Source organism: Cryobacterium psychrophilum (genome assembly GCF_004365915.1).
Taxonomy (GTDB): Bacteria; Actinomycetota; Actinomycetes; order Actinomycetales; family Microbacteriaceae; genus Cryobacterium; species Cryobacterium psychrophilum.
Map to the genome: position 1 here is coordinate 3,143,390 of NZ_SODI01000001.1, position 113,954 is coordinate 3,257,343.

The following is a 113,954-nucleotide window of genomic DNA, read 5'->3' on the forward strand; positions in this document are numbered from 1 at the left end:
AAGGCCTACGCCTATGGTGCCGTCGCGGCTCGCGGCTGGGGAGAAGACCAGTACAACTGCCTTGTCTCCCTGTGGCAGAAGGAATCCGGCTGGCGAGTGAACGCCACCAACAGCTCGAGTGGCGCCTACGGTATCCCGCAGTCGCTCCCCGGCTCCAAGATGGGTTCTGCCGGAGCTGATTGGGAGACGAATCCCGGAACGCAGATCGAATGGGGTCTGGGCTACATCGTCGACCGTTACGGCAGCCCGTGTGGCGCCTGGTCGAAGTCACAGGCCTCCGGCTGGTACTGAGTCTGGACTGGCGGCGGAATATTCACCCGCCGCAATAGACTGAAGTCATGGCACGCAGTAACCGCCCGCGCGGTCGAAAACCAGTCGTACCCGATGAGGACGACAACGGATTTGGCCAACTGCTTGAGGGATGGCGCCGCAGCGAGTCCCGCAGGGACGGCCTCTGGCATGTCCAGCCCATACCGGCCAAGCAAGCGCTCAAAGCGTATGTCTGTCCGGGCTGTTCCCTCACCGTGGAACCGGGCGTCGCTCACATCGTGGCGTGGCGCGCAGACGGGGTGCTCGGCGACGCCGCGGACATGGCCAATCGACGTCACTGGCACTCGCGCTGCTGGAAGATCAAATAGTCCATCATCGGCACAGGAGACACCCGTATGAATGATTCCCCCGCCGTACGCCCCTCAGACGGGCGCGGCCCCATCGAAGTGCGCGGCGCCGTTGAACTCCCGGCGTTGCGCGAACATATTGAGCTCACGACGAGCGACGGCCTGACCCTCGTCGGAGAACTGGCAGTACCGGCAGACCGGGCGCCGGTCGCGACGCTCGTCACACTGCATCCGCTGCCCACCGCCGGCGGTTTCATGGACTCGCACATCCTGCGCAAGGCGGCGGGTCGGCTGCCGGCCCTGGCCGACCTTGCCGTTGTGCGTTTCAACACGCGAGGGACAACGTCGCCGCGCGGTACGAGCGAGGGGACCTTTGAGGGGGGAGTCGGCGAGCGGGCAGACGTGGCCGCGGCCATGGCCTTTGTGGCCGAGCGTGGCCTGCCGAACCCCTGGCTGGTTGGCTGGTCGTTCGGCACGGAGCTGGCCCTGAAATACGGCCTGGAGCATCCGATCAAGGGTGCCATTCTGCTGTCGCCGCCCCTGCACCGGGCAACGGATGCCGAACTGGGCGCCTGGGCAGACCAGGATCGCGTTCTCGTGGCCATCATTCCCGAGCATGATGATTACCTTCAGCCGGAGGAGGCTCGCGCACGTTTCGCCGCCGTGCCTGCGACACGCTTCGTCGCCGTGGACGGTGGCAAACACCTCTGGGTGGGCGAGAGCATGACGCGTCGTGTGCTGGACGAAATCGTGGCTGTCGTCAACCCCGCAGCCCTGCCCCTCCCCACGGAGTGGGACGAGCAGGGCGACGCGTGACCTGGAGCTACAGCTCGTTCTGACGGGGAATGACGACCTGTTTGACGATGAGGATCGCCGACGCAGCCACGGGGATAGCGATCAGGGCGCCGAGGATGCCGAGCAGGTTACCGCCCGCCAGAGCGGCAATCACAACGACCGCGCCCGGAATCGACACGGCACGCTTCATGATGTTCGGACTCAGAGCGTACGCCTCGATCTGCATGTAGATGAGGTAGTAGATGGCCGCCACGAAAGCGGTGAGCGGTGAGCTGCCGATGCCGGGGATCAGGCACGTGGCGACAATGATGATGGATCCGGTGATCGTGCCCACGAGCGGAACCAGCGAGAACAGAAATGCGATGAAGGCGAGCAGGGCGGGGAAGGGTGCCCCGATAATCGACAGGAAGATGAAGCTCAGCACCCCGTTGAACGCGGCCAGACTTGCCTGACCCACCACATACTTACCCACCGAGCCCGAGATCTGCTCGCTCAGGTCGGTGAAGCGTTCGCGCTTGGAGGCGGGGACGAGCTGATACATTGCCCGTTTCATGCTCCCCAGTGAGGCCGTGAAGTACAGCGTGAGAATCAGTATGATCAGGCCACCGAACAGGCCTGCGACGAGAGCCAGCCCGGATTGCACGATCGTGTTCGTGATCTCCTTCAGGTTGCTCCCGAGGAAGTCTGTGATCGATTTCACGATGACCGGCACGTCGAGCGTCGGGTATTTGGCCTGCACGTCTTCGATGAAGGATGACGTGTTCACCGCGGTGACGAGATCGGGGATGATTTTGGACAGCTTGGCGACCTGGTCGACGATGATCGGCGCGATGGCGAAGATGACGCCGGTGATGACCCCGACGACGGCAGAGAGCACGCTGACGATTGCCGCCCAGCGAGGGAACCTCTTCTTCTCCAGCCAGGACACCGCAGGATCGAGACCGAGCGCGAGGAAGAGAGCCGCCCCGATATACGTGATGATCGTCTGCAGGGTGATCACCGACGTGATGATCAGCAGGCCAAGGCCCACTCCCAACGTTCCGACGAGGCCAAAGCGAAACGCATTCTGAATCTTCACGCTGGGGCTCCCGCACAGTCTCTGATCGTTGCGACCTAGTTGTCGTCGTTGCTCACACGCTCGGCCTCCGTGAGTACACCGCGCAGACTCTCAAAGTATCCTGCAACGGAGTCACGCTCAATTCTGATCTGGGCGAGTCGGTCTTCTGCATCCGACAGAAGTCGCTTCGCTCGCGCGTCTGCCTCTGCGACAACGGTGACGGCCTTCTCCTTCGCCGTTTGAAGGACGAGCGCTGCCGTGTCCTCCGACTCGGTCTGCAGCGTCCTGGCCGTCGCGCGGGCGCCGGTGTCAAGCTCGTCGTTCAGTGCGCGCAGCTCGGCCACCCGCGCCTGGGTCTCGGCCAGTTGGGTTTCCGCGGCCGCTTGGAACGCGTCAGCCTGGGCGACGGCGGTCTGGTGAGCGGAGAGCAGCTCCTGCTCGGCCTCATCGCGCTCATGTGTCAGCTCGACCTGAAGATCCGCGCGGGCCTGGGCGATTTCTCGAGCGAGCGTGGCCGATTCGGCCGACGCGGTCTGCCGGGTCAGAGCGACCTCGCTCTCAAGGCGCCCTCGTGCCTCGGTCATCTCGGCCTCAAGCACCGCACGATCCTGAGCCTCCTGACGGGTGAAATCCGCCCGCAACTGGTCGATTTCGCCATTGATCGCCGTCCTGGCCTGATCGCTTTCCTGGGCCAGGGCGATGCGGGCGCGTTCCGTTTCGTCGGCGAGGTCGATGCGGGCCTCTTCGGTCTCTCGTGCCACGGCAGCGCGTTGCTCGGCGATCTCAAGCGCCACCGCAGAGCGGGCCGCCTCGCTTTCGGCCATGAGTCCGGCCGCGATCTCCTGGGCCTGCGTGGTCTCGCGTTGGGCCAGCACGCGCAGGTCGGCCGCCTCACGCTCGGCTGCGGCGCGGATGGCTGCGACTTCACGCTTGAGTGTGGACCGGGCCTCTGCGCCCTCGGTGGCAGCGTCGCCGCGCAGGAGCGCGGCCTGGCTCTTCGCCTCTTCGGTCAACTGGGCATATTCGTCCTGGGCCCTGGCGACGATGTCGTCGGCCTGAACCCGCACGTCGTCGAGGACGCGGCGCGCCCTCACCTCGGCATCCGAGAGGGTACGGCCGACCTCCTCGGCGGCTTCACGGCGCAGGGTATCGATCTCGATGGATGTCGTCGTGCGCAGGCGGGCAGCGTCATTATCCGCCTGGGCGATGACCCGGGTTGATTGTTCCTCCGCCACGCGGAGAGTGTTCTCGAGTTTTGCGCCCAGCCCGGAGAAAGTTGGGCTGCCCACCTCTTCGATCACGGCGTTGAGCTCGTCGATCTGAGACGATAGGCGGCGCACCTCTTTGCTCGATTCGACGCTGTGGGTATTGGCTTTGATCAGGTCGCGGCGAAGCCCCTGAATGGCCTTGGCGACCTCGTCCTTGTCGTAGCCACGGAAGACCTGGGTGAAGTCAGATTCGTCGTTGGGCACGGTTCTCCTCAAAAATTGGGCTTCAACGTGACTCAAGTCGGGCGCGACGGGAGTCCACGAAACCGATGCAATTTTAGTCTGCCTCCATCGGCCCCCGGCTGCACAATCACAGGCAATCCATCAAAGTCGCTATTAGGCTCCTTTCAGGAGAACCCAGTATCGTTGAAATCCGTGTCTGTTGCCGTCGGACTCGAAATTGGTGCGGGCGAGCCCGGCACCGACCGATGGCAGCACAGAAGGGTGATACGTGCGTTTTGTTCTTGCCATCGTGGCCTTCGTTCTCGCGGCCGTAATGATTGTTTTCGGTATCGCGCAGCGAACAGTTTTTCTCGAGCCATCGACGAGCTCGCTGAGTGCGAGCACCTCCGGCAGCTCCGCGTACACCGTCATTGATTCCTCCGCCCTGTCGGCGTCCCCCGGCAACCAGACCATTCGCGTCAGTGGTTCCGAAAGCACCTTCCTGGCCTACGGTCGCACCGCCGATGTCACCGCCTGGATCGGTGGCGACGCGCATGCTGTCGTGAGTCTCGACGACAAGACGCAGAAACTCGTCGTCACTGAGGTCGAGGCCGACGTCGTCGCGCCGGAGAACAGCTCCCCGGCCGAGGGCGCCGCGCTCCCCGAAGTGAACCCGGTCACGAACCCGGCCGGATCGGACCTGTGGCTTCAGGAGTTCGAGGGTGCATCCTCCCTGACCAAGAACCTCAACCTGCCCGAGGGCATCTCGATCATTGTTGCTTCTGACGGCACCGCCGCCGCTCCGTCCGAGGTCACCATGACCTGGGCTGCGGACAACTCCACGCCCTGGGCCGGGCCGCTCCTGGTGGGCGGTGCCGCTCTGCTGCTCATCGGTCTCGTGATGTATATCCTCGCTCTGCTGCACCTGCGTCGTTCGCGTCGTCCTCGTCGCAACGTGCCGCGGGGGCCGCGCCTCCCATACCTGCCGCGCGTCCCGCTTCCCAAGGCGCTGAAGGCCGGGGACATCACCGGCTCCGGCCGTCCGAACACCCGGTCCATGATCGCCGTGGTCCCGATGCTCCTCATCTCCGGGCTCGTGCTGAGCGGTTGCTCCGCCGACCTTTGGCCGGCAGCGCCCCCGGCGAAAACCGCTGGCGCGAGCGAGACGCCCATGCCTTCGCCGACCCCTGAGTCGACCGACGGCGCCAGTGACGCCACCGAGGTGCCACCGGCCGCCGCGACGGTGCCACAAATCGAGCGAATCGTGACGAAGATTGCGACGCTCGCCGCCGACGCCGACGCCAGCATGAACGCCGAGACGATTGCCACCCGCTTCACGGGAACGGCGCTCGAACAGCGGTTGAAGAACTACACCATGCGTGGCGTGGACCCCGCGATAGCGGCCCCGGCCGCCATCGGAAAGCCTCCGCTGTCGGTGACGCTTCCCCAGCAGTCCGAATCGTGGCCTCGCGTCGTGATGACCGTGATCCAGCAGGAAGACAAGACCATCCCGCCGACCACGCTCATCCTCAGGCAGGAAACGCCACGCGCGGACTACCTCGTTGAGTACGCGATCAGTCTTGAGGCGGGGGCCCAGGTGCCGCACGTCGCACCGGCCGCCATCGGTGCTCCTGCTATTGCTCCCGACAACAAGCTGCTCCTGCTGCCGCCCAACCAGGTGGCTGCGGCGTACGCCGACGTGCTGCTCCAGGGCGAGGCCAGCCCGTCGTGGCCACTCTTCCAGACGGAGGGCGACGAGTTCCTGGCCTCCTTCGTGAAAAGCCGCAGCGACCACATCGCTCAACTGGCTGTGACGGCAACGCTAGCTTTTGAAACCGCTGCCGGTGAGGGTCGGACCGTGGCGCTTGCCACGAACGACTCCGGCGCGATTGTCGCGGTCAACGTCAACGAGACCGAGATCGCCACCGTCGTCAATGGGGAGGCGGTGGTGAACTTCAACGACGCCGGGAGCAAGGCGCTCTCGGGCGTCACGTCCTCGGCCAAGGGCATCCAGAAGGTGCTGAGTGACCAGCTCCTGTTCTATGTGCCCGCCGTCGGCTCGACCGATAAAATCACTCTCCTGGGGAGCACCCAGGGACTCATCTCAGCCTCGGAGCTTCCATGACCCAAGTACCCCCATCCGGATCGAACCTGCGCGGCGCCGTCGACCTCTCGTCGCTCGTGAACCGATCGGCCACCACCGAGCCCCGGGGAGCCGCTGCCGGCACGTCGGGCAGCCCAACGGCACCCGGCGCCGCCATCTCCGTTCCGAGCCTCGTACTCGACGGTACAGACGCCAACTTCGGTGAGATCCTCGAGCTGTCCAACACGGTTCCCGTGCTCGTGGATCTCTGGGCCGAGTGGTGCGAGCCATGTAAACAGCTCACCCCCGTGATTGAGAAGCTCGTCGCCGAATACGCCGGCCGGTTCGTGCTCGCCAAGGTCGATGTGGATTCCAACCCGCAACTCTCGAAGGCCTTCCAGGCGCAGTCCATTCCCACCGTGGCCGCCGTGATCAACGGTCAGCCCGTGCAGCTCTTCAACGGCGCGCTTCCCGAGGCGCAAATCCGAGAAGTGCTTGAGCGTGTGCTCGAACTCGCGGCGCAGCAGGGCGTCACCGGCACCGCACAGGCGAACGAGGTGGCACCCGTGGTCGAGGAGCCTGTGGAGGAACCGCTTCCGCCGCACCACCTTGAGGCCTACGAGGCGATCGAACGCGGCGACTTCGAGACAGCCAGGGCGGAATACCGTTTCGCCCTCACCCAGAACCCGAACGACACCATGGCGGCGGCCGGCCTTGCCCAGGCGAGCCTGCTCTTCCGCCTGCAGGGGAAGACCCTCGACGATATTCGCGGGGGAGCGGCTGCCGCGCCGGAGGACCTCCCGGCCCAGCTGCTCGTCGCCGACCTCGACTTGTCCGGTGGGCACGTCGATGACGCCTTCGACCGCCTCCTGACGCTCTTTCCCGCCCAGGACGCCGCCGGTCGCAACATCATTCGCGAGCGGCTCCTTGAGCTGTTCGAGGTCATCGGAACCGAGGATCCGCGCGTCGCCCCCACGCGCAAACGCCTCACCGCCCTGCTCTACTGAGCCCAACGCCCGAACCTGCTCAACGCGCAGAACTGAACCGGCCCCCGCCGTGGCGGGGGCCGGTTCAGTTTGCGCAGACTACTTACGCAGCTTGAGCCAGAGTCCGGCGAGCGGCGGCAGTGTAACGAGAGCGGATGCCGGGCGTCCGCCCCAGGGCTGTGCAGTCGCCTCGACGCCGCCGAAGTTGCCGACGCCTGAACCACCGAAGTCGCTGGCATCCGTATTGAGGATCTCGTCCCACTGCCCGGCGAGGGGCAGGCCGACGCGGTAGTCGGTGTGCGGCGCCCCGGAGAAGTTGAACAGGCAGGCGACCGGCTGTCCGTCGTGGTCCCAGCGCAGGAACGTGACAACATTCTGCTGCGCAGCGCCGACGTCGATAACCTCGAAACCGCCCGGATCGTTGTCGCGGGCCCAGAGGCTCGCATTGTCGCGATACGCGCGGTTCAGCGAGCCAACGAGGTTGAACAGGCCGCGGTGAGCCGGCTGGTCGAGCGTCCACCAGTCGAGGCCGCGTGCTTCGCTCCATTCGGACCGCTGCCCGAACTCCTGGCCCATGAAGAGCAGTTGTTTGCCGGGGTGCGCCCACATGAACGACAGATATACCCGCACGTTGGCGAGCTGCTGCCAGGAGTCACCGGGCATGCGGCTGATCAGGGACCCCTTTCCGTGTACGACCTCGTCGTGGCTGATTGGCAGGAGAAAATTCTCGCTGAACGCATACACGAAGGAGAACGTGATGTCGTTGTGGTGGAACGAGCGGTACATCGGGTCGACGTGCATGTACTCGAGCGAGTCATGCATCCAGCCCATGTTCCACTTGAATCCGAAGCCCAATCCATCCTGCGATGTCGGTGCGGTGACCCCGCCCCAGTTCGTTGACTCCTCGGCGATCATAATGGCGCCGGGATTGCGTTTGTACGCCGTCGCCGTGATCTCCTGGAGCATGCTGATGGCTTCGAGGTTCTCGTTGCCGCCGTACTTGTTGGGCTCCCACTCGCCGTCTTCCCTCGAGTAGTCGAGGTAGAGCATCGATGCAACGGCGTCGACGCGCAGCGCGTCAATGTGGAATTCCTCGAGCCAGTACAGCGCATTCGCCACGAGAAAGTTACGCACCTGCGGGCGGCCGAAATCGAAGACGTAGGTTCCCCAGTCCATCTGCTCGCCACGACGCGGGTCGGCGTGCTCGTAGAGCGGCTGGCCGTCGAAGCGCGCGAGGGCGAAATCGTCCTTGGGGAAGTGCCCGGGAACCCAGTCCATGATCACGCCGATGTCGGCCTGGTGCAGCCGGTCGATCAGGTACCGCAGGTCATCGGGGGTGCCGTAGCGACTGGTCGGCGCGTAGTAGCCGGTGACCTGGTAACCCCAGGAGCCACCAAACGGATGCTCCGCGAGCGGCATGAATTCCACATGCGTGTACGCGAGCTCGTTCAGGTACCCGATGAGCTCGTCCGCGAGGTCGCGGTAGCTCAGGCCGGGGCGCCAGGAACCCACGTGCATCTCGTAGATGCTCATGGGGCGGTCGTGCGGGTCGGTGGCGGCGCGCGCGGTCATCCACGCGGCATCCGCCCAGGCATAGGTGGACGCGGTGATGACGGATGCCGTCATCGGGGGAACCTCGGCGCGGCGCGCCATCGGGTCGGCCTTCTGCACCCAGGCTCCGGCACTCGTGAGTAGTTCGAACTTGTAGTTGGAGCCGTCGCCGAGCCCGGGGATGAAGAGTTCCCACACCCCGGTGCTGCCCATGTTGCGCATCGTGTATGTCGCGCCACCCCAGCCGTTGAAGTCACCGATCACCCGCACGGCACGGGCATTCGGAGCCCACACGGCGAAGGCGGTACCGGCGACGGACTCGCTGACACCAAGGTGTTCCCGCTGATGAGCGCCCAGAACATCCCAGAGGCGCTCGTGGCGCCCCTCGCCAATGAGGTGGAGGTCGAGCTCACCGATCGTCGGCGAGAAGCGGTAGGGGTCCTCGCTGATCCACGGCGCAGCGGACGCGTAGCGTGCCTCAAGCGTGTAGTCCTGGAAACTGACGGTGCTCACGCCCTGCCACACGCCGTAACCGATGTGGGCGAGCTCGACGTGGGCCCCGGTCGAGAGAATCGCGAAAACTTCCGTCGCGAGGGGACGAAGGGCACGGATGACAACGATCGGGTCGCTGACGCCGGCCTGCACGAGTGCGTGCTGGCCGAGAACCGCGTGAGGGTTGTAGTACCTTCCGGCCGCAACCGATTCGAGCACGTGGGGCGCCACGGGATCGACCGTCGGGGCCGACTTCTTCGCCTTCTTCACGGCGGGCACGGTGGCAGGAGCCTTCTTCCGGGGTCGTTCGGTCATGCGCTTGCCTTTCCTGGCTTCTGGCCCAACACCCGCAGGATATGTACCGGTTCGGTGAATGCGTCGAGGAGAACAAAATTGTCGGCCGACCAGGTCCAGATCGCACCGGTGATGAGGTCGCACACGTCAAACGTTGCTCCCGGCTCCAGCCCGAACCGGGTCACATCGAGGTGAACCGTGGTGTGCCGCACGGAATGCGGGTCGACGTTCGCCACGACGATGATGGCGTCATCGACCCCGGTTCCCGTTTCTGCGGCGGCGAGGTACTTGCTGAACACGAGAATCGAGTCGTCGTCGCTCGCGTGGATGTCGAGGTTGCGCAGCTGCCTGAGCGCCGGGTGTTCCGACCGGATGCGATTGAGCTGCGTGATGTAGGGGGCCAGCGACGTGCCCTGCGTGGCGGCCTGCGCCCAGTCCCTGGGGCGGTATTCGTACTTCTCGCTGTCGATGCTCTCTTCGGCGCCCACCCGGGCCACGTTCTCGAAGAGCTCAAAGCCCGCGTAGACACCCCAGGTCGGGGCGGCCATTGCGGCGAGGGCCGCGCGGATCTTGAACGCCGCCGGTCCGCCGAATTGCAGGTACTCGGTGAGGATGTCCGGCGTGTTGACGAACAGGTTCGGGCGGAGGAAATCCGCCGTCTTCGTGGCAAGTCCGTGGAAGAACTCCGCGAGTTCGGTCTTAGTGTTGCGCCAGGTGAAGTACGTGTATGACTGTTGGAAACCGACCTTCCCGAGCGCCTGCATGAGAGCGGGACGGGTGAAGGCCTCGGCGAGGAAGACCACGTCCGGGTGCTCGGCGTTGACCTCGCGGATCAGCCACTCCCAGAAGTCGAGGGGTTTGGTGTGCGGATTGTCGACGCGGAAGATGTTGACGCCGAGCCCGATCCAGTGCCGCAGAATACGAAGTGACTCGGCACGAATGCCCTCAGGATCATTGTCGAAGTTGATCGGGTAAATGTCCTGATACTTCTTGGGTGGATTCTCCGCGAAGGCGATCGTGCCGTCGGGCAGGGTCGTGAACCACTCAGGGTGCTCGGTGACCCAAGGGTGATCGGGGGAGGCCTGCAGGGCGAAGTCGAGGGCCACCTCGAGTCCCAGCTTGCGGGCGCGGTCGACAAAATGCGTGAAGTCTTCGACCGTGCCGAGGTCCGGGTGAATCGCGTCATGGCCGCCATCGGCCGATCCAATCGCCCAGGGTGACCCCGGGTCGTTCGGGCCGACCGTGAGCGAATTGTTCGCTCCCTTGCGGAACGCGGTTCCAATGGGATGGATCGGCGGCAGGTAGAGCACGTCGAATCCCATTGCGGCCACCGCCGGCAGGCGCTTCGCGGCCGTGCGGAACGTTCCGCTCGTCCACGAACCATCCGCGGCCCGCTTCGCGCCCTCGGAGCGCGGGAAGAACTCGTACCAGGAGCCGACCCCTGCGCGTGCGCGTTCCACGATCACGGTGCGCTCCGCGGAAAGTGACTCCAGGCTTGCGAGCGGGCGAGCCTGGATAAACGCAACCAGCTGGGGATTGTCGACCGCAGCGAGGCGCAGCGCGAGCGGGTTCGTCGTATCCGCGAGAAGCTTCGCTGCCGCCCGGAACTCGCGTCGTTCCGGTGCCGTGCGGGCCATGTCGGCACCGGCCGCGCTCATCAGCTGCGCACCGATGGTGAACATCAGCTCAACGTCGACGCCCGCGGGGATCTTGATGCCTGCGTTGTGCTGCCAGGTGGCGAAATCGTCCGCGTACGCGCGCACCCGGTAGGTCCAGTTCCCCTGGCTGGTCAGGGGAACCCGCACCTCCCACCGGTCGGTGTCGGCCGTGTTGGGGGTCATCGGACGGGTTGATTGGGTGCCGTCGGGTGCGGTGAGCACCAGGGCGACCCCGATCAGGTCATGCCCCTCACGGAACGCCGTGGCCGCGAACGGAACCACCTCACCCACGAAGGCCCTTGCGGGCCACAGATCGTCGTTCAACTGGGGGGAGAGATCGAGCACGGGAATTCGGCCGATGACGGTTGGGGCATCGTGCGTGCCCCGTGTCGTCTGCGGAAGGTTTTTGAGTCCTGCTGTCTTAGCCACATCATGACCGTAGCGTGAAAAAATGTCGCTTGCGGGAGATCGGCTACACAACCGATGCGCTGCTCACCTAGGGTGTATCTCGTGAAGGCGATCCGTAAATTTACCGTCCGTGCCGTATTACCGGAGGCGCTGGCTGCTCTTGAAGAGCTGGCCGGCAACTTGCGTTGGTCCTGGCATGAGCCCACCCGTCAACTTTTCGAGCACATTGCCCCTGACTTGTGGCGCGAGATCGGCACGGATCCCGTCGCGCTCCTGGGGGCCGTGGACCCCGGTCGTCTTGACGAGCTCGCCGGCACGCCCGACTATGTGGCCCGGGTCAACGGGATGCGTGCCGACCTTCGTAGCTACCTGGAGAAGCCGCGCTGGTACCAGGGGCTGAAGGGGCCCAAGCCGGCGGCCATCGCCTATTTCTCGCCGGAATTCGGCATTGCCGCTGCCCTGCCGCAGTACTCCGGCGGACTCGGGATCCTGGCCGGCGACCACCTGAAAAGCGCATCCGACCTGGGCGTTCCCCTCGTGGGGGTCGGTTTGTTCTACCGGGCGGGCTATTTCAGCCAGGCCATCTCACCCGACGGGTGGCAGATGGAAAGCTACCCCCTGCTCGATCCGGACGGGCTCCCGCTCTCTGTGCTGCGCCGGGCCGACGGTTCCGCCGTTCAAGTATCCCTCGCCCTGCCCGACGATCGCACCCTGCACGCGCGGGTCTGGCAGGCCCAGGTCGGTCGCATCCGTTTGCTTCTGCTTGACACGGACATTCCGCAGAACCCGGACGACCTGCGCCTCGTGACCGACCGCCTGTACGGCGGCGGGGGAGAGCACCGCCTGCTGCAGGAGCTGCTCCTCGGGATCGGCGGAGCCCGGGCCGTCAAGCTGTGGAGCACGATCAGCGGGCAGCCGGAACCCGAGGTTTTCCACACCAACGAGGGGCACGCCGGATTCCTCGGCCTCGAACGGATTTCGAGCCTCATCGGCGAGGGATTGAGTTTCCAGGAGGCCCTGCAGGTGGCGCGCGCCGGAACCGTGTTCACGACACACACGCCGGTGGCCGCTGGTATCGACCGCTTCGAGCGCCAGCTGGTGCGTCGCTACTTCGAAACCGATCTGCTGCCCGGAGTGTCCGTCGATGATCTCTTGAGCCTCGGCGCCGAGAGCTATGAAGGCGGGTCGCCCAACGTCTTCAATATGGCCATCATGGGGTTGCGCCTCGGCCAGCACGCCAACGGGGTATCGAAGCTGCACGGCGAGGTGAGTCGGCGCATGTTCAACGGCCTCTGGCCCGGGTTCGACGCGGCAGAGGTGCCGATCGGCTCGATCACCAACGGTGTGCACGCGCCCAGCTGGACGGACCCCACGCTCCTCGCCCTGGCAGAGAACCGCCTCGGCACGAGCGACACCACGGACGCCGACTGGATGTCGCCGGAGGTCACCGACCAGGATCTCTGGTCTGTGCGCGGGCAGATGCGCCTGCACTTCGTGGAGGATGCCCGTCGTCGCCTGGCCAACGCGTGGCGGGACCAGAACCCGGGCGGCCTGCCGCCAGCATGGATCAGCCGCGTCTTCGATCCCAGCGTGCTCACGATCGGCTTCGCCCGCCGGGTGCCGACCTACAAGCGGCTCACCCTCATGCTGCACGACCCGGCACGCCTGCGGGCGCTGCTGCTCAACCCCGACCGTCCGATCCAGATCGTCATCGCCGGCAAGTCACACCCCGCCGACGAGGAGGGCAAACGACTGATCCAGAAGATCGTGCAGTTCGCCGCCGACCCGGAGCTGCGTACCCGCATCGCGTTCCTGCCCGACTACAACATCGGGATGGCCCAGCTGATGTACCCGGGTACCGACGTGTGGCTCAACAACCCGCTACGCCCGCTTGAGGCCTGCGGCACGTCCGGAATGAAGGCGGCGCTCAACGGCGCGCTCAACCTCTCGATTCTCGACGGCTGGTGGCCTGAATACTACGACGGCAAGAACGGCTGGGCCATTCCCTCAGCGGATGCCGCCAGCGATTCGGGAGAGCGTGACCGGATCGAGGCGGAGGCGCTCTACGACCTGATTGAACACCACGTCGCCCCGAAGTTCTACGAACGCAACAGCGACGAGGTGCCGGAGCGCTGGGTGAGCAACATCCGTCACACTCTCGCCACCCTGTCGCCGGAGCTCAGCGCGGACCGGATGGTGCGCCAGTATGTGGACCGCATGTACCGTCCCGCGAGCCAGTATGAGCAGCTGCTCTCCTCCAACAGCTACCGGGCCGCACGCGAGCTCGCGGCGTGGAAGGCAAAACTCACCTCGAAGTGGCACGGCGTGGCCGTGACCCACGTGGAGTCCGGCGGAGTGAGCGCCGTGCCCCAGGTCGGCGACGCCCTGCACCTGAGGGCGCACGTTCACCTCAATGGGCTGCTCGCTTCCGACGTGACCGTTGAGGTGGTGTTTGGCCGCAGCTCCGGCACCGACGACCTACAGGACACCGCCAGCCAGGCGCTCGCGCCCGCCGCGTCATCCGAGCTCGCCAACCTTGCCGACACACCCTTTGGCGCGGCCACCCTGTTCACTGGAAAGGTTGAGCTCGACCGGGCGGGTGCCTTCGGCTACACGGTTCGGGTGGTGCCACGCAACGCGCTGCTCATCAGCCCGGCCGAGATGGGACTGGTCGCGCTGGCGACCTAGCGGGAGTTTCCTAGCTAGCCTTGGTCAGAGTTCCAGAAGTGCTGGTCAACTCTGGTTTTGGTGGCTGGGTTTTGTATGACCTAACTTTTCTTCGGGGCCCACTGGGCGAGGTTGAAGATCTCGGCCAGTTGGTCCTGGGTGGGGGTCGTCGTGGTGAGCATTCGGCGCGCTTTGGGACGCCCGCCGGTCGAAGAGAAGATCATGACGGTCTCTTGGACCTTCTCGAGCTGGTCGAGGAGCTCTCGGACCGAGAGGTGCAGGCCGTCCTGCTCGGCCTGGCGGCGCATGAGGTGCGCGATTTGCAGCGCCAGGACACAGGTGAAGGTGTGCACGCGGATGTTGTGTTCGGTCCAGTGATGCATGGGCGAGAACGACACCACGTGGGGGTCTTTGAGCTGGCGGAAACTGAACTCCGCGTCAGATTGTGATCGGTAGGCCGCCACGACATCAGCGATCGGCCAATCGTCCTGGTCGGTGACGAGGACGCGCTTGCCAAACACCTCTGCCTCCAACGCGAGGCGGGCGTCATCATCGACCGTGAACGTGAGCTGATGCGTGGCCGGCGTGGTGCCCGTCAGATCCCAGGTCAGGATGCGGCGAACCCAGTAGTCGTGGGTGATCGACCGGATCTCCTCGGTGACTTGCTCGGTGCTGCGCCGGGTTTTCCCACGCGCCAGCGTCGCGGCGAGTTCGGTCAGGAGCGCCTCGGCTTTGCTGAGGGTTTGCACGAATCCGACGGCTTGTTTGTCGTGCAGGGTCGGGGAGTGCGTGAGGATCACACGGCGTTCAGAGCCGTAAACCGTTCGTCGGGTCTCGACCGCGCTCAGCCCGCCGAATCGGTCCTTATCGACGATGCGGCGCTCGCTCGCGGGCAGGGCAAGCAGATCGGCGACGACGGATGGTGGGATGGAACCCACGAAGGAGAGACCGGTGGCGGTGACGTGGACGAAGTTGCTCAGGGAGTTTTGGCCGGCGTCGAAGACAACCGTCATCTCCGCTGGCGCCGCTCGTCCGGCTTGGGCAGCGAGGGCGGCGTGGCGGGCGCTGAGGAGGTCGATCATCAGTGGGAACTGGGTCACGTCGGGCCGGTTTCCGGGGTAGGCGTGGGCGACCAGAGGCACGCCGCCATCACGGGTGACGACCAGACCCAGACCGACCAGGCGCAGGTCAGTGCGTTTCTGCTTCGCTTTGCCGCGCTGAGCGATGGGCGCCTTGTCGTTGGCGGAATCGATGTAGGTCGCGAAGTTGGTCATATCCAACGCCAACGCTGAGATGTTCAGGTTGAACGTGGTGATCATCGCCACCGCGAGTCGCTGCTCAATCTCGGCGAGCTGGTCCTCGGTGACTTTATGCATCGCGTCCCAGAAACGACGATGATCCAACACGCTCGCCGGCACCTTCGTGAACCGGTCCGCGGCAGTGCTTTTCCACCAGTCCGCAAAGCCCAATTTCGACGTCGGGGCGACAACCCTGTTCAGCGCAGCCAGCGCCAGATAGGTCCCCACTGACGCTCCAGCGTCACTGCGGCGCGCGCCGACGACATCGTCGATGATCCCGGCCACGTCGAGGCGATTCAGAATCTCCCAGACTGCGGCCGTGTCTCCGAAGCCGAGGTGCTGCAACTTCGACGGCAACAATTCGGCCTCGCGGGCATCATGCAACGCCTCAATATCGGCCGCTGAACCCAGATAGCGTTCGGAGACCATCTTGGGCTTGCCGTCGACACGGGCCATCTCCCTCAAGTACCAGTAAGGCTTCCCATTGATGGTCTTCTTATACAAACTAGCCATACTTTAGGTCATACGCCCCCACGGACCAAAAGTCACGCCACCACGCCGAAGAACGCCAGACCAGCACCGGAATTCAATTCGGCGCAGTCTGGCGTCCCCCAGATAGCTAGGAAACTCCCGCTAGGTGTCAGCCGTGAAGGCGCCCCAGCGGCCGGCCAGCGCCCGAGACTGGGTCAGGCCGCGGGCGCCGCGACCGTGCTCGCGCGCGGCGCCGGAACGCCGTCGTGCGCCCGCAGGAGTTGCATCGACGCGCCCGTCATCAGAAGCGTGGAGCCCGGTTCATGCTCGATCACGGCGTCGCGCAGGTCGTCGTGGCTCGAATCCCACAGAAGCGTGTACGACTCCACCCCCGGGTGGATGGGCAGGGTCACGCTGGCGTCCTGCTCGCGGGCGTGCACTACGAGCAGAATCCGGTTGGACGCCTCGTGTTCGGGCGTACTGGCCGCCATGTACTGCAGGGTGCGGGCCTCGGGTGCGTTCCAATCGTCGTGCGACATGGATTGACCGTCGCTGTTGTACCAATCCAGCTGGCTCGCATTCAGCGTCGTCTCCCCAGATCGGCCGAACCGTACCGGGCGCAGCGCAGGGTTTTCCCGTCGCAGCTGCAGCAGGCGACGGCTCACCCGGTGCAGGTCCTGCTGCCAGTCGTCAAAGTCCCAGTTCAGCCAGGTGAGCTCACTGTCCTGGCAATACGCGTTGTTGTTGCCGCGCTGGCTGCGACCGAACTCGTCCCCTGCCGTGAGCATGGGGATCCCGGCGGACAGCAGGAGGGTGCCGAGCAGATTCCGCATGGCCTTCCGGCGCGTCGCCAGGATCGCGACGTCCCGGGTGGGCCCCTCGACACCGTGGTTGTAGGAATTATTGTTGCTCGTGCCGTCGCGGTTGGACTCCCCATTGCCGAGGTTGTGCTTCGTGTCGTAGGCGGTGAGGTCCGCCAGGGTGAAACCGTCGTGCGCGGTGATGAAGTTGAGGGAAGCGAGCGGTCCACGCTCGGTTGCGAACGTATTGCTAGACCCAGCGACGCGAGTGGCAAAGCGACCGATTCCGCTTCCGGCGCTCCCCGAATGGCGCATGCTGCGCCTGTCGCTCAGCCAGAAGTCACGCATGCGGTCGCGGTAGCGGTCGTTCCACTCCGACCAGCCGGGCGCGAAGTTGCCCGTCTGCCAGCCGCCCTGGCCGAGGTCCCACGGTTCGGCGATGAGCTTGACACCGGCCAGGGCCGGGTCGTCCCGGATCCCGGTGAGCAGCGGATGCTCCGGGTCGTACACCACGCCCTCGTCGCGCCCCAGGGTTACCGCGAGGTCGAAGCGGAAGCCATCGATCTGCACCTCATTCGCCCAGTAACGCAGGGAATCCATCACGAGGCGCCGCGGAATCTCGTGGCCGAAGTTCACGGTGTTGCCGCACCCGGTCACGTCGATGTAGTGGCCGGCATCGGTCTGCCGGTAGTACGCCGAGTTGTCGATGCCGCGGAGGCTCGTCACCGGCCCGTTGGGGCCCTCTTCCGCCGTGTGGTTGTAGACGACGTCCATGATGACTTCGAGGCCGGCCTCGTGCAGCCGTTTGACCATGCCCTTGAATTCCCGCAGCACGGCCTCCGGACCTCCGGATTGTGCGGCCTGGGTGGCGTAGTCGGCGTGCGGGGAGAAGAAATTGAGAGTGTTGTAGCCCCAATAGTTGATCAGTCCCTGCTGGATCAGTCGCTGCTCGGAGACGAAGGCCTGCACGGGCAGCAGCTCAACGGTGGTGACCCCGAGGTCGGTCAGGTACGCGATGGTGGAGTCGTGGGCGAGGCCAGCGTAGGTTCCGCGCAGGGCATCGGGCATCTTCTTGTTCAGCCGGCTGATGCCCCGCACGTGCGTCTCGTAGACCACCGTGTGATCCAGGGGGACTGCGGGCTTGGGGACTCCGCCCCAGTCGAAGCGGTCGTCGACAACCGACGACTGCCAGGTGTCGGCGCCCACACGCACGAGGCCGCGCGAGTACGGCTCAAGCAGGGTCATTTCCGGGTGGAACGAATGTCGCGGTCCAACGGGACCCGACACGCGGATACCGTAACGGCGACCGCTGGAGAGGGTGCGCGATTTCGCCGACCACACGTCGTGGGCGTCCCGGGTCATCGGGATGCTCTTGATGATCCAATTCGGGTCGGTGTCATCGAAAATACACAGTTCAATGGCATCCGCTTGCGCGGACCATACGCGCAATTCGCCACCATTGGAAGAAATTCGTACGCCGAGATTGCGCAGTGGATCGGCGTGAGTCATGCAATCAAGCGTAATCAGTGTGGAGGGGGTGTCCCAACCACAGCCGGAACTAGAGTTAGGGGTTGGAACACCAGTAGAAAAGAGGGACCAGATGGTCGTTTACCTCGATCACGCGGCCACCACGCCCGTGCTTCCCGCCGCGATCACCGCCTGTGCCGAGGCCATGGCCGTCGTGGGCAATCCGGCGTCCGTGCACAGCCAGGGACAAAATGCCAAACGAATGCTGGAGGAGGCACGCGAAGGTGTCGCAGCGAGCGTCTCCTGCGACCCGATCGAAGTCGTCTTCACCGGGAGCGGCACCGAGGCGATCAACCTCGCGGTAAAGGGCCTCTTCTGGGCTCGCACTCCCCGCCGGCGCATCCTGGTGGCCGAGGGCGAACACCATGCGACCCTCGACAGCGTTGAGTGGCTCGCCGAACACGATGACGCACAACTCGAATGGATTCCTCTCGATGCCCTGGGGCGTATCGACCTCGACGCCCTCGAAGCGGCCATCGCGTCGAACCCGGCGGATGTTGCCCTGGTCACGGTGATCGCGGCCAACAACGAAGTCGGCACGATCCAGCCGCTCACCGAGATAGCGGCGCTCGCCGCCGCCCACGACATTCCCATGCACGTTGACGCCGTCTCGGCCTACGGCTACCTGCCCATCGATTTCGCGGCCCTCAGCCGGGCCGGGGTGAGCGCGGTGAGTCTCTCGGCACATAAGATCGGTGGCCCGGTGGGCATCGGGGCATTGATTCTCGGCCGCCGTACCGCCGTCGTGCCGCTCCTGCACGGGGGCGGGCAGCAGCGCAAGGTGCGCAGCGGCACCCAGGATGTGGCGGCGGCCGTCTCGTTCGCGGTCGCGGCATCCGCCTTCGGCGCCGGTCAGCCGGCCGAGCATGCCCGACTCTCGGTCCTGCGGGACCGGGTGATTGACGGCGTTCGCCTGATCGCCCCCGCCGCCATCCTGAACGGCGACCCCGACCCGGCCGGGCGCCTGCCCGGGAACGCCCACTTCAGTTTTCCCGGGTGCGAGGGGGATTCCCTGCTCTTTCTGCTCGACGTTGCCGGCGTCTCCGTGTCGACGGGTTCGGCCTGCCAGGCGGGCGTTCCGGAACCGTCCCACGTTCTGCGGGCCATGGGACGCTCCGAAAGCGAGTCCCGCGGTGCGTTGCGCATCACGCTCGGTCACTCGAGCAGCGACGCCGACGTTGATGCCCTGCTCGATGCCCTGCCCGCCGCCCATGCCCAGGCCGTGCGGGCCGGAATGTCCGATCGGGTGACGAGGGCCTAGTCAGCCCCGCCGCCGCGAGCGACTACACTAGTCCGGTGAAGGTTTTAGCAGCAATGAGTGGCGGTGTTGATTCCGCCGTGGCCGCAGCCCGCGCGGTCGAGGCGGGACACGAGGTCGTCGGCGTGCACCTGGCGCTCAGTCGAATGCCGGGAACGCTGCGCACCGGCAGCCGTGGCTGCTGCACGGTCGAGGATTCGATGGACGCCCAGCGCGCCGCCAACATCATCGGTATCCCGTACTACGTGTGGGACTTCTCGGCACGCTTCAAGGTTGATGTCGTCGATGATTTCGTTGCCGAGTACGCGGCCGGCCGCACCCCGAACCCGTGCATGCGCTGCAACGAGAAGATCAAGTTCGCGGCTCTGCTCGAAAAGGCCATCGACCTCGGCTTCGATGCCGTGGTGACGGGCCACTACGCCAGCATCGCGACGGATGCCGAAGGCAACAAAGAACTGCATCGCGCCGCCGACTGGGCCAAGGACCAGTCCTACGTGCTCGGCGTGCTCACCGCCGACCAGATCAATCACTCCATGTTCCCGCTCGGTGCGACGCCGTCCAAGGCCGAGGTTCGCGCGGAAGCCGCCGAACGTGGCTTCTCCGTGGCCAACAAGCCGGATTCCTACGACATCTGCTTCATCCCGGACGGTGACACTCGGGGCTGGCTGGGGGAGCGTGTCGCCCCCGAAGCGGGAGACATCCTCGACCGCGAAGGCAACAAGCTCGGCGAGCACGCGGGAGCAGTGGCCTTCACTGTTGGACAGCGCAAGGGACTCTCGATCGGCACCCCGGCCTCCGACGGCAAGCCGCGGTTCGTGCTCGAGGTGCGGCCGATCTCTAACACCGTCGTCGTCGGGCCCAAGGAGGCGCTCGCCGTCAAGGAAATCGCCGGCGATTTCTATACCTGGGCCGGGCTCGCCCCCACCACACCGGAGGTCGCCTTCGACTGCCACGTGCAGATTCGAGCTCACGCCGACCCGGTGCCGGCCATCGCGCAGGTTGTGCGCGACGCAGACCGCGTCGAACTGAAAATCATCCCCGCGGAGCCCCTGACCGGCGTTGCCCCCGGCCAGACCGCAGTGGTCTACCTGGGAACCCGAGTGCTCGGCCAGTGCACGATCGACCGCACCGTCAGCGCTGTTCCGGTCAGTGCCGTTCCGGATGGTGCTGTTGCCAGCGAGGCAACTCCCGGCAGCGGTGCCTGACGCGTGAGTCGAACCGTGGCGCACGTGACGAATGACTGAAACCGCCCTCGACGATTCGTTGTCGCAAGCCGCCGCTGAGGCGGCAACCCTGACCGAGCGAATCCTCGCCGCGCGAGACGCGTACTACGAACGCAACGAACCCGCCATCTCGGACGCCGAGTATGACGGCCTCGTGCAGCGACTCGAAGAACTTGAACGGCTCTTTCCTGAGTTGCAGAGCCAGGACAGCCCCACCCAAACGGTCGGTGGGCGTGCCGAGACCACCCTCTTCGACCCGGTGCAGCACGCGGAGCGCATGCTCAGCCTCGACAACGTGTTCTCGATCGAGGAGTTCCGCGACTGGGCTGCGAAGGTCGAAAGAGATTCCGGGCGCTCCGTGCACTACCTCTGCGAGCTCAAGATCGACGGTCTCGCCATCAACCTGCGCTACGAAAACGGGGTGCTCGTCACGGCGGCCACCCGCGGGGACGGCGTGGTCGGGGAGGATGTCTCCGAGAACATCGACTTCGTGCCGGGAATCCCGCGCCGTCTTGCGGGCACCGGGCACCCTCCGCTCATGGAGGTTCGCGGGGAGGTCTTCTTCCCGGTCGAATCCTTCGCGGAGCTCAACGCTGCCCAGGTCGCATCCGGCGAACGCCCGTTCGCGAACGCCAGAAACGCCGCGAGCGGCTCCCTGCGCCAAAAAGCGTCAACGAAGACGCCCGCGCAACTGCGCCTCATGAAGGCCAGGCTCGGTCGCCTGCGCATGCTCGTACACGGAATCGGCGCCTGGGAACGCCCCGCAGCCACGTCCCAGTCCGAGGTCTACGCGGTACTGGAGGACTGGGGGCTGCCCACCAGCGAGTACTTCCGGGTCACGCCGAACCCCGGGCAGGCCGCGGAGTTCATCGAGTACTACGGCGAGCACCGGGCACGCGTGTCGCACGAAATCGACGGCATCGTGATCAAGATCGACGAGCTGGAACTGCACGCAGAACTCGGCGCCACCAACCGGGCGCCGCGCTGGGCCATCGCCTACAAGTACCCGCCGGAACAGGTCAATACCACGCTGCGCGACATTGTCGTGAGCGTGGGACGCACGGGACGCGCCACACCGTTCGCGGTCATGGACAAGGTCAGGGTGGCCGGGTCCGAGGTACGCCAGGCCACCCTGCACAACCAGGACGTGGTCAAGGCCAAGGGCGTTCTGATCGGTGACACCATCGTGCTGCGCAAGGCGGGTGACGTGATTCCTGAGGTGCTCGGCCCCGTCGTCGAGCTGCGCGACGGGACCGAACGCGAATTCGTCATGCCGGCGAACTGCCCGGAGTGCGGTACTCCGCTCGCGCCGGCGAAAGAGGGTGACATAGACCTGCGATGCCCGAACGCCAGAAGCTGCCCCGCGCAGGTACGCGGACGCGTCGAGCACATCGGTTCCCGCGGGGCTCTCGATATTGAGGTGCTCGGCGAGGTCGCGGCGGCGGCGCTGACCCAGCCCACCGTTCCAGAGACGCCTCCTCTTCCCACGGAGGCCGGCCTGTTCGACCTCCAGCTGACGGATCTGCTGCCCATCCAGGTCACCGTGCGCGACGCCGAAACGGGCCTGCCCAGAGAAGACGTGGACGGCAGCGAAAAGTTGCGCATGCCGTTCAGCCGCAATCCGACGGCCGCCGAGAAGAAGAAGGGCCTCACGGGACTTCAGCCGTCCGCGAGCGCCACGAAGCTCCTCGCCGAAATCGACCGCGCGAAGACCAAACCGCTGTGGCGCATCCTCGTTTCGCTCAACATCCGCCATGTTGGGCCGGTCGCCGCCCGAGCGCTGGCCAATCACTTCGGTTCCCTCGACGCCATTCGCGAGAGTGTGGCCGCGGACCTTGCGACGGTCGATGGTGTCGGTGGCATCATTGCGGATGCGGTGCTCGACTGGTTCCAGGTGGATTGGCACCGGGACATCGTCGACGCCTGGGTCAGGGCCGGCGTGCAATTCACGACCCCCGGGCACCCGGGGCCGGGGGCCGCAGCCCGGGCCGATGGTGTGCTGTCCGGCCTGACGGTCGTGGCCACAGGATCTCTGGAGGGATTCACTCGGGAGGGAGCGCAGGAAGCCATCATCATCGCCGGCGGTAAATCCGCCGCGAGTGTCTCCAAGAACACGGACTTTGTGGCGGCAGGTCCCGGGGCCGGCTCCAAACTTGCCAAGGCGGAAGCCCTGGGGATTCGCATCCTCGACGCCGATGAATTCCGAATTCTTATCGAACAGGGGCCGGGCGCGCTGCCGACGCCGCCGCCCATTATTTCCTAGCTTCCGTGCATTTTCGGGGCAGACCCCACAAATAGGGCTCATTAGTCTTCTTTTTTGCCCCGTGCCGCCGATATGCTGATATCGATATGCATATGTGTGCTGCGGGCGCACGAGGCAGCGGCACAGGCGAGGGGATGTAGCGCTGTACGACATGGTAGCGGTGGTCATTTCGCTGGCCCTGGGGGGCACGCGTGACTCGTCCGTCGCGCCCGAACTCGTGCAGGTCACGCCGATGGACAACGCCACCACCCTGCTGCCCGCGCAAACACTCGCCTCTGACCTGTGGGTTGGTCCCCGATCAGAGCCACTGTGGCTTCAGCTTCCGTCGCCTTCAGGCACCTCGGTCGACATCGACGGCACCGCGCGCGCCAGCCGCAGCACGAGCGGCATGGCCGTGCTCGAGGGACTCGCGCGGCTCACCCCCGCCGAACTGAGCGCGTTCGCCGCCAGCAACCCCACCGCCGTCGATACCATTCTCGCGGCGCCTCCGGCCGCGAGCGCGGTGACCCGCTGGTGGACGGGGCTCGATGACGCGGCACGTCACGACCTCCAGGGCGACCTTCCCCAGCTCGTGGGCAACCTTGACGGCATCCCGCTCGTCGCCCGCGGGCAGGCCAACGCGCGGTACCTCGGCGAGGCGGTGAAGACGGCGACCGCACGGCTCACCGGCCAGTCTGGCCGTTCCCTCTCCGCGTCGCTGAACCGTGAACTGTCCGTCATGGCACAGGTCCAGCAGGCATTGCTGCCGCCGTGCGGCTCTCCGCCGCGCACCCTCGTGCTTCTGGACCTCACGAAGGGTGGCAGGGCCGCGATTGCGCTGGGAAACCCGGACACCGCCGACTTCGTGAGCTACCTGGTGCCCGGCATGAACTACGGCGTGAAGGAACAGCTCGTCAACTGGTCCAACACGGCCGACGATCTCTACGCTGAACAGGTCAGCGTGCTCCGGGAACGAGCCATCAGCACACACACGGCGACGCCCAGCGTTGCCACGATCGCATGGATCGGGTATGAGACGCCGAGCGTGTTCAATGTTGGTGGCCTCGACCGGGCCGAGGCCGGCGCCGACTTCCTGGTGGACTCGTGGCAGGGCATCCGCTCCACGCGAGCCGGGCAGGAGCCGTTCCTGTCCGTGTTCGCTCACTCCTACGGCAGTCTGGTGTCGCTCGAAGCGCTCGCCCGCGGCTCGGTACAGGTCGACGCCCTCGTCCTGGTGGGTTCGCCGGGTAGCGCCATCCAATCGATCGACCGGCTCAACGTGGCCAACGGCAACGTCTACGTGGGGGAGGCGGACTGGGACCCGGCCGTGAACAGTGGATTCTTCGGCAGCGACCCCGGAAGCGCCTCATACGGCGCCCACACGCTCGACGTGGACGGCGGTGTCGACCGGCAGAACGGCCGAACGCTGAACAAATCGTGGGGTCATAACGACTATTTCACCCGGGGAAGCGAATCCCTGCACAACATGGCAGTGATCGGAACAGACCAGGCGGCACGCGCCACCAACGCCTCCGAATAGAATTAGGCATCCACGTCTATAAAAAATCGGAGTTCCATGTCTGAAATCACGGCCGAGCAGGTTGCCCACTTGGCAAGCCTTGCCCGGATCGACCTCAGCCCCGAGGAGATCACGAGTCTCACCCACGACCTGGGCCAGATCGTCGACTCGGTCGCGAAGGTGTCACAGGTCGCTACGGCTGAGATGCCCGCCACGAGTCACCCCCTCCCGCTGACCAACGTTTTCCGCCCCGATGTCGTCGTTCCCTCCCTCACGGTGGAGCAGGCCCTGTCCGGCGCCCCCGACCGTGACGGCGACAAGTTCCGCGTGCCCGCAATCCTGGACGGAGAATAACCATGACAGATCTGACCAGGCTCTCGGCCGACACCCTCAGCACCCTGCTGCGCGACGGCACGGTCAGCGCCGTTGAAGCCACCCGCGCCCACCTTGATCGCATCAGCGAGGTCGACACCGACCTGCACGCGTTCCTGCACGTATCGGGGCCGGCTGCCCTCGCCACCGCCGCCCGCATCGACGCGCAGCGCGCGGCAGGGGAGGAGCTCGGCCCACTCGCCGGCGTCCCGATCGCCATCAAGGACGTTCTCGCCACGCGCGACATGCCGACGACCGCCGGGTCGAAGATCCTCGAGGGCTGGGTGCCGCCCTATGACGCCACCGTGGTGGCGCGACTGCGTGCCGCCGGCCTCGTTCCCCTCGGCAAGACCAACATGGACGAATTCGCGATGGGCTCGTCCACGGAACATTCCGCGTACGGCCCGACCCGCAACCCCTGGGACCGTGACCGCATCCCCGGCGGTTCCGGTGGTGGCTCTGCCGCCGCGGTGAGCGCCTTCGAAGCGCCACTCGCGCTCGGAAGCGACACCGGAGGGTCGATCCGCCAACCCGCCGCCGTCACCGGGTCCGTGGGGGTCAAGCCCACCTACGGCGGCGTGTCGCGTTACGGCGCCATCGCGCTCGCATCCTCGCTCGACCAGGTCGGCCCCGTCTCACGCACGGTCTATGACGCGGCACTGCTGCACGACGTGATTGGCGGCCACGACCCGCTCGATTCAACCTCGCTCACCGACGCGTGGCCGTCCATGGCCGCCGCCGCGCGCGCGGGCCTCGCCGACGGTGCCCTCAAGGGCCTGCGCGTTGGCGTCATCAAGGAGCTCTCGGGTTCCGGCTTTCAGGCCGGAGTCACGCAGCGTTTCGCGGAGACGCTCGCGCTCCTCACGGCTGCCGGGGCGGAAGTCGTGGAGGTGTCCGCTCCGAACTTTGAGTACGCCGTCGCCGCGTACTACCTGATCCTGCCCGCCGAGGCCTCCAGCAACCTCGCGCGCTTTGACTCCGTGCGTTTCGGGATCCGGGTGAACCCGAACGAGGGATCGCTCACGAGCGAACGCGTGATGGCGGCGACCCGCGAGGCCGGCTTCGGACCCGAGGTCAAGCGCCGCATCATCCTGGGCACCTACGCGCTCAGCACCGGCTACTACGACGCCTACTACGGCAGCGCCCAGAAGGTGCGAACCCTCATCCAACGGGACTTCGATGCCGCCTTTGCGCAGGTCGACGTGCTCGTCTCACCGAGCGCCCCGACCACGGCATTCAAATTCGGCGAGAAGCTCGACGACCCCATGGCCATGTACCTCAACGACGTGACGACGATTCCGGCAAACCTCGCGGGCGTGCCCGGAATGAGCGTGCCCATCGGCCTCGCACCGGAAGACGGCCTGCCCGTCGGGCTGCAGATCATGGCCCCCGCGAAAGCGGATGCCCGTCTCTACACCGTTGGTGCGGCCATCGAGCAGCTGCTTGAAGCCGGCTGGGGCCACACCATGCTCGATCAGGCACCGGAGCTCACGCTCGCCAACAGCACCAAGGGAGCTCTCTAATGGCGAAAGCCGAATTGATGGACTACGACAAGGCCCTTGAGCTGTTCGAGCCGGTGCTCGGCTTCGAGGTGCACGTGGAACTCAACACCAAAACCAAGATGTTCTGTGGCTGCGCGAACGAATTCGGGTCCGGTGCCAACACGAACACCTGCCCCACGTGCCTCGGACTGCCGGGAGGCCTGCCGCAGGTCAACCAGAAGGCGATTGAGTCCAGCATCCGTCTGGGCCTCGCCCTCGGGTGTGAGATTGCCGAGCACTCGCGCTTCGCGCGCAAGAACTACTTCTACCCCGACACGGCGAAGAACTTCCAGACGAGCCAATACGACGACCCGATCTGCCACGACGGTTCGATCACGATCGAACTCGAAAACGGACGACTCGTCACCGTGGATATCGAACGCGCCCACATGGAAGACGACGCCGGCAAGCTCACCCACAAGGGTGGCTCGACCGGCCGCATCCAGGGCGCCGACTACTCCCTGGTCGACTACAACCGCGGCGGCGTTCCACTCGTGGAGATCGTCACGCAGATGATCGAGGGCGCCGAGCACGACGCCCCCGAAATTGGCAAAACCTACGTGGCCGCCATCAGGGAAATCGTCAAGGCCCTCGGCGTCTCGAACGCCCGCATGGAAGAGGGCAACGTGCGCTGCGACGCGAACGTCTCCCTCCGCCCGCGCGGTTCCGACGTGCTCGGCACCCGCACCGAGACGAAGAACGTGAACTCCCTCCGCTCGGTCGAACGCGCCGTGCGCTACGAGATCCAGCGTCAGGCCGCGGTGCTGCACGCCGGCGGGACCATCACGCAGGAAACCCGTCACTGGCATGAAGACACCGGTATGACCTCGGCCGGCCGCCCCAAGAGCGACGCCGATGACTACCGCTACTTTCCGGAACCAGACCTCGTGCCCATGGCGCCGTCACGTGAATGGGTCGAAGAGTTGCGCCTGACCCTTCCCGAACCCCCGGCGGCTCGGCGCAAGCGGCTGCAGGCCACCTGGGCCTTGACCAACCTTGAATTCCAGGACGTCGTCAACTCCGACCTGCTCGACGCCGTTGAAGCCACCGTGGCGGCCGGGGCATCCGCCCAGGCGGCACGCAAATGGTGGACCGGCGAGGTTGCACGCCTCGCGAACGTCGCAGGCGTGGCCGCCGATTCGCTCGTGCGGCCGGGGCAGCTCGCGGCCCTCATCACGCTCGTAGAAGCGGGAACGCTCACCGATCGCCTGGCCCGCCAGGTGCTCGAGGGCATGATCGCCGGCGAGGGAACGCCGGAGGAGGTCGTCGCCGCGAGAAGACTCGCCGTGGTCTCCGACGATGGCGCGCTCATCGCCGCCATCGACGCCGCACTCCTGGGGCAGCCGGACGTGCTCGCCAAGATTCGCGACGGCAAGGTGCAGGCGGCCGGCGCCGTCATCGGTGCGGTCATGAAGGCCATGCGCGGCCAGGCCGACGCCGCCCGTGTGCGTGAACTCGTGCTTGAACGCGCCGCGACCGTTGAGCCGGGCGCAGCCGAATAGGACTAACAGATGTGGAAGAAACAAGGCCCAGACGCTAGCGGTGGGAAATTCGGTGTCGGAGTGCAGGTCATCGTGCGCCTCGATCGCGCCCAATTTCCCGACTCCCTCGCCGACGACCCGATCGGCGTCATCGTCGCCCCGGGGGCGCTGACCGGGTCGTCGTTCTATGTGCCGACGACCGTGCGCGAAACGGTGTGGCTGGTGGCGTTCGAGGAGCCGTTCTACGGACTGGACGGCTCCGGGCCGCATGAGTCGGCGAAGGTTCCGGAAAGCCGCCTGCAAACGACACCCGAAGTATGAGCGACGGACCCCTCCGCGACGTGCCAAAGCCGAGCACACCGACGTCCGCGGACATTCGTCGCTGGCGTCGATACCTGGCCGATGAACTTGCGGAAGCCGCGGTCTACCGCGACCTCGCGGCACGTCGAACCGGGGAGGAACGCGCGATCCTGCTGAGCCTCGCCGGGGCGGAGGGGCGGCACGAGGCGCACTGGCGCCGGCTCCTCGGCGACCAGGTGGGGCCGAGGAGGCGCGGCGCCCCGCGCACGCGACTGCTCGGCTTTCTGGCGCGCCGATTCGGTTCCGTTTTCGTGCTCGCCCTCGCCCAGCGTGCCGAGTCACGCTCCCCATACGACAAGGATCACGACGCCACGAGCGCCATGGCCGCCGATGAGAGGATCCACGAGGAGGTCGTTCGCGGGCTCGCCGCTCGCGGCCGCAAACGCCTGTCCGGCAGCTTCCGCGCCGCGGTCTTCGGCGTGAACGACGGCTTGGTGAGCAATCTCGCGCTCGTTCTCGGCATCGGCGCAACGGGCGTTCCCGCCGCGACGATTCTGTTCACGGGTCTCGCCGGGCTGCTGGCCGGAGCGCTGTCGATGGGCGCGGGCGAATACGTCTCCGTGCGGTCCCAACGAGAGTTGCTGGAGGCCTCGAGCCCCACGCTGACGACCAAAAGCGTCCTGACGCACCTCGATGCCGCCGCGAACGAGCTGACCCTGGTCTACCGGGCGAGGGGGATGTCGCCCGACAAGGCGGAATTGCACGCGCGGCAGGTGCTGCGCACCGCCGAGGTCGCGACGAATCCTGCGGAAGCCGCAGACACGCGCGCCATGATGCCGACCGTCGACGAACACGAGACCATCGGGACGAGCCTCGGAGCCGCGGCATCAAGTTTCTCCTTCTTCGCCTCCGGTGCGCTGCTGCCGGTGCTTCCGTATCTGTTCGGAATGGCCGGCCTGCCGGCCGTGCTCGTGGCAATCGTGCTCGTGGGAGCGGCGCTGCTCGCGACCGGCGCGGTCGTGGGGCTGCTCTCGGGCGGCCCGCCCCTGCGCCGTGCGCTGCGTCAGCTCATCATCGGGCTCGCGGCCGCAGGAATCACCTATCTGCTCGGCCTGGCGTTCGGCACGACACTTGTCTAACGTGCTGACGCTCGTGTGGGCACAGAGCCGCAACGGCATCATCGGCCGCGACGGCACGTTGCCGTGGCACCTGCCCGAAGACCTCGCGCACTTTGCGCGTCTCACGCGGGGAGGGATCGTTCTGATGGGGCGCCGCACGTGGGATTCGTTGCCGCCGCGGTTTCGGCCCCTGCCTGATCGGCGAAACATTGTGCTCACCCGCCAGCCCGGCTGGCACGCGGTGGGCGCATCCGTCGCCCACGCGATGGAGGAGGCCGCGACCCTGACATCGGGCCGTGACCTGTGGGTCATCGGAGGGCGCGGGGTCTTCGACCTGTTTCTTGAGCGCGCCGACCGGCTCGAGGTCACCGAGATCAATGCGGACGTTGCGGGTGACACCCACGCGCCCCCCCTCGACGCGCGCTGGAGAATCGAGAGCGCGGATCCGACCGCCGGGTGGCACGAATCGAGCACCGGACTCGAGTACCGCTTCCTGCGCTACGTTCCGGTTGCGCTCGCGAGTTAGAGTTTTTGCATGGGCAAGCAGGATGGGAGCGAACGGCAGGTCACGACCGCGCCCGTCGACGATTCCACGGCCACCATCCTGCACGTTGACCTCGACGCATTCTTCGTCTCCGTCGAGCTGCTCGACCGCCCGGAGCTCGCCGACCAGCCCGTGATCGTGGGGAACCGTTCCGGTCGCTCCGTCGTGACCGCGGCCAACTACATCGCCCGGCGCTTCGGCGTGAACTCGGCCATGCCCATGGCCCTCGCGCTACGCAAATGCCCGCAGGCCGTGGTGCTTGAGCCGCACATGAGCGCCTACAAGCACTACTCCGACCGGGTCATGAGCATCTTCGATGACGTCACGCCGCTCGTGGAACGCGTCGGCATCGACGAGGCGTTCCTCGACGTGGCCGGTGCGCGTCGGCTGCACGGATCGCCGGCCGTGATCGGTGAGCTGATCCGCACCCGGGTGTTCGCCGAGACCGGCCTGGTGTGTTCGGTCGGTGCGGCGCCCACCAAATTCATCGCCAAGCTCGCGTCCGGCCTGGCCAAGCCCAACGGTCTGCTGGTGGTGCCGGCAGAAGCGACACTCGACTTTCTGCATCCCCTGCCCGTGAACGCGATGTGGGGCGTGGGGGCCACGACCGAGGAGGCCCTCGTACGGCTCGGGCTGCGCACGATCGGCGACATCGCCCACACGCCCCTGCACCTACTTCAGCGCTCGCTCGGGGAAGCATCGGGGAACAAACTGCACGAGCTGTCCTGGGGGAGGGACTCGCGCGCGGTCACGATTGAGCGCGAGGAGAAGAGCGTCGGCCACGAGCAGACATTTGAGTACGACGTGACGGATACCGCGGTGCTCCGCAGCGAACTGCTGCGGCTTGCCGACGCGGTCGCGGTGCGTCTGCGGCGGGGCGGGCTGGTCGGACGGCGCGTTGTGCTCAAGCTCCGCTACCGGGATTTCAGCACCGTCACGAGGTCGCGTACGCTCGCCGAGCCGAGCAACGTGGGACGGCGCATCTATGAAGAGGCCGTGGCAGCCTTCGAGGTGCTCGCGGCGTCCGGCATCCGGGTGCGTTTGATCGGCGTGCGGATGGAGCAGCTCTCGCCGGCGGACAGCCAGGGCCTCGCCCTGTGGGATCCCGACGAGGATTGGCGGGGCGCGGAGCTTGCGGTGGACACCGTCACGGCACGGTTTGGGCGGGGCATGGTTCGGCCGGCGTCGCATATTGTGCCCAGCAGAGAACCGAACGAGGGGTAACCTGTTGGCATGACTAGCCTTCCGGAAAAGCTTGCAGAGATATCCCGTTCCGCCGGTGTGAAGTCCGCCTATGGCGAACCGATCCAGATTGACGGCGTCACGCTCGTACCCGTGGCGATCGTGCAGTACGGCTTCGGCGGCGGCGACGCGGGCGACCAGGGCTCTGGCGGCGGTGGCGGTGGCGGTGCGCTGCCGATCGGTGCCTACGTGAAATCGGCCGGAACGGTGCGGTTCGAGCCGAACGTCATTGCGCTGCTCGGGGTGGCCATTCCGTTCATCTGCGTCACGGGCCACGTACTCACCCGCATTATTCGAGCCCTCAAGAAGTAGCGCGGCCCCCACGGCGGCGCTGGCGTGGCCAGTGCCAGGTGCCGTGCACCGGAAGACCGCGCATGATGCGGCGTCGCCGAATGAGCGACGCACGCAGCAGCACGAGCATGAGCATGGCTGCGGCGAGCACGACAAGCATGCTCATGAACAAGACCCCATTCCGTGAGTCTACGCGGGCGGCTAGACTGATCAGGAACACGGGAGTCCGGTTAACCGGGCTGAGAGGAAGCTGTAGAGCTTCGACCGTCGAACCTGATCCGGATCATGCCGGCGCAGGGAGACTTCTCGTACCCGTGCCCCACCTGAGTCATCCACCGATGATTCATCCACGGAAAGGGCACGACAATGCACGCAACATCTAAAACCTTCGGCACGACCTCATCGACGGCGACCAGGGGTCGTAACTATCGCTGGCGCGTCGTGGACATCGTCGTCGCGAGCGTCATCGGCGTCGCGAGCGGCGTCATCTTCTGGGCGTGGGGCCTGGCCTGGTCGCCGCTCAGCAGCCTTCTGGCATTCGCCCCCGGCCTCGGCGGGCTGCTCGCCGGCGGTTGGCTTTTTGCCGGGGTTCTCGGCGGGCTGATCATCCGCAAACCCGGGGCTGCCCTGTACACCGAGGTCATCGCAGCGGTCGTGTCGATGCTCATCGGTACCCAGTGGGGCTTCGCCACGCTGATCTGGGGTGTACTGCAGGGCCTCGGCGCGGAGATCGTCCTTGCCCTGTTCTTTTATGCCAACTTTCGCCTGGGTGTCGCACTGCTCGCCGGTGCTGGCGCCGGTCTCGCCGTCGCACTCCTCGACACGGCCATCAGCTATGCGGCGCTCGACCTCGGCTTCAAGACCGTGTACTTCGTGACGGCCATCCTGTCCGGCACGGTGCTCGCCGGCCTGCTCTCCTGGCTGGCCGTGCGCGGCCTTGCCCGAACCGGAGCATTGAGTCGTTTCGCCAGTGGGCGCGAGGCCATGCGTCCCGCGCGCGCGCCGCAAGCCGTTCGGTAACGAATGTCGGCCAACGCCCAGAGCTCCACCCCGGTCAAACCCGCCCGAATCACGGCCCGCGGCTGGGGCTGGCGTCATGCCGGCCGCGCCCGCCCGGCGGTGTCGGCCCTCGACCTTGACATTGCACCGGGGGAGCGCGTGCTCCTGCTAGGGTCGAGCGGTGCGGGCAAGAGCACACTCGTGCACGCCCTGGCCGGCGTGCTCGGAGACGAAGAAGACGGCGATTCCACCGGTGACCTCCTCGTCGATGGTCGCCGGGCAGCGGACGCCCGCGGCCGGGTCGGTCTGGTGCTGCAGGATCCCGATTCGCAGGTGGTCCTCGCCCGAATCGGGGATGATGTGGCCTTCGGCTGTGAGAACCTCGCCGTTCCGCGCGCAGAAATCTGGCCGCGCGTGCGAGCCGCCCTCGCGGCCGTGGGACTCGACCTACCCCTCGACCACCCGACCTCCGCGCTCAGCGGCGGCCAGAAGCAACGCCTGGCCCTCGCCGGGGTGCTCGCCATGGCACCGGGTCTCCTGCTGCTCGACGAGCCCACCGCCAACCTCGACCCGAACGGCGTGATCGACGTCCGGGACGCGGTGGTGCGCGGACTGGATCGCTCCGGAGCAACCCTGATCGTGATCGAGCATCGCGTGGCCGTGTGGCAGCACGTCGTCGACCGCGTCATTGTTCTCGATCCGGCCGGCGGTGTCATGGCCGACGGTCCCACCGCTGATGTGCTCGCACGCGAGGGTGAACGGCTGTCAAAAGCCGGTGTCTGGGTGCCTCAGGTCGCGCTTCGTGCTCCGGTTCGACGGCTCAGATCCCCGGTGGCGCCGGAGCTCCTGTTGCGGGCCGATGCGCTCTCAGTGGGCCGGGTCCCCTTCGCTCGTCGCACCGCGGAGGTCGTGGCACGAGACGTCGGCCTGGACATTCGCGCGGGCCTCGCGACGGCCGTCACCGGCCCGAACGGCGCGGGCAAGTCCACGCTCGCGCTCACGCTCTCCGGGCTCCTCGCGCCAGCCGGAGGTACGCTCACAGCCGGGCCGGCGCTCGCGAACGGCATCGGGGACCAGCCTGTGCGGTGGCGCTCCCGTGAGCTGCTGACCCGCATCGGCACCGTCTTTCAAGACCCGGAGCATCAGTTTCTGGCGGCGACGGTACGAGACGACCTCATGATCGGGCCCCGTGCGCTGCGGTTGAGCGCCTCGGAGCAGACCGCTCGCGTCGACGAACTCCTGCAGCGCCTGCGTCTCGACCACCTGGCCGACGCGAATCCGTTCACCCTGTCGGGCGGAGAGAAGCGTCGCCTCTCCGTTGCCACCGTGCTGGCCACCCGGCCGCGCCTGCTCGTGCTGGACGAGCCGACGTTCGGCCAGGATTCCCGCACGTGGCACGAACTTGTGCTTCTGCTGGCCGAACTGCTCGACGACGGCACCGCCCTCGTCGCCGTTACCCACGACGAACAGTTCGTTGACACCCTGGCCGACGCGACTGTTGTACTGCCCGGGTCGCTTGCGGCCGGGTCGATGGTCGACGCCTCATGAGCCTCCTGACGCCCACCATCCGACCGAGCGTCGTCGCCCGGCTGAACCCGGTGGCGAAGCTTGCGGTCGCCCTGATCGTGAGTTGTTCGCTTCTGCTGTCGATCGACTGGATCTCGGCGGGGGTGGCGCTGCTGCTCGAAGGCGTGCTGCTGCTCTGGTGCGGGCTCAGCCCGCGGCAATTCTGGCTGCGCACGGCACCGGTCTGGATGGCCGCGCCCCTCGCGGCCATCACAACGGTGATGTACGGCCAGGACTCCGGTGCCACGCTCTGGCAGCTCGGCTTCGTCAGCGTCACCGAGGGGTCACTGTCGTTGGGGCTGGCAATCGGACTCCGCGTGCTGGCGATCGGCCTGCCCGGTGTGGTGCTTCTCGCCACGACGGATCCGACAGACCTTGCCGACGGGCTGGCGCAGGTGCTCCGACTTCCCGCCCGCTTCGTGCTCGGAGGCCTCGCCGGGTTGCGGCTCGTGGGAATGTTCATTGACGACTGGCATTCGCTCACCCTCGCGCGCCGAGCGCGTGGTGTGGGAGACGGCGGCGGACTGGGCGGCGCCGTTCGACGTTTCGTGGGGCCGGCCTTCGCCCTGCTGGTGATTTCCGTGCGCCGCGGCAGTAAACTCGCCACCGCCATGGAAGCTCGCGGATTCGGGTCGGATGAGCCCCGAACCTGGGCCAGGCTGTCGGTCTTCGGTGTGCGCGACGCGGTTCTGGTGGGTGCGGGCTGCGCCATCGCGGCCATCGCCATCGGCGTTGCCGTGTGGGCGGGAACGTGGACCTTTGTCCTCGCCTGAATCGGAGGCGCGCGCCGTTGTGGCGCCGGTGCTCAACGCGCTGCGGGGCGCTCCCGTCAACGCGGTCGTGCTGATCGACGGTCCAAGCGGTGCCGGCAAGAGCACCCTGGCGGATGCCCTGCGGCTCGCGTGGCCCGGTGACCGGGTGCCGACCCTCGTACGACTCGACGACATCTATCCCGGGTGGGGCGGCCTCGACGCTGCCAGTGCGCTCCTCGGCGACCACGTGCTGCGGCCCCGCCACAAGCGACGCCTCGCCGCGTGGCAGCGCTACGACTGGGTTCGTGAGCAACCGGCGGGGTGGACACCCGTTCCTGCCGACCTCCCCCTCATCGTGGAGGGCTGCGGCACGCTTGCGGCGGCCCATGAGCCGTTGAGCGACATTCGAGTGTGGATCGGAGCGGACGACGCACTGCGCAAGGAGCGCGCCCTCGGACGGGACGGCGACGTATTCCGGGAACACTGGGACCAGTGGCAGCAGCAGTGGGAGGCGTACTGCGCCAGGGAGTCCCCTGAACGCTCCGCGAGCATCCGCCTGACGGCCCGGTAGCTCGGCCATGCAACGGCGGGGCGTCGGAAGCGCTCGGTGTCGGAGGCGCTCGGTGTCGGACAAGCAGGTGCGGGAACGTTACCCGCGGGAATCGAGCAGTGCGTTGATCAGGGGAACGGGGTGCAGCAGGCGCCAGCCCGGGCCCGGATCGGGGATGGTGCGGTCGAGCTTGAGCGTTGACGACGCCTCGCCCGCCGTGCCGTCAACGGTGACGTGGCCGACGACCGTGCCCGCCCGGCCCGTCGTCACCGGGTCGAGGTCAATGGACGGCTTCACGGGCGCCGAGGCCTGCCACGCGTAGGTGTTCCTCGAGTAACCGACGGTTCCCGACGAGGTCGCGCCCCACGTCGTGTTGAACCGGACGTAGGCGTCGCCCTGCTTCAGGAGGGGCAGTTCCGTCACACCGTCCGTGGCGCTCGTCATGAGCGCGGCCAGGTCGGCGTCGAGGGTGTTGTAGTCGGGTTCGCCCACAATGGCGCCGGCGAAGGCAAAGGTCTTGTCGCCGTCCACAATCCTGGCGGTGAACAGAAAACAGACCCCGGCAGCGTCGGTGTAGCTGCGTGAGATGCCGGTGATGCCGAGCTCCGGCAGGTACGCCGTCGTGTTGTCGATGCCTCGACGGTCGGCGAGAGCGGATGCCGGGCTGGCCAGGATCTCAGCGATCACCGGGTTCCCGGCGGCGAGACCGGCAAGAGCGGCGAGGTCTGTTCCGGTGCCGGCGCTCGCGTCATGCAGGCCGGTGGCATCGACCACACTGGTGTGGTCGAAGCCCTGCTTCGTGAGCCAGGCGTTGGCCGCCTCGACATAGGCATCGACGGATCCGAAGGCCCAGCGCGCAATGGTGTCGGCGTGGTTATTGCTCGAGCCGAGCAGCATGGCCTGTAAGAGTTCCTGCTCGCTCCAGACCTCACCCTGGAAGACCGTCACGGCGCGTGACCCTCGTGCGGTGTAGTCGAGGTAGCTCTGGTAGTCGGCCGCAGTGAGGGTCACGGCGGGTCCGGTTTCCCCCACCGTGAGCGGTTTGGCGTCAAAAGCGACGAGGGCCGTGATGACCTTCGCGATGGCCGCGAGGGGGAGTGGTGTCGTGCTGCCGGCTGCGGCAATGGGGGCGGCGGGGATGGTGGGCGCAACAATGCTTCCGGATTCGTCAACCCTCAGGGCAGTCACGGCGCTCGTACCGGCGGTCGGTAGGGCTGGCGGGCTCACGATTGCGGCCGGCGCCGGGGGAGGGAGCAGCGTGGCGGTGGCGGAGGGCAGGGGGCCCAGCAGGGTGAGGGGGCCGTAGACACCGACCGCGAGAATGGCCACGGTTCCGACCAACACGCCGATAAACCGACCGGGACGAAATCTGCTCATGCATCAAGGCTAGCGCGCGAGTGGCTACGCCCAGCCGAGCTCGTGCAGCCTGTCGTCGTCAATCCCGTAGAAGTGGGCGATCTCGTGAACGAGGGTGATATGTATCTGGTCGCGCAGTTCGTCCTGATCGGCGCAGATCGCCAGGAGCGGTTCGCGGTAGAGCACAATACGGTCGGGCATCTCGCCGAATCCATATTGGCCGCGCTCGGTGAGGGCGACCCCATCGTAGAGTCCGAGCAAATCGAGCGTGCCGTCTTCGGGTCGGTTCTCGACGACAAAAATGATGTTCTCGAGGCCCTCGACCATGTCGTCGGGCAGCAGATCGAGCTCGTCCACGACGAGGCGTTCGAATTCGGACTCGTCAAGGTTCAGCATCCGCGGGAAACACCGGTCACGAGGACCGGAACTACATGGGGTGAGTAACGGGGATTGAACCCGCGACCTCCTAGACCACAACCAGGCGCTCTGCCAACTGAGCTATACCCACCATGAGTCCTACGCTCTGACGAGCAAGGGCAACTCATGAAGTCTATAACACCGCGGGACCGAAGTTCGACACGACGTCCTCAGATTGTGTTTTTGCCTCGTCGCTCGAGGGTCCGGGGTCGGCCACGAACACGGTCTGGCGGTAGTACGCGAGTTCCCGAATCGATTCGAGAATGTCGGCGAGGGCGCGGTGGCCGCCGTCTTTGGTCGGCGCGTTGAAGTACACGCGCGGGTACCAGCGGCGGGCGAGCTCCTTGATTGAGGAGACGTCCACATTGCGGTAGTGCAGGTGCGAGTCGAGGCGCGGCATGTAGCGGGTGAGGAAGGCGCGGTCGGTGCCGATGGAGTTTCCGGCGAGGGGAGCCTTCTGTTCTTCGGGAATGAACTTGAGAATGTACTCAATCACCTGAAACTCGGCCTCGGCGGCGCTGACGCCATTGGGAATCTCGGTGAGAAGCCCGGAGGAGGTGTGCATGTTGCGCACGAAGTCGCCCATATTCTCCAGCGCAGATGCATCGGGCTTGATGATGATGTCGAGTCCCGGGTCGATCACGTTGAGGTCGTAGTCGGTGATGACCACCGCGATCTCCACTAGTTCGTCTTTGTCCAGGTCGAGACCGGTCATTTCACAGTCGATCCAGACGAGCCGGTCCTTGCTTTTTATCATGGTGCAAGTCTATCTGTGACCGGTTCCGAGCTCGGGGCCGCTCAGCTGCCCGGCAGACTTGACCGGTAAACTGAAGCGGATGATTTCCGCTCATGAAAGAGACTCGATGCAATTCACGCTGTATTCCGCCGCATTCTGCGAGCCCTGCGCACAGACCAGGGTTGTACTGAAGGAAGCGCAGCGCCTCATTCCGCGTGCGACCCTCGTGGAACTGGATGTTGCCGCGCACGGCGAGGAGGCGGAGGCCAACTTCATTCGTAATACCCCCACGGTGATTATCGCGAAAGAAGACGGCACCGAGGTCTACCGGGCCCACGGCGTGCCGACCCTCGATCAGGTCCTGGTGGCCGCCGCGAAGGCCCTGTGACGGGCACCCAACAGCCTTCCCGCCCGTAACGGACCATCTCGCCTGCAGGGTCCGGCCGACGACCGCCGAGGGGCCGCTTACCGTCCGGCCGGGGCGATCGAAAACTCGAGCCCCACATCCACAGCCGGTTCGATTCGGGCTTCGATGACCTGGCCGATGACGGCGAGGTGCAGGACCATCGTTCCACCGGCCGTATCCACGAGGATCTGCGCCCCGCCGTGGGCAGTGAGGGTGATTATGCCGCCTTCCCCGGCGAATATGACCCGGCGGAGTTCTGCGACGTGTCGGAGGCCGACAACCACGTCATCACCCACGAATTCGATGAGCGGTCGTTTGGCGAAGGCAGGCATCCGTGGTTCGGTCCGTCCACGGCGAACACCGCCCGATGCGCGGCCCCGGGTCTCCCACGCGAAGTAGTTGACCCCGGTCACGGTCAACGACCCGATGGCTGACTGCCGCGCGGTCAGGCGGATGACGGGGAGCGCGGTGGTGAGGGTGACGGCTCCGGTGAGAACCGGTTTTGCGGGTACCGGCTGATGCTTCTCCGCTGCTTCCTCAGGGGTCGTGCTGAGGTCCAGGAAATCGATCGTGGCGGGGGCCGGCGTCGTGTCGATCTCCCCCTGGCGGAGGCGTCGGCGCAGGAAGACGATGTCCGGCCGTGGGCTGAGCAGGTCGAGGCTCACAGGGCCAGTCCGAAGCTGCGGGCAACACCGTCGATCCCGGTGGTGAACCCGTCACCCAGGGCCCGGAACTTCCACTCGCTCTTGTATCGGTACAGCTCGCCGAAGATCATGGCGGTGACAGTGGCGTCCGTACGCTCCAAATCGAACCGGAGGAGATCCTTGTCGTCACGGCCGGCGACACGGATGTAAGCGTTTCGGACCGTGCTGAAACTCCCGGGTTTGCGGATGTCCGGGTCGACATAGACGACGAAGACTATCTTGCTGACGGTGTCGGGGACCAGGCTCAGGTTGACTTCGATTTGTTCCTGGTCGCCTTTGGTGGTGTACCGGACGGCATCATCCGGGGTGGAGAGCTGGTTGAAGAACACCATGGAGTCGGGGGAGACGGCGTTGCCCGCACTGTCACACAGGATGGCGGAGGGGACGAGTTCAGCGTCCGGGGCGCCTGAGGCGATGGTGGTCCAGCCGAACCCGATCAGGAGTTCGATGAGCAGCGGGTTCTCCGCGGTCAGCGGTGCGTTGCCGCCGGCTTGCATGTGAATACTCATGGTGTTGAAGCCCGTCGTTGACGGCGGTCAGCCGTTGAACTTGTTCTGAAGGAAAATGGCATGGGTTTCGAGGGCCGACGCGGCGGTCACGATGATGGTCGCGCTCAGCCGCCGGGCGCTTGTCTCCAACGCGGTGAACTGCTCGTGGAGGAGGAGATCCGCCGGGTCGCCCGCCGTTTGATCTTCGGGGGGGAGGAGCAGAAACAGGCGAAGGGATGTCGGCACGTAGTCGGAGACGAGCGACTCGATGGCGATCTGGTCGGTGATGGGGACTGGATTGCCCGCGATGTACGCGAGCAGCGGCCGGATGACGTCATCGATGCTGCGGAGCTGGGAGAAAGCGGTTGTCGAGATCACGGCACCGGCGAGACGCGCGTCGGCGGCCAGAGTGTTGAGAGAGGCGGTGACTCGCTCGGTGAACGCAAGTTCCGGTTCCACCGGTGTCTCTACACCGGTGTTCCCCTCGTGATTGCCGAACATCGTGGATAGCCAGCTCACAGCCTCCCCCTTCGCGTCTTTGTTGGTCTCAGGAGCCCTGGACGTCTCCGGTGGTGGTCCCCTCAAGGCTGCGCGCGCGTTCCAGCTGCGGTTTTGCACGTTCAACCTGAGTGGTGATCTGGCCGATGCTTGTCGCCATCGAATCGTTCGCCTTCATGCGGAACGCATCAACCTCGTCCAGGGTGGAGAAGATGTCGTCGAAGGCCTTCGTCAGGACCTCCACAGAGATCGCCGGCGAGGACGCCTGCTCGTGAACGCGTGCCGTCTGCTGGTTCAACAGCGCGGACGTCGCGAGGATGGTGGCTTCGGTCGTTGATTTCATCGCGTCCAGCTGGTCAAGGACCAGGCGCTGGTTGTCGAGAGCGGCGGCAACAGTGATCGCCGTCTGCAGCGCGGTGAACGTGGTGGTGCGGGCACGTTCGACGCCCTTGATGAGCTCGACGTTGTTCTTTCGCACCAGTTCCATGGCCATATAAGCCTGAATCGAGACCGCGAGCTGGGTGAGCAGGTCCTGGTGGCGCTGACGAACGGTGAACAGCATGTCCGTTTCCATCACGGACGCAGCCTGGACGTTGCCGGCCTGCTTCAACGTGGCGATCTGGGCGACCAGTTCGTTGTCGATGCCCTGGGCGAGGCTGATGTACTGGTTCAGCTGCCCCATCACATTCCACTGACTCTGCTTCTCCTGCTGCAAGGTGGCGTTGTCCTTGCCGAGCTCGTCCTGACCGGCTACCAACGATTTCATGATCGCGTTCAGCTGAGTCTGAGCGGATTCGTACTTCTGGAAGTAGTTGCGAATCTTCTTCCCGCCGAAGAGGTTCATGAATTTTTGCGGCGCTGTGAGATCCGCCGCGTTCGGTGTCAGGTCGCCGACAGTGGTCCGCAGCTGTGCGAGGGACGTGACGACCTTCTGGGTCGCGTCGCCCCCGCTCTTCTTTGCCCCGGAGACGCTGGTCACGGAACGCTCGAGGATGCGGTTGGTGCCGGCACCGGACGCGGTCACCTCGCTCTGACCGAGCGTCTGGACCTCCTGTAGTTTCGAGGCGAATTCAGGCGAGTTCGGGTTGACGGTGGTGAGGTCGGAGACGAAGCCTTTGGCTTGGTTGCCGATGACCAGAAGACGCTCGTTGGGGATGGGGGCGAGCATTTGCTGGGCGGCGGAGGGAGCGACCTCGGCAACGGGTTCAGGGGCAACGAGAACCGGCGCTGCGCCTGGTTCGTCTTCGGGGGCAAGCAACATAGCCATGAGGGTCCTTCGGTTGAGGGGTGGTGCGAGTTGTGCGGGGCCGGCTCGCGCCGACCCCGTAGCGCGCGTGCTTAGAGGTTGACTCCGAAGTCGCGGGCGATGCCGCCAAGCCCATCGGTGTAGCCCTGGCCGACGGCCTTGAACTTCCAGTCGCCGTTGTGGCGGTAGACCTCAGCGAAGACGACGGCGTTCTCCGTGGCAACTTCCTCACCGAGCTCGTACTTCGCGATGTCAACCTGGGTGACGTCGTTGAGGATACGAACATAGGAGTTGCGGACCTGGCCGAAGTTCTGGTTACGCTCGGCCGCCGCGTCGATCGACACGACGATGACGACCTTGGCGATGTCGGCCGGAACCTTCGTCAGGTCCACGGTGATCTGCTCGTCGTCACCATCGCCGGCTCCGGTGCGGTTGTCACCCTGGTGGATAACACTGCCGGCCTCGTCGGACTTCTGGTTGTAGAAGATGAAGTCGGCGTCGGAGCGGACCTTGCCGTCGGCGGTGATGAGGATGGCGGAGGCGTCGAGGTCGAAGTCCGCGCCGTTGGTGGAACGGACGTCCCAGCCGAGGCCAACGCGTGCCTGGGTCAGGCCGGGGTCGGTCTTGGTGAGTGAGAGGTTGGCGCCTTTATCGAGGGTGAGAGTCATTGTGTCTTTCGTCGTGGTTGGTTGCCCCGAGTTCGGGGCCTGATCGCTACATGCGCGGCACCTGGTGCTTCTCTGCATTGAGCGTGCCTGGCGGGCATCCGCGGTCGAGCGGTGGAACTAAATGTGGATTCCGTGGTCTCGGGCGATGCCGCCGAGTCCATCGGTGTAGCCCTGGCCGTTGGCCCGGAACTTCCATTCTCCGCTGTGCTTGTAGATTTCGGCGAAGAGAACGGATTTCTCCACGGCGATTTCCTCACCGACGCGGGCGTGGAGAAGCCCCGGGTCGCTCGTGGCCGGCGAGAGATTCCCGCCTTTTTCGAGGGTGAGGGTCATCATTCTCCTTCGTGAGGCTGACCTGTGGCGCGGTGGGTTACGCGGCGGCCTGAGCTTCGCCGATCAGGTCCGGCGCTTTCCGGCCGGTGGCCGAGTTGCCGAGGGCGGTAAACGTCCAGCCGGCGCCCGAGCGGGTGAGCTTGGCGATGACCGAGGCGGTCTTCTTGCCGGCGTCGGCGAGGTTGTAACGGACGACCTCGCTTTCGCGGCCAGTGGAATTGTCGACGACGCGGGCGAAAACGTTGCGGACCTTGTCGAAGGTCTGACCCTGGAAGCTGGTCACCACCAGGACGATCGAGGTGACGTTGGAGCTGACCGCGGCCAGATCGATGTTGATGCGCTCATCGTCGCCGTCGCCGTCCCCGGTCAGGTTGTCCCCGGAGTGGCGGATCGAGGCGTCCTTCGACTGCAACTGCTGGAACCAGACGGTGTCCACCAGTTTGTTGTTGCTGTCGAGGAGGATGGCCGAGGCATCCAGGTCGATGTCGTCGCCGCCGCCGCCACCAAGCAGGGCTGCGAACAGGCCCTTCTTCGGTGCTGCGTCCCAGCCGAGGCCGAGGACGACCGCGGTCAGCGGGGTGGAGTCGGACTTGACGAGCGAGAGAGACTCGTGTTTGGACAGGCTAAGAGCCATTGAGGGTTCCTTCTTCTTGGTTGGGGGTGCCGGACGCGGTTGCGCCAGCGAGGAGTTAGGGGGAGGTGATGAGGTCAGGCTCGGGTTCTTGAGCTGCAGCGAGTGCTTCCGCTGCGGCCGTCCTCTTGTTGGTGACGACCGACGAGATGAATGCGGCGCCGATCAGGAAGATGCCGATGAGGCCGGTGACGAGCTCAGGGACCTCGACGCCAATGCTGACGATGAGGATCGTGGCGAGAGCGCCAATGGCCCAATGGGCACCGTGGTCAAGATAGATGTAGTCGTTGAGCGTTCCCTGGCGGACGAGGAAGATCGTCAGCGATCGAACGAACATCGCACCGATGAGGCCAAGGCCCAGCAGGATGATGATCGGGTCCGAGGTGATCGCGAACGCACCGATGACACCGTCGAAAGAGAACGATGCATCGAGGACTTCGAGGTAGAGGAACGAGAAGAACGCTGCCTTCCCGACGAGGAGCGGCAGCCCGGCGGGGCCTCCACTCTTCTTGTCCAATTCCTCGGAGATGTCCTCTGAGGAACCGTGGATGCCGACGCTTTCGTCGCCATGCTCGCCGCCTTCGAACAGGGAGCCGAGGCCGTTGACGAGGATATAGGTGATGAGCCCGAGCACACCGGCGATCAGGACGACAGCCGGGCTCTCAGCGACCGAAGCGCTGGCGAGGAGGGTGCCGAGCGCGACGACGTAGGAGAGGGAGTCAAGCTGACCGACCTTGGCCAGCGGCTTCTCCAACCATGTCAGCCATTTGATGTCACGGTCTTCGAAAATGAAGTCCAGGAACAGCATCAGCAGGAACATGCCGCCGAAGGCCGCGATCTGCGGGTGCGCATCCTCGAGGTAATGGCCGTACGTTCCGACTGTTTCCGGGTCGCCCTTCTCGAGCGCCAGCGTGATGACTTCGTTGAAGTTCAGGCCAGTGGTGACGGAAACGAGGACGAGGGGCATGAGCAGGCGCATGCCGACGACGGCGATGAGGATGCCAACGGTGAGGAAGATCTTCTGCCAGAAGGCGGACATCTTCTCCAGTACGCGGGCGTTGACGACCGCGTTGTCGAAGGAGAGCGAGATCTCCATCAGGCCGAGGATCACGACGAGGGCGAGGGCAGCCCAGCCGTTGTAAGCGAAGGCGACGACGAACGCTGCCAACGAAACGATGAGCGACCATTTGAAGGTGTCAAGGAAGGTTTTCATGTGGGGGTGCGAACTGTGCGGCTGAGCCGATCGGTCCGCGTCCTTTCTGATTGGGGAGTGAGCAGCGGGGTGCCAGCCGTGTGCACCTGCGCGACGCTCTGTGTTACGTATCGGACGCGATCCGCTAGGTCATCATTACCGGAAGCCCCTGCGCGGCACATCCGCCTTCGGTCGAGGGCCGTTGAATCGTGAAGCGCCGTTCGGTCCGTATGCCGCGCATTGCTATCCTATGAAGGCCATGACTTCTGCCACTCCCGAACCCACCGAGCTGGCGAATCCGGTGTTCGGTGACCATTTTCGATCAACTTCGGCGCCGGCCACCCACGAACTCGGAGCCGGCCTTGTGCTGGAAACTATCGGGATGAGCATTGCCGCTTCTGAGGGGACGCTGAACTTCGGCATCATCTATGGTATCGCGTTGCGACGGAACCCAAGACGAGCGCATCTGCTGGTCTCGAAGGTGCTGGGTAAGCACTACCCACAGTCACCAGCGATCATCGAGGCGGCCGCGCGGGTTCTTGCGCTGCGCGTGCACGCTGAGCTCTCCTCCGGTGCGACACCCGACGTCAGGGAACTGCTCACCCGAGAGCTCGTCGAGGCGCTACGGGCACCGTTAATGCGCCACAAACTGTCTCACATCGATCTGCGTGACGTCGGGACGGGTGCCGTGGTTGTCGGATTCGCAGAAGCGGCGACGGCTCTTGGCGCGTGTGTCGCATCTGCTCTCGGGGCCTACTATGTCAGCTCAACGCGATACCCGGGTCCGACCAGCCCCAGCTACGGCGCTTTCGAGGAGGAACACTCGCATGCATCCGCGCATCATTTGACCCCCAGGGATCGGCAAACCCTTGATGACACCTCCGCAACTGTCATCCTCGTCGATGACGAACTGACGACGGGTAAGACCATCATTAACACCATTCGCATGCTTCACGCGACCGCTACCCATGCCGCATATATCGTCGCGACGTTGGCGGATCTTCGTGACGCCGGGTCGCGAACGGCGCTGGACGAGGTCGCCAGTGAGCTCGGAGTAACGATCCGCGTCGTTGCGCTGTTCGACGGGGAGCTCACGGTCCCCGATTCCGCCGTCGCCAGTGCCCAGCCCTTACTCACCCGTCTTCTCCGCACCGAACGGGAGGTATCCGGCGGTGACGCCGCCGTCACTGTGATCAGTTACCCACACGCGGCGCCACACCCCCGTGATGGGATTCGGACATTCGACGAGCTCAACGTGATCGCCGAGACTCTGACCGGCCAGCTCGCCGGGATTGGCACCGGAAACACTCTCGTACTCGGAGTCGAGGAGGACATGTTCCTGCCCCTTCGTGTTGCGTCCCTCCTCGAAGAACGCAGCGTTGACCCGGTGGTCTTCGGCGCCACCACACGCTCACCAGCATTCGCCCATGATCATCCTGACTACGGCATCCTCGACCGACTCGATTACACCGTCCCTGAGGTCCCCGGCGATACTGCACGTCGCTTCGCATACAACCTGGGGCACACCTACGACAGTGTGGTCATCATTACGGCCAGCGCCGCTGACACGGGCAAACTGGCCGCCACCGCAACCAGTCTGCTTGACGCTCTGTCTCAGCGAACGAAAAACATCGTCATTATGGAAGCCGCCGCACCCGTCAAACGGCTCGGCGAACCCCTGACCGGTCCCGTCTTCGGATCCTACAAACCGGAAGATGTCTCCTGGCTCCTCAAAGACCTCTCCGACGTGGTGCTGGAGACAAACCTGGAGGATCGGGAGGTAGCGGTCCAAAACGGTTCCCATTACGCGGAATCACTTCCTCTGGAATACCAGCCCTCCGCGGAATACCAGTCTCTTTTCGACGAGTCGCTGAACGCCACCAGGGATGCGCTGGCATTTCACGTGGCGGTTGTCGCCGAGCAGATCTACCACCTCCGTGAAGGCAACCCTGTACTTCTGTCCCTGGCCAGGGCCGGCACCCCCATCGGCGTGCTCATCCGTCGGTATCTGCACGCCGCTTATGGGATCGACACCCCGCACTACGCTCTTTCCATCGTCCGCGGCCGCGGCATCGATGCCAACGCCCTCACGTACGTCAGTGAGCACCACGACCCTCGCCTCGTCATGTTCGTGGACGGGTGGACCGGCAAGGGGGCCATCGTCCGTGAGCTCACGGATGCCCTCAAAGACTACGAGAACGCCACGGGCGTTCGCTTCCGCCCTGAACTCGCCGTCCTCGCCGACCCCGGTTCGTGCGTGAGCGTCTACGGCACGCGGGAGGACTACCTCATCCCCTCGGCCGGACTCAACTCGACAGTCTCGGGTCTTGTCTCGCGGACAGTGCTCAATGAGCATCTCATCGGCCCTGATGACTTCCACGGGGCGAAATTCTACCGAGAGTTCACCGACGTGGACGTCTCCAACTTCTTCGTCGACACCGTGTCCACTCTCTTCACCGCGGAGCTCATCGCCCGCGCCCGTTTCGCCAACAGTCGTCGACACGGGGAAGAGCCGAACTGGTCGGGGTGGAAGGCCGTCGAACGCATCAGCACCGAATACGGAATCAACAACGTGAACCTGGTGAAACCCGGGGTTGGCGAAACCACTCGTGTTCTCCTGCGGCGGGTGCCCTGGAAGATCCTGGTTCGCCCCGACGCCGGGGCGAGCATTGCACACATCCGCCTCCTCGCAGCTGGCCGGGGGGTCCCCATCGAACCTGTCGACGGGCTCCCTTTCATGGCGGTTGGCCTCATTCACCCGCAGCTCAGTCCCGGCGCCACCGGGTTCGACGGACGCAAAGCCTCATGAGCGCACTTCCGGCCATTTTCTTCGCCGATCTGGACGCGACCACGATCTACTCCAAACGCCATCTCAGCGCCGACCCGGACCGGTACACCGGCATGACGTGCGTGGAAACGTTCCGGGAAGAGCCGCAGTCATTCATGACCTACCGTGCGGTCCGTCAGCTTGGTGCGCTGAGCCGAGAACTAACTTTTGTCCCCACAACCACACGGGATGTCACCCAGTTCAATCGGATCCGCCTTCCCGGTGTCAAGACCACGTACGCGATCGTCGCGAATGGGGGGCGAATTCTGGTGGACGGTATAGAGGATCCCGCCTGGACCCGGGTGGTTCAGGAGCGCCTGGCCGCGGTCGCACCCCTGAACACCATCCTCGAAGAAATCACGCGGAAGCTTCAGCATGAGACCTGGGTGAAGACGATCAGCCGACCGGCGGACCTCTTCGCCTGCGTCAACGCGCACGCTGAAACGCCGGCATGGTTCGTTGAGTGGGCCGACAGCCGGGCAGCGCGGTGGCGGTGTCGCATCTCGTCCCAGGGTCGCAAGACCTTCATCGTTCCGTTCGGAATCTCCAAGGAGAGCGCTGCGGCGGAGGTGGTCCGACGTACAGGCGCGGACGTCACTTTTGCGTCGGGCGATTCGACACTCGATGAAGGACTGATGAAGTTCGCGGATTATGCCATCCACCCGAGACACGGGGCGCTTAACGTTCGGGCTCCCTATTTTGATGAAACAGTCCGATCCGGCATCACGGCGGGGGAGGAGATTCTCACCTATGTTTCCTCGCGCCTTGAGCGGATCGTGAAGGACCGGCCTCGGGCCGTTTGACGGGGATGAGCGCGGTTGAGGGCGAGGGCGGTGTTGTCTTCACCCGTCAACTCTCACCCACCGGCCGACTCCTGGTTGACTGAGCACGTCGGGCTCAGCTCCCGTCGGAACCGCGCGGAATTCGAGCCTCCCTGCACGTGCGGTAACCTTGAGACGTACGTCCGCCCCCGTAGCTCAGTGGATAGAGCAGCGGCCTTCTAATCCGCTTGTCGTTGGTTCGATTCCAACCGGGGGCACCCTATGCACGCGGCTACTGCCGCGAGTTGAGCAGGTGCACGACGAATCCGACCACGAGCTGAAAGCCGACTCCGGTCAGCAGGCGTGACTTCGCCTTGTTTCCCGTCTTCCCCGCCGGGTTCACCGGACCGGCCACCTTGCCGAACATACGCTTCAGCCAGCGCGGAGCCTCGGGCATCGTGTATCGATCCATGCCGGGCGGGTCATCGTCGCGGTCGTTCATGCGTGGGCATCCGTTCTGTCGAGAAGGCCTACCTCGACGGTACCGCGTGCGGCGTCGCGGGGGAAGCTGGCATGTGTCGACGGTGCGGCAAGAACATGCAAGTCATAGTAATTAGTTGCACTTCCTAGTACATTGGCCTCATGCGCTCACCAGGGTGGTGGCATGAAGGGTAGTGACTCAATGGTTCGCGAATTGACGCATTTCATCGGTGGCCAACATGTAGCCGGATCATCGGGGCGGTTCAGCGACGTTTTCGATCCGAATACCGGACTCGTGCAGGCCAGGGTGCCGCTCGCGAGCACCGCGGAGATCGAGGCGGCCATCGCCAACGCCGAGGAGGCCCAGGTCGTCTGGGGCTCATGGAACCCGCAGCGTCGCGCCCGCGTTCTGTTGAAGTTCCTCGACCTGATCGCCAAAGACATGGATTCCCTCGCCCGACTGCTCTCCTCCGAGCACGGCAAGACCGTTGCCGATGCCAGGGGCGACATCCAGCGCGGCGTCGAGGTGATTGAATTCGCTGTCGGAGCACCGCACTTGCTCAAGGGCGAGTACACCGAGGGGGCCGGCACCGGAATCGACGTCTACTCGATGCGCCAGCCGCTCGGTGTGGTCGCAGGCATCACCCCCTTCAACTTTCCGGCGATGATCCCACTGTGGAAAATGGGCCCGGCGCTCGCCGCAGGCAACTCCTTCATCCTCAAGCCCTCCGAACGTGATCCCTCCGTTCCGTTACGCATCGCCGAACTATTCCTCGAGGCGGGACTGCCCGCCGGCGTGCTCAACGTGCTCAACGGCGACAAAGAGGCAGTGGATGCCCTGCTCACCGACGAGCGGGTCAAGGCCATCGGCTTCGTGGGCTCAACCCCCATCGCCCAATACATCTACCAGACAGCCGCGGCCGAGGGAAAACGAGCCCAGTGCTTCGGCGGTGCCAAGAACCACATGATCGTGATGCCCGACGCCGACCTCGACCAGGTCGCCGACGCCCTCATCGGTGCGGGCTACGGCTCGGCGGGGGAGCGCTGCATGGCGATCTCCGTCGCGGTTCCCGTGGGCAAGGAGACCGGTGACGCACTCGCAGCCAAACTGACCGAACGGGTGAAGGCGCTGACCATCGGCCACTCGCTCGACGAATCGGCCGATTACGGACCACTGATCAACCGCGAGGCCGTGACCCGGGTATCTGCGGCCATCCACGCCGGTATCAACGCGGGGGCCGAGCTGATCGCCGACGGTCGAGGCCATGCGGTTGCCGGGTATGAATCGGGCTTCTTCCTCGGACCGACCCTGTTCGATCACGTCACCACCGACATGGAGCTTTATCAGGAAGAGGTTTTCGGCCCGGTGCTCATCATCACCCGTGCCGATACGTATGAGGATGCCCTGGCCCTGGCCTCCGACCACAAATACGGCAACGGGGTGTCGATCTTCACGCGGGACGGCGACACGGCCCGCGACTTCAGCGCCCGGGTGCAAGTGGGGATGGTGGGCGTCAACGTGCCCATTCCCGTGCCGATCGCGTACCACACCTTCGGCGGCTGGAAGAAGTCAGGATTCGGTGACCTCAACCAGCATGGCCCCGATGCCTTCCGGTTCTACACCAAGACCAAGACGGTCACGTCCCGCTGGCCCTCCGGTATCAAAGAGGGTGCGAGCTTCGTCATGCCGCTGATGCACGAGTGATGACAGCCCTCACGGAAGACCAACAGGCCATTGTCGAGGCGGTTCGCGACTTCTCCCAGTCGGCACTGGCTCCGCACGCGGTCGAATGGGACCAGGCCAAACACTTCCCGGTTGACGTGCTGCGCCAGGCCGGTGAAATCGGGCTCGGCGGGATCTACGCCACCGACGACGTGGGCGGCTCGGGGCTCAGCCGTAGCGATGCCGTGCTCATCTTCGAGGAACTCGCCAAGGGCGACACGACGATCGCCGCGTACATCTCCATCCACAACATGGTGGTTTGGATGATCGACAGCTTCGGCACCGAAGCGCAGCGGCACCAGTGGGTGCCCCGGCTGACCACGATGGAGCACCTGGGAAGTTATTGCCTCACGGAGCCCGACGCGGGTTCCGATGCGGCCGCGCTCAAGACATCCGCTGTGCGAGACGGCGACGAGTTCGTGCTCAACGGGGTGAAGCAATTCATCTCGGGTGCCGGTACGTCGGCCGTCTACGTGGTCATGGCCCGTACCGGTGGAGCCGGGCCGAAAGGTATCAGCGCGATCATTGTGCCGGCCGATGCCGCGGGCCTCTCGTTCGGACCCAACGAGAAGAAGATGGGCTGGAACGCCCAGCCCACGCGCCAGGTGATCTTCGACAACGTGCGCGTGCCGGCACTGAACCTGCTCGGCGAGGACGGCGGCGGATTCACGATCGCCATGAAGAGTCTCAACGGCGGTCGGGTGAACATGGGCGCCTGCTCGCTCGGCGGCGCCCAATGGGCACTCGACCAGACCGTGCGCTACGTCAAAGAGCGCACGGCCTTCGGCAAACCACTTGCCGAGCAGCAGTCCCTCGTGTTCACCCTGGCCGACATGGAGACCGAACTGCAGGCCGCCCGTGGCCTGCTGCACCGGGCAGCGCTCGCCATCGACAACGACGACCCGGATGCCGCGTCACTGTGTGCCATGGCGAAACGCTTCGCGACGGATGTCTCCTTCACGGCAGCCAACTCGGCGCTGCAGCTGCACGGCGGCTATGGGTATCTCGCCGACTACGGCATCGAGAAGGTGGTGCGTGACCTGCGCGTGCACCAGATCCTCGAAGGAACCAACGAAATCATGCGCCTCATCGTGGGGCGCGCACTCCTGGAGGGTCCCGCATGAGCGAACACGTTACGCCAGAGTCCGAGGTTCTCTGTACCCGCGACGGGCGGGTGGGGCACCTGAGCCTGAACCGACCGAGAGCGATCAACGCGCTCACCCACACCATGGTGAACCTGCTGCAGTCTGCCCTCGACGAGTGGGCCGACGACGACTCGGTGCAGACGATCCTGCTCACCGGGAGCGGCGAACGCGGCCTGTGCGCCGGGGGCGACATCGTGTCGCTGTATCAGGACGCGCTCTCCGGAGACGGGCGGGAAGCCGCCCGGTTCTGGGCCGATGAGTACCGGCTCAATGCCGCGATCAACAGCTACCCCAAGCCGTACGTCGCCCTGATGGACGGCGTCGTGCTCGGCGGAGGCGTTGGTGTGTCCGCCCACGCCTCCCATCGGATCGTGACGGAGAGATCGAAGATCGGCATGCCGGAGACCGCGATCGGGTTCGTTCCCGACGTCGGCGGTACTTGGCTGCTCTCGCACACCCCGGGGGAACTCGGCACGTACCTCGCCCTGACCGCAGGGATGGTGGGCGCCGGGGACGCGATTGCCCTCGGTCTCGCCGACACGTTCGTGCCGTCGAGCCGCATCCCGGAGCTGATCGCACTGCTCGCCACGACAACGGCTGACGAGGCCATTGCCGCCGTGTGCGCGCTGGCCCCTGAGGCACCGTTGCTGGCCGAGCGGGACTGGATCGACGCGGCCTTCGCCGGCGACAGCATGGCGCAGATTCTCGACCGTCTGAAGAACTCACCGCTGGGTGCGGCCCGGGACACGTTCGAACGCATCGCATCGAAATCACCGACGGCGCTCGCCGCGACGCTCGACTCACTGCGCCGGGTCGTTCACCTGGATTCCCTGGAGGCCGCACTGCGCCAGGAATATCGGGTGACGCTCCGCGCCTTCCTGACCCCGGACTTCGCCGAGGGCGTGCGGGCCCAGGTGATCGACAAGGATCGCACTCCGCACTGGATTCCGGCGACCCTAGACGAGGTCGACCCGGCCGCCGTCACGGCATTCTTTGAACCGCTCGACGATGCCGAGCTTGACCTCCCCGACCGCTCACCTCGAGCTGCCGCTACAACGTCGTAGAAAAGAGACGCACATGACCACCTCGATAGCATTCCTCGGACTGGGGCACATGGGCGGTCCCATGGCTGCCAACCTCGTCGCGGCCGGGTACGCGGTAACGGGCTTCGACCTCATGCCCGCTGCCGTGAGCTCGGCACGCGAGGCGGGCATCACGGTGGCCGAGAGCGCAGCGGCTGCCGTGGCATCCGCCGACATCGTCATCACCATGCTGCCCGCCGGTCGCCATGTGATTTCTGCCTACACGGGCACGGCCGAGGAGCCGGGGCTGCTTGCCGTCGCGCGCCCCGGCACCCTGTTCATCGACTCCTCCACCATTGCCGTCGACGACGCACGAGCGGCGCATGACCTCGCGGTCGCCGCGGGCCATCACGGCATGGATGCGCCGGTGTCCGGCGGCGTCGTCGGCGCAGAGGCCGGCACGCTCGCCTTCATGGTGGGCGGCTCAGACGCGGACTTCGCCACGGCGCTGCCGGTGCTGGAGGCACTGGGCAAGCGCATCGTGCACTGCGGGGGCTCCGGGCTGGGTCAGGCCGCCAAGGTGTGCAACAACATGATCCTGGGCATCTCGATGATCGCGGTGAGCGAAGCCTTCGTGCTCGGTGAGAAACTCGGTCTCAGCCACCAGTCACTCTTCGATGTGGCGTCGAATGCCTCAGGTCAATGCTGGGCGCTCACGACGAACTGCCCGGTGCCCGGCCCGGTTGCGGCGAGTCCCGCCAATCGTGACTACACGCCCGGCTTCACCGGAGCCCTGATGGCCAAGGATCTGGGACTCGCTGAGGAGGCGCTCGCGTCCACGGGTGTGACGGCCCGGATGGGTTCACTGGCGAGCGAGATGTACCGACGCTTCGCTGACGGCGAGGGTGCAACGACCGACTTCTCGGGAATCATCAACGACATTCGCGAACGCAGCGCGGACCCCACCTGAGTTATCGCGGTTCCTAGTAATTAGTAGCACTTCCTAGTACGTTTGGCAGGGTTGAGACTCGAGGAGCATCGCATGAAAATCGTTGTACTGGTGAAACAGGTCCCCGACACGTGGGGCGAGCGCAAGCTGAACCCCGAGAGCGGCCGCGTGGATCGCGACGCGACGGATCGCGTCATCGATGAGATCGGGGAACGCGCCATCGAAGTGGCCCTGACCTATCGTGACGCGCACAAAGGCACTGAGGTCGTCGTGCTCTCGATGGGACCGGCCTCCGTCACGGCGGCCCTGCGCAAGGCACTCTCCATGGGCGCCGATTCCGCCATCCATGTGCTTGACGATGCACTCGTCGGCGCCGATGTCGGCTGGACCTCCCGGGCTCTGGCCGCGGCCATCACCCGCTCGGGCTGCGATCTTGTCGTTGGCGGAAACGAATCCACCGACGGCCGCGGAGGTGTCGTTCCCGCCATGATTGCCGAGCACCTTGGCCGCCCGCACCTGGGCTTCCTCAACACCGTGGAACTGACCGACGCGCAGGTGGCCGGAGAACGCTCCACGGAGTCGGGTCTGCTCCGGGCACACTGTCCCCTGCCCGCCGTCATCTCGGTCACCGAATCCCTCCCAGAGGCGAGGTTTCCGAACTTCAAGGGCATCCTCACGGCCAAGAAGAAGCCGCTTGAGGTGCTCTCCCTGCGCGACCTCGGCCTCGACCCGGCCTCATCCTTCGACGGCATGGCGCGCTCCCGCGTCGTGACCACGAGCGCCAGGCCGGCGCGCAGCGCGGGAACCATCACGGTCGATTCGGGCAACGCCGCCGTCGAACTGGCCGACTTTCTTGCCGCCGAACGTCTGATCTAGTCGAAGGAACCGCACATGACGAATATCCTGACTCTCATCGACCTCTCGGCCACGGGCGAAATCGAGAACACGGCTGCCGGCCTTCTCGCGGCGGCGGGCCGGCTCGGCACCCCGGTGGCCGTGGTCACCGTCACCCCAGGGGACGGCGACGACCTGGCCTCACGTCTTGGCCGCCTCGGCGCCGAAGCGGTCTATCTCGCCGAAAGCGATGAGCGAACCACTCTGTTCCTCGGGCCGGAGACCGAAGCCCTCGCTGCCGCCGCGGCCGTGTACTCGCCCGCAGCCGTTCTCCTCTCGGGAACGGCAGGCGGCCGGGAGATTGCCGGCCGTGTGGCCGTGCGACTTCGCGCGGGCCTCATCGTCGACGCGGTCGGCCTCCGCACGGACGACGGGGCGATTTATGCGGAGCATTCCGTCTTCGGCGGTGCCTACACGGTCGAGTCCACCGTGGACGGAGGACTGGCCGTGGTCACGGTTCGCCCCGGCGCGAGTGATGATCCAGCCGCGCCATCCACTCCCGCGGTGACCCGTGCCACCGTTTCCGTGGATGCGTCCCGCTACGCGACCATTGATGAGATCGAGCACAAGCGCGCAGAATCCACCCGGCCCGAACTCCGCGGCGCGACAACGGTCGTGTCCGGCGGTCGCGGCCTCGGCTCCAAGGAAAATTTCGCCCTCGTCGAGCAGCTCGCCGATGCGCTCGGGGCGGCTGTCGGAGCGTCCCGAGCGGCCGTGGATGCGGGCTACGTCGTGCAATCAGCTCAGGTCGGCCAGACCGGTGTCACCGTCTCACCCCAGCTCTATATCGCCCTCGGCATCTCGGGTGCGATCCAGCATCGAGCGGGCATGCAAACGGCAAAGACGATTGTGGCCATCAACAAGGACGCGGATGCGCCCATCTTCGACGTGGCAGACTTTGGCATTGTCGGCGACGTCTTCACCGTCGTCCCGCAACTCATTGATGTCCTGCGGGACCGCGCTCAGTAGCGAGGTCTGCTGGTCCGCTGCGACCGAACCTTGAACGACTATTTCGAAAGGCCCTGGTCTCGTGACCCGCTCACCCGCATCCGTTGTGACCCGCACTCAGTGGTTCAAACACCGGTGGTTCAAGCTTCTGTGGATCGTTCCCGCCGCCGTCGCGGCACTGGTGTTCGTCGTGCTCGCGGCCCAGTGGGTGCGGGACCTCGCCCCCGTGCGCGCCTTTCTGGAGCAGTATCCGGGGGAGTCCGAGCTTCCCGCTGACGCGCCAGTGGGCTTTCCCGCGTGGCTCGCGTGGCAACACTTTCTCAGCTCGTTCTTTTTGCTGTTGATCATCCGAACAGGGTGGACGGTGCGCACCAACAAGCGGCCGGCGGCGCACTGGACGCGCCAGAACTCCGGGGTTCTCCGCACCAGGAACCCGCCGACGCGAATCAGCCTCGATCTCTGGCTTCATCTCAGCCTCGACGCGCTCTGGGTGCTCAACGGAATCGTGTTCTACGTGCTTATTTTCGCCACGGGCCAGTGGCTGCGCCTCGTGCCGATTCACTGGGACGTCTTTCCCAACGCCCTGTCGGCGGCGCTGCAATACGCATCCCTGAACTGGCCCACCGAGGACGGTTGGGTCAACTACAACAGCCTGCAGCTGCTGGCCTACTTCACGGTCGTGTTCATCGCCTCTCCGTTGGCCATTGTGAGCGGCCTGCGCATGTCGGGGGCGTGGCCGCGCGCTGCCGCGCGTCTGAACGCGATCTACCCCATTCGGCTGGCCCGGGCCGTGCACCTGCCCGTCATGATCTTTTTCGTGGGCTTCATCGTCGTGCATGTCACCCTGGTTCTGGCCACCGGTGCCCTGCGCAACCTCAATCACATGTATGCGGCGCGCAGCGAGGACTCGTGGGTCGGCTTCTGGTTCTTCGCCGCCTCCCTCGTGGTCATGGCCGTCGCCTGGGTGGGGCTCCGGCCAGTGGTACTTCGCCCGATTGCGGCGCTGACCGGGTCCGTCACCCGGCGCTAGCCGTGAGGCAGGGTAGCGTTTAACAAAAGTGGAAGGACTGCTGGTGACATCTCTACCGATGGATCCCATCGCGGAGGCCCGGCGTCAGTGGCTTGCGCACGGTTGGGACGAAGCCGCCGACGGCATGGCCGCCGTCACGAGCATCATGCGTGCGCAGCAGCTGATGCTCGCGCGGGTGCAGTCAACCCTGAAGCCCTTTGGGCTTTCCTTCGCGCGCTTTGAGATGCTCGCCCTGCTGGGCTTCACCCGGGGCGGGGCGCTCCCCATGGCGAGTGCGAGTGTGAGGTTGCAGGTGCACCCCACCAGCGTCACGAATACCGTCGATCGGCTTGAGCGTGACGGCCTGGTGCGCCGCGAACCGCACCCCACCGACGGGCGTGCAACGCTCGTGGTGATCACGGATGCCGGCCGGGCTCTGTCTGCGGAGACATCGGCTCGGCTGAACTCCGAGGTGTTTTCGCAGCCCGGCCTGTCGTCCGACGACGTCACCGGTCTCGTGCGCATCCTGGCGAGGCTGCGACGAGACGCGGGGGATTTCAGCGATCCGACGCCGACGCCCGCACCGCTCTCCGACTGACACGGAAAATACTAGGAAGCCCTAGTTATTTCCGGCCCCGGCCCGCTAGATTGGGCACTGCGGCAATGCTGCCGCGGAATTCTGCATGTGTTTCCCAGGAGATGAAAACGGATGACCCACCTCACGACTCGCACGTCCATGACCAGCACGGCAAACTATCGAGCGGCGAGGGACCAGCTCATCGGGTTGCGCGAAGAGCACGGTCGGGCGGCGACGGAGTTCGTGTGGCCGGATGTCGGCCAGGCATTCAACTGGGCGACGGACTGGTTTGACGTCATCGCGGAGGGCAACGACAAGATTGCTTTGTGGATCATTGAGGAAGACGGCACCGAACAGAAGGTCAGCTTTGCCGACATGGCCCGGCGTTCGGACCGGGTCGCCACCTGGATGAAGCACCGGGGCGTCACACACGGCGACCACGTGATGCTGATGCTCGGCAACCAGGTGGAGTTGTGGGAGGCCATGCTCGCGATCATGAAGCTGGGGGCGGTCATCCTGCCCACGTCCACCGTTCTCGGCACGGCCGACCTGGCCGACCGCGTCGCCCGGGCGAAGGTGCACCATGTGCTGGCGAATGTCGGCGACACCGAGAAATTTGCAGAGATCCCAGGCGACTACTCGCGCTTCTGTATCGGCGGTGAGGCGGCCGGATGGTCCCGGTATTCCGATGCCTACTCGGTGCCTGCGGAGAAACTACCGCCGGTGGTGAGTTCGGGCGACCCTTCGCTCATCTACTTCACGTCGGGAACCACGAATAAGCCCAAAATGGTGTTGCACACCCAGACGTCCTACCCGGTGGGGCACCTCACGACCATGTACTGGCTCGGTCTGCGCCCCGACGATGTGCACCTGGCGATCAGTTCTCCCGGCTGGGGCAAGCATGCGTGGAGCAGCTTCTTCTCGCCATGGATCGCCGAGGCCACGGTCTTCGTCTACAACTACGTGAAGTTCGATCCGAAGGCGCTCCTGGCGCAACTCGACCGCGCCCAGGCCACCTCGTTCTGCGCCCCGCCGACGGTGTGGCGCATGCTGATCCAGTCCGACCTGGGGGCGAGGCCGCAGAGCCTTCGTGAACTCCTGTCGGCCGGAGAGCCCCTCAACCCAGAGGTTATCAAGCAGGTGCAGCTCTCCTGGGGTCTCACCATTCGCGACGGCTACGGGCAGACAGAGACCACGGCCATCGTGGGGCACGGCCCGGGCTCCACCATGAAGCACGGTTCGATGGGACTTCCCCTGCCCGGTGTTGTGATTGCCCTGATCGATCCGATTACCGGCGCGGTCACCGACGAGGGCGAGATCTGCCTGGACCTGGCACACACCCCGGTGAACCTCATGGCGAGATACCACGACGATATCGAACGCAGCGCCGACGCGATTCGTGATGGCTTCTTCCACACGGGCGATGTTGCCCGACGGGACACCGACGGCTGCCTGACGTTCATTGGACGCACGGATGACGTCTTCAAGTCCTCCGACTTCAAGGTCTCGCCGTTTGAGGTCGAGAGCGTGCTCCTGGAGCATCCTGCGGTGGCCGAAGCCGCGGTCGTGCCGGCACCAGACGCGACTCGCCTCAACATTCCCAAGGCCTATATCGCCCTTGCCGCCGGGTGGGAGGACAACGCCGACACCGCGCTTGCCGTGTTGCGGCACGCGCGCCTGAGCCTGCCGCCCTATATGCGGGTGCGCCGATTGGAATTTCGGGAGCTGCCCAAGACCAGCTCGGGAAAGATTCGTCGGGTGGAATTGCGCCTCCGGGAAGAAGCCGCAGCAGCGGCGGGCACAAAGCTCGCCGCGGAATGGTGTGACGATGAGTTTCCCGAGCTGAAAGGCCACGACAGGCCAGACGCTCGCTGAGTTCGAAGAGTCGGCGGCCGTTGGTAGATTGAAACATGCGAGAACTTCAGGCGCGAATCATCGCGGACCTCAACGTTTCATCCACCATCGACCCGGCCGCCGAAGTGCGGCGGCGTGTCACCTTTCTCAAGGACTACCTGCGCAGCAGCGGAGCGACCGGATTCGTGCTGGGTATCAGCGGGGGGCAGGACTCGTCTCTTGCCGGCCGGTTGTGCTCCCTGGCCGTCGCTGAGCTTGCGGCCGAGGGACGGGACGCCACGTTCCTGGCCGTGCGCCTGCCCTACGCGGTGCAGCGCGATGAGGAGGATGCCCAGCTCGCGCTCGACTTCATCACGCCGAGCGAGCTCGTCACCTTCAACATCGAGCAGCCGGTCGTGGGTTTCGAAGAGCAGTATGCACAGAGCACCGGAACGGCGATGTCCGACTTCACCAAGGGCAACGTCAAAGCCAGGGCCCGCATGATCGCCCAGTTCGCCCTGGCCGGTCAGCGTGGTTTTCTCGTGGTCGGCACCGACCATGCGGCGGAGGCCATCACGGGATTCTTCACCAAGTTCGGCGACGGGGGCACCGACGTGCTACCCCTCACCGGACTCACCAAGCGCCAGGGACGCGCCCTTCTCGTGGAACTCGGCGCGCCGGAGCAGCTCTACCTCAAGCTGCCGACGGCGGATCTGCTCGATCACAATCCCGGTCAGACCGACGAGGCGAACCTCGGCCTGACCTACGAGAACATCGACGACTACCTTGAAGGCAAGCCCGTGGCCGTCGAGGTCGCCGACGCCCTGGAGCTGCGGTATCGGTCCACCGAGCACAAGCGGCGTGTTCCGCCGTCGCTCTTCGAGGACTGGTGGCGCTAGGTGTACTGAGGCGGCAGGGCGTTGACCTGCCGCCAGAGCCCAGCCAATAACGGAGCGGTCAAGAGAAAATGCCCGGTCGCTGGCGTTAACCAGCGATCGGGCCTTGCTCTGATCAGGCGGCGGTATTAGGCCTGTGGTGCCTGCGATGACGGGGATGTGGCGGAGCGGTTGAGCGCGTCGGGGGAGCGCACGGCCAGGGCATCGACATCGTCGAGCAGGCGCTGCGTCTCGATCGAGGCGGGCGTAGGGGCGTAGGGCGCGGTCGCGTCGATCGCCGAGCCGTTGTACAGCGGGGCCGGGGTGATCGGCTCGTAGCCGACGGCCCCCGAGGTGCGGGCGTTGCTGTTGGCGGCGTTGTTGGTGCCGCCCTGGTACTGGTTGTGGTGCTGCTCGGCCACCCACGCATCCTGCTCGGCAAGCAGGCTCTTGTCGGATTGGGAGTTCTGCAGCACCCAGCGGTCCAGATCGCCCTGGAAGATTTTGCGAGCCCGCGCCGGACGCTTCTGCCAGTCAATCAGGCGGTCACGAAACTCAAGCAGAGCCGGCTCGAGCTGGTACCCAAAGGTGGCGGACGTGCGCTTGAGCTCGGCGAGCTGGTGTGCCGACCAGTTGGCGGCGACGCCGGAGCCCTTCATCGGCAGCAGTCGAACCTGAATGTCGGCCTGCCCCACGGCCCGGTCACTCATGACCTGTTCCTGCGGGGTCAGCGAATTCCAGACGGATGCCTCGGTAGCGGCATCCACCAGGGTCGCGATGGCGGCGGTGCGGATCTCCCGATCGCGCTGATCAATCATGCGGCGAATCGTCGCGCGGAAGATCAGGGCGGTGATCACGCTCGCGATGACAATCGCGATAACGAACAGCACCGCGCTGAAAACGACGGGCTCGGTGCTGGCGGCCGTAAGCCAAGATACGAAGTTATTCCACAGGTCCATGAGCCGCACTTTACCGGTGCGAAACGACGAATCTGCGTAACCGTGCGGCGTGCCTGCACGATTCGGTTAAATCATCGAAAACAGTCCGTCGCGTCGTCGAGACGGCAGAACAAACCCAGCGGGACCGTCCGGGAGGCGAAGACGAGGCGACGGGCGGAAAATCGGTCGCCGTCGGCATCCGTTTGCCGTTCAATGTGACCGAGAACGGCTCCGGAGCGGTTCACGACCCGCCAAAGACCGGCGCGTACCGGAACCAGGGACAGGGTGCTGGTGCGGGGAGAACTCTGTTCGATCATGTCTACCTCCGAGATGTCGGCCGTGGGTGTTTCTTCGATAGTAGAAAGGGGCACCGACATTGGCTTGACGACGTGAAGTCCTCCACACCCCTCAGCCATCCCGGGGTGGCCACGAGAACGGATGCCGACGGGGCCCGTTCCGCTTCGCGCAGCCGGCCACTCTAGACTCGGGGTGCGCCCACAAACGTGGCCGTGGAAGGACGCGCATGCGCATCGCACGACACGCACACCGCCCCCGGCTCTTGGTGGGAACGGTGCTTGTTCTTCTGGCCCTGCCTCTCGCGGGGTGCGCCGCGCTTTCCCCGAATCCGAATCCGAGTCCGGCTCCGAGCTCGCCGTCGACCACGTCCACGGCCGCCGCCTCCGCGACTCCGACCGCGACGCCGACGCTGGCGCCGGAGCAGAGCGCGGAAGCAAACCTCGCCTACTTTGACTCCATCGCCAGTGCCGTGGCAGAGACGAACCCCGTCGATGGCCGTGCCTATGTGGACGCGCTTGTGGCTGGCGGCTTCGACAAGGGGGCGATGCAGCTGAGCTTTGACCGCACGCATGTGGACCTCGCGGCCGATTCCGTCGAATTCTCCGTTCTCTTCAACGATGAGTGCCTGATCGGGCAGCGCGGGCCGGCCACCGGGGGATATCACAGCATGGCTGCGGCGGTTCTCGGCTCTGGAACGTGTCTTCTCGGGGTCACTCGCCCACTAGACGGGTAAACACTGTGACCGAATTCATCCGGCCACACGTAGTACAGGTCTGATTCTCGGAAATCCCCGGATCCACGCCGCGAAGACTGGGGCGAGGAACGACGGGCGGCGGCCCGGAGCAACAGAAAAGCCCGCCGGGCGGGCAGGGCAAGGGTCCCAACCGATACGGCCGGCGACGTGAATATCGCTGTGCGGGGAAGTCTTCGCTGCGGCGCGGTGATCCGTCCGTCAGTATGGTGCCATGAGTCCAGAGAATCGTCGGTCCGACGAACTTCGATCAAGCACACGGGCGTTGCTCGCGGCAGGTGAGCAGCCGCACATCGAGTTCAAGAGCATTGTGGTCAAAAGTGCCATTGCGAAGCAAGTTGCATCCGGGGCGAACTACGTCGCTTTTCAGCCTGCCGCCGAAGTCCACACAATTATCTTTGGAGTGGCGGAAGAGGATAACGCGGCTACCGGGGTCACGGTTGGGTCAATCGTCGGACTGTTCTCGGAGGCCGGTGGCCCCGCTGACCTTGACTCGCTCCAGCTTCAGATTGAACAGACGATCCACTCCAACGTGCGGCCTCAGCCAAAAATTGCGATCTACCAGGAGAACGTATCGACCGCACCGATTCTGGTTCTGGAAGTACGGCCCACGTCGGCGCCGCATGTCGTCGATGAGCGGTGGCTCATGCGGGGCGTGGGCGGAGTGCGCGCCATGAGCCAGGCCGAGGCGCTTCAGATATTCAAGCGCCAACGATTATCTGCATGGATTGATGAATTCGGGGACAGCGACCCACTCAAGCGGGCGCTCGCCGGAATCCAACACTCGATCGACGATCTCCGGTTGGCGCAATTCCCGACGGAGCCGTCGGATGCTGTCGGCGGTCTCGTGAACGCATCCGTTGACACCGTCAGCGACTCCCTGCAATCGATTGATTTCAAGGTCGGTGAAGTGATGGATGCCCTCGTGGAAGTGAACCAGAGAGTGCTGGAGCCCACCGGAACCGCTCGCGACGTCACGGCCGAACAGGCGTGGGCGACGGTGACGGATTCCAGGCAGCTGCGGATGCACACCATCTATCTCTGCGCCTCGAGCCTGGGTGCACAGCGGGTCGCCCTGCTGGATGGACTCTTCTGCGAATTTCTTGGCGCGACTGCCGAATATTCCGCGTTCGCTCAGAATCTCGCGGAATCGGCCGTCTATCGGATGATTCGTCGCGCCGGAGAAGGCCTCTCGAAGGAGCTGAACGCTGCCGCCGACCTCATATCTGCCGCGCTGTGGAGGCGCAATGGGATGCCGCCACAGTTCGGATTTGATTGGCTCGACGAGGTGCGCCGTACCGAAGACCTGCTCTCGGAAGCACAGGGATTGCGTTCGCCACTTTTCGGTGACGACCGGGTTGGTGGCGTTGATGCCGAGTCCGGAGTGTTGGAGCTGCCCGGCGTTTCGGTTGAAATGGTTCTCAGAGCGCTGGACGGTGCTCTGAGCCTGAACCAGAAGCTTATGAGCGTTCGCACGCCGACGGGCGTGTATTGGTGGGCTGTGCCTGAGTCGTGTTCCATTTGGCCCGTGGTCTTTGCGCCGGGCGTGCGAATCGATGTGGACGCTGTAGCTGAGATGCCCACGGTATCCGCGGCGATCTCGACGCTTGTTTCCCGCAGCGGAGGTTCGAGCTGGTGCGTCGAAGGACCGGGTGTGGCGATTCCGACGTCGTAGCGCCGGCTCAGAGCCCGGGCATCGGTATGGTCGACGACGAAGCGGCGGCCCGGGGGTTGTCCCGCTGCTTGCCGCCGGACTTTCCGTTATCCTCGATAGGTAGCCACTATTTGCCGCCCCTCCCGCTTGCGAGCGCGTAGAGGTCGGCGTTCTGCCCGGCGATAGGCGTAGAGACGGCGCTCTCCCGCGAGAGGCGCACCTACACGACTGCCCTCAATTTTGATCTCATCCACACAACTTTAGGAGTAAGAGTGGCCGAATTTATTTACTCAATGGTCCGCGCTCGCAAGGCGATCGGCGAGAAGCTTATTCTCGACGACGTCACCATGTCGTTCTACCCCGGCGCCAAGATTGGCGTTGTGGGTCCGAACGGGGCCGGAAAATCCACCATCCTCAAGATCATGGCGGGTCTCGACACCCCCAGCAACGGAGAGGCTCGACTCTCTCCCGGGTACAGCGTGGGTATCCTCATGCAGGAACCCCGCCTCGACGAGTCGAAGACTGTACTCGAGAACGTGCAGGAGGGTGTTGGCCCGATCAAGCAGAAGGTCGACCGCTTCAACGAGATCAGCCTCGCCCTCGGTGAGCCCGACGCCGACTTCGACAGCCTGCTGGAAGAGATGGGCCACCTGCAGGAGGCCATCGACGCGGCCGATGCGTGGGATCTCGACTCCCAGCTGGAGCAGGCGATGGACGCCCTCCGCACTCCGCCGGGCGAGGCATCCGTTGTCAACCTCTCCGGAGGTGAGAAGCGCCGCGTGGCGCTGTGCAAGCTTTTGTTGCAGAAGCCGGACCTTCTGCTCCTCGACGAACCGACTAACCACCTCGACGCCGAAAGCGTGCTGTGGCTTGAGCAGCACCTCGCCAAGTACCCCGGCGCTGTGCTTGCCGTCACTCACGACCGGTACTTCCTCGACCATGTGGCCGAGTGGATCGCCGAAATCGACCGCGGACACCTGTACCCCTATGAGGGCAACTACTCCACGTACCTCGAGAAGAAGCAGGAGCGTCTGCTCGTGCAGGGCAAGAAGGACGCCAAGCAGTCGCGTCGCCTCGCCGACGAGCTCGAGTGGGTGCGTTCCAATGCCAAGGGCCGCCAGGTCAAGTCGAAGGCCCGCCTGGCCCGCTACGAAGAGATGGCTGCCGCGGCCGAAAGCACGCGCAAGCTTGACTTCGAAGAGATCCAGATCCCCGTGGGACCGCGCCTCGGCGCCCAGGTGATCGACGCCAGGAAGCTCCAGAAGGGCTTCGACGGCCGCCTGCTCATCGACAACCTGAGCTTCACGCTGCCGCGAAACGGCATCGTCGGCATCATCGGCCCCAACGGTGTCGGTAAGACCACCCTGTTCAAGACGATCGTGGGCAAGGAACCGCTTGATGGCGGTGAACTGAAGATCGGTGAAACGGTCAATATCTCCTACGTTGACCAGGACCGCGGCGGCATCGACCCGAACAAGACGCTGTGGGAGGTCGTCTCTGACGGCCAGGACTACATTCAGGTCGGCAAGACCGAGATTCCTTCCCGCGCCTACGTCTCCACCTTCGGCTTCAAGGGTCCCGACCAGCAGAAGAAGGCCGGTGTGCTCTCCGGTGGTGAGCGTAACCGCCTGAACCTCGCCCTCACGCTCAAGCAGGGCGGCAACCTGCTCCTCCTCGACGAGCCCACTAACGACCTCGACGTCGAAACCCTGGGATCGCTCGAAAATGCCTTGCTGGAGTTCCCGGGTTGCGCTGTGGTCATCACACACGACCGGTGGTTCCTCGACCGCGTGGCAACCCACATCCTCTCCTATGAGGGGACCGAGGAGGACCCGGCCAACTGGTACTGGTTCGAGGGAAACTTCGAGTCCTATGAGCAGAACAAGATCGAGCGTCTCGGAGCGGACGCGGCCAAGCCGCACCGTTCCGCCTACCGCAAGCTGACCCGCGACTAGGTCCTGCGATGAAGCTGCACGTACCGATCAGCCTGCGTTGGTCAGACCTCGATGCCTACGGGCACGTCAATAACGCCGAGATGCTGCGCCTCCTGGAGGAGGCGCGCATCCAGGCGTTCTGGGTGACGGATGACGCGGCCCAGGTCGGTGCGAGCACTGCCGTGCTCGACGGCCGCCCCGGTGCGGCGACGCTCACGCTCATTGCGCGGCAGGAGATCGAGTATCTCCTGCCGGTGCCGTACCTGCGACAGCCCGTCGACGTGCGCCTGTGGCTCGGTAAGCTCGGAGGCGCGAGCCTCGACGTGTGTTACGAGGTGTGGGGCCCCGAAACGGAGGATGCGCCGGTTCTCTACGCCAGGGCGAACACCACGATCGTGCTCGTCGACGCGGTGAGCGATCGGCCACGCAGGATCAACGCGATTGAGCGTGCCGCGTGGACGCCGTACCTCTACGACCCGATCGTCTTCGCCCGCCGCTGAGCACCGGCCGGCACGTAACTCCTCAGTCGAACTCGTTCTCGGGAGCGCGGGGCGCTAGGACGACATGACGGATGTGCCGTTCACGGTAACCGCGACGGGTGGCAGAGCGCGGGTGGCGGGTCCCTCGAGCACATCGCCGGTTGAGGCATCGAAACGCGACCCGTGGCAGGGGCACGCGAGTTCCTTCTCCCGGGGGGCCACGATGCAGCCCTGGTGTGTGCAGACCGCGCTGAACGCCTTCACCGTGCCGGATTCGGGCTGTGAGAGCACTATCTTTTTGCCGTTCAGCTCGACGACGATCGAACCGCCCACGGGAATTTCGGTCAACGAGGCGATTTCGTTGGACGTGTCATTCGGTGCGGTGCCGGTGCTGGTGCCGGTGCTGGTGCTGGTGCTGGTGCCGCTGCCGGTGCTGCAACCGACCAGGCCCACAGCCGCGGCCGCCGCGGCGCCTGCACCGCCCCAGACGATCACGGAACGACGGCTCAGGCCATGCTGGTTGAGGTTCGTTGCAGGGGTCATGATGAATTGTTACTCCTCGTTCCGGGGAACCCGAATCATACCCTCCTGGGCCACCGTGGCCAGGAGTACTCCGTCGCGGCTGAAGATGCTGCCGGTGGAGAGTCCTCGTCCACCCTGGGCCGAGGGGGAGTCCTGCACGTAGAGCAGCCACTCGTCGACCCGGCCAAACCGGTGCCACCACATTGCATGGTCGAGGCTGGCCACCTTGAGCCCGGGCGTCGACCACGGGGTGCCGTGGCGGCGCAGCACCGGCTCCATGATGGAGTAGTCACTCGCATACGCGAGGGCGGCGCGGTGCAGGTCGGGGTCATCGGGCAGGCGCCCCAGGGACTTCATCCACACCGCCTGCTTTGCGGTGTGTTGCCCGTCCACCGCGAGGTAGATGGGCGACGGCACGTGGCGCATGTCGAAGGGGCGCTCGCTTGCCCAGTACCGGGCCACGGAATGATCGACCTCCGCCAGGCTTTCCGCCGCGGTCGGAAGCGATTCGGGGTCCGGCAGGTCCGCCGGCATCTCGATGTGGTGCTCCAGGCCATCATCGTCGTCCTGGAACGACGCGATCATCGACAGGATCGGCAGGCCATTCTGATAGCACTGGGTGCGGCGGGTCGAGAAGGATCGCCCGTCGTGAACGCGTTCCACCGAGAACGTGATGGGATGATTCACGTCGCCGGGACGCAGAAAATACCCGTGCATGGAGTGCACGTGCCGGTCATCGGGAACGGTGCGCATGGCCGCCACGAGTGACTGGGCCAGAACTTGGCCACCGAATACGCGGCCGAGGGGCATCCACTGTGACGGTCCGGTGAAGATGTCTTCGTTGGTGCGGGCGCCGGTGTCCGTGAGGTCGAGGGCGGCCAGCAGGCCTTCCATGGGCTGTTGCAAGGGGGCCTCCTCAGGCGAACGCCGCGAGGCGGTAGGAAAGGAATGGGGACCTTGGTAGTTTAGAAGCAGATGAGCCAGTCATTTTCTCTTACAGATTCCCTTTCCCTCGGTGACCTCCAGGTCTACCTCGCGCGTGCCGCTCGTGTTCAGGGCGGCAGCGTGCGCGTCATCGCGTCCGGCAGTGTGCTTGCCGTGTACACCGGCATCCTCTACCCGCGGGGTTTGCTGGACACGAGCTCCACCGTGCTCGGGCTGCGCACCTACGCGCTGACGACGCCCGGCGACTTCGACCTTGTCGTACCGGTGCGGGGCCTGCTCGAACGCATCGCGCGCCTGCAGACCGAAAACCCCGCGTCGGAGACACCCGTGGTGGTTCCGCTGCCGATCGAGGCCGGCACCGCGACCTGGGCCGGCATCTCACCGCCCACGAGCGGCTGGGCTGCGATGGGCGAAGTGGATGCCGCGGTGCTGCGGAGTGCCGCCAGCACCGGAATCGACGAGGTCGCGGCGGCCCTTCCCACGGGCATCGGCGAGCAGATCGTTGAGCGGGTGCGAGCCGAGATCTGGGGTCGCCCGGTCGACGGCGTCGACACGGTTCCGGCGGGAGCGGCCTTCGCAGCGGTCAGCCTCGGCTTCCTCGGCGACGAACCGGTTCGACTCCTGGAGGCGGGTCCGTGGATCCGCCTCACCACCAGCCGCGGCCATGTGCTCGTGCGCCGCAAACGCTGAGACCGGGCCGCCGCAGGCGACGAGCTACGAGGCCGGCATGCCCTGGGTGGTCAGCAGGGCGGCCCACATGTCCGCACGCTCGTGGAAGCTGCCGAGATCGCGGCCGAGCAGCGCTTCGGCCTGGCCGATCCGGTTGCGCACGGTGTGCCGGTGTACCCCGAGCGCCATCGCGGCGGGACCGAATTGACCGTTGCATTCGAGCCACGTTCGCAGGGTCACCAGGAGCGCCGTGCCGTGCTCTGCGTCGTGCGCGGACAGCGGTTGCAGGGCCGCCCGGCCCACCTCGGCAGCGTTCGTGGTCGCGAGGAACGCGAGCACGCCCTGACGAGAGATCACGTCGAAGGCGGTGATCCCCGGTTCGCCCTGGTGTGAGCGGTCCAGGGCCTGGCGGGCCTGCTCGAGTGCCCGGGGCAATGCTCGGCACTCAACCGGGTCGGAGAGGCCCACATGCAAGCCGAACCCGACCAGCTCGTCGAGCAGGGGGCCGGTGGTGGAGTCGACGAGCGCGACGACACTGTTGCCCAGCCGCGCGTAGAAGAGATACCCGCCGCCTTCCTCCGCCCGAAGCTCGAGAAACTCGGTGATGGTGTCCAGGCGTTCCGGGGGAGGATTCGTCACGGCGACCCGCACCGGCTCCAGGGGGAATGCTCCCCAGAGGTCGGTTGAGATCGCACGTACCAGTTCGACCTGCCCGCCGAGCAGAGCCTGCAGGAGTCCGGACCGGAGGCGGTTGCGGGCGCGACCGAGGGCGGTGTTCTGCTCCAGGGAGAGGCCGGCGAGCGCGATCACGCTCGTCACGACCTCCTGGCTGGCCGGGTCGAGCTCGGTCCGACCGCCGAGCGCGAGCACGCCGCGCAACTGATCACGGCGTCCGAGGGTCTGCAGGTTGAGCGTCTCGCCTCCGTCATTAACGGTGAGGCTGGCGCGCTGGCCGCGGCGGAGCATCCGCTCGGCCTCGTTCCGGGCGCGGTCAAGGGAATCTCGGGAGGCGGAGGCACCGCTGAACGCGTCTCGGGGGAAGACCCGGTCGAGTTCCCCGCGTGGGTCGAACAGGGCGACCCAGTGGCCGAGCTGGCGGGACAGCTCGCTCAGGGTGGCGCTGAGGCCGTCGGGCCGGAGCGCAGCGAGAGAGATGGCCCGTTGGGCGGCCAGCGTCCAGGTGTCCCTGGCGAAGCGGAGCTCGGCGATGAGCTCTCCGGCGGCGCGGGCCACGGCAATGAATGGGGTGCCGTACGGGACCTCGACCAGAGGGATGCCCCTGGCCAGGCAGGCGGCGACGAGCGCATCCGGCGTGCCGTCGCGGACGATCTCGGTGCCGAAGCCGAGGCAGGCGATGCCACGGGAGGCCAGCCGGGCCACGTATTCCGGGTACAGGGCATCCGCAGCCGTGTCGACGGCGAATTGGCGGCCGGTGGTGAGCAGCATCTGACCGGCGGAGAGGAACGGGGTGGGGTCGGGCAGGTCGGAGCTGTGCACCCAGTCGACGGGCTGGTCAAGCGCCCCGGCGGGGAGGTCGCTCTCCACGGTCAGGAGTCGCAGGTGCAGGCTGGGGTCGGCGAGCAGCCGGCGCAGCGGGGGCAGCAGCTGCGGGGCCACGGATGAGGACATCCACCGAGTGTACAGGGCGGCGAAACGCTGGTGTAATGGTATACACACTGGCAGCACCGGGTGGGGGGTTCACTGCTTAGCATTACGCAATTGGCATCGTCGACTAAGCGCGGCGATGCACCTGTGTCGCAGAACTGGAGCCGCCATGACCCTCGTCGAAACCCCCACCACGTCCACCGTGCCGCTCGGCGGCCCGAGCCTTCCACAGGAGCGTCGCCTGGTAACGAGCATCCCGGGCCCGAAGTCGCAGGCCCTGCACGCACGCAAGGCGCAGGCGGTCTCTGCCGGGGTGGGGGTCACTCTTCCGGTCTATGTCGTGGCGGCCGGCGGCGGCGTGCTCGTCGACGCTGACGACAACTCGCTCATCGACCTCGGCTCTGGCATCGCGGTCACAGGGGTGGGCAACAGCGCCCCCCGCGTCGTTGAGGCCGTCGCCGCCCAGCTCGGCCAGTTCACCCACACCTGCTTCACCGTCGCTCCCTACGACTCCTACATTGAGGTCGCCGAGGCACTGAACCGGCTCACCCCCGGTGATCACGAGAAGCGCACCGCGCTGTTCAACTCCGGGGCCGAAGCCGTGGAGAACGCGATCAAGATCGCCAGGCATTTCACGCGCAAACAGGCCGTCGTCGCCTTTGACCACGCGTATCACGGCCGCACCAACCTCACCATGGGGATGACGGCCAAGAACCAGCCGTACAAGAACGGATTCGGGCCCTTCGCGCCCGAGGTCTACCGCGCCCCCATGTCCTACCCCCTGCGTGACGGCGGCCTGGACGGCGTCGTGGCCGCACGCCGAGCCATCCTGCAGATCGAGAAGCAGATCGGCGCCGAGAACATTGCCGCCGTCATCATCGAGCCCATCCAGGGTGAGGGCGGATTCATCGTGCCGGCGCCCGGGTACCTGGCGACCCTGGTCGAGTGGTGCCGGGCCAACAACGTCGTGTTCATCGCCGACGAGATTCAGACCGGGTTCGCCCGTACCGGTCACATGTTCGCGAGTGAGCACGAGGGCATCGTGCCCGACCTGATCTGCACCGCCAAGGGTATCGCCGGCGGACTGCCGCTCTCGGCGGTCACCGGCCGGGCCGACATCATGGATTCCCCGCACGCCGGCGGCCTCGGCGGCACCTACGGAGGCAACCCGCTCGCGTGCGCCGCGGCGCTCGCCACCATCGAAACGTACGAAGCTGACCACCTGGTGGAACGGGCCGCAGCTATCGGCCGCCTCATGGGTGATCACCTGGGCGCTCTCGCCGCCGCCGACCCGCGCATCGCGGAGGTACGCGGACGCGGCGCCATGATGGCGATCGAGCTCGTCGACGCGGCCACCAACGAACCGGATGCCGCCCTCACCGGCCGGGTGATCGCCGCCGCGCACGCGGCGGGCGTGATCCTGCTCGGCTGCGGAACCTACGGCAACGTGATCCGTTTCCTGCCGCCGCTGAGCATTCCCGACGAGCTGCTGATCGAGGGCCTGCAGGTCATCGGAGACGTGCTGGCCCGCGAGAGCTGAACCGCGGCATCCACGACAACCGGCTCATCGTCCCCGCGGGGATGATGAGCCGGTTGTCGTGCGGGACCTGTGCGGCAGGACCTACTCGTCGAAGGTGTTGACCATGGCGTGCGCGGCCCGGTCGAGGTAATCCCAGAGGGTTTCGCGCTGCAGAGGCGGAAGATCGCACGAGTCAACGGCGACCTTCATATGACCGAGCCACCGGTCACGGGCATCCGGATTGACCTTGAAGCCGTGATGGCGCTGGCGCAGCCGCGGGTGTCCACGCTGCTCACTGTACGTACCGGGGCCGCCCCAGAACTGCTCGAGAAACATGACGAGGCGCTCTTCGGCGGGCCCCAGGTCTTCTTCGGGGTACATCGGCTTCAGTACCGGGTCCGTGGCGACTCCGCGATAGAACTCGTGAACGAGCTTCTCGAAGAAGGCACGTCCGCCGACCTCGTCGTAGAAGGTGGGTATCACGGCAGCACCGTTTTCGCCGTTACGAAGGTGTACGCCGGCTGGTTCATTCGTCATCGCGGATCTCCGGGTCTGGTGCGGTGTGAGTTGTGGGACTGGGCTTGTCTGGCGCCTTCACGGGCGCAGTGACGGCCGGCGTCACCGGGCCGGCCGTTGGGGCTTCTGTCGCCTTGGGTTTCGGTTTGCGCGGCACGCGGGGCGCGCGCTTCACGGGGACGGGTGACGTGCGTGCGTCGGCGACGGCATCGGGAACGGCAGCGGCTGCTTCCTCGGCGGCGTCGACCGTCGATGCCTCGAGCATATCGGTGCCTCCGAGAGTGCCGTCCGGTCCGGTCATGACCACGCTGTTCAGCGGGGTGAGCGACACGCCAACACCGTCAAGGGCCTTCTTCAGGTGCAGGCGCAGGTCGCGGGCGAAGTCCCACTTGACCGCGACCCGGGTCTTCACCGCAAGCCTGGTCACCAGGGCCTCGGCGGTGATGGATTCAAGGCCCCAGATCTCCGGCTTCTCCAGAATGAAGGCACGCCACTTGCGGCTTGACGCGAGTGCGGTGGCCACGCGCAGGAGTTCGGCCTGCACGGCCTCCACGTCGGAGGTGTACGGAATGGCGAGGTCGATGATGACCCGGGCCCAGCCCTGTGACATGTTGCCCACTCGGAGGATCTCACCGTTGCGCACGAACCACAGCGTGCCGTCGATGTCGCGAACCTGGGTGATGCGAATTCCGACGTTCTCGACCACGCCGGAGGCGAACCCCACGTCAACGATGTCGCCCACGCCGATCTGGTCCTCCACGACCATGAACAGGCCGTTCAAAATGTCCTTGACGATGTTCTGCGCGCCGAAACCCAGGCCGGCACCGATCGCGGCGGTGAGCAGGGCGAAGGATCCGAGAATGTTCTCGTTCAGGGTCTGCACGATCATCAGGGTTGCTGTGATCAGAATGAACACGTTGACGATGTTGGCGAGCACGGACCCCAAGGTGCGGGAGCGCTGCACGACCCGCACGGCGGCGAGCGGGGAGACGCTGAGGGCCTGGGTGTCATCAACCTTCTGTGTCTTCTTCACGCCGGAGACGATCTGCTGAACGACACGACGGATCACGAACTGGAGAACCCAGCGCACGGCGAAGGCGACGACGATGATGGCCAGGATCTGCAACAGGTTGTGCCAGGTGTTGGTCCAGATCTCACTGGCAAGGAAATTGGCCACACTGGCCCAGAATTTATCCATATTGATTTCAGTCTACGCAGCCGGCCGGAGCCAACCCTGAGTGCCGTGCAGCCTCAGCCGATTGCCCGTCCACGACATAACGACGCAGACTGGCGGTTAAACAGCTCCGCCCCGGCGTGAACCACGACGGAGCTGGTGGTGTGGCGGCGCTACTGGGCGTCGCGAGCCTGTACGGCGAGCGAACGCTCCACACCGGCGAGGTTCTCCACGACGAGGCGTCGCAGAGCCGCCGGTTCGGCATTCGCGTCAAGCCAGGTGCGCGTCGCATCGGCGAGAGCCTGGTTGTTGAGCGGCGAGGGGTAGAGACCGATCACGAGTTTCTCCCCGATCGAGAAGCTGCGTGCCGCCCACACCGACTGCAGCATGTCGAAGTACTTCGCCGCGAACGGCGCCAGCAGCGCCGGGTCGTTCACGCGGAGGAATCCGGCGGCCGTCGTGCGCACGATCGTTGTCGCGGCAGTGTCCACGTCGATCAGCGATGACCAGGCCGCGAGCTTGGCTTCCGCGGTGGGAATCGCTGCCCGGGCGAGAGCGGCGGACTGGGCACCCGTCGCCGTGTTGTCGTTCGCGAGGGCCGCATCAATGTCTGCGGCAGCAGCCTGGCCACCGGCCACGAGCGCGATGAGGAGCTCCCAGGACAGGTCGGTGTCAATCGTGAGTTCGGGCAGTGTTTCGGTGCCCGAACGCAGGCCGGCGATGTGCGCGAGTTGCTGATCGGTTTTGGCGACGGACGCAAAGAACTTCACGAACTGGAACTGGGCGTCGCTTCCGGCCGCGGCGCCCTCCGCGAGAGCCCACAGGGAATCGGAGACCTCGGTCACCACGGCGGTGCGGTGCGCTTTCGCCACGTAGGAGGAGGCGGTGAGCACAAGCTGGCCCACAACGGTGCGCAGGGTTGTCGACTCGGTTTCGGTCGCGACGTTGCCCAGCACGAGGCGCACGAAGTCGTGTGCGCTGGTCTCGGCGTCGCGGGTGGAGTCCCAGACCGAGCCCCACACGATGGCCCGAGCCAGCGGGCTCTCGATGGCGGCGAGGTGTTCAAGCGCCACAACCTGGGAAGCCTCGTCGAGGCGCACCTTGGCGTAGGTCAGGTCGTCGTCGTTGAGCAGAACGAGGTCGGGGCGAGCCCTCCCAACGAGCTCGGCAACATCCGTTCGCGTACCGTCGACGTCGAGTTCGAAACGGTCGGTGCGCACGAGCCTGGACGAGGCATCGAGGTTGTAGAAGCCGATCGCGAGCCGGTGCGGTCGAATCGTCGGGTAGTCGGCCGCTGCGGTCTGCAGCACGGCGAAGCTCGTGATCGTTCCCTCGGCGTCGACGGCGATCTCGGGGCGCAGGGTGTTGACCCCCGCGGTCTCCAGCCACAACTGTGCCCACTCGGTGAGGTCGCGGCCGCTCGAGGCCTCAAGCTCGACGAGCAGGTCGCGCAGCTCGGTGTTGCCCCACTGGTGCTTCTGGAAGTACGAGCCGACGCCGGCAAAGAAAGCGTCAATGCCCACCCAGGCGGCGAGCTGTTTGAGCACGGAGCCGCCCTTGGCGTAGGTGATGCCGTCGAAGTTCACCTGGACGTCATCGAGGTCGCGGATCGTGGCAACCACGGGGTGCGTCGAGGGGAGCTGGTCCTGCTTGTAGGCCCAGCTCTTTTCCATGACGGCAAAAGTGGTCCAGGCCTCGTGCCACTCGGTCGCCTCGGCGGTGGCGATTGTCGATGCCCACTCGGCGAAGCTCTCGTTGAGCCACAGGTCGTTCCACCACGTCATGGTGACGAGGTCGCCGAACCACATGTGGGCAAGCTCGTGCAGGATCGTGACGACGCGACGTTCCTTGATGGCGTCGGTGACCTTGGAGCGGAAGATGTACGTCTCGGTGAACGTGACAGCGCCGGCGTTCTCCATGGCACCGGCGTTGAACTCCGGCACGAACAGCTGGTCGTACTTGTCGAAGGGGTACGGGAAACCGAATTTTTCCTCGAAGTACGCGAAGCCCTGCGTGGTCTTCTCAACGATGTAATCGGCATCCAGGTACTCGGAGAGGCTCCTGCGGCTGAAGATGCCGAGCGGGATGATGCGACCGTCGCTTGAGGTGAGTTCGCTGCGCACCACGGCGTACGGGCCGGCAACAAGGGCCGTGATGTAGCTCGAAATGGTGTGCGTGGGCGCGAAGGCCCAGGTGGCGTTGCCGTTTCCGGCGTCCGTGGGTTCCGGGGTGGTGGAGTTGGAGACCACCTGCCATGCGCTGGGTGCGGTGACGGTGAACGCGAAGGTGGCCTTGAGGTTCGGCTGCTCAAAGACGGCGAACATGCGACGGGAGTCGGGGACCTCGAACTGGCTGTAGAGGTAGACCTCGTTGTCAACCGGGTCGACGAAGCGGTGCAGGCCCTCACCGGTGTTCGTGTAGACGGCGTCGGCGACAACCGTGAGCTCGTTCTCGGCGGCGAGATCGCCCAGCTGAATGCGGATGCCGTCGCTCACGACGGCCGGGTCAAGGGCCACGCCGTTGAGCGTGACACTGTGCACCGTGCGCGTGATGGCGTCAATGAAGGTGGATGCTCCCGCTGCGGCCGCGAACCGGACCGTGGTGGTGCTGGCAAAAAGTTCCGGGCCGGTCGTGAGGTCGAGGGTCACGTCGTAACGGTGAACACTGACCAGCGCGGCGCGCTCCTGGGCTTCGACGCGGGTGAGGTTTTCTCCAGGCAACAGCTTCTCCAATTCGGTTTCACGACCAGTGAGCATGTGGCAGCGCTTCTGGTGCCAGTGCACATGAATATCCACACTATCCGTCATTACGCTGGTGGCATGAGAAGGAGCACCGATCGCCGGGCGTCCACGCCCGATCGTTACCGCGAGTTCGCCGAGAGTGAGGCGAGGGGCCTCAGCGCTTGCTACGAGGAGTGGGCCAGCGGCATCGCCCACGATCCCGCGATGGTGGCGCTGATCGACCGGCTTCCCGCGGTGAAGCGGCAGCCGAACCTGGTCTTCAGCGCGGCCCGGTTCTGCGGCGCGACGGCCGGCCCCTACGTCGACTTTGCACGGTGGCTGCCCGCGCACTGGCCGGAGGTGGAGGCCGTCTGCCGCACGCACTCCACGCAGACCAACGAGGCCGGGCGCTGCGCGACGCTGCTGCCGGCTCTCGCATCCCTCCGCGGGCCGCTGGCGCTCATCGAGGTGGGGGCATCCGCCGGTCTCTGCCTGCACCCCGATCGCTACAGCTACCGGTATGTCACCGACGACGGGCACGAACGGATACTGCACCCCGCCACGGGGCCGAGCCCCGTCCTACTGGACTGTGCCGTCTCCGGCCCCGCGCCGATTCCCGAGCAGATGCCGGAGGTGGTGTGGCGCGCGGGCATCGACCTCAATCCGCTCGACGTGAACTCGGCCTCCGACATGAACTGGCTCGAGGCCCTGATCTGGCCGGAGCACGATGACCGCCGGGCACGCCTGCGGGCGGCCATCGCTGTGGCGCGCCAGCCGGCGGTGGAGATCGTACGCGGCGACCTCAACGAGCAGCTCGCCGCCCTCGTGGCGCGAGCGCCGGAGGGAGCCACGATCGTCGTGTTCCACACCGCGGTGCTTCTCTACCTCGATGGTCAGGCACGAGGTCGGCTGAAGAATCAACTGGCCACTCTGCCCGTCCGCTGGCTTGCCAACGAGGGCCGCGGTGTGGTCCCCGGGGTGCTCGAGCGCCTCTCGGCGACGCCCACCGCGTCATCCGATTTTGTACTCGCCCTCGACGGCACGCCGATCGCGTTCACCCAGCCGCACGGGCGCTCCCTGCACTGGCTCGGATAATGCAGCCGAGGCTGACCGGCCCCCGAAGTTACCAGGCGCCGGGCTTGTAGTCCTTGAGGAAGACGCCGCACAGGTCTTCGCCGGCCTCGCCGCGCACGATGGGGTCGTAGACCCGGGCGGCGCCATCCACGAGATCGAGCGGAGCGTGGAAGCCCTCTTCGGCGAGACGAATCTTGGTGGGGTGCGGTCGTTCGTCGGTGATCCACCCGGTGTCAACGCTCGTCATGAGAATGCCGTCGTCAAGCATCTCCTTCGCACTCGTGCGGGTGAGCATATTGAGCGCGGCCTTGGCCATGTTCGTGTGCGGGTGTCCCGGCCCCTTGTACCCGCGGCCGAACACGCCCTCCATGGCCGACACGTTCACGATGTAGGTGCGCCGGGCCGCGGATGCCGCGAGTGAGGTGCGCAGGCGGCTCACGAGCAGGAACGGTGCCGTCGTATTGCACAGTTGCACCTCGAGCATCTCGAGCGGGTCGACGTCCTGCACATTCGCGGTCCAACTGTTACGCGAGTGCAGGTCGGGAACCAGCCCGCCGGCGTCGATGGCCGTGCCGGCTGCGAGGCGCTCCAGCGATGAGGAACCGGGTGTCAGGGCGAGCCGGGTGAGGTCCTCCGCGGTGAGTGCACCGGACCCCGCGGTCGGGGCGAGGAGCGGATGGCCGGAGACCGATGCCGCGAGCGCGAGCGGGTGGGCATCGTTCGTGTGCCCGAAGGAGACGATTTCCGGTAGGGGACCGTCGGGCAGGGGCGAATCCTCGGCGTCAACAAGTGGGGAGTAGGAGCCCGTGGAGCGGCGCACGGTCTGCGCGGCGTTGTTGATCAGGATGTCGAGGGGCCCGGCGGCAGCCACCGAGTCGGCGAGCGCGATCACCTGCGCCGGGTCGCGCAGGTCGATGCCCACGATCCGCAGGCGGTGCAACCAGTCGTTCGAATCCGGCATGGCCGCGAAACGACGCACGGCGTCGCGCGGAAAACGCGTGGTCACCGTCGTGTGGGCGCCGTCACGCAGCAGGCGCAAGGCGATGTACATGCCGATCTTGGCGCGGCCGCCGGTGAGCAGGGCGCGCTTGCCGGTGAGGTCGGTGCGGGCATCGCGTTTGGCATGGCTCATCAGCGCGCAGCTCGGGCACAGCTGGTGGTAGAAGGCGTCGACGAGGGTGTACTTCTGCTTGCAGATATAGCAGGCGCGCGGCACGAGCAGTTCGCCGGCCGAGGTGGCGGCCGTGCCGAGGGACAGCTGAGCGCCGCGAGTCTCGTCATCAATGCGGGTGGGTGCGCCCGTGGCGGTCGCCGCGATCACCTCACGGTCGGCGTCTTTGATGGCGGCGCGCTTCTCGCCGCGCCGGGCCATTTTCACCGACTTGAACATTTTTGCGGTGGCCTGGCGAACGGTGACGAAGTCGGGATCCTCCGGGTCGATGTCGCTCAGCGACGCGAGCACACGCAGCGTTGTGGCCATTTCGACCGGGTCGATGCCGGCAGGCTCGAACTCGGGGGAGTCTGCGGGCGCAGTCATGGTGTCTGCGGCGGGTTCAGGCTCGGTGATCATCAGACAATTCTATGTCGGCGTGTGTCAGACCCGCGCAGACAACGGATGCGGCGCACCCGGGGGCACACGGCATCCGCAGTCAGGCGTATTCAGGGGGAGCGCCGGGCCGGTGAATATAAGCTGAAGGCATGACTGATTCCCTGAAGTTCTGGTTTGATCCCGCGTGTCCCTGGGCCTGGATGACATCCCGGTGGGTCGATGAGGTGGCCAGGTCGCGAGACTTCGACGTCGAATGGCGGGTCATGAGCCTCGCCGTACTGAACGAGGACCAGGACCTCAGCGAGGAATACCGCGCGTTCCTGCCCCGCGCCCTCAAGTACACCCGACTGGTGCAGGCGGCCGAGGAACGTCACGGGCAGGTGATGGTGAAGGCACTGTATGACGCGCTCGGAGCCGAAATTCATATTGGCGCGAACAATGACGCCGACGAGGTCATAGCCCTCGCGCTCGCCGCGGTCGGCCTGCCCGCAAGTTTCTCGGCTTACGCCGACAGCGACGAGTACGACACCCAGATGCGTGCGAGTCACTTCGACGCCATCAACCGCGTGGGCATGGACGTTGGAACGCCCGTGATTGCCATCAATGATGTTGCCTTCTTCGGCCCGGTCGTCTCGCCGGCGCCCATGGGCGACCAGGCCCTCGCACTCTGGGACGGGGTGGTTGCCGCCGCAAGCTATGACGGCTTCTTCGAACTCAAGCGCAGCCGCACGAGAGACCCCAACTTCGACGTATCGCACTCCGCGGCCTCCGCGGCTAAATAGACTGCTCATATGCGCATTCATATCGCCACTGACCACGCCGGTCTCGACCTCAGTCATCACCTGATCAAGCACCTGCGAGGCCTCGGCCATGAGGTGGTCGACCACGGTCCAACCGCTTATGATCCCCTCGACGACTACCCCGCGTTCTGCATCAATGCGACGCAAGCCGTCGTCAACGATCGCGAGCAGGGAATCGACGCCCTCGGGCTGGTCTTCGGTGGTTCGGGCAATGGCGAGCAGATGGCCGCAAACAAGGTCACCGGTGCCCGCGCCGCGCTCGTGTGGAACCTCAGCACGGCGAGGCTTGCCCGCGAGCACAACGATGCCAACGTCATCTCGATCGGCGCGCGGGAGCACACCATCGAGGAAGCCACCGCATTCATCGACGCGTTCATCGCCGAGCCGTACTCCGACGAGGAACGTCACGCGCGACGTATCCGGCAGCTGGCCGAATATGAGACCACGGGCACCATCGCTGGCAAGGGCATCGTTCAGTAGCCGTGCCCGAGGGTCATTCCGTTCACCGCATCACGCGGCAGTTCCAACGCAACTTTCTCGGGCACCCCGTGCGCTTCTCGTCGCCGCAGGGGCGCTTCGTCGAAGGCGCCGCGGTGCTCGATGGGCGCACCATGACCGACGCCCGTGCCGTGGGCAAGCAGATGTTCCTCGAATTCGATCACGAGCTGTGGTTGCGTATCCACCTTGGCCTGTACGGGGCGTGGGATTTCTCGGGTGACCTGCTCCTCGATGCCACGATCGCGTCGGCAAACGGGCGGATGGGTCAGACGAACCAGCGGGGCACCGACCTCAATGCGGTTCCCGATGCTTCCATCCTGGATACGGCCGGGGAGAATTCCCTGCACAGCATCGGTGCGCCCCGCCGTACCCGCGTGCGCATGTCGGAGCAGGAGAAGGAACTCAACCAGCTGGAGGTGTTCCCGCCGGAACCCATCGGTCAGGTGCGGGTTCGCCTGCTCACGGAAACAGTCTGTGCCGACCTGCGGGGCCCGACCGCGTGCGAAGTGCTCGACCCGGCCCAGGTAATGGTGTCCATGGCCAGGCTCGGCCCCGACCCGGAGCTCGACAACAGCCCGGAGGCCGAGGAGCGCTTCACGAGCGTGATTCGCCGCAAACCCACGAGCATCGGCAAGCTGCTGATGGACCAGTCCGTGGTGAGCGGAATCGGAAACGTCTACCGGGCCGAACTCCTGTTCCGGGCGGGCATCAACCCGCACGCGCCCGGTAAATCGCTCAGCGACGAAACCGTGCGAGCGCTCTGGCAGGACTGGGCGCACCTGCTGCACATTGGTGTGGAAACCGGCCAGATGATGACCATGGACGACCTCGACCGAGCTGATTTTCATCTCGCCATGCGCAACCGTGCCGACCGGCACTGGGTCTACAAGCGCGAGGGTCTGCCCTGCCGGGTGTGTGGCACCCACATCGTCATTGAAGAGATGGCCGCACGAAAGCTCTACTGGTGCCCGCGGTGCCAGGCATGACCCTGCTGCTGCGCAATGCCGGGCTTCCGGGCAGTGACGACGTCGTGGATGTCGAGATCGCCGACGGCAGCATCCGTCGTATCGGCCCCCGGCAGGCACACCCCATGGCGGACCGGGCGATCGACCTCGGTGAGCGGTGGCTGATTCCCGGGCTGTGGGACAATCACGTGCACTTCAGTCAATGGGCGCAGACCGCCCGCCGCCTTGACGTGTCCGCGGCCGACAGCGCGGCAGCGGTCGCGATCCTCGTGGCGGCCAGGGCCGGTCAGATGCGGCCGGGCGAGACCCTCATCGGATTCGGTTTTCGCGACGCCCTGTGGCCGGACATGCCCACCCTCGGTGTGCTCGACGCGGTCTCTCGGGGAATCTCCGTGGTGCTGGTCAGCGGTGACCTGCACAGCTGTTGGCTGAATTCGGCGGCACTGGCCGAGCACGGCCTGGATGGTCACCCCACCGGTCTGCTGCGGGAAGCGGATGCCTTCGCCGTCGAGGGTGCGATCGACACGGTCCAGGACGGCGTGCTCGACGCCTGGGCGCTCGACGCAGCCCGGCAGGCGGCGAGCCGGGGCGTCGTGGGTATCGTCGACCTGGAGATGGCGTGGAACCTCGACGTCTGGCAGCGCCGCATGGGGGCCGGGGCCGACCTGCTCCGCGTGGAATTCGGCCTGTATAGCGAGCACCTGGGCCGTGCGCTGGCACAGGGGCTGCGCTCCGGCGCGGTGATCCCCGGAACACAGGGACTCCTCACCGTCGGCCCGTTCAAAGTGATCACGGATGGGTCCCTCAATACCCGTACTGCCCTGTGCTTTGCGGAATACCCCGGCATGGAAAGCGGGCCGCACTCCCGCGGAGTGCTCAACGTTCCGGCCGATGAGCTGCTGGCGCGTATGCGTCAGGCCGCGGCAGCGGGTATCCGCCCGGCCGTGCATGCGATCGGTGACCACGCCAATCGCCTCGCGCTCGACGCGTTCGAACAGCTGGCGGCAGAGGGAACGCCCACCCACGGAAGCATCGAGCACGCGCAACTGCTCACTCCCACCGACGTGCACCGATTCGCGACGCTCGGTGTGGTCGCGAGCGTGCAACCGGAGCATGCCCTCGACGATCGCGACGTGGCGGACCGTTTTTGGGCGGGCCGTACCGAGCGGGCCTTCGTGCTCGGCGACCTGCTCGCCGCGGGTGCGACGCTCGCCTTCGGGTCGGACGCGCCCGTCGCCCCCCTCGACCCCTGGGTGAGCATGGCGGCCGCGGTCGGGCGCACCAAGCACGGTCGGGCACCATGGAACCCCGAGCAGGCCGTGTCCCGGCAGGCCGCGCTCGCCGCATCCGCTCGCGGGCGACACCGTATCAAGGTTGGGGACGTCGCCGACCTCGCCGTGTGCGAGATTGACCCGCTGGTCGCGTCCGTTTCCGACCTCCGACGGATGCCGGTGGCCGCGACGCTGCTCGCCGGCCGGTTCACCCACAACACCCTGTAAGCCACCCAGCTCACCGAGACCAGAACGCCCGTGACTATATGAACGTGCTCACCTCCACCCCGCAGCGCTCATCAGGTGCCCGCCACCCCCTCGCCACCCGCCTCACGGTGGCCCTTGCTGCGCTCGCGGCACTCACCATCGCGCTCGCCGGGTGCTCCGGCGATCGGGGTGCGGGGGTCATCAACACGGTGGGGACGGTGGACTTCTCGAATCCGCTCCTCATTCCGCCGCTGGCCCCGTCCACCGTGGCAGCAGACGGTACGAGGTCGTTCGACCTCACGGCCCAGGCCGACACGACCCAGTTCACACCCGGTGTCGACACCGAAACCTGGGGCTACGACCAAGGCTTCCTGGGGCCCACCCTCGTGATGGACCGCGGCGAGCATGTTCAGATGAACGTCACGAATACGCTGGCCGAAGCCACCACCGTGCACTGGCACGGCATGCGATTGCCGGCCCGCATGGACGGCGGCCCGCACCAGCTCCTGGCGCCCGATGCGAGCTGGCACCCGGACTGGACCATCGACCAACCCGCCTCGACGCTCTGGTACCACCCGCACGTGAGCGGGCAGACCGAGCACCAGGTGGAGATGGGGCTCGCGGGAATGATCATCCTGCACGACGATGCGGAGCGGGCGCTCGACCTGCCCAGCACGTATGGGGTAGATGACATCCCCGTCATGGTGCAGGACCGCCGTTTCGACGAGAACGGGCAGATGGTCACCGACGTGCGCGGCTTCATCGGCCCCCTCGGCGACCAGATGCTCGTGAACGGAACCGTTGATCCCTTCCTCGACGTGACAACGGATGTCGTGCGCTTGCGCCTGCTGAACGCCTCGGCGTCCCGGGTGTACAACTTCGCGTTCAACGACGAGCGTTCCTTTGACCTCATCGGCACCGATGGGGGACTGTTGCGGTCCCCTGCACCGATGACCGGTATCCGCTTGTCACCGGGTGAACGGGCAGAAGTGCTGGTCAGGATGGTTCCGGGGGAGACCGTGACGCTGCGTTCCACGCCGCCGGACCTCGGGCTGAAGCCCACAGTCAGCGAGCAGAACGCGGGCGCGGACACCCTCGATGTGCTCGAGCTGCGGGCCGCGGGCACCCTCACGGCGGAGGCCGTCACGCCGTCGTCCCTGGTACCGATGCAGAAACTTTCAGCGAGCGACGCGAGCCAGAAACGCTCCTTCGTGCTCAACGGCTACAACATTAATAACAAGCTCATGGACATGGGACGCATCGACGAAACCGTCGAGGCCAATTCCACCGAGGTGTGGACCGTGGAGAACACGATGCCCATGCCGCACAACTTTCACGTTCATGCCGTGCAATTCCAGGTGTTGCGAGTGGGAAGCGCGCCGCCGCCACCGGAGCTCGCGGGCTGGAAAGACACCATTTATCTCGAACCGGGGGTGCGGTACGAGCTCATCATGCAGTTCGGACCGTATACCGACCCGAACTCTCCCTACATGTACCACTGCCACCTCCTCGCCCATGAAGACGCGGGCATGATGGGGCAGTTCGTCGTGGTGAAGCCGGAAACACAATAGGACCGCAGCCAGTGGGCTGCGGTCCTATTGTTCCAATGGAGGGGATGACGGGAATCGAACCCGCGCCATCAGTTTGGAAAACTGAGGCTCTACCATTGAGCTACATCCCCAGGCCCGTTTTGTTGGGCACTCGAATATCGTAGTACAGGAAACAGGGTGCCGGGTGCCAGTTAGGGCACTCGTTGCCGAATCGCGTGCATTAGACTGACGGAGGCCAATCCGCCGGGCGTTGCTGCACACGTCAGACGGTTGTCCACTACGGGTTGAATTTGATCCGGGGCGTAGCTCAGTTTGGTCAGAGTGTCCGGTTTGGGGCCGGAAAGTCGCAGGTTCGAATCCTGTCGCCCCGACATTACCCGCAGCACACCGTTTCAATACACAGGAGAGTCCCGAGTGAAGTCCACGGTCGAAAAACTGAGCCCCACGCGCGCCAAGCTCACCATCGCGGTGAGCCCCGACGAGCTGAAGCCAGCCATCACCCACGCCTACGGGCACATTGCCGAGGACATCAATATCCCCGGTTTCCGCAAGGGCAAGGTTCCGCCGCCCATCATCGACCAGCGCGTCGGTAAGTCGGCCGTGCTTGAGCGCGCCGTCAACGAGGGTCTCGACGGTTTCTACCGCGCGGCCGTCGAAGAGCACAAGCTTCGCCCGCTCGGTCGCCCCGAGGCTGACATCCTCGAATGGCCGAGCGACAAGGACTTCTCCGGAGACCTTCAGCTCGCCATCGAGGTTGACGTTCGCCCCGAGATTGAGATCCCCTCCTACAAGGGACTCAAGCTGACCGTTGACGCCGTCGAGATCACCGACGAAGAGGTTGCCGAAGAACTCGACAAGCTGCGCGGCCGTTTCGGTACGCTCATCACCGTCGATCGTCCCGCCAAGACGGGCGATTTCGCCCAGATCGACCTGATTGCCGCCATTGACGGCGTCGAGGTCGACACTGCGGCAGGCATCTCCTACGAGGTTGGCTCCGGCGACCTCATCAACGGCATCGACGAGGCACTTGACTCGCTCACCGCTGGCGAGACCACAACCTTCAACTCCGACCTGATGGGTGGAGATCACGAGGGCCAGACCGCCGAGATCACCATCACCGTCATCGCCGTCAAGGAGCGCGAGCTTCCTGCCGCCGACGACGACTTCGCGCAGATCGCGAGCGAGTTCGACACGATGGCCGAGCTCACCGCGAGCCTCAAGACCCAGGTCGAGAAATCCAAGGTGTTCGGACAGGGCGGCCAGGCGCGCGAGCGTCTGATCGAGACCCTCCTCGCATCCGTTGAGGTTCCGCTTCCCTCCGCGATCATCGAGGACGAGGTGAACCGTCACCTTGAGGGTGAAAGCCGCCTCGAAGACGACACCCACCGCGCCGAGGTCACCGAGGCGAGCGAGAAGACGTTCCGTCAGCAGATTCTGCTCGACACGATCGCCGAAGCCGAGCAGGTCAAGGTCAGCCAGGACGAGCTCACGCAGTACCTCATTCAGGGCGCCAGCCAGTACGGCATGGACCCGAGCGAGTTCGTGCAGACGCTCAACACCAACGGTCAGATCCCGTCGATGGTGGCCGAGGTCGCCCGTAACAAGGCGCTCGCGATTGCCCTCGGCCAGGCCGAGGTCGTCGACTCCAACGGCAAGCCCGTCGACCTCGCGGAGTTCACTGCGCCGGTCATCGCCGACGCTGGCGAAGCCGAGACGAGGGAAGACGCGGCCGACGCCGTTGACGCCCCCGCCGAGGACGCTGCCAAGTAGCACTGGTTCCACTAGCACCACCGGCGCGTAGTGCGCCCCAAGGGCCGGATGTCTCACGACATCCGGCCCTTTTTGGCTTTCCGCACTCGCTCCCGCCCGTTCCACGCCCCTTTTTCGACGGTGGCGGGCGGGGGAGTGCCCCGATCAATCTGCCGAGGGCGAACACGGTCATTTTGGCGTGCGTGCTCAGATACCTTTATGGAGAAGCGACAACGAAACGGAGCACGATATGGCCGACCCGACACCCAACACCGGTGTTTTTGACCGACTGCTGAAGGACCGCATCATCTGGCTCGGATCAGAGGTCCGGGACGAGAATGCCAACGAGATCTGCGCCAAGATCTTGCTGCTTGCAGCCGAGGACTCGAAGCGCGACATCTTCCTCTACATCAACTCGCCCGGTGGTTCCATCACGGCCGGTATGGCGATCTACGACACCATGCAGTTTGTTCCCAACGACATCGTGACCGTGGGTATCGGCATGGCCGCCTCGATGGGGCAGTTCCTGCTCACGAGCGGCACCAAGGGTAAGCGCTACATCACCCCCAACGCCCGGGTGCTGTTGCACCAGCCATCCGGTGGATTCGGCGGCACCGCCGCCGATATCCAGACCCAGGCTCGGCTCATCCTCGACATGAAGCAGCGCCTGTCCGAGATCACGGCCGCCCAGACCGGTAAGACCCCCGAGCAGATCAATGCCGATGGTGACCGTGACAACTGGTTCAGCGCCCAGGAAGCCGTCGAATACGGCTTCGTCGACCACCTCCGTGCATCCGCTTCGGATGTCACCGGCGGCGGCGGCACGGATCCCGAAGCCACCAAGTAGTCCACCGAAGGAACAGGAAAGTAATCATGAGCATCCCCACATTCGGTGGAACGGCCTACAGCTCGATGGGCGGTTCGGCCAAGAACATGCCCGACTCCCGCTACATCCTGCCCACGTTCGAGGAGCGCACGGCCTACGGCTACAAGCGCCAGGACCCGTACGCGAAGCTGTTCGAGGACCGCATCATCTTCCTCGGCGTGCAGGTTGACGACGCATCCGCTGATGACGTCATGGCCCAGCTTCTCGTTCTCGAGAGCCAGGACCCTGACCGCGACATCACGATGTACATCAACTCTCCCGGTGGATCATTCACCGCGATGACGGCGATCTACGACACGATGCAGTACATTCGTCCGCACGTGATGACCGTGTGTCTCGGCCAGGCGGCGTCGGCCGCGGCAGTGCTCCTCGCCGGTGGCACCGCCGGCAAGCGCCTCGCCCTGCCGAACGCCCGTATCCTCATCCACCAGCCCTCGGTTGGCGGACAGGGTGGAGGCCAGGCGTCGGACATCGAGATCCAGGCGGCCGAGATCCTGCGCATGCGCGTCTGGCTGGAGGAGACCCTGTCCCACCACTCCAACCGGTCCGTGGAACAGGTCAACAAGGACATCGACCGCGACAAGATCATGAGCGCGGCGGATGCGCTGGAGTACGGTCTGATCGACCAGGTCCTGACCAGCCGCAAGAACCTTCCGATGTTGGTCAAGTAACCGCCAGCCACGGATACACGCACGACACTGCGCACGGCGCGTCATCCTTCGGGGGACGCGCCGTTTCGCAAGTGCCAGCTTGCGCGCAAGTGTCGCGGGCACAGGCTAGGCTCGATGGCAGTGATACCGATGGAGGAGGCTGACCGATGGCCCGAATAGGCGAAAGCGCCGACCTGCTCAAATGCTCCTTCTGCGGAAAGAGCCAGAAGCAGGTGCAGCAGCTCATAGCGGGTCCCGGCGTGTACATTTGCGACGAATGCGTCGAATTGTGCAACGAAATAATCGAGGAACGCCTCGCTGAAGCCGGCGCCGAAGAAGGTACGAGCGAATTCGACCTTCCCAAGCCCAAGGAGATCTTCGGCTTTCTCGAGGAATACGTCATCGGCCAGGAGCCCGCCAAGCGCGCCCTTGCCGTTGCCGTCTACAACCACTACAAGCGCGTTCGGTCCCGCGCCACTCTCGCCGCAGCCGACGCGATTCACGACGACGTCGAAATCGCAAAGTCCAACATCCTGCTGATCGGCCCAACCGGGTGCGGCAAGACGTACCTGGCCCAGACCCTCGCGAAGAAGCTCAACGTTCCCTTCGCTGTGGCGGATGCCACGGCCCTCACCGAGGCCGGATACGTCGGTGAAGACGTTGAGAACATTCTGCTGAAGCTGCTTCAAGCCGCCGACTACGACGTGAAACGCGCCGAGACCGGCATCATCTACATCGACGAGATCGACAAGATCGCGCGCAAGGCGGAGAACCCCTCCATCACCCGCGACGTCTCTGGAGAGGGAGTGCAGCAGGCGCTGCTCAAGATCCTCGAGGGCACCGTCGCATCCGTTCCGCCGCAGGGGGGCCGCAAACACCCGCACCAGGAATTCATTCAGGTCGACACGACAAACGTGCTGTTCATCGTTGCCGGCGCCTTCGCCGGACTCGAAGAAATCATCTCGTCCCGTGCCGGCAAGAAAGGCATCGGTTTCGGCGCCCCCCTGCACATCAAGGGCGACGACATCAACCTGTTCGGCGAGGTTCTGCCCGAAGACCTTCACAAATTCGGTTTGATCCCCGAGTTCATCGGCCGCCTCCCGGTCGTGACAACCGTCACCCAGCTCGACCAGGTGGCTCTCATGCAGATCCTGACCGTGCCCAGGAACGCCCTCGTGCGGCAATACCAGCGCATGTTCCAGCTCGACGGTGTCGAGCTGGAATTTGAGCAGCCCGCCCTGGAAGCCATTGCGGACCTCGCCGTCCTGCGCAAGACCGGTGCGCGTGGTCTGCGCGCCATCATGGAAGAAGTCCTCGGACCGATCATGTTCGAGGTCCCCTCGAGCGAAGACGTGGCCAAGGTCATCATCACCCGTGATTCCGTGCTGAACAACGCGGCCCCCACGATGGTGCTGCACTCCGACCAACGCGAAGACAAGTCTGCCTGACCCTCCGCCCCGGAGCGGGCCATACCGGAGCGGGCCATACCGGAGCAGGCCAGACCCGAGCGGGCGCCATCGTTCGGGCTAGGTGAGGCCGCGGCGCTCCAGCAGGGGCTCGATGCCGGCCGGTCGACCGCGCCAGTCCACGTAGGCCTCAAGCGGGTCCTTGCTGCCGCCCACGCCGAGCAGGCGGTCCCGGAAGCGGTCCCCGTTGCCGCGCGTCAGGCCGCCGTTCTCCGTGAACCAGTCGACCGTGTCTGCATCGAGCACTTCGCTCCAGATGTAGGAGTAGTAGCCGGCGTCGTATCCTCCCGCGAACGTGTGGGCGAAGTAGGTGCTGGCGTATCGTGTGGGCACGACGGGATTGTCCAGTCCTACCGCTGAGAGCGCCGCGGCCTCAAACTCGGCGACATTGGTGACGACAGTGTCGGAATCGATCCGGTGCCACGCCTGGTCGAGCAGGGCGGCGGCGAGGTATTCACTCGTGGAGAAGCCCTCGTTGAACGTCGCGGATGCCTTTATGCGGTCGACGAGGTGCTGCGGCATCGGCGCACCCGTTTCGTGGTGCCGGGCAAAGTTACCGAGGACTTCCGGCCACAGCATCCACATTTCGTTGACCTGACTCGGAAACTCCACAAAGTCACGGTACACATTGGTGCCGGAGAACTTGGGGTAGGTGACCTGCGCGAAGAGCCCGTGCAGCGCGTGACCGAACTCGTGGAAGAGTGTGGTGACCTGGTCGAAACTCAAGAGCGTGGCCTGACCCGGGGCCGGTTTCGCGACGTTGAGGTTGTTGCAGACGACCGTGGGGGTGCCGAGGAGGGTCGACTGCGAAATGAGGGGGTTCATCCATGCCCCGCCGCGCTTCGAGTCACGGGTGTAGAAATCACCGATGTAGAGCCCCGCTGGGGACCCATCTTCATTCGTGACCTCGAAGACGCGGGACTCCGCATGCCAGCCGCTGAGGTCCGGGCGTTCGGTGAAGGTCACCCCGTAGAGTTTCTCGGCCGCAAAGAACACCCCGTTGCGCAGTACGGTTTCGAGTTCGAAATACGGGCGCATTGCGGCGGTGTCCACGTCGAACTTCTGCTGGCGAACCTTCTCGGTGTAGAAGGCCCAGTCCCAGGCGGCCAGTTCGAACGACGCACCGTCCTCGCTGAGTGCCGCCTGCAGGTCAGCCTGCTCGGCACGGGCGTTCCTGGCGGCGGCGGGAGCCAGCCGGCCGAGCATATCGGCAACGGCTTCCGGAGTCTTTGCCGTCTCGTCGGCGGTGACGTAGGCCGCATGGCTGGCAAAGCCGAGCAGACGAGCTCGCAACGCGCGCACGTGGGTGATCTCGATCACGAGGGCACGGTTGTCGTTGGCGCCACCACGGATACCGCGGGCACGTGACGCGGCCAGCAAACGTTCGCGCACATCGCGGTCGGTCAGATCCGCGAGGTAGGGGTGAGAGGTGGGCAGCACAAGCGTGAGCAGGTACTTGCCGTCGAGTCCGCGTTCCGTGGCCGCCTGCGCCGCGGCGGAGATCTCGCCGGCCGCGAGCCCGTCGAGCTCCGCGAGGGTGTCCACAACGACGGCGAGGTCGTTCGTGTCAGCCATCAGGTTCTTCTCGAACCGGGTGGTGAGCGTTGACAAGCGCCTGTTGTATTCCCGCAGTATGGCCTTGTCCTCGACGGAGAGCCCTGCCCCGGCGAGGGTGAACTCCGTGAAGTACCGTTCCACGAGATAGTCGGCCTCGTCGCCCAGGCCGAGGGAGCCGCGCTGTTCGTGCAGGGTGCTGATGCGTGAATAGAGTGCCGGGTCGAGGCGGATGGCGTCGCCGTGGGCCGCGAGGCGGGGGGCGAGTTCCTCCTCCAGCGCGTTGGTGAACTCGTTAGAGTCGCTGGACGTCTGGTTGAAGAACACGGCAGCGACTCGGCCCAGCACCTGTCCACTGCGCTCAAGCGGCAGCATGGTGTTGTCGAAGGTCGCCGCAGACGCATTCGTGGTGATCGCGGCAATCTCCGCGAGCTGGTCGGTGAAGCCGCGCTCGAAAGCGGGGCGATAGTGGGCCTCCGATATCTCGAGAAAGGGCGGCAGTTGGTACGGCAGAGCGCTCGCAGCGAAGAAGGGGTTTGCCGAATCAACCATGTTGCCACCCTAGTTGGGTACTTCCGTCCTAGGCTCGGGTCATGGCCCACCCAGATTTTGCTGCCGGTCCGGAATTCGATGACCCGGAGGTTGCTCCGCGCAAGGCGGTCCCTCTGGACGCCTACACGCACGGGCACCACGAGAGCGTGCTCCGATCCCATACCTGGCGCACAGTGGACAATTCGGCGGCCTACCTCGCACCCGAACTGAAACCCGGGATGACGCTGCTCGACGTGGGTTGCGGTCCGGGAACCATCACGGTCGACCTGGCGCGCCGGGTGTCACCCGGGCGGGTCGTCGGCATCGATGCCTCGGCGCAGATCATCATCTATGCCGAAGGCCTCGCCGTTGATGAGGCGGTGCACAACGCCAGCTTTCGGGTGGGGAACGTCTATGCCCTCGATTTCGACGATGCGTCGTTCGACATCGTTCATGCCCATCAGGTTGTGCAGCACCTCTCCGATCCCGTGGCGGCCATGCGCGAGATCAGACGGGTACTCAAACCCGGTGGTCTCTTCGCCGCCAGGGACGTGGACTATGGGGGCGTCGCTATCTATCCCGCGCTCCCGGGACTCGAAAAATGGATGGAAACCTATCGGGACGTGCATTTCTGGAACGGTGGAGACCCGGACGCGGGCCGCGCGCTCAAGGCGTGGGCGCGACGGGCCGGGTTCGCCAGTGTGGCCGCGAGCGCGTCCATCTGGTGTTTTGCTACGGATGCCGAACGAGAGTGGTGGGGGGAATCGTGGGCTGTTCGCGCCACGGAATCGTCGTTCGCAGCACACGCCATCGAATCCGGTGTCGCCGACTTGGCGGAGCTGCGTGACATTGCGGCGGCGTGGCGCACGTGGGTTCACGATCCTGACGGCTGGTTCGCCATGCCGCACGGCGAAATACTCGCACGAACGTAGGGCCTGTCACGAGCCTGGCATTTCGGAACCAACGTCGACGGTGGTGAGTCGAGCAACCAGCCGGCGTGTGCTCGGCCACTGGATTGTCCCTCGCGGCGCTCAGCGTCGCGGGCGGCCTGGGTTCGGCTGCTCTGTGGGAACGAATCGACCGGCACCGGATGGACCCGGACACGGGCTAGATCCAGTCCTCGTCGTCCTCCACGGCCGTCGCCGGCTGGGTGATCGTCGCGCTGTCTTCGGCGGCGTCGTAGTTGATGACGGTGCCGTCATCGAGCTCAATGACTGGCTTCTTCTCCAGCCAGGTCAACGTCCAACGCCAGGCTGACGTGTCCGTGTCGACCCCGGCCAGGTCGCCCTCGACCGCCTGGACGGCGATCACTACGACCTCCGGCAGGCCGGAGGGAAGGGGCGCTCCCAGCGCCCAGCGAGTTCCGAGCTGCATGACCTAGACCGTGATCTCGTAGGTGACCCAGTCGGTGCGAGTGCCGACCTGGTCGTACAGAATCTGAGCGGTCGCGTTATCGGCCGCCGTGATCAAACGGATGCGGGCCAGACCCTTGTCCTTCGCGTGCTGCTTCACGAAATCCATGATGGCTCGCCCCGTGCCGGCACCGCGGGCGTCGGGCGTCACAAAGAGGTCGTCCAGGCACAGGCCCATGGTGGCGCTCAGGGTTTGCGGCACGGCACGGAAATGCGCGAGCCCCACGTAGGTGCCGTCATCGTCGATCGCGACGGCGCCGGTCAGGGGATGATTCTTATCAATGATCCAGCTCCACACCTGCAGAGCCTTCCCATCGGTGAGTTCGCTCCCGTAAAACTCGCTGTAGCCCTCGAACAGGCCCAGCCACGAAAAGAAATCCTTGTCGCCCAGCGGGCGTACCTGTACTGACATCCGGTGCTCCTAACTTTCCAACACGGTGGCGAACACAATGTCGGTCACGGCTAATTCGCTGCCCTCGACAAAAATCAGTTCATCGATCCGACCCACTGCCTTGAGATCAGCGGCGGCCAGCGCAAGCAGGCCGACCTCCGGTGTCGTTCCCCTTATTACAGCAGATGAAATGTCGGTTTTCGGGGAGGCTTTGGCATCGGTCTTTCCGCGCCGGATGCCGGTGAGGGCTCGGCTGGCCAGATCGAGCAGCGCGATGTTGCCGCGTGAGGCACCGGCGTCCTCCGAGATGAGCTCGGAAACGATCGGCCAGGGGGCACGGTGAATGGATTCGTCGTTCGTCCATGACCAAGCTTCCTCGGTGGCGAAAGGCACGAAGGGCGCGAAGAGGCGAAGGAGCGTCGAGAGGGCGGTGCGCAGCGCAGCGACGGCCGAGTCCCTGGCCGCCCCGGGCTCTCCGTAGGCGCGTTCCTTCACCAGCTCAAGGTAGTCGTCGCAGAACGTCCAGAAGAAGCTCTCGGTCACCTCGAGGGCGCGAGCGTGGTCGTAGTTCTCGAAGGCCTTGGTGGCCTGGCCTACGACGAGCGCGAGGCCGGCGAGCATGCTCTGGTCCAGCGGCTCTGACACCGGCGCGTCGGTCTTACCCTCGAAGGCGAGGATGAACTTGCTGGCATTGAGGATCTTGATCGCCAGGCGACGTCCGATCTTGATCTGCGTCGGGTTCTGCGGGTCGAAGGCCGCATCGGTTCCGAGGCGAGACGAGGCCGCCCAGTAGCGCACGGCGTCCGAGCCGTGCTTCACGAGCATGTCTGCGGGGGTGACGACGTTGCCCTTGGACTTGGACATTTTTTTGCGGTCGGGGTCCACGATGAACCCGGACAGTGCCGCGTGCTGCCACGGTGAGGTTCCGTGCTGCTGTTCGGCGCGCAAGAGCGTGCTGAACAGCCAGGTGCGGATGATGTCCTGCCCCTGCGGGCGCAGCGAGTATGGGAACACCAGCTCGAACAATTCGGGGTCGCGCTCCCAGCCACCGGCCAGCTGCGGGGTGAGGGACGACGTGGCCCACGTGTCCATCACGTCGACTTCGCCGACGAAGCCGCCGGCCTGCCCGCGCTGGTCCTCCGTGTAACCGGGGGCGGCATCCGAGGTGGGATCGACGGGGAGCATATCGCGGGTCGCAACGACCGGCGCATCGAAGAGGGGGTTGGCGTCGGCGTCGAGGGGATACCAGACCGGGAGGGGAACGCCGAAGAAGCGCTGGCGTGAGATAAGCCAGTCCCCGGTCAGTCCATTGACCCAGTTCTCGTAGCGGACCTTCATGAATTCCGGGTGCCACTGCAGGTCGGATCCATGCTTGAGCAGGCGGGCACGCAACGCTTCGTCGCGGGCGCCGTTACGGATGTACCACTGGCGTGTGGATACGATCTCGAGGGGCTTGTCGCCCTTTTCGAAGAACTTGACGGCGTGCACGATGGGCTTGGGGTCGCCGACGAGCTCACCGCTTTCGCGCAGCAGGGTGACGATGGCGGCCTTGGCGCCGAAGACGGTCTTGCCGGCGAGCTGGGCATACGCTGCCACGCCCGTCTCCGAGGTGATCACGTCGGGGGCGTCGGCGATGATGCGGCCGTCGAAGCCCATGATGGCGCGGTTGGGCAGGTCGAGTTCGCGCCACCAGACCACGTCGGTGACGTCACCGAACGTGCAGATCATCGCGATTCCGCTGCCCTTGTCCTTCTGGGCCAGGTGGTGGGCGAGTACGGGCACCTCAACGTCGAAGAGGGGCGTGCGAACGGTGGTGCCGAACAGGTGCGCGTAGCGCTCGTCGTCGGGGTGGGCGACGAGGGCGACGCAGGCCGGAAGCAGTTCGGGGCGGGTGGTCTCGATGTTGATGACCTCGCCGCCAGGCTGGTGGAAGGATACGCGGTGGTATGAGGCCGGCTGGTCCTTGTCTTCGAGTTCTGCCTGGGCGACGGCGGTGCGGAACGTGACGTCCCACAGGGTGGGCGCCATGGCCTGGTAGGCCTCACCGCGCTCAACGTTGCCGAGGAAAGCGAGCTGCGAGGTGAACAGTGCCTCGTGGCCGATCGTGCGATAGGTCTGGTTCCAATCGACGCTCAGCCCGAGGGTGCGCCACAGCTCTTCGAACTGCTTCTCGTCCTCCTTGGTCAGCACCTCGCACAGCTCAATGAAGTTGCGGCGGCCGATCGGCAGTTGGTCGGCGGCCTTGATGCTCTTGCCATCGCCGCCCTCAAACGGCGGTACGAGATTGTCGACATAGGGGAGCGACGGGTCGCAACGCACGCCGTAGTAGTTCTGCACCCGGCGTTCGGTGGGGAGACCGTTGTCATCCCAACCCATCGGGTAGAACACGTTCTTGCCGCGCATGCGCTGGAAACGGGCAACGACGTCCGTGTGCGTGTACGAGAACACGTGGCCGATGTGCAACGATCCGGAGGCGGTGGGCGGGGGAGTGTCGATCGAGTAGATCGACTCCCTGGTCGCGATCTCGCGGTCGAAACGGTAGGTGCCAGAGGCGTCCCACCTGCTCTCCCACTTGGCTTCGAGGCCTTCGAGGGCGGGCTTCTCGGGGACGCGGTCGACGTGGTTCATGACTCTCCGGTTCGGTATATGCGGCACCGTGTCTTTGGTGAGGTGCCTGAACGTGCCCTTCCAATCTACCGGACGCCCCGTTGGGAGCGATATTCCCGATGAATCTACCAAACGAGACGACCCCAGCACCTCTTGCCTGGGGGGAGGCGGTCAAGGGGCCGGGGCCGTCGTTCGGAGTGGGGGACTCCACCTACAACGGTAGGGGGAGTCGCCTGACAAGAGGCTGGAAATCGCGGCACAAGTGCACCCAAAGCGAGTGGCACCCCAACGCCCGAGGTGGCAGCGGCCCTGCCTATCCGAGGGTCAGCGTCGGCACCGCGGCGAGCAACTGCCGCGTGTACGCCTGCGCCGGTGACCTGAAGATCTGCGCGGCGGCACCCGTTTCAACAATTCGACCGTTCTGCATCACGGCAACGCGGTCGCTCATATGCTGCACGACCCCGAGGTCATGGGAGATGAAGATCATGCTCAGCCCGAGTTCGCGCTGCAGTTCGTCGAGCAGGTCGAGAACCTGCGCTTGCACGCTCACGTCGAGGGACGATACCGGCTCGTCGCAGATCAGAACTCGAGGCCGGCCGGCCAGGGCGCGGGCGATGCCGACACGTTGTCGCTGGCCGCCGGAGAGCTGGAGCGGGCGTCGATCGAGCACGGTGCTGTCAAGACCAACACTGTCAAGCAGCTCGAGCACTCGAGGGCTCGACGTTCGTCGTCGGCCGCGCCCCTCGCCGGCGGCATCACGCATGATCTCCGCAACCGAGTGCCGGGGATCGAAAGAGCCGAGCGCGTCCTGGTAGATGGCGCCAACAGATGCCCTCCGCGGCCGCCGCTGCGCCTCGCTGAGGGCGCTCCACGGCTCGCCCATCACCTGGACGTTTCCGCGGTCGGCGGTGCTCAGCGCGAGCAGCAGGCGCGCCGTGGTGGTCTTGCCCGATCCGGACTCGCCCACGATTCCGAGGGTGGTGCCCTCGTCGAGGTGGAAGGAGACGTCGTCGACGGCGTTGACCCTGGTCCCGTCGGGCCGGGTGAAGGTCTTCACGAGGCCGCGAGCCTCAAGCGCAACCGTGGCTGCGCTGGGCGTGCTGGCTGAGCCGCGCTCCCGAACCTGCGGTGCCTCGGCCAGGGCGCCACCGGCGGGCACAGCCGCCGGTGGCGCCAGGCGGGTGCCCCGTGGCTTGTCCCCGGGAACCGCGGCGATCATGCGGCGCGTATACACATGCTGCGGGCTGCGCAGCACCTCCCGGGTTGGTCCACTTTCGATCAGCTCGCCGTCACGCATCACCGCAACGCGGTCGGCGATCCGGCTCACGACCGCCAGATCGTGGCTGATCAGCAGCAGGGCCGTTCCGCGGCGCTTGATGTCGCCGAGCAGTTCAAGGACCTGCGCCTGCACGGTCACATCGAGCGCGGTCGTGGGTTCATCGGCGATGAGTAGCGGCGGGTCAAGTGCGATGGCCGCGGCGATGAGCGCTCGCTGCCGTTCGCCGCCCGAGAGCTCTCCCGAGCGTTGCAGGACCCGCATGTCCGGTTCGGGCAGTCCCACGGCTGCGAGCAGCTCAATCACCCGCTGTCTGCGGGCCGTGGCACCCATGCCGGTGTGCAGCCGCAGGGAATCCCCGATCTCGCGGCCGATGGGGCGCAGGGGGTCCAGGGAAACGAGGGCATCCTGCAAAACGAGTCCAATATCGCGCCCGCGGCGTTGTCGCCACGCGGCAGGGGACAGGTCGAGCACGGAGCGCCCTCCCAGCGCGACCTCGTCGGCACGCACCGTCGCGTTCGCGCCGGCAAGCCCCAGCAGGGTCCGCGCCGTCACCGACTTCCCCGAGCCGGATTCACCGACGATGGCGAGACATTCGCCGGCCGCAACCTGGAACGAGACGGACCGAACGACCGTGGCCCCGCCGAACGACACGCTCAGGTTGGCTACGGACAGGGGAAGCCCCGGCCCCTCACTCGGGCGATTCACCGCGGTCATGCGTGACGCAACCGTCGCTCAATGCTGCGGCCGAGGACAGTGGCCGTGACGGCGGTCAGTACGATGAACAGCCCAGGGAAGAAACTCATCCACCACGCAGACGTGATGTACGTGCGGCCCGCGGAGAGCATGGCGCCCCACTCGGCGGTCGGCGGGGTGGAGCCGAGGCCGAGGTAGCTGAGCGTGGCCGCCCAGACGATGGCCTGCCCAATCCCCAGGGTTCCGAGTACGAGCAGGGGCATGAGGGTGTTGGGCAGAATGTGGCGGGTCAGGATGGTGACGCGGCTGAGTCCCTGCACGGTGGCGGCCTCGACAAATGCCGATGAGCGAACGGTCAGAATCTGCGCTCGGATGATGCGGGCATAGCCGGGGGCGGTCGACAGGCCAACGGCAATCGTCGCCGTGGCGACCCCCGGACCAAAGATGAGGATGAACACCAGCGCGAGGAGCAATCCGGGAAAGGCGAACAGCACCTCGAGCAGACGGTTCACGGTGAAATCGACGACGCGGCCGAGCATCCCCGCAAGGACACCGAGCAGCAGGCCGAGGCCCAGGCCGATTGCCGTGGCAGCCGCGCCGATGAGCAGGGAATTGCCCGTGCCGTGCACCACGCGGGTGTAGATGTCCCGGCCGGACTCGTCGGTCCCGAACCCGTGCGCGAACGACGGGGACGTGAACGCCGACAGCGGATCGATGGCGAGGGGGTCACCGGGCGCCACGAGGTGCGGTACGAGCGCGGCGGCGAGGAGGAACAGGGCCAGCAGGCCGGTGACCGCCTCCACCGCGCTCACGCGCCGTGCCTCGACGCCCTGCTGGCGTCCCTCGGACGAGGCGACGCGTGCTCGAATCTCAAGTTCGCTCATGCGAGGCGCAATCGGGGGTCGGCGACGCGAGCGGCCACATCGGTGAGAACGGTCATCACAATGTAGGCGAGGGCCACGATCAGGACCACACCGACCACGACCGGAACGTCGCGCACGGTCACCGCGTTGAGCAGGGTTCGGCCGAGCCCCGGCCGGGCGAAAATGGTTTCCACGACGACCGCTCCGCTGATCAGTGAGCCGAAGGCCCAGCCCGAGAGATTGATGGCCGGGAGCGCGGCGTGGCGCAGGGCGTGAACCCAGCGCACTCCGCGTTCGCTCTCTCCGCGGGCCCTCGCCGAGAGCACGAAGGGGGACTCCAGCGCGGTGAGCAGGGACTCCCGCATGAGCTGGCCCAGAAAACCGGCGAGGGGAACGGCGAGGGTCACGACGGGCAGAACGAGTCCGGCCGCTCCCGAGGTGCTGATGGGCGGGACGAGGCCCCACCAAATGCTGAAGACCACAATGAGCGATGTGGCGAGCCAGAAATGGGGCAGCGCTGCCCCGACGATCTCAAGCCCGGAACCGATCCGTAGCGCGACGACGCCGCCGCGCGTCGACCACGTGGCGAGCGTGAGCGCAAGCAGCCACGCGAGGGCGAGGGCGAGTATCGCGAGAAGCAGCGTTCCGCCGATCTGGCTCATGACGAGCGGTCCCACATCCATGTTGAGGGCATAGGAACGGCCAAGGTCACCGGTGGCCAAACGACCCAGCTGAGCGAGATACTGCACGAGGAGCGGCTGGTCGAGTCCGTATTCGGCGCGAACTGCGGAGAGCGCCTCAGCGGATGCCTGCGACCCCGGCCCGCCGAGGATCGCCTGGGCGGGGTCCCCGGGGATCAGGCGCACGGCGAAGAAGGTGAGCGTGGCCACGAGCCAGAGCACGCCGATCGCACCGAGCGCTCGCACGGCCAGGCGCACCATGCCGGAGCGCGCCGCAACCAGTCGGGTGCCTCGAGTGTCATCGGGCGCCGTGCGGCGGAGCATCGGCTACCGGTTCAGCCAGGCGTCATAGAACGTGGGAGTGGAGACCGTCGGCAGGGCGCGGGTCCCCTGGACGGCGGAACCGAGCAGGAAATGGTTCTGCTGGTCGTACAGCGGAAGGATGTAGAAGCCGCTGAGGATGAGGTCCTGGGCCTCGTTGTACAGTGCAGCCCGCTGGTCGGCATCGGACACCTGGGCGGCCTCGGTGAGGAGCTTGTCGATCCGGGGATCGTTGACCTGGGCGTGGTTGGCGAAGTACCCGCTCGGTGCGGGGACGATTCCCGCGGAGTCGTAGAGAATTCGAAGGACGTCCGGACCGACCTTGGTGTACGGAGCGCTCACAGCGTCGTACTCGTTGGCGCCGAGCGCGCCGTACCAGCTCGACAGGTCCATGGGGGTCAGGAGCACGTCGAAGCCGGTCTCCTTCGCTGTCGCCTGGATCTGCTCGAATACGGACTGTTCTGCGGGGATCGACTGGTTGGTGCTCACCGGGAATACGACGGAGAGGCGAACGCCGTCCTTGACCCGATAGCCGTCGGAGTCCCTGGTGGTCCATCCGGCCTCGTCGAGAAGCTGATTCGCGGTGGAGGGGTTGTACTCGAACAGGTCGGGGCGCTCAAGGGCCATCGGTTCGACGCTGGAGAGCGCGGAGGTGGAGCGCTCGGCTGTGCCCTGGAACAGGCCGGAAACGGCGTCGTCGATGTTGGCCGATCGCACGAACGCTTCGCGCACGAGCGGATCGTTGAAGGGGGCCTTGCCCGAGTTCAGTTCGATGCGGTTCGACGCTCCGGGGCGCGGGGCGTCGAGGTGCGCGATCGTGTCGCTCGCCTGGGCCTGCGCGATCGTATCGGGCTGGGCGTTGTCGATCACGTCGACCTCACCGGCCTGCAGGGCGGCGTAACGCGACGCGGAATCCGGGATGAAACGCCAGACGATCGAGTCGAGATATGCCGGCCCCGTGTTCAGGGCGTCCTCGGGCGGGGACGTGTAGTCGTCGTTGCGCACGAGTGTGATCGCGTTCTGCTTGACCCAGCTGTCCACCATGAACGGTCCGGTGCCAACCGGCGCGGCGCAGTTGTCGTCCTGACTGCGCGCCAACGCGGTCGGAGACTCGATGGCGAGCCAGGGCTGCGACAGGGATTCGAGCAGCGCGCTGTCGGGTTCGCTCAGCACGAATCGCACCACGTTCGTGGAGACGGCCTCGGTCGCGGTGACCTTGCCGAGTGCGAGGTAACCGGTGGAGGAACCCGTCTCCGGATCCTGCAGGTGATCGACGTTGGCCTGAACGGCTGCCGCGTCCAGGGGGGTGCCATCGGTGAAGGACACGCCCGTCTTCAGGGTGAAGTCCCATGACAGCCCGTCGGGGCTTTCCTCCCACGAGTCCGCGAGCCACGGGATGATCGCGCCCGACGAATCACGGGAAACGAGGGCTTCGAGGAATTGCCCGCTGACGAGCGCTTGGGGATAGTTCCCGCCCACGTGGGGGTCGAGGCACGTCGGTTCCGCATCGCCGGAGGCGTAGGTGAGCGTGCCTCCGCGGACCGGGTCGCCAACGGGCGTCTGGGGCGCCGTGCCGGAGCACGCGGTGAACAGAAGTCCGGCGGCGGCCACCGGGGCCACGAGTCGGAGGGTGCGGAGGAGTGGGCTCCGAAGAAGCATGTCGTCTCTTTCATCAGCGTGTCCGGCCGAGACAGGCGGGTTGCCAACATTCAGTGATACACGGGCCTGCGTCCATGATACGTGACACCGGTCGCGGGGATTTCTCGTAAAGGGGGGGGGGCTTTTTACCGCCGTACTGCCTACTATGGGGATGTCTTAAGGAGCAAAAGCCCTCCAGACCAAGGGGAGACCGCAATGCAGGCACACCGGCTGACCATCAACACGGACTCCTTCCACCTGCCGGCCGACTACGACGTGGCCGGGCTCAAGTCGGCGCTCGCCGCGGCAGCGCGACACGGCGGCGGGTTCGTTGACCTCGTCAGTACCTCCGGCACACACCTGGCCCTGCTCGTCACCCCCAGCTCGACCGTGAGATTCGAGGCCCTGCCCGACTTCGACGACCTCGACGTGTACGCCGCCCGTCCGCTTCTCCTGGACGGTGGCGCGTTCGCATTCTACGAAGAGGACTACGCGCTCGAGTAGTGCGACCCGAGCCTGTCGTCGGCTAGAATCGGAGGAGAATGACTGTGATCCGGCCATCACCGGTGAGTCTTCGGCAGAACAGCAACCGTCCCCGGGCGGGCGCCCACTAGAGCCGAACGGGTCGGGCCCGTCACAGCCTATGAAGAAGCGGTCACTCCGGCAGGGTCATTCCTGAAGCGGGCAGTGGCAAGCGAGGTGGTACCGCGGCGGCTCCCAACAGAATCGTTCGTCCTCGTGGCAAAGGCCAAGCGCCCGTCCACCAGGAGAACAATTTTGTACCCCAAGGCTCACAATTCCGGCCAGCAGGCCCCCGGCGCTCCCGCCTCGTCGGGTGCTGCCGCCTCTCCCGGAGCAGGGGTCGTCCCGTCGCCGAGCTTTCCCGCGCTGGAGACCGAGGTGCTCGCGTTCTGGAAGGAAGACGGCACCTTCCAGGCGTCCATCGATAACCGGGCGGATGCCCCGGAGTGGGTCTTCTACGACGGCCCGCCCTTTGCCAACGGGCTGCCGCACTACGGGCATCTTCTCACTGGATACGCGAAAGACCTCTTTCCCCGTTTTCAAACCATGCGCGGCAAGCAGGTACACCGCCGCTTCGGCTGGGACACGCATGGCTTGCCGGCCGAGCTTGAGGCCGAGCGCAAGCTCGGAATTACCGACAAGAGCGAGATCGAGAAGATGGGCCTCCAGGCGTTCAACGCCGTCGCCAGGGACTCGGTCCTCGAGTACACGAAGGACTGGGAAGAATACGTCACCCGGCAGGCCCGCTGGGTGGACTTTGAGAACGACTACAAGACCCTCGATATCACCTACATGGAGTCGGTGATCTGGGCGTTCAAGCAACTGCACACCAAGGGACTCGCCTATGAGGGTTACCGGGTGCTGCCATATTGCTGGCGCGACCAGACCCCGCTGTCCAACCACGAGTTGCGCATGGACGACGACGTCTACAAGATGCGTCAGGACCAGACGGTCACCGTGACGTTCCCGCTCGTCGGGGCCAAGGCCGAAAGCCTCGGGCTCACGGCCGTGCGGGCGCTCGCGTGGACCACCACGCCGTGGACCCTTCCGACGAACCTCGCCCTCGCGGTCGGCCCGGACATCGTCTACGCCGTTGTTCCGGCCGGCCCGAACGGAACCCCCGATGCAACGGTGCGCCGCGAAGAGGTCCTCTCCGAGCTGTCCGTTCCGGCGGAGGTGCTCGGCGCGGAGTACCTGATCGCGATCGATCTCGTGGGCAACTACGCGAAAGACCTCGGGTACGAGTCTGCGGACGATGCCGTCACCGCGATTTCACGCACCGTGGGCGGACGTGACCTCGAAGGCGTCTCCTACGACCGTCTCTTTGACTACTACGCCGACGCAAGCGTCTGGGGCACACAGAACGCCTGGCGTTTCGTGCTTGCCGACTACGTCACGACCTCTGACGGTACCGGCATCGTGCACCAGGCGCCGGCCTACGGCGAGGAGGACCAGACGGTCTGCCAGTCCTACGGGATCCCCGTCATCCTCTCCCTCGACGACGGCGGAAAATTCCTTCCCGAGATCGAGGAGGTCGCCGGCCAGCTCTGGAGTGACGCGAACAAGCCGCTCACCCAGATGATCAAGGCCGAGGGCCGTTTGGTGCGCCAGGCGAGCTACGAGCACTCGTACCCGCACTGCTGGCGCTGCCGCAACCCGCTCATCTACAAGGCCGTATCGAGCTGGTTCGTGCGCGTCACCGACTTCCGTGATCGCATGGTTGACCTCAACCAGGACATCAACTGGGTGCCGGACAACGTGAAGGACGGCCAGTTCGGCAAGTGGATCGGCAACGCCAGGGACTGGTCCATCAGCCGCAACCGGTACTGGGGCTCGCCCATCCCGGTGTGGAAGAGCGACAATCCCGAGTACCCGCGCGTAGACGTGTACGGCTCCCTCGATGAACTCGCCGCCGACTTCGGAGTGCGCCCGACCGACCTGCACCGCCCCTACATCGACGCTCTCACCCGGCCCAATCCCGACGACCCCACCGGGCAGTCGACGATGCGCCGCATCACGGATGTGCTCGACGTCTGGTTTGACTCCGGTTCGATGCCGTTCGCCCAGGTGCACTATCCCTTCGAGAACCGCGAATGGTTCGACACCCACAACCCGTCCGACTTCATCGTGGAGTACATCGGTCAGACGCGCGGCTGGTTCTACCTGCTGCACGTGCTCTCGACCGCGCTCTTTGACCGGCCGGCGTTCAAGAACGTCGTCAGCCACGGCATCGTGCTCGGCAACGACGGCCAGAAGATGTCCAAGTCGCTGCGCAACTACCCCGACGTGAACGAGGTCTTCGACCGCGACGGCTCCGACGCCATGCGGTGGTTCCTCATGAGCTCCCCGGTGCTGCGTGGCGGCAACCTGATCGTCACCGAGGAGGGCATCCGCGAGGCCGCCCGCCAGGTGATGCTGCCGCTCTGGAGCACCTGGTACTTCTTCTCGCTCTACGCCAACGCGGCCAGTGAAGAGGGCTACGATGCACAGTGGCGCACCGACTCCACGGATGTACTCGACCGCTACCTCCTCGCCAAGACGCGTGACCTGATTGTGGGCGTCGCCACCGACCTGGAAGCCTTTGACAGCACCGTTGCGACCGCGCGGGTGCGGGAATTCACGGACGTGCTCACCAACTGGTATGTGCGCCGGTCCCGTGACCGTTTCTGGGGCGGCACCGAGAACACCGAGGCCTTCGACACCCTGTACACCGTGTTGGAAACGGTGTGCCGGGTCGCGGCGCCCCTGCTCCCGCTCGTCACGGAGCGAATCTGGCAGGGACTCACCGGAGGGCGCAGCGTGCATCTCGCCGACTGGCCGGACGCGGAGCTCTTCCCGGCCGACGACGCGCTCGTCGTCGCCATGGACCAGGTACGACTGATCAGCTCCACCGTGCTGTCCTTGCGCAAGCAGGCGTCACTTCGGGTGCGCCTTCCGTTGGCGAACCTCACCGTGGTGACCTCGCGGACCTCGGCCCTGACCGATTTCGAGGGCATCCTGCGCAGCGAACTCAATGTGAAGACCGTCAGCCTCGTGGAGCTCGCTGATGACAGCGCCAGCGCGTATGGCGTGACCTCTCGCCTCGTCGTCAACGCCCGTGCGGCGGGGCCGCGACTGGGCAAGCGCGTGCAGCAGGTCATTCAGGCCGCCCGCGCCGGTGACTGGAGCGAGAGCGACGACGTCGTCACCGCCGGCGGCATTGAGCTCGCCGCGGGCGAGTACGAACTGTCATTGCAGGCCGGCGAGGCCGGCGACACGGGAACGGCCCTTGCGCTGCTTCCCGCCGGTGGCTTCGTGCTGCTGGACACGAACACCACTGCTGAACTGGAGGCCGAGGGCTTCGCCCGCGACCTGATCCGGGCCGTGCAGGACACCCGCAAGTCCGCCGGTTTCGACGTGAGTGATCGCATCCGTCTCAATCTCGTTTTCCTCAACGAGGATGACGCAGCCGTCTTCGATCTCGCATCGAACGTCGATGTGGCGGGAGATACGCTCGCCACCGCGTTCGCCACGCACCGTCCGTCCGAGGGCGAGGTTCCGGGCGCGCTTCCCTCCGAGTGGCTCCCTGGGCTCGTCGGTGCCCCGGTGGAGCACTACGTACGGTTCGAAGCCGCACATTATGTCAACCGCGGACCACTTCTTGTGGCCGTCGCCCGAGTGAACGGAGTCGAGAATGTCTGACCTGAATGAACCGAACGACTTCGACGACCTGGGTGCGCCCGGCGAATCCGGCGAATCCGGCGAATCCGGCGAGCCCACGGAGCAGAGCGCGCTCAACGAACCCACCGAGCCGAACGAGGAAACGCGTGAGGCCGGCGATGCCGTCTTCGCCGCGCTGCTCACGCGTGTGGGGGAGTCAGCGCCGCGTCCGCGGCTCGAACCCACGCGGCGGGCAATGGACCTGCTGGGCGACCCGCAGCGTTCATACCCGATCATTCACATTGCCGGAACCAACGGTAAGACGAGCACGAGCCGGATCGCCGAGAGCATCCTGCGTGCCTATGGACTCCGCACCGGCCTCATGACGAGCCCGCACCTCGTTCGCCTCAACGAACGAATTGTGATCGACGGCGAGCCGATCAGTGATGAGCTGCTCGCCAGCAACTGGCAGGACATTCAGCCCTACCTTGCCATGGTCGACGCAGGGCTCGAGAAGGACGGAGAGGAAGCCCTCACGTTCTTTGAGGCCCTCACCGTGCTCGCCTTCGCGTGCTTCGCGGACGCGCCGGTTGACGTTGCCGTCATTGAAGTGGGCATGGGGGGCGAGTGGGATTCCACGAACGTCGCCGACGGGCAGGTCGCCGTCTTCACGCCGATCGCCCTTGACCACACGCAGCGGCTGGGCAGCACGGTTGCCGAGATCGCGCGCACCAAGTCCGGCGTCATCAAGCCCGCCTCCGCCGTGGTCTCAGCGGCGCAGGGCGCAGATGCCAGCGCGGAGATCGAGCGCGCGGCCGGGCTGCGCGATTCGACCCTCGCGGTCGAGGGCGAGGCCTTTGAATTGTTGGAGAGCAGGGTCGCCGTCGGTGGTCAGCTCATCTCGGTTCGAGGGATCGCCGGCACCTACACCGAGCTCTTCCTGCCGCTCTACGGATCCCACCAGGCGCAGAACGCGGCCCTGGCCATTGCAGCCGTTGAATCCTTCCTCGGCGGTGGCACCCAGGAACTTGTTGGCGACCTGCTCGCCGAGGGACTCGGCACCGCAACGTCGCCGGGGCGGCTGCAGCTCGTGGGGATCGAACCCACCGTGTTCATCGACGCCGCGCACAACCCGCACGGGGCCACAGCCCTCGCCGCGGCGCTCGACGAGTACTTCGACTTCGAGGAGATCGTTGCTGTCGTGGGCATTCTCGGCGACAAGGATGCCGAGGGCATCATTGACGCACTCGCGCCCCGGGTGGCCCGGTTCCATGTGACCCCGTTGCAGTCCGAGCGTTCTCTCGACGTTGATACCCTGGCCGACATGATCGCCGAACACACGAGCGAGGAAACCACATTCCGCTTCGGCGGCACCGCCGATGCCCTCGAGCAGGCCCGCGCGTGGGCGAGTGAGAAGCCCAAGCGAGCCGTCATCGTCACCGGCTCGATCACTCTCGTTGGTGAGGCCCTCACCCTCGCCGACACCGGGGAATGGATGAAGCCGTGACGAATGTCTCCGACCCATCGGAGCCCGCAGACCCGGCGAACCGACCGGAAGGCCCAAGGCCCCGCCGGGGTCTGACCTCCGGTCCGCGGTCCGTCAAGCGTTCCCTCGCGTCGATCGTGCTCGGATTCGAGAGCATCGTCGTTTTCCTCGCCGCCCTCGTGACCTTTGGTCTCGGGTCGCTGCCGCCACTCGTCGCACTCGGTGGGGGAGCCGTTTTGTGCCTGGCCACGGTCGCGCTCATCGGGCTCCTGCGCTTCAGCTGGTCCTATCCGGTCGGCTGGGCGCTGCAGGCCATCATCATCGCCACCGGATTCATCACCCCCGCCATGTTTTTCGTGGGCGCACTCTTCGCCGCCATGTGGACCTACTGCATGATCCAAGGCACTCGCATCGACAATCAGAAGGAAATCTCATGAACACTCCAATCGAAGAAACTCTCGTTTTGATCAAGCCCGACGGCGTCGCCCGCAACCTCACCGGCGAAATCCTTCGCCGCATCGAGGCCAAGGGATACTCCCTCGTTGACATCAAGCTCGTTCAGGCCGACCGTAGCCTGCTCGCTGCCCACTACGCCGAGCACGAGGGCAAGCCCTTCTACCAGCCCCTCGTCGAATTCATGGAGAGCGGCCCCATCGTCGCTTTCCGCATCGCCGGAAACCGTGCCATTGAGGGATTCCGTGCCCTTGCCGGCACGACGGACCCCACGACCGCTGCTCCGGGAACGATCCGTGGCGACCTCGGTCGCGACTGGGGCGTCAAGGTCCAGCAGAACCTCGTGCACGGCTCCGACTCGCCCGAGTCGGCCGCGCGCGAACTCGCACTCTGGTTCAACTAGACCGCACTGCCAAACGCCGCCCCGCTGGGACGCCCGACTTCGGGTGCCTCGGCGGGGCGGCGTTGTGCGGGGCGGGGATGCGCTGACCCGTTAGAGCCGGTTGAGCGCGTCCATGTTCACTTGGGCCACGATGGCGAACGCGATGTAGCAGGCGATCGTGATCACGAACAACCAGGAGTAGGCACCGGCCGCCACCCGGCGAAAGGACGCCGAGGCGGGAATCTGCCCGGATTTGAGGTTGTACAGGGTGACGGCGAGAAAGACGGGAATCGTCACCGACCAGGTGACCATGCACCAGGGGCACAGAACATCGAGAACGAAGATGCTCTCGAAGATCAACCAGATGACGAACGCGATCGCACCGGTAACGCCCACGTTCAGGCCGATCCAGAACCACCGCCTGAATTGCGCTCCCGAGAGGATCGCCATGCCGATCGTGATGACGACGCTCCAGGCGGCCAGCCCGATCAGCGGGTTGGGAAAGCCGAACAGGGATCCCTGCCAGGATGCAAGATTGGTGCTGCAACCGATCAAGACGCTGAAGTTGCATGACAGCTGGGCGTCGGGATCCTCCAACATGCGCACCTTGTCAAGCGTGAGCGCGAAAGCGGCCGCGAAACCGATGGCTCCGGCGATGATGAGAAAGATGGCCAGCCCGGTGGGGCGTTGATAACGCTGGGTCAGTGACACCCTCGGATTATGTCACGCGCCATCGCACGTTCCCGGTGCCAATACATGCGATAATCGGATCTAGTCGTTGAGCCGCGCTCAAGCAGACGCAGATGAGGCTTTTTGGGAACAGCAATAATTCCCACATGCAGTGGTCGCACGACCAAAGGTATTAGCAATCAGAGCCAAGAGCCGGTTGCGCACGTAAAAACATTCGCGGGGAAGTCGCGCAGGCGACGACTCGCACGAGAGAGTAACCGGGTGGGTGGCGCGGTCGCCTACACCGGTCAAGGAGCACACCAGTAATGGTGGAAGACAACCAAAAGAAGAAACGCCGGGGCCTTTTTGGCTCCCGTCGCACCACGCGAAGGTCGCCGACGAATAATGAGGCCCCAGTGGAGCCTTCGTCGACCGAGTCGGTGCCCGATCCCACGGCGTCCGCCCACACACTTCAGAACGTGACCGAGCGAAGGCTCGCCACCGATCCAGCTACCGAGCAGGCACCGGCAACGGTGCCGAACCAGCCAACGGTGCAGAAACAGGACACGACAGTGACCAGTACAACGAATTCACCGCCGCTCACGACCGACGCGTCACCTGATGCGGCTCCCGAGCCCACCGAGCCGGTTGTGGCCGCCGTGCGCCGTCCCTCCACGTCGCTGCTATTCCAGGCGCCCGAGATCCTCCCGTATATGCCTCGTGCCAACAGCCAGAAGGACGACCGCAACGATCGCGGCGCCAACAACGCCGACCGCAGCGCCGCCGACCGCAACAACGGCGGCCACGACGATGACGAGGACGAGGAAACCACCACGGTTCGTCGTCGCGCGCGTCGGCGCACCGGGGACGAGGGGCGTTCCGGCTCCGACGACCCCGCCAACACCGTCGTCAAGGTTCGCGCCCCGCGTGAACCCGAGCTCATCACCGAACCGCAGCGTATCAAGGGGTCGACCCGCCTCGAGGCCAAGAAGCAGCGTCGCCGGGACGGTCGCGATGCCGGACGACGCCGTCCGGTCATCACCGAGGCCGAGTTCCTCGCGCGCCGGGAATCCGTCGACCGCCTCATGGTCGTTCGGGCCAAGCACAACAAGATCCAGATCGGCGTTCTTGAAGACGGCGTGCTGGTGGAGCACTACGTGGCCAAGAATCAGGACGCGTCCCTCATCGGGAACGTGTACCTCGGTCGCGTTCAGAACGTGTTGCCGAGCATGGAAGCGGCCTTCGTTGACATCGGACGCGGACGCAACGCCGTGCTGTACTCCGGTGAGGTTGACTGGGACGCCGCTGCCGAGAGTTCGGGCACGACCAACCAGCCGCGTCGCATTGAACTGGCTCTCAAGCCGGGGGACAAGGTCCTCGTGCAGGTCACGAAGGACCCGATCGGCCACAAGGGCGCCCGGCTGACCAGCCAGGTCTCGCTGCCGGGTCGTTACCTCGTGTACGTGCCCAACGGGTCCATGAACGGCATCAGCCGCAAGCTTCCCGACACGGAGCGCGCTCGTCTCAAGAAGATCCTCAAGGAGGTTCTGCCCGAGAACGTGGGCGTCATCGTGCGCACGGCGGCCGAGGGCGCCACCGATGAGCAGCTGACCGTTGACGTCAACCGACTCACCGCGCAGTGGGCATCCATTGCCAAGCTCGTGGAAACGGCACAGGCACCCGCCGAGCTGCACAGCGAGCCCGACCTGCTGATCAAGATCGTTCGCGATGTCTTCAACGAGGACTTCGCGCGCATGGTCGTGTCCGGCGACGAATCCCGTCAGACCATCGAGAACTACCTCGCTCAGGTTGCACCCGACCTCGTTGAGCGCATCGAGAACTACACCAGCGAAACGGATGCCTTCGACGAGTACCGTATCTCGGAGCAGATCGAAAAGGCCCTCGACCGCAAGGTGTGGCTGCCGTCGGGTGGCTCGCTCGTCATTGACCGCACCGAGGCCATGACGGTCGTTGATGTCAACACCGGCAAGTTCGTGGGCTCAGGCGGAAACCTTGAGGAGACGGTCACCAAGAACAACCTCGAGGCCGCGGAAGAAATCGTTCGTCAGTTGCGACTGCGTGACATCGGCGGAATTATTGTCGTTGACTTCATCGACATGGTGCTCGAATCCAACCGGGACCTCGTCTCGCGTCGCCTCATCGAATGCCTCAGCCGGGACCGTACGAAGCACCAGGTTGCCGAGGTCACCTCGCTCGGTCTCGTGCAGATGACCCGCAAAAAGCTCGGCCTTGGCCTGCTGGAGTCCTTCAGTGAAAACTGCGAGGCCTGTGCGGGACGCGGCATCATCGTGCACCACGATCCTGTCACCAAGCATCGCCAGACGGCGCAGCCGCCGCAGGAACGTCGCCCGCGCGCCCGTTCGGGCAGCGGTTCCGGTAACAGCTCCAACAACGGTGGCAGCCACAACGGCGGCAACGCCGCGGGCGGGTCGAAAGACCTCGTGCCCGCAACGGACGCGCCCAAGGCGAGCAACGGCACGCACGGAATCACCGAGGATGCCAAGAACGCCCTCGCCTTGATCGCCGCGCGCACCATCACCCGCACGGGATCGATCCCCGTTATCACTGAAGAAGTCAAGGCGGAAGCGCTTGCCGTGGTCGCAGCCGAGACTGCCGTCGCGGCGGAGGCGTCGTCACAACAGGTTCCCGTGACCGATGCGGCTCTCGCGCCGACCACGTCTCCTGAGCCTGCGCGCACGGAGACCCCTGCGCAAACGGAGACCCCTGCGCGCGCCGAGACCCCTGCGCGCGCCGAGTCGTCGCGCAACCGACGAAGCCGGTCCTCGCGTGCCCAGTCGGCGCCCACTGAAGCTCCTCGCACTGAGGTTCCGCACGCTGCGGCTCCTCGCTCCGAGACGACCGCGACCGTCACCACGGATGCTGCGGCGAGCGACGAATCATCCGACTCGCTCGCGATTCTCGACATCCCGGTGAACAAGTCCACGAAGAGCCAGCGTCGGGCGAGCAAGCAGGTCACCGACCAGCTGCTCGGCTCCGTTCTTGAGTCGCTTCCCGAGCCCAAGCAGCCCGGCCAGGGGCGTTCACGCAGCCGTCGGGTGACGACGGCCGGTGGGTCCACCGCGCAGCCTGTCATCGTTCCCGTGCCTGATCACCAGGACTAGCCCGGAAGGAACCCGACCGTCAGCCACCACGCGGCAGCTGACGGTCGACAGGACAATGCGCGGGGGTGCCGGGCGACAGCCGGGTACCCCGCTTTCTTGTGCGCTCTGCGAGCCGGCATCATCCGCTTCGGGCGTCGACCCACGTTGGCATGAGCGCCGGCGACCACACGCGTGGGAGCGTTGACGATCAGAGGCCGCGGCGCTCGCGCATCGTCACGCGCAGGCCGCTGGCGCGCAGCTGCGTCACCAGCTCCCTATAGGTCACCGGCTGCGCACCTGCGGCCACCAGGGCCTCGTAGCTGGCCGCTGGCACGTCGTAGTGGTCGAGGTCGAAGGCCCGGGGAGGAACGTTCTGAGCCGCCGTGAAGGCGTGCAATTCGTCGAGGGACACGTTGCTGACGAGGTGAGACCACACCGTTCCATGCGCGGGCCAGCTAGGGTGGTCTATAAGTACGGCCATGGTGCAAGTTTACGAGTCGTTCCTGAACGACTCGCCGGGGCCGCAGTTTGACCGCGGGTGATGGATCAGGTAAAGTCATCCCTTGGTGTGCGATGAATTTTTAGCGCGATCATCAAGATTTTCTGTCTGAGAAGAGCCAATTAGGCTTATTCATGCCAGCAAATTTCCAAGCCTGAGCTTTTCAGGCAGTATTTTTCCAGTAATTGCCCTTTCCGGTAATTAGGAACCGGGGCCTTCGGGCCTCCCAGAGATTGGTACGTAAAGTGGTTTACGCAGTTGTGCGCGCCGGAGGGCGGCAGGAGAAGGTAGAGGTCGGTACCATCGTCACGATGGACCGAATCAAGGCTGACAAGGACGGCAACGTCGAGCTGGCCGCCGTGCTTCTCGTCGACGGCGACAAGATCACCTCTGACGGTGCGTCGCTGGCCAAGGTCAAGGTGACCGCCGAGGTTCTCAACAACCTCCGCGGCCCGAAGATCGTCATCCAGAAGTTCAAGAACAAGACCGGGTACAAGAAGCGTCAGGGGCACCGTCAGGAGCTCACTCGCGTTCAGGTTACCGGCATCGTCTAAGGCCAGGAGAAGAACAGATGGCACACAAAAAAGGTGCGAGTTCCACTCGCAACGGTCGCGACTCCAATGCTCAGCGCCTCGGCGTGAAGCGCTTCGGCGGACAGGTTGTCGGAGCGGGCGAGATCATCGTTCGTCAGCGCGGCACCCACTTCCACCCCGGCATCAACGTCGGTCGCGGTGGAGACGACACGCTCTTCGCTCTCGAAGCTGGCTCGGTTCATTTCGGAGCCAAGGGTGGCCGCAAGGTCGTCAACATCCTGGCGGCTGCCGAGTAGGCATCCAGCTTTGAACGTAAGGGCGGGCCTCGGTCCGCCCTTACGTGTATTTAGACCCAAATTTTCGCCTGAGAGGGGCACTTCATGGCCACATTCGTTGACCACGTCACGCTGCATTTGCGAGCGGGTAACGGAGGAAGCGGCTGTGTCTCTGTAAAGCGCGAGAAGTTCAAGCCGCTTGCCGGCCCCGACGGCGGTAACGGCGGCAGTGGCGGAGATCTCGTTCTCGTCGCAGACCCTGGTACGACAACGCTTCTGGGTTACCACCGTTCGCCCCACCGCAGCTCCGACAACGGCGGACCCGGCATGGGCGACCACCGCAACGGCCACAACGGCGAGATTCGCGAACTTATGGTTCCGATCGGCACCGTTGTCAAGGACGCGGAGGGCAACATGATCCTCGACATGAACGAGCCGGGCCTGCGCCTCGTTGTCGGCCCCGGCGGCCAGGGGGGTCTCGGCAACGCCGCGCTCGCCTCAACCAAGCGCAAAGCCCCCGGCTTCGCCCTGCTCGGCACCCTCGGCTTCGAGGGAAGCGTCTACCTCGAACTCAAGACGCTGGCGGATGTGGCTCTCGTGGGCTACCCGTCCGCGGGGAAGTCGAGCCTGATCGCGGCCATGTCGGCTGCCAAGCCCAAGATCGCCGAGTACCCCTTCACGACCCTGCACCCCAACCTCGGCGTCGTCGAGTCCGGTGATTCCCGCTACACGATGGCGGATGTCCCCGGCCTGATCGAGGGCGCAAGTGAAGGCAAGGGCCTCGGCCTGGAGTTCCTGCGTCACGTGGAACGCTGCACCGCGCTCCTGCATGTGCTCGACTGCGCCACGCTGGAGCCGGGGCGCGACCCGCTGAGCGACCTCGACGTGATTCTCGGTGAGCTCGCCGCTTACCCGGTCCCGGAAGGGCAGAAGCCGCTCCTGGAGCGCACCCAGCTCGTCGCCCTCAACAAGATCGACGTGCCCGAGGGCCGCGAACTCGCCGGATTCGTGAAGGCGGACCTCGAAACGCGCGGCTATCGCGTGTTCGAGATCTCCACCGTCACCCACGAGGGCCTGCGCCAGCTCAGCTATGCCCTGGCCGAAATCGTCGAGCAGGGCCGGGTAGAGACTGCTGCTGCCGAAGCCAGGAAGCCGCGCATCGTCATGCGCCCGAAGGCCGTCGATGACGGTGGCTTCTCGGTGCGGGTCGAGGGCGGATCCTTCGGCAACATCTACCGCATTCTCGGCGCCAAGCCGGAACGTTGGATCCAGCAGACCGACTTCACCAACGAGGAGGCCATTGGCTTCCTGGCTGATCGTCTCGCGAAGCTCGGCGTGGAGAACGAACTGTACAAGGCCGGCGCCATTGCCGGCTCGACGGTCATCATTGGCCCTGGCCACGGAGTGGTGTTCGACTGGGAGCCCACGCTCACCTCGACCGCCGAGCTCATCACCGCCCCGCGCGGTACCGATACGCGTCTCGACGATTCCAAGCGACGCACGAGCAACGAGCGTCGTGAAGAATACTTCGGTCGCATGGATGCCAAGGCCTCCGCTCGCGCAGAGATGATTCGCGAGCGCGAAGCCGGCATGTGGCGGACCGATGAAGAAGAACAAAACGAAGATGTACGCGCAAGCGGCAAGAATTCAGAAGACGACGGCTCAACGAAAGAGGATTAGCAGTGATTGGCTTAAAGCGCGACCAGGTCGCATCCGCAAAGAGAATTGTGGTCAAGGTTGGATCATCATCGATCAGCGGTGAGAATTCCGAACAGATCACTCCACTCGTGGACGCCCTGGCAGAGGCCTACGGACGAGGTACCGAGGTAGTTCTCATCTCCTCCGGAGCGGTGGCAACGGGAATGCCGTTCCTGCAGCTCGACGAGCGTCCCGTTGACGTTGCGACCCAGCAGGCCGCGGCATCTGTTGGCCAGAATGTGTTGATCTTTCGCTATCAAGAAAGCCTCGACCGGTATGAAATCGCCGCCGGCACGGTGCTGCTGACGGAAGGCGACCTGCTCAACGAGCCGCATCGCAGCAACACCCGCCGGGCGCTGAACCGTCTGCTCGACCTGCGGATTCTTCCCGTCGTCAACGAGAACGACACAGTTGCGGTCTACGGACTGCGCTTTGGCAGCAACGACCGCCTCGCGGCCCTGGTGGCCACGCTCATCAGCGCCGACCTGCTGATCATGCTCAGCGACGTGGACGCCCTCTACACGAAGCCGCCGCACCTCCCGGGTGCCGAGAAGCTCGAGGTGATTGCGGCGGATGACCCGCTCACCGATTTCGAGTTCTCCTCCAGCGGAGCCACCGGCGTCGGTACCGGTGGAGCAAGCACAAAGGTAGTGGCCGCCCGTCTGGCGACCAACGCCGGCACCGCCGTTCTCGTGACGTCGACGGAGCTGGCCACCGCGGCACTGCGTGGCGAGCAAGTGGGAACCTGGTTTGAGCCCGTTGAGGGCGAAGCAGAGCGAGCACTGCTCTAAGCACTTCCGCAACGCCCTGAAGCGCCTTCCCGAGTCCTCGGGTGGGCGCTTCCGTTGTAAGCTTCCCGAGGCTGTCCAAATGACGTGTTCGGGCGCCGGGGAGGGCCTAACTGCCGTGAATCCGCTGTCTCGCGACCAGATCGCATCCGCTGCCCGAATTGTCGTTAAGGTGGGGTCATCGTCGATCAGCGGTGAGAGTGCCGACCAGATCGGCCCGCTCGTTGAAGCCCTCGCCGGAGCACATGCACGCGGCACCGAAGTCGTTCTCGTGTCGTCCGGGGCCATTGCAACGGGGATGCCCTACCTTCGGTTGAGCGATCACCCGAGCGACCTGGCCACGCAGCAAGCCGCTGCCTCCGTGGGTCAGAGCCTGCTCATCTCCCGCTACCAGGCCAGTCTCGACCGCTACGACATTGTGGCCGGCCAGGTGCTGCTGACCGCCGGCGACCTCGAGAACGCCACGCCACGCAGCAACGCCCAGCGGGCGATGGACCGTCTCCTGGGCTTGCGGATCCTGCCGATCGTGAATGAGAACGACACGGTGGCGACCCACGAAATTCGCTTTGGCGACAACGACCGGCTCGCCGCGCTCGTGGCGACGCTGTGCGGCGCCGACCTGCTGCTTCTGCTGAGCGACGTGGACGCGCTCTACACGAAGCCGCCGGAGCGTCCGGGTGC

The 113,954-nt window shown here is 65.5% G+C and carries 101 protein-coding genes, 4 tRNA genes and 1 riboswitch (2 of these 106 running past the window's edge); of the genes, 65 read left to right on the top strand and 40 right to left on the bottom strand.

Features of this window, described 5'->3' with window-relative positions; genetic code table 11:
* The 3 genes in view from EDD25_RS14805 to EDD25_RS14815 are tightly spaced (at most 47 nt apart) and all read left to right on the top strand, a layout consistent with a single transcriptional unit that may run on beyond the window.
* A protein-coding gene (locus tag EDD25_RS14805) for an aggregation-promoting factor C-terminal-like domain-containing protein (protein WP_241986408.1) crosses the window boundary here: on the top strand, positions 1 to 291 show its final stretch. The gene continues 324 nt to the left of window position 1, outside the view; the window shows 291 of its 615 coding nt (coding positions 325-615); the start codon falls outside the window, past its left edge; it ends in the stop codon at positions 289 to 291.
* 47 nt (positions 292 to 338) lie between these two features.
* Positions 339 to 638, top strand: a complete 300-nt coding sequence (locus tag EDD25_RS14810) for a hypothetical protein (protein ID WP_134174338.1) — start codon at positions 339 to 341, stop codon at positions 636 to 638.
* Between the two features lie 27 nt (positions 639 to 665).
* Complete coding sequence (locus EDD25_RS14815; protein WP_166671319.1) at positions 666 to 1,433, top strand: alpha/beta hydrolase; 768 nt, start codon at positions 666 to 668, stop codon at positions 1,431 to 1,433.
* A gap of 7 nt (positions 1,434 to 1,440) precedes the next feature.
* On the opposite strand, the gene EDD25_RS14820 is transcribed toward EDD25_RS14815, so the two are convergent.
* Entirely contained in the window at positions 1,441 to 2,490 is a 1,050-nt protein-coding gene (locus tag EDD25_RS14820; RefSeq protein ID WP_134174340.1) for an AI-2E family transporter, read from the bottom strand.
* Between the two features lie 35 nt (positions 2,491 to 2,525).
* Positions 2,526 to 3,941, bottom strand: coding sequence for a coiled-coil domain-containing protein (locus EDD25_RS14825; protein WP_134174342.1), 1,416 nt, complete (start codon positions 3,939 to 3,941; stop codon positions 2,526 to 2,528).
* A gap of 247 nt (positions 3,942 to 4,188) precedes the next feature.
* Here EDD25_RS14825 and EDD25_RS14830 point away from each other — a divergent pair, with 247 nt between their 5' ends.
* On the top strand, positions 4,189 to 6,024 hold the full coding sequence (locus tag EDD25_RS14830; RefSeq protein WP_134174344.1) for a DUF8094 domain-containing protein: 1,836 nt from the start codon (positions 4,189 to 4,191) through the stop codon (positions 6,022 to 6,024).
* The gene (locus EDD25_RS14835; RefSeq protein ID WP_134174346.1) at positions 6,021 to 6,989 is read left to right on the top strand and encodes a tetratricopeptide repeat protein; all 969 of its coding nucleotides are present in this window, start codon (positions 6,021 to 6,023) and stop codon (positions 6,987 to 6,989) included. Before EDD25_RS14830 ends, EDD25_RS14835 begins: the two co-directional genes overlap by 4 nt.
* A 78-nt stretch (positions 6,990 to 7,067) precedes the next feature.
* On the opposite strand, the gene glgB is transcribed toward EDD25_RS14835, so the two are convergent.
* Positions 7,068 to 9,326, bottom strand: coding sequence for a 1,4-alpha-glucan branching protein GlgB (glgB, locus tag EDD25_RS14840; RefSeq protein ID WP_134174348.1), 2,259 nt, complete (start codon positions 9,324 to 9,326; stop codon positions 7,068 to 7,070).
* Positions 9,323 to 11,287: an alpha-1,4-glucan--maltose-1-phosphate maltosyltransferase gene (locus EDD25_RS14845; RefSeq protein ID WP_422386780.1), complete on the bottom strand. Its 1,965-nt coding sequence runs from the start codon at positions 11,285 to 11,287 to the stop codon at positions 9,323 to 9,325. The genes glgB and EDD25_RS14845 overlap by 4 nt, the downstream gene beginning before the upstream one ends.
* 186 nt (positions 11,288 to 11,473) lie before the next feature.
* On the opposite strand from EDD25_RS14845, the gene glgP reads away from it, so the two are divergent.
* A complete protein-coding gene (glgP, locus tag EDD25_RS14850) occupies positions 11,474 to 14,059 on the top strand; it encodes an alpha-glucan family phosphorylase (protein ID WP_134174352.1) in 2,586 nt (861 codons plus the stop codon).
* A gap of 80 nt (positions 14,060 to 14,139) precedes the next feature.
* Here the strand turns inward: glgP and EDD25_RS14855 are convergent, their stop codons facing one another.
* Both EDD25_RS14855 and glgX read right to left on the bottom strand, forming a co-directional pair.
* Positions 14,140 to 15,849, bottom strand: a complete 1,710-nt coding sequence (locus tag EDD25_RS14855) for an IS1634 family transposase (RefSeq protein ID WP_134174353.1) — start codon at positions 15,847 to 15,849, stop codon at positions 14,140 to 14,142.
* Between the two features lie 173 nt (positions 15,850 to 16,022).
* Positions 16,023 to 18,116: a glycogen debranching protein GlgX gene (gene glgX / locus EDD25_RS14860; RefSeq protein ID WP_134174355.1), complete on the bottom strand. Its 2,094-nt coding sequence runs from the start codon at positions 18,114 to 18,116 to the stop codon at positions 16,023 to 16,025.
* A 91-nt stretch (positions 18,117 to 18,207) separates the two neighbouring features.
* On the opposite strand from glgX, the gene EDD25_RS14865 reads away from it, so the two are divergent.
* The 12 genes from EDD25_RS14865 (at position 18,208) to EDD25_RS14920 (ending at position 31,286) form a co-directional block, all read left to right on the top strand.
* Positions 18,208 to 19,395: a cysteine desulfurase family protein gene (locus EDD25_RS14865; RefSeq protein ID WP_134174357.1), complete on the top strand. Its 1,188-nt coding sequence runs from the start codon at positions 18,208 to 18,210 to the stop codon at positions 19,393 to 19,395.
* A gap of 35 nt (positions 19,396 to 19,430) precedes the next feature.
* A complete protein-coding gene (gene mnmA / locus EDD25_RS14870; RefSeq protein WP_198418865.1) occupies positions 19,431 to 20,597 on the top strand; it encodes a tRNA 2-thiouridine(34) synthase MnmA in 1,167 nt (388 codons plus the stop codon).
* Between the two features lie 31 nt (positions 20,598 to 20,628).
* Positions 20,629 to 22,878, top strand: a complete 2,250-nt coding sequence (gene ligA / locus EDD25_RS14875) for an NAD-dependent DNA ligase LigA (protein ID WP_134174359.1) — start codon at positions 20,629 to 20,631, stop codon at positions 22,876 to 22,878.
* A gap of 151 nt (positions 22,879 to 23,029) precedes the next feature.
* Positions 23,030 to 24,397 (top strand): alpha/beta hydrolase, encoded by a 1,368-nt coding sequence (locus EDD25_RS14880; protein WP_134174361.1) that lies wholly within the window; start codon positions 23,030 to 23,032, stop codon positions 24,395 to 24,397.
* A 36-nt stretch (positions 24,398 to 24,433) separates the two neighbouring features.
* Positions 24,434 to 24,730, top strand: coding sequence for an Asp-tRNA(Asn)/Glu-tRNA(Gln) amidotransferase subunit GatC (gene gatC / locus EDD25_RS14885; protein ID WP_134174363.1), 297 nt, complete (start codon positions 24,434 to 24,436; stop codon positions 24,728 to 24,730).
* A gap of 2 nt (positions 24,731 to 24,732) precedes the next feature.
* Positions 24,733 to 26,271: an Asp-tRNA(Asn)/Glu-tRNA(Gln) amidotransferase subunit GatA gene (gene gatA, locus EDD25_RS14890; protein WP_134174364.1), complete on the top strand. Its 1,539-nt coding sequence runs from the start codon at positions 24,733 to 24,735 to the stop codon at positions 26,269 to 26,271.
* Complete coding sequence (gene gatB / locus EDD25_RS14895; RefSeq protein ID WP_134174366.1) at positions 26,271 to 27,791, top strand: Asp-tRNA(Asn)/Glu-tRNA(Gln) amidotransferase subunit GatB; 1,521 nt, start codon at positions 26,271 to 26,273, stop codon at positions 27,789 to 27,791. The genes gatA and gatB overlap by 1 nt, the downstream gene beginning before the upstream one ends.
* A gap of 9 nt (positions 27,792 to 27,800) precedes the next feature.
* Entirely contained in the window at positions 27,801 to 28,091 is a 291-nt protein-coding gene (locus EDD25_RS14900; RefSeq protein WP_134174368.1) for a hypothetical protein, read from the top strand.
* Positions 28,088 to 29,209 carry a VIT1/CCC1 transporter family protein gene (locus tag EDD25_RS14905; protein WP_134174370.1) on the top strand — a complete coding sequence of 374 codons (1,122 nt, stop codon included), beginning with the start codon at positions 28,088 to 28,090 and terminating at the stop codon, positions 29,207 to 29,209. The genes EDD25_RS14900 and EDD25_RS14905 overlap by 4 nt, the downstream gene beginning before the upstream one ends.
* 1 nt (position 29,210) lies before the next feature.
* On the top strand, positions 29,211 to 29,714 hold the full coding sequence (locus tag EDD25_RS14910; RefSeq protein ID WP_338419623.1) for a dihydrofolate reductase: 504 nt from the start codon (positions 29,211 to 29,213) through the stop codon (positions 29,712 to 29,714).
* A gap of 9 nt (positions 29,715 to 29,723) precedes the next feature.
* Positions 29,724 to 30,956, top strand: a complete 1,233-nt coding sequence (gene dinB, locus EDD25_RS14915) for a DNA polymerase IV (RefSeq protein WP_134174374.1) — start codon at positions 29,724 to 29,726, stop codon at positions 30,954 to 30,956.
* A gap of 9 nt (positions 30,957 to 30,965) precedes the next feature.
* Positions 30,966 to 31,286, top strand: a complete 321-nt coding sequence (locus EDD25_RS14920) for a hypothetical protein (RefSeq protein WP_134174376.1) — start codon at positions 30,966 to 30,968, stop codon at positions 31,284 to 31,286.
* Here EDD25_RS14920 and EDD25_RS17635 read toward each other — a convergent pair.
* Positions 31,276 to 31,431, bottom strand: coding sequence for a hypothetical protein (locus tag EDD25_RS17635; RefSeq protein WP_166671320.1), 156 nt, complete (start codon positions 31,429 to 31,431; stop codon positions 31,276 to 31,278). The genes EDD25_RS14920 and EDD25_RS17635 overlap by 11 nt on opposite strands.
* A gap of 42 nt (positions 31,432 to 31,473) precedes the next feature.
* A riboswitch (TPP riboswitch) is annotated at positions 31,474 to 31,582 on the top strand.
* Positions 31,583 to 31,631: 49 nt separating this feature from the next.
* Here EDD25_RS17635 and EDD25_RS14925 point away from each other — a divergent pair.
* Genes EDD25_RS14925 through EDD25_RS14940 form a run of 4 tightly spaced genes read left to right on the top strand, consistent with a single transcriptional unit; the run spans position 31,632 to position 35,153 of the window.
* A complete protein-coding gene (locus EDD25_RS14925; protein WP_134174378.1) occupies positions 31,632 to 32,285 on the top strand; it encodes an ECF transporter S component in 654 nt (217 codons plus the stop codon).
* A gap of 3 nt (positions 32,286 to 32,288) precedes the next feature.
* Positions 32,289 to 33,812, top strand: coding sequence for an ABC transporter ATP-binding protein (locus tag EDD25_RS14930; protein ID WP_134174380.1), 1,524 nt, complete (start codon positions 32,289 to 32,291; stop codon positions 33,810 to 33,812).
* Positions 33,809 to 34,603: an energy-coupling factor transporter transmembrane component T family protein gene (locus tag EDD25_RS14935; protein ID WP_134174382.1), complete on the top strand. Its 795-nt coding sequence runs from the start codon at positions 33,809 to 33,811 to the stop codon at positions 34,601 to 34,603. The genes EDD25_RS14930 and EDD25_RS14935 overlap by 4 nt, the downstream gene beginning before the upstream one ends.
* Complete coding sequence (locus tag EDD25_RS14940; protein ID WP_241986407.1) at positions 34,590 to 35,153, top strand: nucleoside/nucleotide kinase family protein; 564 nt, start codon at positions 34,590 to 34,592, stop codon at positions 35,151 to 35,153. Before EDD25_RS14935 ends, EDD25_RS14940 begins: the two co-directional genes overlap by 14 nt.
* A 78-nt stretch (positions 35,154 to 35,231) precedes the next feature.
* Here EDD25_RS14940 and EDD25_RS14945 read toward each other — a convergent pair whose 3' ends face one another.
* The 4 genes from EDD25_RS14945 to orn all read right to left on the bottom strand — a co-directional run bounded on the left by EDD25_RS14945 (position 35,232) and on the right by orn (position 37,662).
* The gene (locus tag EDD25_RS14945; RefSeq protein ID WP_134174384.1) at positions 35,232 to 36,509 is read right to left on the bottom strand and encodes a D-alanyl-D-alanine carboxypeptidase family protein; all 1,278 of its coding nucleotides are present in this window, start codon (positions 36,507 to 36,509) and stop codon (positions 35,232 to 35,234) included.
* Positions 36,510 to 36,533: 24 nt separating this feature from the next.
* Positions 36,534 to 36,884: a metallopeptidase family protein gene (locus tag EDD25_RS14950; protein WP_134174386.1), complete on the bottom strand. Its 351-nt coding sequence runs from the start codon at positions 36,882 to 36,884 to the stop codon at positions 36,534 to 36,536.
* Between the two features lie 36 nt (positions 36,885 to 36,920).
* Positions 36,921 to 36,996: transfer RNA gene (locus EDD25_RS14955), tRNA-His, on the bottom strand.
* A gap of 42 nt (positions 36,997 to 37,038) precedes the next feature.
* Positions 37,039 to 37,662, bottom strand: coding sequence for an oligoribonuclease (gene orn / locus EDD25_RS14960; protein ID WP_134174388.1), 624 nt, complete (start codon positions 37,660 to 37,662; stop codon positions 37,039 to 37,041).
* Between the two features lie 106 nt (positions 37,663 to 37,768).
* Here orn and EDD25_RS14965 point away from each other — a divergent pair, with 106 nt between their 5' ends.
* Positions 37,769 to 38,029: a thioredoxin family protein gene (locus EDD25_RS14965; protein ID WP_134174390.1), complete on the top strand. Its 261-nt coding sequence runs from the start codon at positions 37,769 to 37,771 to the stop codon at positions 38,027 to 38,029.
* A 77-nt stretch (positions 38,030 to 38,106) separates the two neighbouring features.
* Here EDD25_RS14965 and EDD25_RS14970 read toward each other — a convergent pair whose 3' ends face one another.
* The 8 genes from EDD25_RS14970 to EDD25_RS15005 all read right to left on the bottom strand — a co-directional run bounded on the left by EDD25_RS14970 (position 38,107) and on the right by EDD25_RS15005 (position 43,828).
* A complete protein-coding gene (locus tag EDD25_RS14970) occupies positions 38,107 to 38,712 on the bottom strand; it encodes a hypothetical protein (RefSeq protein WP_134174392.1) in 606 nt (201 codons plus the stop codon).
* Complete coding sequence (locus EDD25_RS14975; RefSeq protein WP_134174394.1) at positions 38,709 to 39,260, bottom strand: TerD family protein; 552 nt, start codon at positions 39,258 to 39,260, stop codon at positions 38,709 to 38,711. Before EDD25_RS14975 ends, EDD25_RS14970 begins: the two co-directional genes overlap by 4 nt.
* A 27-nt stretch (positions 39,261 to 39,287) precedes the next feature.
* Positions 39,288 to 39,758 carry a hypothetical protein gene (locus EDD25_RS14980; RefSeq protein ID WP_134174396.1) on the bottom strand — a complete coding sequence of 157 codons (471 nt, stop codon included), beginning with the start codon at positions 39,756 to 39,758 and terminating at the stop codon, positions 39,288 to 39,290.
* A 28-nt stretch (positions 39,759 to 39,786) separates the two neighbouring features.
* Positions 39,787 to 41,004: a toxic anion resistance protein gene (locus EDD25_RS14985; protein ID WP_134174398.1), complete on the bottom strand. Its 1,218-nt coding sequence runs from the start codon at positions 41,002 to 41,004 to the stop codon at positions 39,787 to 39,789.
* A gap of 71 nt (positions 41,005 to 41,075) precedes the next feature.
* Positions 41,076 to 41,651, bottom strand: a complete 576-nt coding sequence (locus EDD25_RS14990) for a TerD family protein (RefSeq protein WP_134174400.1) — start codon at positions 41,649 to 41,651, stop codon at positions 41,076 to 41,078.
* A gap of 117 nt (positions 41,652 to 41,768) precedes the next feature.
* Positions 41,769 to 41,987 (bottom strand): TerD family protein, encoded by a 219-nt coding sequence (locus EDD25_RS14995; RefSeq protein WP_134174402.1) that lies wholly within the window; start codon positions 41,985 to 41,987, stop codon positions 41,769 to 41,771.
* Positions 41,988 to 42,021: 34 nt separating this feature from the next.
* Positions 42,022 to 42,618 carry a TerD family protein gene (locus EDD25_RS15000; RefSeq protein ID WP_134174404.1) on the bottom strand — a complete coding sequence of 199 codons (597 nt, stop codon included), beginning with the start codon at positions 42,616 to 42,618 and terminating at the stop codon, positions 42,022 to 42,024.
* Positions 42,619 to 42,673: 55 nt separating this feature from the next.
* Positions 42,674 to 43,828, bottom strand: coding sequence for a DUF475 domain-containing protein (locus EDD25_RS15005; protein WP_134174406.1), 1,155 nt, complete (start codon positions 43,826 to 43,828; stop codon positions 42,674 to 42,676).
* A 238-nt stretch (positions 43,829 to 44,066) separates the two neighbouring features.
* Here EDD25_RS15005 and EDD25_RS15010 point away from each other — a divergent pair, with 238 nt between their 5' ends.
* The 3 genes from EDD25_RS15010 to EDD25_RS15020 all read left to right on the top strand — a co-directional run bounded on the left by EDD25_RS15010 (position 44,067) and on the right by EDD25_RS15020 (position 47,673).
* Complete coding sequence (locus EDD25_RS15010; protein ID WP_194088598.1) at positions 44,067 to 46,616, top strand: phosphoribosyltransferase domain-containing protein; 2,550 nt, start codon at positions 44,067 to 44,069, stop codon at positions 46,614 to 46,616.
* Complete coding sequence (locus tag EDD25_RS15015) at positions 46,613 to 47,437, top strand: HAD family hydrolase (RefSeq protein WP_134174410.1); 825 nt, start codon at positions 46,613 to 46,615, stop codon at positions 47,435 to 47,437. The genes EDD25_RS15010 and EDD25_RS15015 overlap by 4 nt, the downstream gene beginning before the upstream one ends.
* Positions 47,438 to 47,600: 163 nt before the next feature.
* Positions 47,601 to 47,673, top strand: a tRNA-Arg gene (locus EDD25_RS15020).
* Between the two features lie 14 nt (positions 47,674 to 47,687).
* Here EDD25_RS15020 and EDD25_RS15025 read toward each other — a convergent pair.
* Entirely contained in the window at positions 47,688 to 47,897 is a 210-nt protein-coding gene (locus EDD25_RS15025; RefSeq protein WP_134174412.1) for a hypothetical protein, read from the bottom strand.
* Positions 47,898 to 48,077: 180 nt separating this feature from the next.
* Between EDD25_RS15025 and EDD25_RS15030 the strand changes: the two genes are divergently transcribed.
* The 10 genes from EDD25_RS15030 to nadE all read left to right on the top strand — a co-directional run bounded on the left by EDD25_RS15030 (position 48,078) and on the right by nadE (position 58,874).
* On the top strand, positions 48,078 to 49,580 hold the full coding sequence (locus tag EDD25_RS15030; protein ID WP_134175562.1) for a CoA-acylating methylmalonate-semialdehyde dehydrogenase: 1,503 nt from the start codon (positions 48,078 to 48,080) through the stop codon (positions 49,578 to 49,580).
* Positions 49,580 to 50,722, top strand: coding sequence for an acyl-CoA dehydrogenase family protein (locus EDD25_RS15035; protein WP_134174413.1), 1,143 nt, complete (start codon positions 49,580 to 49,582; stop codon positions 50,720 to 50,722). The genes EDD25_RS15030 and EDD25_RS15035 overlap by 1 nt, the downstream gene beginning before the upstream one ends.
* Positions 50,719 to 51,807 (top strand): enoyl-CoA hydratase/isomerase family protein, encoded by a 1,089-nt coding sequence (locus EDD25_RS15040; RefSeq protein ID WP_134174414.1) that lies wholly within the window; start codon positions 50,719 to 50,721, stop codon positions 51,805 to 51,807. The genes EDD25_RS15035 and EDD25_RS15040 overlap by 4 nt, the downstream gene beginning before the upstream one ends.
* A 13-nt stretch (positions 51,808 to 51,820) precedes the next feature.
* On the top strand, positions 51,821 to 52,735 hold the full coding sequence (gene mmsB / locus EDD25_RS15045; RefSeq protein ID WP_134174416.1) for a 3-hydroxyisobutyrate dehydrogenase: 915 nt from the start codon (positions 51,821 to 51,823) through the stop codon (positions 52,733 to 52,735).
* Positions 52,736 to 52,807: 72 nt separating this feature from the next.
* On the top strand, positions 52,808 to 53,590 hold the full coding sequence (locus EDD25_RS15050; protein WP_134174418.1) for an electron transfer flavoprotein subunit beta/FixA family protein: 783 nt from the start codon (positions 52,808 to 52,810) through the stop codon (positions 53,588 to 53,590).
* Positions 53,591 to 53,605: 15 nt separating this feature from the next.
* The gene (locus EDD25_RS15055; protein WP_134174420.1) at positions 53,606 to 54,577 is read left to right on the top strand and encodes an electron transfer flavoprotein subunit alpha/FixB family protein; all 972 of its coding nucleotides are present in this window, start codon (positions 53,606 to 53,608) and stop codon (positions 54,575 to 54,577) included.
* Between the two features lie 61 nt (positions 54,578 to 54,638).
* The gene (locus EDD25_RS15060) at positions 54,639 to 55,586 is read left to right on the top strand and encodes a cytochrome b/b6 domain-containing protein (protein WP_241986406.1); all 948 of its coding nucleotides are present in this window, start codon (positions 54,639 to 54,641) and stop codon (positions 55,584 to 55,586) included.
* A 40-nt stretch (positions 55,587 to 55,626) separates the two neighbouring features.
* Complete coding sequence (locus tag EDD25_RS15065; RefSeq protein ID WP_241986429.1) at positions 55,627 to 56,163, top strand: MarR family winged helix-turn-helix transcriptional regulator; 537 nt, start codon at positions 55,627 to 55,629, stop codon at positions 56,161 to 56,163.
* A gap of 111 nt (positions 56,164 to 56,274) precedes the next feature.
* Positions 56,275 to 58,017, top strand: coding sequence for an AMP-binding protein (locus EDD25_RS15070; protein ID WP_277871690.1), 1,743 nt, complete (start codon positions 56,275 to 56,277; stop codon positions 58,015 to 58,017).
* Between the two features lie 35 nt (positions 58,018 to 58,052).
* On the top strand, positions 58,053 to 58,874 hold the full coding sequence (gene nadE / locus EDD25_RS15075) for an ammonia-dependent NAD(+) synthetase (protein WP_134174422.1): 822 nt from the start codon (positions 58,053 to 58,055) through the stop codon (positions 58,872 to 58,874).
* A gap of 125 nt (positions 58,875 to 58,999) precedes the next feature.
* Here the strand turns inward: nadE and EDD25_RS15080 are convergent, their stop codons facing one another.
* Entirely contained in the window at positions 59,000 to 59,809 is an 810-nt protein-coding gene (locus EDD25_RS15080; protein ID WP_134174424.1) for a hypothetical protein, read from the bottom strand.
* Between the two features lie 71 nt (positions 59,810 to 59,880).
* On the bottom strand, positions 59,881 to 60,159 hold the full coding sequence (locus tag EDD25_RS15085) for a hypothetical protein (RefSeq protein ID WP_134174426.1): 279 nt from the start codon (positions 60,157 to 60,159) through the stop codon (positions 59,881 to 59,883).
* 152 nt (positions 60,160 to 60,311) lie between these two features.
* Between EDD25_RS15085 and EDD25_RS15090 the strand changes: the two genes are divergently transcribed.
* The 4 genes from EDD25_RS15090 to EDD25_RS15105 all read left to right on the top strand — a co-directional run bounded on the left by EDD25_RS15090 (position 60,312) and on the right by EDD25_RS15105 (position 64,924).
* Positions 60,312 to 60,818, top strand: a complete 507-nt coding sequence (locus EDD25_RS15090) for a DUF6993 domain-containing protein (protein WP_134174428.1) — start codon at positions 60,312 to 60,314, stop codon at positions 60,816 to 60,818.
* 232 nt (positions 60,819 to 61,050) lie between these two features.
* Complete coding sequence (locus EDD25_RS15095; RefSeq protein WP_134174430.1) at positions 61,051 to 62,511, top strand: AlbA family DNA-binding domain-containing protein; 1,461 nt, start codon at positions 61,051 to 61,053, stop codon at positions 62,509 to 62,511.
* 251 nt (positions 62,512 to 62,762) lie between these two features.
* Positions 62,763 to 64,445: an energy-dependent translational throttle protein EttA gene (gene ettA, locus EDD25_RS15100; protein WP_134174431.1), complete on the top strand. Its 1,683-nt coding sequence runs from the start codon at positions 62,763 to 62,765 to the stop codon at positions 64,443 to 64,445.
* Positions 64,446 to 64,453: 8 nt separating this feature from the next.
* Entirely contained in the window at positions 64,454 to 64,924 is a 471-nt protein-coding gene (locus EDD25_RS15105; RefSeq protein WP_134174433.1) for an acyl-CoA thioesterase, read from the top strand.
* Positions 64,925 to 64,978: 54 nt separating this feature from the next.
* Here the strand turns inward: EDD25_RS15105 and EDD25_RS15110 are convergent, their stop codons facing one another.
* Both EDD25_RS15110 and EDD25_RS15115 read right to left on the bottom strand, forming a co-directional pair.
* Positions 64,979 to 65,446 (bottom strand): Rieske (2Fe-2S) protein, encoded by a 468-nt coding sequence (locus EDD25_RS15110; RefSeq protein WP_134174435.1) that lies wholly within the window; start codon positions 65,444 to 65,446, stop codon positions 64,979 to 64,981.
* 9 nt (positions 65,447 to 65,455) lie between these two features.
* Complete coding sequence (locus EDD25_RS15115; protein ID WP_134175570.1) at positions 65,456 to 66,319, bottom strand: acyl-CoA thioesterase; 864 nt, start codon at positions 66,317 to 66,319, stop codon at positions 65,456 to 65,458.
* An 81-nt stretch (positions 66,320 to 66,400) separates the two neighbouring features.
* Between EDD25_RS15115 and EDD25_RS15120 the strand changes: the two genes are divergently transcribed.
* On the top strand, positions 66,401 to 67,060 hold the full coding sequence (locus EDD25_RS15120; protein WP_134174436.1) for a DUF8185 domain-containing protein: 660 nt from the start codon (positions 66,401 to 66,403) through the stop codon (positions 67,058 to 67,060).
* 24 nt (positions 67,061 to 67,084) lie between these two features.
* Here the strand turns inward: EDD25_RS15120 and EDD25_RS15125 are convergent, their stop codons facing one another.
* Positions 67,085 to 68,668 carry a PucR family transcriptional regulator ligand-binding domain-containing protein gene (locus tag EDD25_RS15125; RefSeq protein ID WP_134174438.1) on the bottom strand — a complete coding sequence of 528 codons (1,584 nt, stop codon included), beginning with the start codon at positions 68,666 to 68,668 and terminating at the stop codon, positions 67,085 to 67,087.
* A 145-nt stretch (positions 68,669 to 68,813) separates the two neighbouring features.
* On the opposite strand from EDD25_RS15125, the gene gabT reads away from it, so the two are divergent.
* Entirely contained in the window at positions 68,814 to 70,184 is a 1,371-nt protein-coding gene (gene gabT, locus EDD25_RS15130; protein ID WP_134174439.1) for a 4-aminobutyrate--2-oxoglutarate transaminase, read from the top strand.
* Positions 70,185 to 70,265: 81 nt separating this feature from the next.
* Here the strand turns inward: gabT and EDD25_RS15135 are convergent, their stop codons facing one another.
* The 3 genes from EDD25_RS15135 to pepN all read right to left on the bottom strand — a co-directional run bounded on the left by EDD25_RS15135 (position 70,266) and on the right by pepN (position 74,573).
* Positions 70,266 to 70,700, bottom strand: a complete 435-nt coding sequence (locus EDD25_RS15135) for a globin (RefSeq protein WP_134174441.1) — start codon at positions 70,698 to 70,700, stop codon at positions 70,266 to 70,268.
* Entirely contained in the window at positions 70,690 to 71,877 is a 1,188-nt protein-coding gene (locus tag EDD25_RS15140; RefSeq protein WP_134174443.1) for a mechanosensitive ion channel domain-containing protein, read from the bottom strand. Before EDD25_RS15140 ends, EDD25_RS15135 begins: the two co-directional genes overlap by 11 nt.
* A 149-nt stretch (positions 71,878 to 72,026) precedes the next feature.
* The gene (gene pepN, locus EDD25_RS15145; RefSeq protein WP_134175572.1) at positions 72,027 to 74,573 is read right to left on the bottom strand and encodes an aminopeptidase N; all 2,547 of its coding nucleotides are present in this window, start codon (positions 74,571 to 74,573) and stop codon (positions 72,027 to 72,029) included.
* Between the two features lie 99 nt (positions 74,574 to 74,672).
* On the opposite strand from pepN, the gene EDD25_RS15150 reads away from it, so the two are divergent.
* On the top strand, positions 74,673 to 75,668 hold the full coding sequence (locus EDD25_RS15150) for a DUF2332 domain-containing protein (RefSeq protein WP_134174445.1): 996 nt from the start codon (positions 74,673 to 74,675) through the stop codon (positions 75,666 to 75,668).
* A gap of 28 nt (positions 75,669 to 75,696) precedes the next feature.
* Here the strand turns inward: EDD25_RS15150 and EDD25_RS15155 are convergent, their stop codons facing one another.
* Positions 75,697 to 77,184 (bottom strand): SDR family NAD(P)-dependent oxidoreductase, encoded by a 1,488-nt coding sequence (locus tag EDD25_RS15155; protein ID WP_134175574.1) that lies wholly within the window; start codon positions 77,182 to 77,184, stop codon positions 75,697 to 75,699.
* A 161-nt stretch (positions 77,185 to 77,345) separates the two neighbouring features.
* On the opposite strand from EDD25_RS15155, the gene EDD25_RS15160 reads away from it, so the two are divergent.
* From EDD25_RS15160 to EDD25_RS15180, 5 genes are read left to right on the top strand one after another with little or no spacing between them, the layout of a single operon-like run.
* Positions 77,346 to 77,978: a mycothiol-dependent nitroreductase Rv2466c family protein gene (locus EDD25_RS15160; protein ID WP_134174447.1), complete on the top strand. Its 633-nt coding sequence runs from the start codon at positions 77,346 to 77,348 to the stop codon at positions 77,976 to 77,978.
* A 9-nt stretch (positions 77,979 to 77,987) separates the two neighbouring features.
* Positions 77,988 to 78,476, top strand: coding sequence for a ribose-5-phosphate isomerase (locus EDD25_RS15165; protein WP_134174449.1), 489 nt, complete (start codon positions 77,988 to 77,990; stop codon positions 78,474 to 78,476).
* Positions 78,477 to 78,478: 2 nt separating this feature from the next.
* On the top strand, positions 78,479 to 79,480 hold the full coding sequence (locus EDD25_RS15170) for an Fpg/Nei family DNA glycosylase (RefSeq protein WP_134174451.1): 1,002 nt from the start codon (positions 78,479 to 78,481) through the stop codon (positions 79,478 to 79,480).
* Positions 79,459 to 80,958: an amidohydrolase gene (locus EDD25_RS15175; protein ID WP_338419618.1), complete on the top strand. Its 1,500-nt coding sequence runs from the start codon at positions 79,459 to 79,461 to the stop codon at positions 80,956 to 80,958. The genes EDD25_RS15170 and EDD25_RS15175 overlap by 22 nt, the downstream gene beginning before the upstream one ends.
* 38 nt (positions 80,959 to 80,996) lie before the next feature.
* Entirely contained in the window at positions 80,997 to 82,508 is a 1,512-nt protein-coding gene (locus EDD25_RS15180; protein ID WP_134174453.1) for a multicopper oxidase family protein, read from the top strand.
* 36 nt (positions 82,509 to 82,544) lie between these two features.
* Here EDD25_RS15180 and EDD25_RS15185 read toward each other — a convergent pair.
* Positions 82,545 to 82,618, bottom strand: a tRNA-Gly gene (locus EDD25_RS15185).
* A gap of 165 nt (positions 82,619 to 82,783) precedes the next feature.
* Between EDD25_RS15185 and EDD25_RS15190 the strand changes: the two genes are divergently transcribed.
* The 5 genes from EDD25_RS15190 (at position 82,784) to clpX (ending at position 87,220) form a co-directional block, all read left to right on the top strand.
* A tRNA-Pro gene (locus EDD25_RS15190) sits at positions 82,784 to 82,858 on the top strand.
* A gap of 43 nt (positions 82,859 to 82,901) precedes the next feature.
* A complete protein-coding gene (tig, locus tag EDD25_RS15195) occupies positions 82,902 to 84,257 on the top strand; it encodes a trigger factor (RefSeq protein WP_166671321.1) in 1,356 nt (451 codons plus the stop codon).
* Positions 84,258 to 84,486: 229 nt separating this feature from the next.
* Positions 84,487 to 85,083, top strand: a complete 597-nt coding sequence (locus EDD25_RS15200; protein WP_134174455.1) for an ATP-dependent Clp protease proteolytic subunit — start codon at positions 84,487 to 84,489, stop codon at positions 85,081 to 85,083.
* Between the two features lie 26 nt (positions 85,084 to 85,109).
* Positions 85,110 to 85,793: an ATP-dependent Clp protease proteolytic subunit gene (locus tag EDD25_RS15205; RefSeq protein ID WP_134174456.1), complete on the top strand. Its 684-nt coding sequence runs from the start codon at positions 85,110 to 85,112 to the stop codon at positions 85,791 to 85,793.
* Between the two features lie 146 nt (positions 85,794 to 85,939).
* Positions 85,940 to 87,220, top strand: a complete 1,281-nt coding sequence (gene clpX, locus EDD25_RS15210) for an ATP-dependent Clp protease ATP-binding subunit ClpX (RefSeq protein WP_134174458.1) — start codon at positions 85,940 to 85,942, stop codon at positions 87,218 to 87,220.
* A gap of 78 nt (positions 87,221 to 87,298) precedes the next feature.
* Here the strand turns inward: clpX and EDD25_RS15215 are convergent, their stop codons facing one another.
* Positions 87,299 to 89,344, bottom strand: a complete 2,046-nt coding sequence (locus tag EDD25_RS15215) for a M3 family metallopeptidase (protein ID WP_134174460.1) — start codon at positions 89,342 to 89,344, stop codon at positions 87,299 to 87,301.
* A gap of 41 nt (positions 89,345 to 89,385) precedes the next feature.
* Between EDD25_RS15215 and EDD25_RS15220 the strand changes: the two genes are divergently transcribed.
* Positions 89,386 to 90,255, top strand: coding sequence for a methyltransferase domain-containing protein (locus tag EDD25_RS15220; RefSeq protein ID WP_134174462.1), 870 nt, complete (start codon positions 89,386 to 89,388; stop codon positions 90,253 to 90,255).
* A 175-nt stretch (positions 90,256 to 90,430) separates the two neighbouring features.
* On the opposite strand, the gene EDD25_RS15225 is transcribed toward EDD25_RS15220, so the two are convergent.
* From EDD25_RS15225 to EDD25_RS15255, 7 genes are all read right to left on the bottom strand, one after another.
* On the bottom strand, positions 90,431 to 90,697 hold the full coding sequence (locus tag EDD25_RS15225) for a hypothetical protein (RefSeq protein ID WP_134174464.1): 267 nt from the start codon (positions 90,695 to 90,697) through the stop codon (positions 90,431 to 90,433).
* Between the two features lie 3 nt (positions 90,698 to 90,700).
* The gene (locus tag EDD25_RS15230) at positions 90,701 to 91,147 is read right to left on the bottom strand and encodes a GNAT family N-acetyltransferase (protein ID WP_241986405.1); all 447 of its coding nucleotides are present in this window, start codon (positions 91,145 to 91,147) and stop codon (positions 90,701 to 90,703) included.
* 9 nt (positions 91,148 to 91,156) lie between these two features.
* Positions 91,157 to 93,754, bottom strand: coding sequence for a valine--tRNA ligase (valS, locus tag EDD25_RS15235; RefSeq protein WP_134174466.1), 2,598 nt, complete (start codon positions 93,752 to 93,754; stop codon positions 91,157 to 91,159).
* A gap of 292 nt (positions 93,755 to 94,046) precedes the next feature.
* On the bottom strand, positions 94,047 to 95,726 hold the full coding sequence (locus EDD25_RS15240) for a dipeptide ABC transporter ATP-binding protein (protein ID WP_134174468.1): 1,680 nt from the start codon (positions 95,724 to 95,726) through the stop codon (positions 94,047 to 94,049).
* A complete protein-coding gene (locus tag EDD25_RS15245; RefSeq protein ID WP_134174470.1) occupies positions 95,723 to 96,589 on the bottom strand; it encodes an ABC transporter permease in 867 nt (288 codons plus the stop codon). The genes EDD25_RS15240 and EDD25_RS15245 overlap by 4 nt, the downstream gene beginning before the upstream one ends.
* Positions 96,586 to 97,509 carry an ABC transporter permease gene (locus EDD25_RS15250; protein ID WP_134175582.1) on the bottom strand — a complete coding sequence of 308 codons (924 nt, stop codon included), beginning with the start codon at positions 97,507 to 97,509 and terminating at the stop codon, positions 96,586 to 96,588. The genes EDD25_RS15245 and EDD25_RS15250 overlap by 4 nt, the downstream gene beginning before the upstream one ends.
* Positions 97,510 to 97,575: 66 nt before the next feature.
* Complete coding sequence (locus EDD25_RS15255) at positions 97,576 to 99,228, bottom strand: ABC transporter substrate-binding protein (RefSeq protein ID WP_134174472.1); 1,653 nt, start codon at positions 99,226 to 99,228, stop codon at positions 97,576 to 97,578.
* A 195-nt stretch (positions 99,229 to 99,423) separates the two neighbouring features.
* On the opposite strand from EDD25_RS15255, the gene EDD25_RS15260 reads away from it, so the two are divergent.
* From EDD25_RS15260 to ndk, 5 genes are all read left to right on the top strand, one after another.
* Complete coding sequence (locus EDD25_RS15260) at positions 99,424 to 99,711, top strand: hypothetical protein (protein WP_134174474.1); 288 nt, start codon at positions 99,424 to 99,426, stop codon at positions 99,709 to 99,711.
* Positions 99,712 to 99,981: 270 nt separating this feature from the next.
* Positions 99,982 to 103,410, top strand: a complete 3,429-nt coding sequence (gene ileS, locus EDD25_RS15265) for an isoleucine--tRNA ligase (protein ID WP_175183004.1) — start codon at positions 99,982 to 99,984, stop codon at positions 103,408 to 103,410.
* Positions 103,403 to 104,875 (top strand): bifunctional folylpolyglutamate synthase/dihydrofolate synthase, encoded by a 1,473-nt coding sequence (locus EDD25_RS15270; protein WP_134174478.1) that lies wholly within the window; start codon positions 103,403 to 103,405, stop codon positions 104,873 to 104,875. The genes ileS and EDD25_RS15270 overlap by 8 nt, the downstream gene beginning before the upstream one ends.
* The gene (locus EDD25_RS15275) at positions 104,872 to 105,291 is read left to right on the top strand and encodes a DUF4233 domain-containing protein (protein WP_241986404.1); all 420 of its coding nucleotides are present in this window, start codon (positions 104,872 to 104,874) and stop codon (positions 105,289 to 105,291) included. The genes EDD25_RS15270 and EDD25_RS15275 overlap by 4 nt, the downstream gene beginning before the upstream one ends.
* The gene (gene ndk, locus EDD25_RS15280; protein WP_134174482.1) at positions 105,288 to 105,710 is read left to right on the top strand and encodes a nucleoside-diphosphate kinase; all 423 of its coding nucleotides are present in this window, start codon (positions 105,288 to 105,290) and stop codon (positions 105,708 to 105,710) included. The genes EDD25_RS15275 and ndk overlap by 4 nt, the downstream gene beginning before the upstream one ends.
* Before the next feature lie 90 nt (positions 105,711 to 105,800).
* On the opposite strand, the gene EDD25_RS15285 is transcribed toward ndk, so the two are convergent.
* Positions 105,801 to 106,400 (bottom strand): vitamin K epoxide reductase family protein, encoded by a 600-nt coding sequence (locus tag EDD25_RS15285; RefSeq protein WP_134174484.1) that lies wholly within the window; start codon positions 106,398 to 106,400, stop codon positions 105,801 to 105,803.
* A gap of 284 nt (positions 106,401 to 106,684) precedes the next feature.
* On the opposite strand from EDD25_RS15285, the gene EDD25_RS15290 reads away from it, so the two are divergent.
* On the top strand, positions 106,685 to 109,501 hold the full coding sequence (locus tag EDD25_RS15290) for an Rne/Rng family ribonuclease (RefSeq protein ID WP_134174486.1): 2,817 nt from the start codon (positions 106,685 to 106,687) through the stop codon (positions 109,499 to 109,501).
* Between the two features lie 187 nt (positions 109,502 to 109,688).
* Here EDD25_RS15290 and EDD25_RS15295 read toward each other — a convergent pair whose 3' ends face one another.
* A complete protein-coding gene (locus EDD25_RS15295) occupies positions 109,689 to 109,961 on the bottom strand; it encodes a DUF4031 domain-containing protein (protein ID WP_134174488.1) in 273 nt (90 codons plus the stop codon).
* Between the two features lie 263 nt (positions 109,962 to 110,224).
* Here EDD25_RS15295 and rplU point away from each other — a divergent pair, with 263 nt between their 5' ends.
* The 5 genes from rplU to proB (EDD25_RS15320) all read left to right on the top strand — a co-directional run.
* A complete protein-coding gene (gene rplU / locus EDD25_RS15300; RefSeq protein ID WP_134174490.1) occupies positions 110,225 to 110,533 on the top strand; it encodes a 50S ribosomal protein L21 in 309 nt (102 codons plus the stop codon).
* Between the two features lie 17 nt (positions 110,534 to 110,550).
* Positions 110,551 to 110,808 carry a 50S ribosomal protein L27 gene (rpmA, locus tag EDD25_RS15305; RefSeq protein ID WP_134174492.1) on the top strand — a complete coding sequence of 86 codons (258 nt, stop codon included), beginning with the start codon at positions 110,551 to 110,553 and terminating at the stop codon, positions 110,806 to 110,808.
* A gap of 84 nt (positions 110,809 to 110,892) precedes the next feature.
* Positions 110,893 to 112,467 (top strand): GTPase ObgE, encoded by a 1,575-nt coding sequence (gene obgE / locus EDD25_RS15310; RefSeq protein WP_134174494.1) that lies wholly within the window; start codon positions 110,893 to 110,895, stop codon positions 112,465 to 112,467.
* 2 nt (positions 112,468 to 112,469) lie between these two features.
* Positions 112,470 to 113,276, top strand: coding sequence for a glutamate 5-kinase (proB, locus tag EDD25_RS15315; RefSeq protein WP_134174496.1), 807 nt, complete (start codon positions 112,470 to 112,472; stop codon positions 113,274 to 113,276).
* 79 nt (positions 113,277 to 113,355) lie between these two features.
* Positions 113,356 to 113,954 carry the 5' portion of a glutamate 5-kinase gene (gene proB, locus EDD25_RS15320; protein ID WP_422386778.1) on the top strand. 247 nt of this gene lie beyond the right edge of the window, so only the first 599 of its 846 coding nucleotides appear in the window; its start codon is at positions 113,356 to 113,358; its stop codon lies off the right edge, out of view.

What these genes read in the sequence shown, in the direction of transcription:
- EDD25_RS15205 (WP_134174456.1), top strand. Translation starts at nt 85,110, where the DNA reads ATGAGCATCCCCACATTCGGTGGAACGGCCTACAGCTCGATGGGCGGT.
- EDD25_RS15125 (WP_134174438.1), bottom strand. Translation starts at nt 68,668, where the DNA reads ATGTCCTCATCCGTGGCCCCGCAGCTGCTGCCCCCGCTGCGCCGGCTG.
- EDD25_RS15040 (WP_134174414.1), top strand. Translation starts at nt 50,719, where the DNA reads ATGAGCGAACACGTTACGCCAGAGTCCGAGGTTCTCTGTACCCGCGAC.
- EDD25_RS15230 (WP_241986405.1), bottom strand. Translation starts at nt 91,147, where the DNA reads ATGTCAGTACAGGTACGCCCGCTGGGCGACAAGGATTTCTTTTCGTGG.
- EDD25_RS15240 (WP_134174468.1), bottom strand. Translation starts at nt 95,726, where the DNA reads ATGACCGCGGTGAATCGCCCGAGTGAGGGGCCGGGGCTTCCCCTGTCC.
- EDD25_RS15110 (WP_134174435.1), bottom strand. Translation starts at nt 65,446, where the DNA reads ATGACCCCTGCAACGAACCTCAACCAGCATGGCCTGAGCCGTCGTTCC.
- EDD25_RS15000 (WP_134174404.1), bottom strand. Translation starts at nt 42,618, where the DNA reads ATGGCTCTTAGCCTGTCCAAACACGAGTCTCTCTCGCTCGTCAAGTCC.
- EDD25_RS14855 (WP_134174353.1), bottom strand. Translation starts at nt 15,849, where the DNA reads ATGGCTAGTTTGTATAAGAAGACCATCAATGGGAAGCCTTACTGGTAC.
- rpmA (WP_134174492.1), top strand. Translation starts at nt 110,551, where the DNA reads ATGGCACACAAAAAAGGTGCGAGTTCCACTCGCAACGGTCGCGACTCC.
- EDD25_RS14950 (WP_134174386.1), bottom strand. Translation starts at nt 36,884, where the DNA reads ATGCTGAACCTTGACGAGTCCGAATTCGAACGCCTCGTCGTGGACGAG.
- EDD25_RS15245 (WP_134174470.1), bottom strand. Translation starts at nt 96,589, where the DNA reads ATGAGCGAACTTGAGATTCGAGCACGCGTCGCCTCGTCCGAGGGACGC.
- EDD25_RS14835 (WP_134174346.1), top strand. Translation starts at nt 6,021, where the DNA reads ATGACCCAAGTACCCCCATCCGGATCGAACCTGCGCGGCGCCGTCGAC.
- EDD25_RS15090 (WP_134174428.1), top strand. Translation starts at nt 60,312, where the DNA reads ATGCGCATCGCACGACACGCACACCGCCCCCGGCTCTTGGTGGGAACG.
- EDD25_RS14990 (WP_134174400.1), bottom strand. Translation starts at nt 41,651, where the DNA reads ATGACTCTCACCCTCGATAAAGGCGCCAACCTCTCACTCACCAAGACC.
- EDD25_RS14925 (WP_134174378.1), top strand. Translation starts at nt 31,632, where the DNA reads ATGCACGCAACATCTAAAACCTTCGGCACGACCTCATCGACGGCGACC.
- obgE (WP_134174494.1), top strand. Translation starts at nt 110,893, where the DNA reads ATGGCCACATTCGTTGACCACGTCACGCTGCATTTGCGAGCGGGTAAC.
- EDD25_RS15050 (WP_134174418.1), top strand. Translation starts at nt 52,808, where the DNA reads ATGAAAATCGTTGTACTGGTGAAACAGGTCCCCGACACGTGGGGCGAG.
- EDD25_RS15150 (WP_134174445.1), top strand. Translation starts at nt 74,673, where the DNA reads ATGAGAAGGAGCACCGATCGCCGGGCGTCCACGCCCGATCGTTACCGC.
- EDD25_RS14900 (WP_134174368.1), top strand. Translation starts at nt 27,801, where the DNA reads ATGTGGAAGAAACAAGGCCCAGACGCTAGCGGTGGGAAATTCGGTGTC.
- valS (WP_134174466.1), bottom strand. Translation starts at nt 93,754, where the DNA reads ATGAACCACGTCGACCGCGTCCCCGAGAAGCCCGCCCTCGAAGGCCTC.
- gatB (WP_134174366.1), top strand. Translation starts at nt 26,271, where the DNA reads ATGGCGAAAGCCGAATTGATGGACTACGACAAGGCCCTTGAGCTGTTC.
- gatC (WP_134174363.1), top strand. Translation starts at nt 24,434, where the DNA reads ATGTCTGAAATCACGGCCGAGCAGGTTGCCCACTTGGCAAGCCTTGCC.
- EDD25_RS15215 (WP_134174460.1), bottom strand. Translation starts at nt 89,344, where the DNA reads ATGGTTGATTCGGCAAACCCCTTCTTCGCTGCGAGCGCTCTGCCGTAC.
- EDD25_RS14810 (WP_134174338.1), top strand. Translation starts at nt 339, where the DNA reads ATGGCACGCAGTAACCGCCCGCGCGGTCGAAAACCAGTCGTACCCGAT.
- glgX (WP_134174355.1), bottom strand. Translation starts at nt 18,116, where the DNA reads ATGACTCACGCCGATCCACTGCGCAATCTCGGCGTACGAATTTCTTCC.
- EDD25_RS14995 (WP_134174402.1), bottom strand. Translation starts at nt 41,987, where the DNA reads ATGATGACCCTCACCCTCGAAAAAGGCGGGAATCTCTCGCCGGCCACG.
- EDD25_RS14935 (WP_134174382.1), top strand. Translation starts at nt 33,809, where the DNA reads ATGAGCCTCCTGACGCCCACCATCCGACCGAGCGTCGTCGCCCGGCTG.
- EDD25_RS14965 (WP_134174390.1), top strand. Translation starts at nt 37,769, where the DNA reads ATGCAATTCACGCTGTATTCCGCCGCATTCTGCGAGCCCTGCGCACAG.
- EDD25_RS15105 (WP_134174433.1), top strand. Translation starts at nt 64,454, where the DNA reads ATGAAGCTGCACGTACCGATCAGCCTGCGTTGGTCAGACCTCGATGCC.
- ndk (WP_134174482.1), top strand. Translation starts at nt 105,288, where the DNA reads ATGAACACTCCAATCGAAGAAACTCTCGTTTTGATCAAGCCCGACGGC.
- nadE (WP_134174422.1), top strand. Translation starts at nt 58,053, where the DNA reads ATGCGAGAACTTCAGGCGCGAATCATCGCGGACCTCAACGTTTCATCC.
- clpX (WP_134174458.1), top strand. Translation starts at nt 85,940, where the DNA reads ATGGCCCGAATAGGCGAAAGCGCCGACCTGCTCAAATGCTCCTTCTGC.
- EDD25_RS14985 (WP_134174398.1), bottom strand. Translation starts at nt 41,004, where the DNA reads ATGGCTATGTTGCTTGCCCCCGAAGACGAACCAGGCGCAGCGCCGGTT.
- EDD25_RS15070 (WP_277871690.1), top strand. Translation starts at nt 56,275, where the DNA reads ATGACCCACCTCACGACTCGCACGTCCATGACCAGCACGGCAAACTAT.
- EDD25_RS14880 (WP_134174361.1), top strand. Translation starts at nt 23,030, where the DNA reads ATGGTAGCGGTGGTCATTTCGCTGGCCCTGGGGGGCACGCGTGACTCG.
- EDD25_RS15260 (WP_134174474.1), top strand. Translation starts at nt 99,424, where the DNA reads ATGCAGGCACACCGGCTGACCATCAACACGGACTCCTTCCACCTGCCG.
- EDD25_RS15220 (WP_134174462.1), top strand. Translation starts at nt 89,386, where the DNA reads ATGGCCCACCCAGATTTTGCTGCCGGTCCGGAATTCGATGACCCGGAG.
- EDD25_RS15135 (WP_134174441.1), bottom strand. Translation starts at nt 70,700, where the DNA reads ATGACGAATGAACCAGCCGGCGTACACCTTCGTAACGGCGAAAACGGT.
- dinB (WP_134174374.1), top strand. Translation starts at nt 29,724, where the DNA reads ATGGGCAAGCAGGATGGGAGCGAACGGCAGGTCACGACCGCGCCCGTC.
- EDD25_RS15180 (WP_134174453.1), top strand. Translation starts at nt 80,997, where the DNA reads ATGAACGTGCTCACCTCCACCCCGCAGCGCTCATCAGGTGCCCGCCAC.
- EDD25_RS14865 (WP_134174357.1), top strand. Translation starts at nt 18,208, where the DNA reads ATGGTCGTTTACCTCGATCACGCGGCCACCACGCCCGTGCTTCCCGCC.
- EDD25_RS15140 (WP_134174443.1), bottom strand. Translation starts at nt 71,877, where the DNA reads ATGGATAAATTCTGGGCCAGTGTGGCCAATTTCCTTGCCAGTGAGATC.
- EDD25_RS15030 (WP_134175562.1), top strand. Translation starts at nt 48,078, where the DNA reads ATGGTTCGCGAATTGACGCATTTCATCGGTGGCCAACATGTAGCCGGA.
- EDD25_RS15010 (WP_194088598.1), top strand. Translation starts at nt 44,067, where the DNA reads ATGACTTCTGCCACTCCCGAACCCACCGAGCTGGCGAATCCGGTGTTC.
- mmsB (WP_134174416.1), top strand. Translation starts at nt 51,821, where the DNA reads ATGACCACCTCGATAGCATTCCTCGGACTGGGGCACATGGGCGGTCCC.
- EDD25_RS14815 (WP_166671319.1), top strand. Translation starts at nt 666, where the DNA reads ATGAATGATTCCCCCGCCGTACGCCCCTCAGACGGGCGCGGCCCCATC.
- EDD25_RS15120 (WP_134174436.1), top strand. Translation starts at nt 66,401, where the DNA reads ATGAGCCAGTCATTTTCTCTTACAGATTCCCTTTCCCTCGGTGACCTC.
- gatA (WP_134174364.1), top strand. Translation starts at nt 24,733, where the DNA reads ATGACAGATCTGACCAGGCTCTCGGCCGACACCCTCAGCACCCTGCTG.
- ligA (WP_134174359.1), top strand. Translation starts at nt 20,629, where the DNA reads ATGACTGAAACCGCCCTCGACGATTCGTTGTCGCAAGCCGCCGCTGAG.
- EDD25_RS15035 (WP_134174413.1), top strand. Translation starts at nt 49,580, where the DNA reads ATGACAGCCCTCACGGAAGACCAACAGGCCATTGTCGAGGCGGTTCGC.
- EDD25_RS15160 (WP_134174447.1), top strand. Translation starts at nt 77,346, where the DNA reads ATGACTGATTCCCTGAAGTTCTGGTTTGATCCCGCGTGTCCCTGGGCC.
- EDD25_RS15295 (WP_134174488.1), bottom strand. Translation starts at nt 109,961, where the DNA reads ATGGCCGTACTTATAGACCACCCTAGCTGGCCCGCGCATGGAACGGTG.
- EDD25_RS15015 (WP_134174410.1), top strand. Translation starts at nt 46,613, where the DNA reads ATGAGCGCACTTCCGGCCATTTTCTTCGCCGATCTGGACGCGACCACG.
- EDD25_RS15270 (WP_134174478.1), top strand. Translation starts at nt 103,403, where the DNA reads ATGTCTGACCTGAATGAACCGAACGACTTCGACGACCTGGGTGCGCCC.
- EDD25_RS14975 (WP_134174394.1), bottom strand. Translation starts at nt 39,260, where the DNA reads ATGAGTATTCACATGCAAGCCGGCGGCAACGCACCGCTGACCGCGGAG.
- EDD25_RS15200 (WP_134174455.1), top strand. Translation starts at nt 84,487, where the DNA reads ATGGCCGACCCGACACCCAACACCGGTGTTTTTGACCGACTGCTGAAG.
- EDD25_RS15225 (WP_134174464.1), bottom strand. Translation starts at nt 90,697, where the DNA reads ATGCAGCTCGGAACTCGCTGGGCGCTGGGAGCGCCCCTTCCCTCCGGC.
- EDD25_RS14920 (WP_134174376.1), top strand. Translation starts at nt 30,966, where the DNA reads ATGACTAGCCTTCCGGAAAAGCTTGCAGAGATATCCCGTTCCGCCGGT.
- EDD25_RS15005 (WP_134174406.1), bottom strand. Translation starts at nt 43,828, where the DNA reads ATGAAAACCTTCCTTGACACCTTCAAATGGTCGCTCATCGTTTCGTTG.
- EDD25_RS17635 (WP_166671320.1), bottom strand. Translation starts at nt 31,431, where the DNA reads ATGAGCATGCTTGTCGTGCTCGCCGCAGCCATGCTCATGCTCGTGCTG.
- EDD25_RS15025 (WP_134174412.1), bottom strand. Translation starts at nt 47,897, where the DNA reads ATGAACGACCGCGACGATGACCCGCCCGGCATGGATCGATACACGATG.
- EDD25_RS15115 (WP_134175570.1), bottom strand. Translation starts at nt 66,319, where the DNA reads ATGGAAGGCCTGCTGGCCGCCCTCGACCTCACGGACACCGGCGCCCGC.
- EDD25_RS14945 (WP_134174384.1), bottom strand. Translation starts at nt 36,509, where the DNA reads ATGAGCAGATTTCGTCCCGGTCGGTTTATCGGCGTGTTGGTCGGAACC.
- EDD25_RS15165 (WP_134174449.1), top strand. Translation starts at nt 77,988, where the DNA reads ATGCGCATTCATATCGCCACTGACCACGCCGGTCTCGACCTCAGTCAT.
- EDD25_RS14930 (WP_134174380.1), top strand. Translation starts at nt 32,289, where the DNA reads ATGTCGGCCAACGCCCAGAGCTCCACCCCGGTCAAACCCGCCCGAATC.
- EDD25_RS15055 (WP_134174420.1), top strand. Translation starts at nt 53,606, where the DNA reads ATGACGAATATCCTGACTCTCATCGACCTCTCGGCCACGGGCGAAATC.
- EDD25_RS15250 (WP_134175582.1), bottom strand. Translation starts at nt 97,509, where the DNA reads ATGGTGCGCCTGGCCGTGCGAGCGCTCGGTGCGATCGGCGTGCTCTGG.
- EDD25_RS15080 (WP_134174424.1), bottom strand. Translation starts at nt 59,809, where the DNA reads ATGGACCTGTGGAATAACTTCGTATCTTGGCTTACGGCCGCCAGCACC.
- orn (WP_134174388.1), bottom strand. Translation starts at nt 37,662, where the DNA reads ATGATAAAAAGCAAGGACCGGCTCGTCTGGATCGACTGTGAAATGACC.
- EDD25_RS15155 (WP_134175574.1), bottom strand. Translation starts at nt 77,184, where the DNA reads ATGACTGCGCCCGCAGACTCCCCCGAGTTCGAGCCTGCCGGCATCGAC.
- gabT (WP_134174439.1), top strand. Translation starts at nt 68,814, where the DNA reads ATGACCCTCGTCGAAACCCCCACCACGTCCACCGTGCCGCTCGGCGGC.
- EDD25_RS15290 (WP_134174486.1), top strand. Translation starts at nt 106,685, where the DNA reads ATGGTGGAAGACAACCAAAAGAAGAAACGCCGGGGCCTTTTTGGCTCC.
- EDD25_RS14905 (WP_134174370.1), top strand. Translation starts at nt 28,088, where the DNA reads ATGAGCGACGGACCCCTCCGCGACGTGCCAAAGCCGAGCACACCGACG.
- glgB (WP_134174348.1), bottom strand. Translation starts at nt 9,326, where the DNA reads ATGACCGAACGACCCCGGAAGAAGGCTCCTGCCACCGTGCCCGCCGTG.
- EDD25_RS15255 (WP_134174472.1), bottom strand. Translation starts at nt 99,228, where the DNA reads ATGCTTCTTCGGAGCCCACTCCTCCGCACCCTCCGACTCGTGGCCCCG.
- EDD25_RS15095 (WP_134174430.1), top strand. Translation starts at nt 61,051, where the DNA reads ATGAGTCCAGAGAATCGTCGGTCCGACGAACTTCGATCAAGCACACGG.